This is a genomic window from Streptomyces sp. E-08, from assembly GCF_049913095.1.
GTDB lineage: Bacteria > Actinomycetota > Actinomycetes > Streptomycetales > Streptomycetaceae > Streptomyces.
The window spans coordinates 7984755-8100097 of record NZ_CP183971.1 but is presented as its reverse complement, the minus strand read 5'-3'; the positions used below and the strand labels follow the sequence as shown (position 1 = coordinate 8100097).

At 71.0% G+C, this 115343-nt stretch carries 96 protein-coding genes and 2 pseudogenes (2 of these 98 cut by a window edge); 35 read left to right on the top strand and 63 right to left on the bottom strand.

Features of this window, described 5'->3' with window-relative positions:
• Positions 1-1292: the 5' portion of an MFS transporter gene (locus tag ACN9MM_RS36955; protein WP_426368157.1), read on the bottom strand. Its footprint begins 7 nt before the window's first position; 1292 of the gene's 1299 nt are visible here — the first part of the coding sequence; it begins with the start codon at positions 1290-1292; its stop codon lies off the left edge, out of view.
• 89 nt (positions 1293-1381) lie between these two features.
• Here ACN9MM_RS36955 and ACN9MM_RS36950 point away from each other — a divergent pair, with 89 nt between their 5' ends.
• Together ACN9MM_RS36950 and ACN9MM_RS36945 are read left to right on the top strand one after the other, a co-directional pair.
• A complete protein-coding gene (locus tag ACN9MM_RS36950; RefSeq protein ID WP_426368156.1) occupies positions 1382-2359 on the top strand; it encodes a winged helix-turn-helix domain-containing protein in 978 nt (325 codons plus the stop codon).
• 205 nt (positions 2360-2564) lie between these two features.
• A complete protein-coding gene (locus ACN9MM_RS36945; protein ID WP_426368155.1) occupies positions 2565-3104 on the top strand; it encodes a carbonic anhydrase in 540 nt (179 codons plus the stop codon).
• Between the two features lie 66 nt (positions 3105-3170).
• On the opposite strand, the gene ACN9MM_RS36940 is transcribed toward ACN9MM_RS36945, so the two are convergent.
• Complete coding sequence (locus ACN9MM_RS36940; protein ID WP_426368154.1) at positions 3171-3347, bottom strand: hypothetical protein; 177 nt, start codon at positions 3345-3347, stop codon at positions 3171-3173.
• A 219-nt stretch (positions 3348-3566) separates the two neighbouring features.
• Between ACN9MM_RS36940 and ACN9MM_RS36935 the strand changes: the two genes are divergently transcribed.
• A complete protein-coding gene (locus ACN9MM_RS36935) occupies positions 3567-3938 on the top strand; it encodes a DUF6126 family protein (protein WP_426368153.1) in 372 nt (123 codons plus the stop codon).
• A gap of 164 nt (positions 3939-4102) precedes the next feature.
• Here the strand turns inward: ACN9MM_RS36935 and ACN9MM_RS36930 are convergent, their stop codons facing one another.
• The 6 genes from ACN9MM_RS36930 to ACN9MM_RS36905 form a co-directional block, all read right to left on the bottom strand.
• Positions 4103-4438 (bottom strand): ArsR/SmtB family transcription factor, encoded by a 336-nt coding sequence (locus tag ACN9MM_RS36930; RefSeq protein WP_426368152.1) that lies wholly within the window; start codon positions 4436-4438, stop codon positions 4103-4105.
• Positions 4439-4671: 233 nt separating this feature from the next.
• A complete protein-coding gene (locus ACN9MM_RS36925) occupies positions 4672-5082 on the bottom strand; it encodes an STAS domain-containing protein (protein WP_426368151.1) in 411 nt (136 codons plus the stop codon).
• 16 nt (positions 5083-5098) lie between these two features.
• Positions 5099-5503: an ATP-binding protein gene (locus ACN9MM_RS36920; RefSeq protein ID WP_426368149.1), complete on the bottom strand. Its 405-nt coding sequence runs from the start codon at positions 5501-5503 to the stop codon at positions 5099-5101.
• Positions 5504-5520: 17 nt separating this feature from the next.
• Positions 5521-5943 carry a pyridoxamine 5'-phosphate oxidase family protein gene (locus ACN9MM_RS36915; RefSeq protein WP_426368148.1) on the bottom strand — a complete coding sequence of 141 codons (423 nt, stop codon included), beginning with the start codon at positions 5941-5943 and terminating at the stop codon, positions 5521-5523.
• Positions 5940-7595, bottom strand: coding sequence for a SulP family inorganic anion transporter (locus tag ACN9MM_RS36910; protein ID WP_426368927.1), 1656 nt, complete (start codon positions 7593-7595; stop codon positions 5940-5942). The genes ACN9MM_RS36915 and ACN9MM_RS36910 overlap by 4 nt, the downstream gene beginning before the upstream one ends.
• Before the next feature lie 74 nt (positions 7596-7669).
• Positions 7670-8011 carry an ArsR/SmtB family transcription factor gene (locus tag ACN9MM_RS36905; protein WP_426368147.1) on the bottom strand — a complete coding sequence of 114 codons (342 nt, stop codon included), beginning with the start codon at positions 8009-8011 and terminating at the stop codon, positions 7670-7672.
• A gap of 209 nt (positions 8012-8220) precedes the next feature.
• On the opposite strand from ACN9MM_RS36905, the gene ACN9MM_RS36900 reads away from it, so the two are divergent.
• Positions 8221-8580: a zinc ribbon domain-containing protein YjdM gene (locus ACN9MM_RS36900; protein WP_392061599.1), complete on the top strand. Its 360-nt coding sequence runs from the start codon at positions 8221-8223 to the stop codon at positions 8578-8580.
• Positions 8581-8691: 111 nt separating this feature from the next.
• On the opposite strand, the pseudogene ACN9MM_RS36895 reads toward ACN9MM_RS36900, so the two are convergent.
• Positions 8692-8924, bottom strand: a pseudogene (locus tag ACN9MM_RS36895) (flavoprotein); the annotation flags it as partial.
• Positions 8925-9070: 146 nt separating this feature from the next.
• Between ACN9MM_RS36895 and ACN9MM_RS36890 the strand changes: the two are divergent.
• From ACN9MM_RS36890 to ACN9MM_RS36880, 3 genes are all read left to right on the top strand, one after another.
• Positions 9071-9739 carry a galactose oxidase early set domain-containing protein gene (locus ACN9MM_RS36890; RefSeq protein WP_426368146.1) on the top strand — a complete coding sequence of 223 codons (669 nt, stop codon included), beginning with the start codon at positions 9071-9073 and terminating at the stop codon, positions 9737-9739.
• Positions 9715-10056, top strand: a complete 342-nt coding sequence (locus ACN9MM_RS36885) for a hypothetical protein (protein WP_426368145.1) — start codon at positions 9715-9717, stop codon at positions 10054-10056. Before ACN9MM_RS36890 ends, ACN9MM_RS36885 begins: the two co-directional genes overlap by 25 nt.
• Before the next feature lie 697 nt (positions 10057-10753).
• On the top strand, positions 10754-13390 hold the full coding sequence (locus tag ACN9MM_RS36880) for a ferritin-like domain-containing protein (protein ID WP_426368144.1): 2637 nt from the start codon (positions 10754-10756) through the stop codon (positions 13388-13390).
• 304 nt (positions 13391-13694) lie between these two features.
• Here the strand turns inward: ACN9MM_RS36880 and ACN9MM_RS36875 are convergent, their stop codons facing one another.
• The 7 genes from ACN9MM_RS36875 to ACN9MM_RS36845 are packed head-to-tail and all read right to left on the bottom strand — an operon-like array spanning position 13695 to position 20649.
• Complete coding sequence (locus ACN9MM_RS36875) at positions 13695-15083, bottom strand: alkaline phosphatase family protein (RefSeq protein WP_426368142.1); 1389 nt, start codon at positions 15081-15083, stop codon at positions 13695-13697.
• Positions 15080-16249 (bottom strand): metabolite traffic protein EboE, encoded by a 1170-nt coding sequence (gene eboE / locus ACN9MM_RS36870; protein WP_426368141.1) that lies wholly within the window; start codon positions 16247-16249, stop codon positions 15080-15082. Before eboE (ACN9MM_RS36870) ends, ACN9MM_RS36875 begins: the two co-directional genes overlap by 4 nt.
• Positions 16250-16255: 6 nt before the next feature.
• Positions 16256-17104: a TatD family hydrolase gene (locus ACN9MM_RS36865; RefSeq protein WP_426368140.1), complete on the bottom strand. Its 849-nt coding sequence runs from the start codon at positions 17102-17104 to the stop codon at positions 16256-16258.
• Positions 17104-17754 carry an EboA domain-containing protein gene (locus ACN9MM_RS36860; RefSeq protein ID WP_426368139.1) on the bottom strand — a complete coding sequence of 217 codons (651 nt, stop codon included), beginning with the start codon at positions 17752-17754 and terminating at the stop codon, positions 17104-17106. The genes ACN9MM_RS36865 and ACN9MM_RS36860 overlap by 1 nt, the downstream gene beginning before the upstream one ends.
• On the bottom strand, positions 17748-18590 hold the full coding sequence (locus tag ACN9MM_RS36855) for a sugar phosphate isomerase/epimerase family protein (RefSeq protein ID WP_116156860.1): 843 nt from the start codon (positions 18588-18590) through the stop codon (positions 17748-17750). Before ACN9MM_RS36855 ends, ACN9MM_RS36860 begins: the two co-directional genes overlap by 7 nt.
• Positions 18587-19507, bottom strand: coding sequence for an SCO3242 family prenyltransferase (locus tag ACN9MM_RS36850; RefSeq protein ID WP_426368926.1), 921 nt, complete (start codon positions 19505-19507; stop codon positions 18587-18589). Before ACN9MM_RS36850 ends, ACN9MM_RS36855 begins: the two co-directional genes overlap by 4 nt.
• Positions 19507-20649: an inositol-3-phosphate synthase gene (locus ACN9MM_RS36845; protein WP_426368138.1), complete on the bottom strand. Its 1143-nt coding sequence runs from the start codon at positions 20647-20649 to the stop codon at positions 19507-19509. Before ACN9MM_RS36845 ends, ACN9MM_RS36850 begins: the two co-directional genes overlap by 1 nt.
• A gap of 884 nt (positions 20650-21533) precedes the next feature.
• On the opposite strand from ACN9MM_RS36845, the gene ACN9MM_RS36840 reads away from it, so the two are divergent.
• From ACN9MM_RS36840 to ACN9MM_RS36830, 3 genes are all read left to right on the top strand, one after another.
• Positions 21534-21746, top strand: coding sequence for a hypothetical protein (locus ACN9MM_RS36840; protein ID WP_426368137.1), 213 nt, complete (start codon positions 21534-21536; stop codon positions 21744-21746).
• A 79-nt stretch (positions 21747-21825) separates the two neighbouring features.
• The gene (locus ACN9MM_RS36835) at positions 21826-22137 is read left to right on the top strand and encodes a hypothetical protein (RefSeq protein WP_426368136.1); all 312 of its coding nucleotides are present in this window, start codon (positions 21826-21828) and stop codon (positions 22135-22137) included.
• 746 nt (positions 22138-22883) lie between these two features.
• Positions 22884-23090 (top strand): hypothetical protein, encoded by a 207-nt coding sequence (locus tag ACN9MM_RS36830; RefSeq protein WP_426368971.1) that lies wholly within the window; start codon positions 22884-22886, stop codon positions 23088-23090.
• Positions 23091-23307: 217 nt separating this feature from the next.
• Here the strand turns inward: ACN9MM_RS36830 and ACN9MM_RS36825 are convergent, their stop codons facing one another.
• A complete protein-coding gene (locus ACN9MM_RS36825; protein WP_426368135.1) occupies positions 23308-25467 on the bottom strand; it encodes an alpha-galactosidase in 2160 nt (719 codons plus the stop codon).
• Positions 25468-25504: 37 nt separating this feature from the next.
• The gene (locus ACN9MM_RS36820) at positions 25505-27826 is read right to left on the bottom strand and encodes a discoidin domain-containing protein (RefSeq protein WP_426368134.1); all 2322 of its coding nucleotides are present in this window, start codon (positions 27824-27826) and stop codon (positions 25505-25507) included.
• A 388-nt stretch (positions 27827-28214) separates the two neighbouring features.
• Between ACN9MM_RS36820 and ACN9MM_RS36815 the strand changes: the two genes are divergently transcribed.
• From ACN9MM_RS36815 to ACN9MM_RS36795, 5 genes are all read left to right on the top strand, one after another.
• Complete coding sequence (locus ACN9MM_RS36815; protein WP_426368133.1) at positions 28215-29363, top strand: ROK family protein; 1149 nt, start codon at positions 28215-28217, stop codon at positions 29361-29363.
• A gap of 67 nt (positions 29364-29430) precedes the next feature.
• A complete protein-coding gene (locus ACN9MM_RS36810) occupies positions 29431-30711 on the top strand; it encodes an ABC transporter substrate-binding protein (RefSeq protein WP_426368131.1) in 1281 nt (426 codons plus the stop codon).
• Between the two features lie 147 nt (positions 30712-30858).
• A complete protein-coding gene (locus ACN9MM_RS36805) occupies positions 30859-31716 on the top strand; it encodes a carbohydrate ABC transporter permease (protein ID WP_426368130.1) in 858 nt (285 codons plus the stop codon).
• On the top strand, positions 31713-32558 hold the full coding sequence (locus ACN9MM_RS36800; protein WP_426368129.1) for a carbohydrate ABC transporter permease: 846 nt from the start codon (positions 31713-31715) through the stop codon (positions 32556-32558). The genes ACN9MM_RS36805 and ACN9MM_RS36800 overlap by 4 nt, the downstream gene beginning before the upstream one ends.
• A complete protein-coding gene (locus tag ACN9MM_RS36795) occupies positions 32555-33889 on the top strand; it encodes an alpha-L-fucosidase (RefSeq protein ID WP_426368128.1) in 1335 nt (444 codons plus the stop codon). Before ACN9MM_RS36800 ends, ACN9MM_RS36795 begins: the two co-directional genes overlap by 4 nt.
• A 156-nt stretch (positions 33890-34045) precedes the next feature.
• On the opposite strand, the gene ACN9MM_RS36790 is transcribed toward ACN9MM_RS36795, so the two are convergent.
• The 14 genes from ACN9MM_RS36790 to ACN9MM_RS36725 all read right to left on the bottom strand — a co-directional run bounded on the left by ACN9MM_RS36790 (position 34046) and on the right by ACN9MM_RS36725 (position 52376).
• Entirely contained in the window at positions 34046-35437 is a 1392-nt protein-coding gene (locus tag ACN9MM_RS36790) for an alkaline phosphatase family protein (protein WP_426368127.1), read from the bottom strand.
• A complete protein-coding gene (gene eboE, locus ACN9MM_RS36785) occupies positions 35434-36648 on the bottom strand; it encodes a metabolite traffic protein EboE (protein ID WP_426368126.1) in 1215 nt (404 codons plus the stop codon). The genes ACN9MM_RS36790 and eboE (ACN9MM_RS36785) overlap by 4 nt, the downstream gene beginning before the upstream one ends.
• Positions 36648-37514: a TatD family hydrolase gene (locus ACN9MM_RS36780; RefSeq protein WP_426368125.1), complete on the bottom strand. Its 867-nt coding sequence runs from the start codon at positions 37512-37514 to the stop codon at positions 36648-36650. The genes eboE (ACN9MM_RS36785) and ACN9MM_RS36780 overlap by 1 nt, the downstream gene beginning before the upstream one ends.
• 20 nt (positions 37515-37534) lie before the next feature.
• Entirely contained in the window at positions 37535-38941 is a 1407-nt protein-coding gene (locus ACN9MM_RS36775; protein WP_426368123.1) for an EboA domain-containing protein, read from the bottom strand.
• Positions 38938-39807: an SCO3242 family prenyltransferase gene (locus ACN9MM_RS36770; protein WP_426368122.1), complete on the bottom strand. Its 870-nt coding sequence runs from the start codon at positions 39805-39807 to the stop codon at positions 38938-38940. The genes ACN9MM_RS36775 and ACN9MM_RS36770 overlap by 4 nt, the downstream gene beginning before the upstream one ends.
• Positions 39804-41060: an inositol-3-phosphate synthase gene (locus ACN9MM_RS36765; RefSeq protein WP_426368121.1), complete on the bottom strand. Its 1257-nt coding sequence runs from the start codon at positions 41058-41060 to the stop codon at positions 39804-39806. Before ACN9MM_RS36765 ends, ACN9MM_RS36770 begins: the two co-directional genes overlap by 4 nt.
• Complete coding sequence (locus ACN9MM_RS36760; protein ID WP_426368120.1) at positions 41053-42078, bottom strand: sugar phosphate isomerase/epimerase family protein; 1026 nt, start codon at positions 42076-42078, stop codon at positions 41053-41055. Before ACN9MM_RS36760 ends, ACN9MM_RS36765 begins: the two co-directional genes overlap by 8 nt.
• 147 nt (positions 42079-42225) lie before the next feature.
• Entirely contained in the window at positions 42226-45774 is a 3549-nt protein-coding gene (locus ACN9MM_RS36755) for a ThuA domain-containing protein (RefSeq protein ID WP_426368118.1), read from the bottom strand.
• A gap of 57 nt (positions 45775-45831) precedes the next feature.
• Positions 45832-46665 carry a sugar phosphate isomerase/epimerase family protein gene (locus tag ACN9MM_RS36750; protein ID WP_426368117.1) on the bottom strand — a complete coding sequence of 278 codons (834 nt, stop codon included), beginning with the start codon at positions 46663-46665 and terminating at the stop codon, positions 45832-45834.
• Positions 46666-47877: a substrate-binding domain-containing protein gene (locus tag ACN9MM_RS36745; protein WP_426368116.1), complete on the bottom strand. Its 1212-nt coding sequence runs from the start codon at positions 47875-47877 to the stop codon at positions 46666-46668.
• 5 nt (positions 47878-47882) lie between these two features.
• Positions 47883-48863, bottom strand: coding sequence for an ABC transporter permease (locus ACN9MM_RS36740; protein ID WP_426368115.1), 981 nt, complete (start codon positions 48861-48863; stop codon positions 47883-47885).
• Positions 48860-49858 carry an ABC transporter permease gene (locus tag ACN9MM_RS36735; RefSeq protein WP_426368114.1) on the bottom strand — a complete coding sequence of 333 codons (999 nt, stop codon included), beginning with the start codon at positions 49856-49858 and terminating at the stop codon, positions 48860-48862. The genes ACN9MM_RS36740 and ACN9MM_RS36735 overlap by 4 nt, the downstream gene beginning before the upstream one ends.
• Positions 49855-51291, bottom strand: coding sequence for a sugar ABC transporter ATP-binding protein (locus ACN9MM_RS36730; protein ID WP_426368113.1), 1437 nt, complete (start codon positions 51289-51291; stop codon positions 49855-49857). Before ACN9MM_RS36730 ends, ACN9MM_RS36735 begins: the two co-directional genes overlap by 4 nt.
• Positions 51285-52376: a Gfo/Idh/MocA family protein gene (locus ACN9MM_RS36725; protein WP_426368111.1), complete on the bottom strand. Its 1092-nt coding sequence runs from the start codon at positions 52374-52376 to the stop codon at positions 51285-51287. The genes ACN9MM_RS36730 and ACN9MM_RS36725 overlap by 7 nt, the downstream gene beginning before the upstream one ends.
• 104 nt (positions 52377-52480) lie before the next feature.
• Here ACN9MM_RS36725 and ACN9MM_RS36720 point away from each other — a divergent pair, with 104 nt between their 5' ends.
• Positions 52481-53650, top strand: coding sequence for an ROK family protein (locus ACN9MM_RS36720; RefSeq protein ID WP_426368110.1), 1170 nt, complete (start codon positions 52481-52483; stop codon positions 53648-53650).
• 25 nt (positions 53651-53675) lie between these two features.
• Here the strand turns inward: ACN9MM_RS36720 and ACN9MM_RS36715 are convergent, their stop codons facing one another.
• The 10 genes from ACN9MM_RS36715 to ACN9MM_RS36670 form a co-directional block, all read right to left on the bottom strand.
• A complete protein-coding gene (locus tag ACN9MM_RS36715; protein ID WP_426368109.1) occupies positions 53676-54371 on the bottom strand; it encodes a FadR/GntR family transcriptional regulator in 696 nt (231 codons plus the stop codon).
• Positions 54372-54458: 87 nt separating this feature from the next.
• Positions 54459-55358, bottom strand: a complete 900-nt coding sequence (locus ACN9MM_RS36710) for an amidohydrolase family protein (protein WP_426368107.1) — start codon at positions 55356-55358, stop codon at positions 54459-54461.
• Positions 55355-55666, bottom strand: a complete 312-nt coding sequence (locus ACN9MM_RS36705; protein WP_426368105.1) for an L-rhamnose mutarotase — start codon at positions 55664-55666, stop codon at positions 55355-55357. The genes ACN9MM_RS36710 and ACN9MM_RS36705 overlap by 4 nt, the downstream gene beginning before the upstream one ends.
• Positions 55663-56313 carry a LutC/YkgG family protein gene (locus ACN9MM_RS36700; RefSeq protein WP_426368103.1) on the bottom strand — a complete coding sequence of 217 codons (651 nt, stop codon included), beginning with the start codon at positions 56311-56313 and terminating at the stop codon, positions 55663-55665. The genes ACN9MM_RS36705 and ACN9MM_RS36700 overlap by 4 nt, the downstream gene beginning before the upstream one ends.
• Positions 56310-57767, bottom strand: a complete 1458-nt coding sequence (locus ACN9MM_RS36695; protein WP_426368102.1) for a LutB/LldF family L-lactate oxidation iron-sulfur protein — start codon at positions 57765-57767, stop codon at positions 56310-56312. The genes ACN9MM_RS36700 and ACN9MM_RS36695 overlap by 4 nt, the downstream gene beginning before the upstream one ends.
• Positions 57764-58504: a (Fe-S)-binding protein gene (locus ACN9MM_RS36690; protein WP_426368100.1), complete on the bottom strand. Its 741-nt coding sequence runs from the start codon at positions 58502-58504 to the stop codon at positions 57764-57766. Before ACN9MM_RS36690 ends, ACN9MM_RS36695 begins: the two co-directional genes overlap by 4 nt.
• Positions 58504-59496 (bottom strand): aldo/keto reductase, encoded by a 993-nt coding sequence (locus tag ACN9MM_RS36685; RefSeq protein WP_426368925.1) that lies wholly within the window; start codon positions 59494-59496, stop codon positions 58504-58506. The genes ACN9MM_RS36690 and ACN9MM_RS36685 overlap by 1 nt, the downstream gene beginning before the upstream one ends.
• A gap of 2 nt (positions 59497-59498) precedes the next feature.
• Positions 59499-60260: an SDR family NAD(P)-dependent oxidoreductase gene (locus ACN9MM_RS36680; protein WP_426368099.1), complete on the bottom strand. Its 762-nt coding sequence runs from the start codon at positions 60258-60260 to the stop codon at positions 59499-59501.
• Positions 60257-61621, bottom strand: a complete 1365-nt coding sequence (locus ACN9MM_RS36675) for an enolase C-terminal domain-like protein (protein ID WP_426368098.1) — start codon at positions 61619-61621, stop codon at positions 60257-60259. Before ACN9MM_RS36675 ends, ACN9MM_RS36680 begins: the two co-directional genes overlap by 4 nt.
• Positions 61622-61632: 11 nt before the next feature.
• A complete protein-coding gene (locus tag ACN9MM_RS36670) occupies positions 61633-62484 on the bottom strand; it encodes a fumarylacetoacetate hydrolase family protein (RefSeq protein ID WP_426368096.1) in 852 nt (283 codons plus the stop codon).
• 440 nt (positions 62485-62924) lie between these two features.
• Here ACN9MM_RS36670 and ACN9MM_RS36665 point away from each other — a divergent pair, with 440 nt between their 5' ends.
• From ACN9MM_RS36665 to ACN9MM_RS36650, 4 genes are all read left to right on the top strand, one after another.
• On the top strand, positions 62925-63965 hold the full coding sequence (locus ACN9MM_RS36665) for a sugar ABC transporter substrate-binding protein (protein WP_426368094.1): 1041 nt from the start codon (positions 62925-62927) through the stop codon (positions 63963-63965).
• 124 nt (positions 63966-64089) lie between these two features.
• Complete coding sequence (locus ACN9MM_RS36660) at positions 64090-65655, top strand: sugar ABC transporter ATP-binding protein (protein ID WP_426368093.1); 1566 nt, start codon at positions 64090-64092, stop codon at positions 65653-65655.
• A complete protein-coding gene (locus ACN9MM_RS36655) occupies positions 65639-66670 on the top strand; it encodes an ABC transporter permease (protein ID WP_426368092.1) in 1032 nt (343 codons plus the stop codon). Before ACN9MM_RS36660 ends, ACN9MM_RS36655 begins: the two co-directional genes overlap by 17 nt.
• Before the next feature lie 117 nt (positions 66671-66787).
• A complete protein-coding gene (locus ACN9MM_RS36650; RefSeq protein WP_426368091.1) occupies positions 66788-67495 on the top strand; it encodes a FadR/GntR family transcriptional regulator in 708 nt (235 codons plus the stop codon).
• Positions 67496-67566: 71 nt separating this feature from the next.
• Here ACN9MM_RS36650 and ACN9MM_RS36645 read toward each other — a convergent pair whose 3' ends face one another.
• Positions 67567-70419 carry a glycosyl hydrolase family 95 catalytic domain-containing protein gene (locus ACN9MM_RS36645; RefSeq protein ID WP_426368090.1) on the bottom strand — a complete coding sequence of 951 codons (2853 nt, stop codon included), beginning with the start codon at positions 70417-70419 and terminating at the stop codon, positions 67567-67569.
• Positions 70420-70839: 420 nt separating this feature from the next.
• A pseudogene (locus tag ACN9MM_RS36640) lies at positions 70840-71147 on the bottom strand (glycosyltransferase); the annotation flags it as partial.
• A 990-nt stretch (positions 71148-72137) separates the two neighbouring features.
• Here ACN9MM_RS36640 and ACN9MM_RS36635 point away from each other — a divergent pair.
• Positions 72138-72668, top strand: coding sequence for an NUDIX hydrolase (locus ACN9MM_RS36635; protein ID WP_426368089.1), 531 nt, complete (start codon positions 72138-72140; stop codon positions 72666-72668).
• 68 nt (positions 72669-72736) lie between these two features.
• Here the strand turns inward: ACN9MM_RS36635 and ACN9MM_RS36630 are convergent, their stop codons facing one another.
• The gene (locus ACN9MM_RS36630) at positions 72737-73708 is read right to left on the bottom strand and encodes an ArsR/SmtB family transcription factor (protein WP_426368088.1); all 972 of its coding nucleotides are present in this window, start codon (positions 73706-73708) and stop codon (positions 72737-72739) included.
• Positions 73709-73764: 56 nt separating this feature from the next.
• On the opposite strand from ACN9MM_RS36630, the gene ACN9MM_RS36625 reads away from it, so the two are divergent.
• Both ACN9MM_RS36625 and ACN9MM_RS36620 read left to right on the top strand, forming a co-directional pair.
• Positions 73765-74586, top strand: a complete 822-nt coding sequence (locus ACN9MM_RS36625) for a class I SAM-dependent methyltransferase (RefSeq protein ID WP_426368087.1) — start codon at positions 73765-73767, stop codon at positions 74584-74586.
• Between the two features lie 610 nt (positions 74587-75196).
• A complete protein-coding gene (locus ACN9MM_RS36620) occupies positions 75197-75541 on the top strand; it encodes a DoxX family protein (RefSeq protein ID WP_366039711.1) in 345 nt (114 codons plus the stop codon).
• A 1003-nt stretch (positions 75542-76544) separates the two neighbouring features.
• Here ACN9MM_RS36620 and ACN9MM_RS36615 read toward each other — a convergent pair.
• From ACN9MM_RS36615 to ACN9MM_RS36595, 5 genes are all read right to left on the bottom strand, one after another.
• The gene (locus ACN9MM_RS36615) at positions 76545-77066 is read right to left on the bottom strand and encodes a DUF6529 family protein (RefSeq protein WP_426368086.1); all 522 of its coding nucleotides are present in this window, start codon (positions 77064-77066) and stop codon (positions 76545-76547) included.
• A gap of 65 nt (positions 77067-77131) precedes the next feature.
• Positions 77132-77962 carry a hypothetical protein gene (locus tag ACN9MM_RS36610; RefSeq protein ID WP_426368084.1) on the bottom strand — a complete coding sequence of 277 codons (831 nt, stop codon included), beginning with the start codon at positions 77960-77962 and terminating at the stop codon, positions 77132-77134.
• Positions 77963-77990: 28 nt separating this feature from the next.
• Positions 77991-80840: a type 2 lanthipeptide synthetase LanM family protein gene (locus ACN9MM_RS36605; RefSeq protein WP_426368083.1), complete on the bottom strand. Its 2850-nt coding sequence runs from the start codon at positions 80838-80840 to the stop codon at positions 77991-77993.
• A 236-nt stretch (positions 80841-81076) separates the two neighbouring features.
• Entirely contained in the window at positions 81077-81280 is a 204-nt protein-coding gene (locus tag ACN9MM_RS36600; RefSeq protein WP_426368082.1) for a DUF6229 family protein, read from the bottom strand.
• A gap of 622 nt (positions 81281-81902) precedes the next feature.
• Entirely contained in the window at positions 81903-86093 is a 4191-nt protein-coding gene (locus ACN9MM_RS36595) for a S8 family serine peptidase (protein WP_426368081.1), read from the bottom strand.
• A 124-nt stretch (positions 86094-86217) separates the two neighbouring features.
• Here ACN9MM_RS36595 and ACN9MM_RS36590 point away from each other — a divergent pair, with 124 nt between their 5' ends.
• Positions 86218-87171: a helix-turn-helix transcriptional regulator gene (locus ACN9MM_RS36590; RefSeq protein ID WP_426368080.1), complete on the top strand. Its 954-nt coding sequence runs from the start codon at positions 86218-86220 to the stop codon at positions 87169-87171.
• 177 nt (positions 87172-87348) lie between these two features.
• Here ACN9MM_RS36590 and ACN9MM_RS36585 read toward each other — a convergent pair whose 3' ends face one another.
• Positions 87349-88092: a DUF4232 domain-containing protein gene (locus ACN9MM_RS36585; protein ID WP_426368079.1), complete on the bottom strand. Its 744-nt coding sequence runs from the start codon at positions 88090-88092 to the stop codon at positions 87349-87351.
• A gap of 456 nt (positions 88093-88548) precedes the next feature.
• Between ACN9MM_RS36585 and ACN9MM_RS36580 the strand changes: the two genes are divergently transcribed.
• The 8 genes from ACN9MM_RS36580 to ACN9MM_RS36545 all read left to right on the top strand — a co-directional run bounded on the left by ACN9MM_RS36580 (position 88549) and on the right by ACN9MM_RS36545 (position 98108).
• Positions 88549-90330 carry a hypothetical protein gene (locus ACN9MM_RS36580; protein ID WP_426368078.1) on the top strand — a complete coding sequence of 594 codons (1782 nt, stop codon included), beginning with the start codon at positions 88549-88551 and terminating at the stop codon, positions 90328-90330.
• A 65-nt stretch (positions 90331-90395) separates the two neighbouring features.
• Complete coding sequence (locus tag ACN9MM_RS36575; RefSeq protein WP_426368077.1) at positions 90396-92078, top strand: AMP-binding protein; 1683 nt, start codon at positions 90396-90398, stop codon at positions 92076-92078.
• Positions 92075-92710, top strand: coding sequence for a GNAT family N-acetyltransferase (locus ACN9MM_RS36570; RefSeq protein WP_426368076.1), 636 nt, complete (start codon positions 92075-92077; stop codon positions 92708-92710). The genes ACN9MM_RS36575 and ACN9MM_RS36570 overlap by 4 nt, the downstream gene beginning before the upstream one ends.
• Positions 92711-92760: 50 nt before the next feature.
• Positions 92761-93453 (top strand): alpha/beta hydrolase, encoded by a 693-nt coding sequence (locus ACN9MM_RS36565; protein WP_426368075.1) that lies wholly within the window; start codon positions 92761-92763, stop codon positions 93451-93453.
• Positions 93454-93535: 82 nt separating this feature from the next.
• The gene (locus tag ACN9MM_RS36560; RefSeq protein ID WP_426368074.1) at positions 93536-94498 is read left to right on the top strand and encodes a cupin-like domain-containing protein; all 963 of its coding nucleotides are present in this window, start codon (positions 93536-93538) and stop codon (positions 94496-94498) included.
• 14 nt (positions 94499-94512) lie between these two features.
• Positions 94513-95742: an ATP-grasp domain-containing protein gene (locus ACN9MM_RS36555; protein ID WP_426368073.1), complete on the top strand. Its 1230-nt coding sequence runs from the start codon at positions 94513-94515 to the stop codon at positions 95740-95742.
• 32 nt (positions 95743-95774) lie between these two features.
• Positions 95775-97001 carry an ATP-grasp domain-containing protein gene (locus ACN9MM_RS36550; protein WP_426368071.1) on the top strand — a complete coding sequence of 409 codons (1227 nt, stop codon included), beginning with the start codon at positions 95775-95777 and terminating at the stop codon, positions 96999-97001.
• A gap of 336 nt (positions 97002-97337) precedes the next feature.
• Positions 97338-98108 (top strand): hypothetical protein, encoded by a 771-nt coding sequence (locus ACN9MM_RS36545; protein WP_426368070.1) that lies wholly within the window; start codon positions 97338-97340, stop codon positions 98106-98108.
• Positions 98109-98223: 115 nt separating this feature from the next.
• Here ACN9MM_RS36545 and ACN9MM_RS36540 read toward each other — a convergent pair whose 3' ends face one another.
• The 12 genes from ACN9MM_RS36540 to ACN9MM_RS36485 all read right to left on the bottom strand — a co-directional run bounded on the left by ACN9MM_RS36540 (position 98224) and on the right by ACN9MM_RS36485 (position 111287).
• The gene (locus ACN9MM_RS36540) at positions 98224-99207 is read right to left on the bottom strand and encodes an acetylxylan esterase (protein WP_426368068.1); all 984 of its coding nucleotides are present in this window, start codon (positions 99205-99207) and stop codon (positions 98224-98226) included.
• 246 nt (positions 99208-99453) lie between these two features.
• A complete protein-coding gene (locus ACN9MM_RS36535; RefSeq protein WP_426368067.1) occupies positions 99454-99975 on the bottom strand; it encodes a universal stress protein in 522 nt (173 codons plus the stop codon).
• Between the two features lie 3 nt (positions 99976-99978).
• Complete coding sequence (locus ACN9MM_RS36530; protein ID WP_426368066.1) at positions 99979-101280, bottom strand: SLC13 family permease; 1302 nt, start codon at positions 101278-101280, stop codon at positions 99979-99981.
• A gap of 199 nt (positions 101281-101479) precedes the next feature.
• Positions 101480-102952 (bottom strand): non-reducing end alpha-L-arabinofuranosidase family hydrolase, encoded by a 1473-nt coding sequence (locus tag ACN9MM_RS36525; RefSeq protein WP_426368065.1) that lies wholly within the window; start codon positions 102950-102952, stop codon positions 101480-101482.
• The gene (locus ACN9MM_RS36520) at positions 102952-103686 is read right to left on the bottom strand and encodes a cupin domain-containing protein (protein ID WP_426368924.1); all 735 of its coding nucleotides are present in this window, start codon (positions 103684-103686) and stop codon (positions 102952-102954) included. The genes ACN9MM_RS36525 and ACN9MM_RS36520 overlap by 1 nt, the downstream gene beginning before the upstream one ends.
• Complete coding sequence (locus ACN9MM_RS36515; protein ID WP_426368064.1) at positions 103683-104543, bottom strand: PmoA family protein; 861 nt, start codon at positions 104541-104543, stop codon at positions 103683-103685. Before ACN9MM_RS36515 ends, ACN9MM_RS36520 begins: the two co-directional genes overlap by 4 nt.
• Positions 104540-105586 carry a Gfo/Idh/MocA family protein gene (locus ACN9MM_RS36510; RefSeq protein ID WP_426368062.1) on the bottom strand — a complete coding sequence of 349 codons (1047 nt, stop codon included), beginning with the start codon at positions 105584-105586 and terminating at the stop codon, positions 104540-104542. The genes ACN9MM_RS36515 and ACN9MM_RS36510 overlap by 4 nt, the downstream gene beginning before the upstream one ends.
• Positions 105583-106641: an endo-1,4-beta-xylanase gene (locus tag ACN9MM_RS36505; RefSeq protein ID WP_426368061.1), complete on the bottom strand. Its 1059-nt coding sequence runs from the start codon at positions 106639-106641 to the stop codon at positions 105583-105585. Before ACN9MM_RS36505 ends, ACN9MM_RS36510 begins: the two co-directional genes overlap by 4 nt.
• Before the next feature lie 42 nt (positions 106642-106683).
• On the bottom strand, positions 106684-108066 hold the full coding sequence (locus ACN9MM_RS36500) for a glycoside hydrolase family 30 protein (protein WP_426368060.1): 1383 nt from the start codon (positions 108064-108066) through the stop codon (positions 106684-106686).
• 92 nt (positions 108067-108158) lie between these two features.
• Complete coding sequence (locus ACN9MM_RS36495) at positions 108159-108989, bottom strand: carbohydrate ABC transporter permease (RefSeq protein ID WP_426368059.1); 831 nt, start codon at positions 108987-108989, stop codon at positions 108159-108161.
• A complete protein-coding gene (locus tag ACN9MM_RS36490; protein WP_426368058.1) occupies positions 108986-110002 on the bottom strand; it encodes a carbohydrate ABC transporter permease in 1017 nt (338 codons plus the stop codon). Before ACN9MM_RS36490 ends, ACN9MM_RS36495 begins: the two co-directional genes overlap by 4 nt.
• A complete protein-coding gene (locus ACN9MM_RS36485) occupies positions 109995-111287 on the bottom strand; it encodes an extracellular solute-binding protein (protein ID WP_426368057.1) in 1293 nt (430 codons plus the stop codon). Before ACN9MM_RS36485 ends, ACN9MM_RS36490 begins: the two co-directional genes overlap by 8 nt.
• A gap of 233 nt (positions 111288-111520) precedes the next feature.
• Between ACN9MM_RS36485 and ACN9MM_RS36480 the strand changes: the two genes are divergently transcribed.
• The 3 genes in view from ACN9MM_RS36480 to ACN9MM_RS36470 are tightly spaced (at most 9 nt apart) and all read left to right on the top strand, a layout consistent with a single transcriptional unit that may run on beyond the window.
• Entirely contained in the window at positions 111521-112534 is a 1014-nt protein-coding gene (locus tag ACN9MM_RS36480) for a LacI family DNA-binding transcriptional regulator (RefSeq protein ID WP_426368056.1), read from the top strand.
• Positions 112535-112543: 9 nt separating this feature from the next.
• A complete protein-coding gene (locus ACN9MM_RS36475; RefSeq protein ID WP_426368055.1) occupies positions 112544-114763 on the top strand; it encodes a beta-glucosidase in 2220 nt (739 codons plus the stop codon).
• A protein-coding gene (locus tag ACN9MM_RS36470; RefSeq protein WP_426368054.1) for a glycoside hydrolase family 43 protein crosses the window boundary here: on the top strand, positions 114760-115343 show its 5' end (the start). Its footprint extends 853 nt past the window's final position; the window shows 584 of its 1437 coding nt (coding positions 1-584); it begins with the start codon at positions 114760-114762; the stop codon falls past the right edge of the window. The genes ACN9MM_RS36475 and ACN9MM_RS36470 overlap by 4 nt, the downstream gene beginning before the upstream one ends.

Here is a 115343-nt window from a genome sequence, read left to right as displayed (position 1 = left end):
TGCTGTTCGGTGCCGGTCTCTGATCCCGTTGAGTGGTTCGGGACAGGGACCGGGGAGGTGGGCGGGTGCCAGGTGAGGATCCAGCCGGCGGTAAGCGCCGCCGCGCCGCCGGCCAGTGCGATTGCGCCGCCTGCTCCGGTGCCTGCGGCCACCGTGCCGAAGCAGGCTGGCCCGAGGCCCTGGAGCGTCATGCTGCCGGAGCCGAGCAGGCCGAAGGCCTGGCCCTGGCGATCCTGCGGCAGGGCGTCCAGGAACAGCCGTTGCAGGCCGAGACCGTAGGCGAATCCGAATCCGGAGAGCAGCAGCAGACAGGATGAGACGCCCACTCCGGGCTCCGCAGCGAAGCCGCCCAGCGGCAGACCCATCAGCGCAACCAACGGGACCACCAGTCGCTCCCGGGTGGGCGGCCGGAGCAGTCGGCCCACCAGCAGGTCGCCGACGAGCATGCCGACCGGCAGACAGCCCATCAGTACCGCGTACCAGCCGGGCGCGAAGCGGTGTCCTCCCGCGTAGGCGACGATCAGGCCTTCCGCGCCCGCTACGAACGCAGGCGGTAGCCACTGGGCCAGCGTCAGTCGTCGCACCGTGCGTCCGCGCAGCAGCAGGCCGGCGCCGTGCAGGCTGGCCCGGACGGCCCCGCCATCGCCCCGAGCGCTGCCGGGTGTGCCGCCGAAATCGTCAGGCTGCTGCCGGGGTAGCCGGATGAGGATGGCGAGCGCGCAGCCGAGGTAGAGGGCGGCGCTTACCGCGAGCGCCCGGTGCGGGCCGAGTGCCGCGACGGCCGCACCTCCCAGCGCCAGACCGGACAACTGCGCGCCGGAGGCAGCGATGTTGTTCAGTGAACGGCCCAGTACATAGGCGTCGCCCGCCAGCCACTGCGCGACCAGCCGACTCGACGCGCCGCTGAACACCGGTGTGGCGAGGGCGACCAGCGCCACGACACCGAGGCTTGCCGCGATCGGCATCCGCACTAGGGTGAGCAGCAGGGCGGCGGCACACTCCAATGCGTAGCCGCCGGCGATGAGCGCGCGGGGCGGCAGTCGGTCGGCCAGTGAGCCCAGCAGTAGCGAGCCGAACAACTGCGGGAGGAAGCCGATGCCGAAGGCCAGTGCGCTCAGCAGCGGGGAGCCGGTGGTCGCGAAGACCAGAACCGAGAACGTGGTGATCCGCAGCGAGTCCGCGGTGATCGCGACGGTGCGGGTCGAGAAGAGCAGCCGGAATCGCGGCTCGGCCAGCACCTCCCGGTAGGTGGCACGGCGGCCGCCCTGCACGGGTTCGGCGGTTGTGATCATGATGCCCACCCTCGCCGTGCGCCCACGCCACTCACCAATGATTCGTCGCTGGACGAATCGGAGTAGACGTCCGGCGGTAGCATCGCGGGGTGCTCCGTTTCGAAGTCTGCGTCGAGGACCTGCTGCGCAGCCGCTTCGCGCTGTCGCCCGCAATGGACCTCTGCTTTCTGCTGCGCTCGCTCGCCGGCCGCGGCCAGCCGCTGCCGCAGGCCTGGGCCATGCGGCTCTTGCCGGCCTTTGAACGGCTTCGCCGCGAGACTGAACTGGACGCCGCCCTCGCCCTGCACACCTCGCGATCCGGACCGAACTTCGTCGCCCCGCCCCCGCGCGGCCTGGGCCAGACCTGGGCGGACGACCTGGCCGCGATCCGGGCCACACCGCTGGAAGCGGCCCGCCACGAGATCGCCACCAACGCGACCGGCCCGTCCGCCCGCGATCCCCGCGTCCGCACAGTGCTGGACTCGCCGGACGTCGTCTCCAGGATCGCCGAGGCGATGGACCAGGCGTGGCACGAACTGCTCGCCACGGACTGGCCGCAACTGCGCGCGATCTGTGAGCGCGACGTCGTGCACCGGGTGGGCGTGATCGGCGAGCACGGCTGGGCCAAGACCATCGAGAGCCTTCACCCGGGCATCGCCTGGCGCGCCGACGGCATCGAGATCGGCTTCCTCCGAGGCGGAACACTCCGGCTCGCCGGCGACGGGCTCCTGGTGATCCCTTCGGTCTTCGTCGGGCATGTCGCCGCCCACATGGAAGACCCCTGGCCCAGGACCTTGATCTACTCGGCCCGCGGCACCGCCGCCCTGTGGGGCGAACAGGAGACCGTCCCCCAACCGGACGCGCTGACCGCTCTGGTCGGCCGGGCCCGAGCCCGACTGCTGTTGGCGCTGGACGCTCCCGCGAGTACCAGCCACCTCGCCCGAAGCCTCGCCATGGCACCCGGCGCGGTGGGAGACCACCTCGCCATCCTGCGAGGAGCGGGGCTGCTGGTCCGCGCCCGGTCCGGACGGTCGGTGCTCTACCGGCGCACCCCGCTCGGCGAGGCACTGGTCGCCGGTACGAGCTAGGGGCTCAGATCATCACTGTTGTTTGGCGCTCCGCCAGCAGGACGCACCGCCCGGCAGCAGGCGCACTCCAGCAGTCCATGCAGAGGGCTGCCCGCTCCTGGGAAGGGCCAAATCTTGCTCAAGGCCGGGCCTGCACCCGCCGCCCGGGCATGGGAGGCGTCTAACTTGTCCGGACACGAGTGTCGATCGTGGCTGTGGGTCGGAGGTGTCTGTCACGCGTCGCCGACTGGTGCGTGCAGGGTTGAGCGGGGCCGCGGCGTTAGGTGCGGGGCTGGTGTGCGGGGGGGGGTCGGCTGTCTCGGGGGCGCGAGCCGGGGCGGCAGCCGCCGGTGGGTCGCAGCCGTGCGCGCCGGGGTCTGCGTGGCGTGAGCTGGTGGCGGGGAACCGGCGGTGGCGAACTTTTCACCAGAGCCATCCGGACCGTGCCGGGAACGTGCGCCGGGCGCTGGTGGGTGGGCAGCACCCGTTCGCGGTGGTCCTGGGGTGCGTGGAATCGCGGGTGCCTCCGGAGTTGGTCTTCGACCAAGGGCTGGGTGATCTGCTCACCGTGCGGTCGGCTGGCGAGGTCCTGGACGAAGCGGTCCTGGGCAGCATCGCGTACGGGGTGCTGGAATTGGGCGTCCCGCTGATCGTCGTTCTGGGCCATCAGGGGTGGGACCTCGCCGCCCGGGTCGCCGACGGCTGCCTGGCCCTTGTCGGCGCACGCTACGAGCTGACCAGCCAGCTGGTGCGCAAGGTGCCCTGACCAGCCGTGGCCGGTGAACTTCCGGGCGGACCCACACCAGCTAGACTTGCAGAGTTATGCAATTTGCTAGTTCTGGATATGGCGGACGGGGGTTGCGGTGTGGCCGGGTTCGAGGAAGCGGCGCTGGAACGGGTCCGTGTGGCGCGGGCTCGCCTCCAGGCTGCGCAGGAGGCTGACGATGCCTTCGATGAGGCGCAGGCCGCAGAGGAGCTGGAGGACGCGCTGCGCGTGGCCCACGATCACGGCGTGGCCACCGACGCCGGGGACGGCCGATGAACCTCGGGGTGCCCTCGGCGGGTCTGGGGCGTCGGTGACGGTCAGGGGCCCCGGCGGGCAGGCGGCTGTCGAGGTGAGCAAGCACGTGTGGACGGTGCCGCTGGTGCCGGGGTTCTGTGCGGGCCGCGCGCGAGCGCAGCGAACGCTCTCTGGTCCTCTTCGGGCTCCTCGGCGTTCTTCGGAGCCGTGCTCCTGGTGGTGGGCGAGCTCGTGACCAACGCCGTCCGGCACGCTCAGCACTCCCCGGACGCAGAGGTCACCCTCCACATGACCGAGCACCTGCTTGTGGTCTCCGTCGGTGACCTGGACTCGCGCCCGATCATGCTGGCCGACGCCGGCCGGACCGCGTCCGTGCCGCCGCCCGGTCGAGGAGCCGGGAACCAGGAAGGAAGACGCATCATGACGGACAACCTGCCCGAGAAGGACACAGCTGCGGAGCACGAGAAGTGGAAGGAGAAGGGCGTCGCGATGCGGGCCTTCTTCTACATCTTCGGCACGCACGTGTTCGCCGGGTTCATCTGGTTGCTCTTCTTCCTGGGGCAGCACGCCCAGAAGTGAGACCGGGACCGAAGTGGGATCCAGGCGCGCCTGGGGTGCGGGCTGGGCGTTGGAGAGAGCGGCCGTCTTCCGGTGTCAGAAGCGCGTTGAACCCGCACTGACGGAAGACGGCCGCCGCATGTGGGGTGCGGGCCCCGTAGGGCCGGCACCGGCTGGGGTGACGTTCAGGCGTGGCGGCCGGCCTTGAGGTCGGCCAGGAGTTCCGCCTGGCCTTCCAGGACGCCGGAGAGGATGCCGCGGGCGACCCGCAGAAGCTCGGCGACCTGGGGATGGGTCAGGCTGTAGTAGACGTTCGAGCCTTCGCGGCGGGTGACCACCAGGTTGGCCTTGCGCAGGACGGCGAGCTGCTGGGAGAGGCTCGCGGCTTCCACGCCGACCTCGGGCAGCATCTCGGCGACCGCGTGCTCTCGTACGGACAGGAGCTCCAGGACGCGGATGCGCACCGGGTGCCCCAGCGTTTTGAAGAACTCCGCCTTCAGCTGGTACAGCGGCGTGCTCACCTGTGTACCTCTCCCCTGACTGCCCATCTCATCCACCCGGAACCGTTCCTTCGTAGGGCATCCGTTCGCCCCTCTTCACACCTTGCGACCTCCACAATTGCAGATCCCTGCAACTCGCGGGTCCTTGCGGGTGCCTTCGTGACCTTCGACTCCCCGGAGCGGAACCTTCGCCGGGCAGGTCTTCCTGAGGAACCCGGTCTTCAGGACCAGGCCTCTGGACGGTGGTGCTGGTCTCAGATGAGGGCGGGCGCCTCGGGCGACGGCCCGGTGGGCCAGTCGTCGGTGGTCCACTGCTTGACCGTCCCGCGAGCTCCGTGGGAGGCCAGAGCGGCGGCGAGGTCGCAGTGGACGGGCACGGGCGGGCAGGTCGCATCGGGGACGAGCGAGCCGTCGGCGGGGATCGCGGCGAGCTCGAGCCGGCGTCCGCTCTCGCCGAGACGGCGGGCGGCCTGGGCGACGGCGATCTGCCCGTCGGCCGACCACCCCAGCAGTCCGGTCAGATCGAGGATGACCGGGCCGGTGCCCCGGGCGAGCGCCCAGCCGATCGCTCCGGTGAACCGGCCGGTGGCCTCCGCGCCGAGATACCCGGCCAAGGACAACACGCCCAGGTCCTGACGGGTGGTGTAGCGCCATTCGATCGTCATTGTCAGCTCCTCGGCTTCACAGGGGAAGGGTGATCCAGATGGCCTTGCCGCGCCCGTCAGCGTCCGCCCGTACGACGGCGGTGCCGCCGAGCTCCATCGTCATCTCCACCACCATGGCCAGGCCGCTGCCCGGCGCGGTGCCGAGCGCACCGAACAGAGCGGGCTGACAGGGATGACGGTCGTGGACGGCGAACGCAAAAGCCCCGGGTCCGTGGGCGTACGTCACGGTGATCATCGGGGAGGCCGCGGCGGCGTGCCGGACGGCGTTGGTGACCAGCTCGGCAACGATCAGCAGCGCAGGTCCCACGTTCGGATGGCGAAGGCCCACCCCGCATTCCACGAGCACCAGCTCGGTGGTCTCCCGAGCCATACGCACGGCCGAACCCATGGCCGGCACGTCCAGCACATGCCGGTAAGGCATCGCCTCGACCTGAACACTCACCGGCCCGCCCCCGAGACCGTACGGGCCAGACGGAACCCGGACACCGACTGGGGGTGCAGGCGCAGCAGGGTGTCGTGCGGGCCGTGGCTCCAGCCGGGCAGGGTGCGCCGGTAGTGGGCGGCCTCGTCCGGGTCGGCGATGACGTCGGCCGGGCCGTGGGCGCTGACCGTCCAGCCGGTCCCCGCCGGGGTACAGATCTCGTCGACCTGGTAGGTCAGCAGTGCCCGGCCGGGGATCGTGGCGGCTTGTACCGGGGCTCGGACGACGAGGCGTCCGTACTCCATCACGTGCGCGGCGGGCCGGACGACGGCCACCTCCCGTTGGACGTAGACGAGACGGCCCTGGGCGGCGCCTTCCAGGAGCCACAGGGCTTCGGTGCCGGAGAGCTCGATCAGGCGGAGGTCGGCGGAGACGGTCATCGTGCGGCCTTCCGGATGCGGTGCGGTCGATGGTGCGTACGGGGCAGCAGGCCCTCTTGTTCCAGGTGCTTGCGGGCGCCGGCGATCGCCTCGGGGGTGGTGGCGTACTCGCGGCCTCCAAGGCGCAGCAGGTCCAGGGCGCCAACGGCACCCAGGGCCCGGCGCTGGCCGGGCCGGATGCCTGAGGTCATGACGGCGATGCCGCGCCGGTTCAGCTTTTCCACGGCGTCCTTGAGGACGAGGGCGCCGGTGGCGTCCAGGGTGGTCACTCGCGCCATCCGGAGGATGACCACCTTCACGTCGGCGACCTCGGAGAGCTCGAGGAGGAAGCGGTGAGCGGCGGCGAAGAAGAGCGGTCCGTCGATGCGGTAGGCCACGATGTGCTCGGCGAGCAGGGCGTGTTCCTCGTCGCCGTGCTCGCCGGGCAGGTCCGGGCGGAAGTCGACCTCCTCCATCCGGGCCTGGCTCGCCACCGCCTTCAGGGCCAGGGCCCCGGCGACGACCAGGCCGATGATCACCGCGTACACGAGGTCGAGAACCAGGGTCGCGGCGGCGGTCAGGACCAGGACGACGGAGTCGGAGCGGGTCGCCTTCGCCATCGCGCGCAGCGAGCCGACCTCCACCATGCGGATCGCGGTCGCCAACAGCACACCCGCGAGCGAGGCGAGGGGGATCTTCGAGACCAGAGGGGCGGCGGCGAACACGATCACCGCCAGCACCGCGGCATGGGTAAGCGCAGCCAGCCGGGAAGAGGCACCCGTACGGACGTTGACTGCGGTCCGGGCGATGGCGGCGGTGGCGGGCACTCCGCCGAACAGTGGGACCGCCAGGTTGGCGATGCCCTGCCCGAACAGCTCCTTGTCCGGGTCGTGCTGCTGCCCCACCGTCATCCCGTCCGCCACCGTCGCCGACAGCAAGGACTCCAGCGCCGCGAGCGCCGCGACCGCGACCGCCGGCGCCAGCAGCGAGCCGAACTCGGACACGTCGAGGAAGGCCAGCGACGGGGCGGGGAGCCCGGCGGGAAGGGCCCCGATCGGGGCCGCCGCGTCGAGATGGAACAGCTGCGCGATCACGGTCGCGGTAGTGACCGCGACGATCGAGAACGGGACCGTCGGCCGCCACCGTGCCCCGGCCAGCATCACCGCCGCGACACCCAGCGAGAGGCCGATCGCCGTCCAGTTCGGGGAGGCCACGAATTCCACGAAGGCCCGCCACGCCACCAGCAGGACCTTCTCCCCCTCGGGTTTGTCGACCCCGAGTGCGTTGGGTATCTGCTGGAGGCCGATCACGCACGCGATCCCCAGGGTGAAACCCTCCACCACCGGCGCCGGCACGTACCGCATGTACTGCCCCGCCCGCAGGAGCGCGAGCCCGATCAGGAGGACACCGGCCATCAGTCCGACGGTGAGGACACCGCCGGGCCCGTACCGGGCGACGATCGGCACCAAGACCACGGTCATCGCCCCGGTCGGTCCGGAAACCTGGAGGTTCGATCCGCCGAACAAGGCGGCGAGCGCGCCGGCGACGACGGCGGTGGCCAGTCCCGCCTCGGCACCCAGACCGGAGGAGACCCCGAATCCGAGCGCGAGGGGAAGCGCGACGATCGCCACGGTGAGGCCGGCCAGCAGGTCTCGGCGGGGGCTGCGGGCCATCACCGCGTAGTCGGCCTGGGCGGGCAGGACGGAGCGAACCCGGCCGAGCACGGCCGTCACCGCAGTGTTCACACTCACGAGGCCGCAACCTCGGACTCGCGCAGTTCCTCCAGCAGCACGCTCTGTCCCGTCAGGACCTCGGTCAGGATCCGCCGCGCCGCCAGCATCAGCTGCGCCACGTCCCCGCCCGCCAGCTTGTAGACGACCGTCGCGCCGTCCCGGGTCGAGATGACGATCCCCGACCGGCGCAGGACCGCGAGCTGCTGGGACAGGGCGGAGGGCTCGACCTCGATCGCGGCCAGCAGGTCGCGTACGGGCATCGGGCCGTCCTGCAGCAGCTCCAGGACCCTTATCCGCACCGGGTGCCCGAGCATCCGGAAGAAATCGGCCTTGGCCTGGTACAGCGGAACCGGCACGGTCTCGCACCCTTCTCACCACCCCGAACGGGGCAGACGCCTGGTGCTGTGCCCGCGGCTACCTGCGAACACAGCATCTGCAGCATCTATGAAATTGCAGACTTTTGCAATTTGCTATTATGGCTACTCCAGTGCAGGGGTGCCCGTCGGTCGGCCAGCCGGTCTACTCCAGGGCGCACCCGCTTCCCGACGTCCAGAAACCCGCGTGAATGAGCGACAACCTGCCTCCGTGTCCGAAGTGCTCCAGTGAGTACACCTACGAGATGAACGCTCTGGTGGTCTGCCCGGAGTGCGGCCACGAATGGGTACCTGCCGAGAGCGCTGAAGGCGACGCCGGCGCCACCGGGGAGCGTGTGGTCAAGGATGCCGTCGGCAACGTGCTGCGCGATGGCGACAGCGTGACTGTCGTGAAGGCGTTGAAGGTCAAGGGCAGCCCCTCAGGCATCAAGGCGGGCACCAAGGTCCGCAACATCCGCTTGATCGACGGCGTCGACGGCCACGACATCGACTGCCGGATCGAGGGCTTCGGAGCCATGCAGCTCAAGTCGAGCGTGGTCAAGAAGGCCTGACCCGCCGATCGCGCACGCAAGATCGGCGTCTCGGCCGCCCGGAGCACAAGCCGGCACCGGACCGGTCCCCTGTTCCGGTCGCGGCCAGCCGGCCTTGGCGTCGGCCTCGGTTCAGCAGCCGCCGGTGGGGACGGTCGCTGCGCCGATGCGATCGCGGCGGGGGCGGCGCAGCAGCTGCCACCGCTCCCCTCAGCGGCCTCCGGCTGTCGAAGAGGCCCCGCCCCGCCGCACACGCCCGTTTCAGGGAGGGTGAGTTCGACCCGTTCGGCGGCCTCGCGGTCCCCGGCGAGTGCGGCGGCGATAGCACGCACGCCCTCGTAGCCGGTCACGGCGAGGAAGGTGGGGGGCTGAACCTGCCGAGGTTTTCCCCGGCCTGGGACCCGCCCTCCTCGATTGCGGACGGTGAGGCGCGCGTCAACGTCGCCACCGTACTGCTTCCCGACGGCACGGTGTTCGTGGCCGGCGGCACCCAGACCACGACTCCCGCGTCGTGGATCTACGACCCCGACCCCGCGGTGACGCCGTGGCGGCAGATGGACGAGCTCAACGCGCCTCGCCACTACCACTCGTGCCTACTCCTCCTGCAGAACGGCAAGGTCATGGCAGCGGGCGGCGCGAGCGCGGGCGGCTGCACGTCGAGCGTGGAGAACACCATCGAGGTGTTCAGCCGCCATACCTGTTCAACCCGGACGGCACCCTGGCCACGCGACCGGCCATCGTCTCGTTCGACGGAAAGCCCCTGGGGGACCCTGCGATCGGCCCCACCGGGCACTATGGCGTGCACCACGGCCACAACTTCGTCATCGGCACCCCGCAGGCCGACGAGGTCGCGAAGGTCGTCCTCGTCCGCCCCTGGGCGGTGACCCACCAGACCGACACCGAGCAGCGGGTACCGGAGTGCGATTTCGTGCGGACCGGAGACCAGGAGGTGACCGCGACCGCGCCTGACGGTGGGCACTCGCACGCCATCGCGCCGCGCGGGTACTACATGCTCTTCGTGCTGAACGGCAGCGGAACGCCGTCCATGGGAAGGTTCGTCCACCTCCACCAGCCGGACGTGGGGCACCCCCGCCCGTGTGGGCGGGGGTGCCCCGGTTTGCAGTCCTCGGTCAGCAGTCGTAGTGGAATTCGGAGATGTTCCGGGTGGTCGGCTCGGTGACGACAGCGGTGATCGACAGGCACCTGGTCACCGTCACCGGAGTCGACGACAAAGCCGTGCTGGTGTGGGACCTGACTGGGTACCGATATCAGAGGCAGGTCGCATCCCCGGTCGGGGACAACAAGCAGGGGGCGCTCATCGTCGCTGTCGTCGGCGGCTGCGTGGTCGTCATCACCGCACCTGGGACGGGCAGGTTCAGAACGACCGTGGTCGACGACCGTCCCTCGTCGTCGCTGGCACCCACTGCGCGTAAGCCCGCCAGGACTGCCGCGCAGGGGCTCAGACAGCCGGATGGATATCCCGGGCCTGATCCTTGATGGGGTGGACCGCCTACGGTCACAGACCGGAGGTGCCAGATTTGGAGCGGGTGACCGTCGGTCTCTGCGGGCTGATCTCGGCTCTGGCGGCAACACGCGACGACTACTGCGCAACGAGAGACCGCGAGGAGATGTGCGTCCGCCGGTTCGCCGACGCGGAACGGCCGAGTCGGTAGTAGTCGAGCATGTCGTCGGCCGGCCAGTACGACGGGGCACGTGCGGCGGAGACGGGCCTCCGGCGCCAGCCTTCTCGGCGACCGCCGCGCGGTCCAAACGAGCCAGGCGGTTCCACGAGCGTTTCCGGCGCCTCTTTTTTCAGCCATTCCCCGGGTATCGGGGAATTCCACGAAAGCCTCGCCCGTTCGGCTTGATTTCTTGACCGCCAGGCGAGGCATGAACGGGGCGCCTTCCACCGCCGAGCCTCCGCACCGCCCATCCTGGCCAACACCGGATACGTGTCCGGTAAGCCTCCCGCGTCCGAACGGAGTTTCCGTTGAGCTATCTTCAGTTCCCGCGCCTACACTTCTCAGGAGGGTTCCTTTTCGACCCTTCCACCGTCAACAACGACCCGGGGCACTTCAACAACGACACGTTCCAACCTCGTTTTCACAGACGCTCCCTGTTCACAGAAGACGGCTGGTGGAATCCACGAGGAAGTGCCTCGTTCCGCCTGCGCGACTGCAAGGTGACCAGCGTCGTGGGGGCGGATGGCCGCCTGGTGACGTCCGGCGCGATCGAGCCCGTCGTCGACGGCTCCCTGATGGACGACGGCGATCGCGTCAGCGCAAAGATCCAGGACCTGGACCCGGTGCAGCAGGCCGTTTCCCAGATCTGGGGCCTGCGGCTTCGACTGTTCGACAACGACCAACGCCAGGTGCTGTGCGGGGATTTCCGTCGCGCCTCGTTCGTCGACCTGTGGCCGCGCTGCCGCCAGACCACAGGTCTGGGCAGGTACTCCGCCGTCTACCAGTCCGTCATCAAGCTCAGCCCTGACCAGACGGACACAGGGTCGTCGCCGTTCCTGAAGGAACTGGTGGAGAGCACGGCCGATGACGAGTTGTCCATCAAGTTCATGCTCGACGGCTACGAAGCCGACTGGGACTCGCCGCGGTTCGGCACGGGCCGCATCGTGGGCTCCATCGGTCCGACCGCGTCTGGAGAGCCCCGGCACTTCACTGCGGCGCGCCGACTGCGCAGCCCGACCGCGGGAGGACCCTACATGGACGCGCCGTGCCGCATCGACGGACAGGACCGGCTGCACATCGATCTGGGCAACAGCGTTCCCACCAGTGCCCCCGGCGGCCCTCCCCTCGACAGCATCGGCCTCCTTCAGGTGGTGGCCCTGCCGAAGGACGGCGGCAAGCCGGATGTGCTGGCTCAGCTCGGCCCCCTCGACGAGAGGTTCCTCACCGAGCGGGCGGGCATCGCCACCATCCATCTCGAGGAGGGCAAGGCGGCGTTCTCGGACCGTCGGCTCGCCCTATGGACTCTCGACGGCACCGTGCTGCTGGAGGAGAACAGCGACGCCAGTTTCGCCCGCGCCGACGACGTCGTCTTCCACGTCTACCCGCCGGTGCAGGCGGGGGAGGGCCCGGCCACCACCGTCCACGCCACCCGATTCGGTGAGCCGGCCGCCAACGTCAAGATCATTTTCGACAACGCCGCCATGGAAGGCGCCAAGCGGCATTCCGACGACAACTCCCTGGTCGCACCGCCGATCCCGATGGGCAAACCAGGCGGGCTCCAGCCGATCCAGCCGGTAACCACCGATCAGCACGGGCAGGCCACGGTCCTACTGGCGGCGACCGACCCGGGCAACCCGCGCGGATACATCGACGGACAGGTCTACAGCGTAGATTACGGCCCGGAGTACTCGAGCGGCAATGGGACCGTGATGTACACGGAAGACCAGCTCAACGTGCTGGTCTGGGACGAGTACAAGGAGCCGGCCGACATCGCCTGGATCCCCGACGTCAAGCCGATCCTCCAGCAGTACGCCAACCTGTACCCGGTGATGCGGAACGTACTCGACCTGGCGAACTACCACGACGTCGTCAAGCACAAGGACCGCCTGGAGCACGTCCTCACCGAGCCGATGGATTCGCCGGGCCACATGCCGGTCACCCGCGACCTGTCGCCGGGCAAGAGGGACGCGATCGTGAGGTGGCTGCGCCAGGAGCGGCCCCCCTTCCTGGCGCTCCGGAACGTCGATGACCTGCGCCACGCACTCCAGCTCGCCCTCGAGCTCGAGCACTCCACCATTCCGCCGTACCTGTACGCGCTGTTCTCCCTCAAGTCCGGCAGTAACCGTGAGGTGGCCGAGATCATCCGGGGTGTCGTGATGCAGGAGATGCTGCACATGACCCTGGTGGCCAACATCCTGACCGCGTTGGGCGGGGAGCCCCGGATCGGTCGGCCGGGATTCGTGCCGACGTACCCGAACCACTTGCCCGCCGGGGTACTGCCCGACCTCGTCGTCTCGTTGCGCCGGTGCTCGGTCCAGCAGATCCGCGACGTGTTCATGGGGATCGAGAGGCCCGAGCAGCCTCTCACCAAGGCGAGGGCGCCTTATCCAGAGCCGGTCGTCCCCGAGCGGATCGAGCTCAACGAGCTGGGCGAGGTCACGTCCTACTACTACGAGCTGCCCCAGAACAACACCGTCAAGATGGCCCAGGCCATTTCGGCGCAGGATCTGGACACCCATCTGTTCTCCCCGCTGAGGACCTTCTTCCAGGAGGCGGAGTTCGAGGAGTTCACCATCGGATGGCTCTACACGCAGGTGGCCAGAAGGATCGACGAGCTGGGGGACGGCATCTTCACGGGGAAGGACAGGCCCCAGGTGCTGAACTGGCCCGGCGAGGCGCCGGGGAACCTCCACAGGGTGTACGACGTGGCCACCGCCCACTCCGCGATCTACGAGATCATCCATCAGGGCGAAGGCACCATCGGCAACCCCGAGTATCAGGGGCAGCCCTCCCACTACTACCGGTTCCAGCAGGTCGTCAAGGGCAGACGCCTGGTCCAGAAGGACGGCGCATGGGTGTTCGAGGGCGAGGAGATCCCCTTCGACCCGGACGGCGTGTACCCGGTGATGGACGACCCCGATACGTCCGCGATTCCGCAGGAGTCCCCCGGCCGGCTCGCGTCCGAGCTGTGCGACCGGACGTACGGTGATCTCCTCGGGGCCCTGGACCGGGTCTTCAACGGGCACCCCGAGCACCTACAGGAGGCGGTCTCGCTGATGTACTCCGTCGAACTCCGCGCCAAGGAGCTGTTCCAGCACCCGTCCACTCCCGGCGCCGATACCGTCCTGGGACCGAGCTTCCAGGTCTGACGCCACGCCAGGCGGCCACCACCTCCATGACCGCCACTCACGCATGTACGTCCATGGCCTGGCCGGAGCATTGCCCGGCCGGGCCCGGCCTCCTGGTGCGGCGTCCGGGCCGCAGGCCGGTGTCCCTCCGCCGCCGCCGACAGCAGCCGCGCAGACCACCGGCCAGGTACCTTGCGCCGGTCCCGCTGCGGGTAGTGCGTCTCGCGCAGGCCGGAGACGAATCCTCACGTGTCTTCGTCCTGGGGCGAGGAAAACTGCGGGCCCGCCATCCCGGCAACGGGCTCCCGGTGGGGCCGGGCACGCGCTACCCGAGGCCCGCCAGCCGCAGGAGCAGCGGCTTCACATCGGTGGCCTCGACCTGACCGCGAACGGCCCCGGAAGCTGAGCACACGATGACCGGCCCGTCATCGGGGTCCTCGGGCAGGCGGCCGTGACTGCCGCGGACGGGCGACGGGTCGAGTGGTACGACTGCCATGCGGTAGCGCATGCCGAGTCTTTTGCGGGCGAGCACCCACATCGCCCTGGCTCTCACCCAGGGATCGAGGGGGTCCAAGAACAGCTCGGCGGGGTCGTAGCCGGGCTTGCGGTGGATCTCCACCGACCGGGCGAAGTCCGGGGCGGCCGCGTCGTCCAGCCAGTAGTAATACGTGAACCAGGCGCCGGGCTCGGCCACGGCGACCAGGTCACCCGAGCGCGGGTGGTCCAGGCCGTGGTCCTTCTTGCCCCCGTCGTCGAGGAGCCGTTCCACGCCGTCGAGGGCCAGGAGCACCCCGCGGGCAGCCTCCAAGTCCTCCGGACGGCGCACATAGACGTGCGCTACCTGGTGGTCGGCCACCGCAAACGCGCGTGAGGCCGCGGGGTCGAGATACTCCATGCCCTCCTGGGTGTGCACCTCGAGCAGTCCGGCGCGGCGCAGGGCCCGGTTGATGTCGACCGGGCGGCTCACACGGGTGATGCCGTACTCGGACAGGACGACGACGGTGCGGCCCTCGGCCTCGGCGTCGTCAACGAGCGGGGTGATCACGGAGTCGAGTTCGGCGGCGGCCCGCTGGGAGCGCGGGTCGTCGGGGCCATACCGTTGCAGGTCGTAGTCGAGGTGCGGCAGGTAGGACAGAACGAGGTCCGGAGCGCTGGAGCGCATGATGTGGCGGGTGGCCTCGGCGATCCAGCGACTTGAGTCGATGCCCGCGCCCGGTCCCCAGAAGCGGAACAGGGGGAAGGTGCCGAGTGCCCGGGTGAGCTCGTCGTGGAGCCGGGGCGGGCGTGTGTAGCAGTCGGGCTCCTTGCGGCCGTCGGCGCGGTAGACGGGGCGGGGGGTGACGGCGATGTCGGTCTCTGCGCCCATCGCGTACCACCAGCAGACGTTGGCGACGGTGTAGCCGGGGTGGGCGCGCCGGGCCGCGTCCCACAGTTTGTCGCCGCGGACCAGTCCGTTGTGCTGGCGCCACAGGAGCACCTCGCCGAGTTCACGGAAGTACCAGCCGTTGCCCACGGCGCCGTGTTCCGCTGGGAGCGTGCCGGTGAGGAAGGTGGACTGTGCCGCGCAGGTCACGGCGGGCAGCACCGTTCCCAGGTGTGCCCATGAACCGGACCGGGCCAGCGTTGCGAGGCGGGGCATGCGGTCGAGTAGGCGCGGGGTCAGGGCCGCGACGTCGAGGACGAGGAGGGGCCGTGGCGGGCGGTGACTTGTCATGGCAGCTCCTTGAGGCCTAGATCGACAAGGAGGTCGCGGGCGAAGGCCAGTTCGGCGGCGATGCCGTCGGCGAGCTGGCCGGGGCCGCCGGGGCGCAGCTCCGAAGGGAGGTCCTGCCAGGTGTAGGTCTCGACCTCGAGGTGGCGGCTCAGCGGCGTCGGGCCGCCGATGAGGTGTTCCAGGGTGTCCCGGAGCACGTCGGTGGTGGAGGTGAGCGGAGGGGAGGGCGGCGTGTGCAGGGGAACATGGAAGTGCGCGCGCCACGGAGACTCGTCCGGCAGGACGCCGCCGGCCAGCGCCTCCACGAGGTCGTCGGTGCCGAGCAGGCCGCCGGCGGTCCGGGTGCGGGTCTGGTGCAGGAAGCGGGGCTCGGCGAATGCCGCGAGGGCCTCGCGTACTTCGGGCAGACAGGGGTGCTCGGCGTGCAGCGCGGCGGAGAGCTGGACCTTGGGCACGGGGATCCGGGCGGCCTGGAGAGCGTCGAGCGCGGTGCGCGGGTCCTCGAAGCAGGTGGCGAGGTGGCATGTGTCCAGGCAGACACCGATGCGGTCGCCGGGGACGGTGGTGAGCTGCGCGATGGCTTCGGCAGTGGTCTCGATCACGCAGCCGGGCTCCGGCTCCAGGCCCACGCGGACGCGGCGGCCGGTCTCCGCCTCGAGGGTGGCGAGCCGTTCCGCGAGCGCGGCCAGAGCAGCACGGGCGGCCCGCGCCCGGACAGCGTCGAAGGGGGTGCGCCAGGCGACGGGGAGAGTCGAGATGGTGCCCTCTGCTGCGTCGTCCGGCATCAGTGTGGTGAGGAGCCTGGCCAGGTCGGCGGTGTGGGTCAGACGCCTGGGGTCGGTCCAGTCGGGCTGGTAGACGCGGTACTTGACCTCGGCGGCGCCAAATCCTTCATAGGGGAAGCCGTTGAGGGTGACGACCTCGAGGCCGCGCCGGTCGAGTTCGGAGCGCAGCCGACGCAGGGCGGCGGGGTGCGCGGTCAGGGTGCGGACTGCGTCTCTGGAGAGCCACAGGCCGATGCCGAGCCGATCCCGCCTGAGCAGCCGTCGCACCGGCTCGCAGTGGTCGCGGAGTTGGGCGAGCACCCCGTCGAGAGTCTCGGCCGGGTGGACGTTCGTGCAGTAAGCGAGGTGGACGACGTCGCCGTTGGGGTGGCGGAAGCGCACGAGGGCCTACTCCTCGCCGCGCAGGATGGAGTTGCCCTCGTAGGGGGTGTCCGGTCTGCCGCGGTCGAGACTCAGCCGTCCGCTCATTCCGTAGAATGCCACGGGGTTGCGCCACAGCACCTGGTCGACCTCGTCCTCGCCGAAGCCGGCTCTCAGCATGGCATCGCCGACCTTGCGGGTCGTGAGGGGGTCGCTCCTCCCCCAGTCTGCGGCGGAGTTGACCACGACGCGTTCGGTCCCGAAGTCCTTGAGGGCGGCGACCATGCGGTCCACGTCCATCTTGGTGTCCGGGTAGACGGAGAAGCCGAGCCAAGCTCCGCTGTCCTTGGCCTCCTTGGCTGTGGTCTCGTTGAGGTGGTCGAGCAGCACCCGCTCCGGAGGGAGGGCCGACTCGCGCACGACGTCGATGGTGCGACGTAGGCCGTTGAGCTTGTCCCGGTGCGGGGTGTGGACGAGGGCGGGAAGCCCGTGGTCGTGGGCGAGCTGGAGCTGGGCGGCGAACGCGGTGTCCTCGGCGGGGGTCTGGGAGTCGTAACCGATCTCGCCGACAGCGACGACGTGGTCTTTGACGAGGTAGTGCGACAGTTCGTCGATGACGGGCACACACCGCGGGTCGTTGGCCTCCTTGGGGTTGAGGGCGATCGCGCAGTGGTGGGTGATGCCGTACTGGGCGGCGCGGTAGGGCTCCCAGCCGAGCAGTGAGTCGAAGTAGTCGAGGAAACTGGCGGGCGAGGTGCGTGGCTGGCCCAGCCAGAACGAGGGCTCGACGACGGCCCGCACGCCCGCCGCGCGCATGGCCTCGTAGTCGTCGGTGGTGCGGGAGGTCATATGGACATGCGGGTCGAAGATGCGCATCAGGGCTCCTCCGCCTCTGCGGCCAGGGCTTGGACGAGGTACAGGTCGAGGGGTACGGGGCGGCCGGCGGCTGTGCTTTCGCCGGTGTGGTCGGCAAGCATGCGGGCGAGTTCGGCGTCGCCGCGGGCCCGCCTGGCCAGGCCGGCGACCGCGGCCACGGGGACCCCGGTGCACAGGCACTTGAGGACCGCGTGCCGCCAGGCGTGCGGGGCGAGGTGTTCGGCGGCGTACGGGCCGACTGCAGCGGCGATCAGGCGGGGGTCGCTGGTTCGCAACGCATCCTCCACGAGCGGCAGCCCTTCCGCGGGGGCGAGCTCCAAACCGGGCAGGGCGAGCAGCACGGCGCGGCGTTCGTCGGCGGTGCCCCGGCGGTAGAGCCGCGCCGCGGTGGCGGCGCTGGCGCCTGCGGTGTGCAGCAGCAGGACGCGCGCCGTGTCGGCGGCGTCGGAACCACAGCGGCGGCCGGCCTCGGCGAAGCGCAACTCCCAGGCCGGCAGGCTGCGCCGGTGTCCGGCCGGGGCTGCGGGTGCGGCTGCCTCGGCAAGGGCCGCGTCGAGCCAGGCCCGGGCGGCGGGCGGCAGCCGCTCGTCGAGGGCTGTGGACGTCTCGTCCGCTGCCGCTCTCGTGATGGCCGGTGGGGTGGTCACCATGTGCCTCCATTCCGTAGGAAGCGCAGGGAGCGCTCGGCGAGGTCCGGGCCCCTGTGCGAGTGCCGGGGCAGTTCGACGACGGTCAAGCCCCGATAGCCCACAGCGCTCAGGGCATCGAGAACGGGCGGGAAGTCGATCTCGCCTTCGCCAAAGGGCAGATGCTCGTGGACCGCGCGGCGCATGTCCTCGATTTGAACATGTCGCAGCCAGGGTGCGGCGGCCCGCACGCAGTCGGCGGGCGGCTCTGGCTCGAGGCACTGGCAGTGCCCGATGTCCAGTGTGAGGCCAAGGACATCCGGGTCGCCGAGGTCCGCGCGCAGGCGGTGGAAGTCGGCGAGGGTGCCGAGGAGGTGGCCGGGCTCGGGCTCGACGGCGAGGGGCAGCTCTTCGCGTTCCGCCGCAGCGAGTACCGGTTCGAGCGCTTGGCCAAGCCGCTTCCACGAGGTGCCGTCATCCGCTCCGTCCGGCACGGTGCCGCTGAAGCAGTGCACGGCGTGCGCCCCGAGTTCGGCGGCGATGTGCACGGCGGTCACCAGCAGCCGGGCCCTGGTGGCGCGCGCTTCGGGGTCGGGGTCGATCAGAGAGGGTCCGTGCTTGCGCCGAGGGTCGAGGATGTAGCGCGCGCCGGTCTCGACGGTCACTCCGAGGCCGAGCCGAGCGAGGCGCCGCGCCACCTGCCGGGCGCGGGCGAGCGCATCGGGGGCTGCCGGGTCGAGGTGCATGTGGTCGAGGGTCAGCCCAACCCCGTCGTAGCCCAGGTCGGCGAGGAGTGCGAGGGCGTCGTCGAGCCTGAGGTCGGTCAGGCCGTTGGTGCCGTAGCCGAGTCGCAGGCTCATGTCGGACTGACCCTCCGTGAGAGCCTCCGCGCAGCCGGTGCCAGGGTGATGATGGCCGCTGCGGCACCGACCGAGCCGTCCCGTGCCGCCAGTGCAGCTTGCAGCGGGATCATCGCCCGGATCCCGCCACCGACGGCCCGCCGAGTGAGGGCGGGCGAGGGATCGAGCACTGCACGGATCAACGGCCCCGCGAACCCGGCCGCGAACCCGGCCGCGAGCCCGGCGTGGGTGAGGCTTTCGGGGGAACGGCTCCGACGACGCCCGAGCCCGCGCCGACGGCTCGTCACGATCCCCACCACTGCTGTCGTGCCGAGCGCGGCGAGGGGGGCGGTCCGCGAGCCGCCCAGCGCCTCGTGGCGGGAGACCATCGTGACGGCGAAGGTGTGCGCTCCCAGGGCGGCCGCCGGACCCAGCGCAGCCCGCGTTCCTGAGCGGGACGTGGCCACGGCGCCCAGGAGCAGGTCCAGACAACGGGCCGCCGTCATGACTGCCGGGCCTGCCTTGGTCCGCTTCAGGCCCAGGTCATACGCCCACGCCGTGGCCGCGAGGACCGCCGCGGTCCGCGCGGCTTCGCGGCCCGCCTGGCGAGCCAGCACCAGGCCAGCCGCTGTCAGGCCAGCCGAGGCCGCGAGCGCGGTGCCCGGCCTGATCCGGCCGGAGGGGATCGGGCGGTGCGGCCGGCAGGTCGCGTCCTCGTTCTGGTCCGCCCAGTCGTTGAGGGCCATCCCTGCCGCGTACAGGCACAGTGAGGCGCCCATCGCGAACCCGGTACTGCGGGTCGGCCGCTCCCCGGTGGCCGCCGCCCCGGCAAGCGCATCACCCGGAACCGTGACCAGGGCGGAGACTCTCAGGAGTTCTGCCCAGGCGCGCAGTCGGGACGCAGGCCGCGCGGCGGTTCCCCGACCGCCGGCCGGCATCACCGTGGCTCCCGCAGTCGCTCGGCGAAGCCCAGCAGGGCCGTGTATTGATCGGCCAGCGCCGAGGAGCCTCCGTCGGGGTCCTTGAAGTAAAAGCCCAGCTCCGGGAGCGGGCCCGTGATCCCCGCCTGGTGGGCGCGGGCAAGCAGCCGCGCCAGATCGAGGACCAGGGGTGCGGCCAGCGCCGAGTCACAGCCCTGCCAGGTCGTCTGCAGGAACATCCGCACACCGAGGAAGCCGTCAAAGGCGATGTGGTCCCAGGCAGTCTTCCAGTCCCCCAGCACCGGCACATCATCGATGTGCACCTCCCCTTCGGGCAGCGAACCGAGGGTGTCGTGCAGCGTCCGGTTCTTGCCGGCATTCTTGGCGGCGGCAGCTCCGGGGTCCGCCAGCGCGGCGCCGTCCCCTCCGCCGAGCAGGTTCGTTCCGGACCAGGCGCGCACGTCCAGGGCGCGCTGCCGGAACATGGGCGCGAGCACGGCCCGGAGCAGGGTCTGCCCGGTCTTGCCGTCCCGGCCCGCGTGGGGCACCGTCGCGTTGCGAGCCGCCGCACGCAGCGCCGTGTGACGAAGGCCCGGGGACGGCGTGAAGTTGACATAAGGGCAGCCGGCGCGCAGCGCGGCCGCCGCGTACAGCGAACTGGGGGGCAGACGGGCCTCGCCCGCGGCGGGCGCGGCCTCCGTGGTTGCGACGTTGACCACGACCGTGCGAGCCGCACCGCATCGGCTCGCGAAGCCGGCGATGTCGGCCGCGAAGCCCGCGATCAGTTCCTCGTCGCCTCGGGGGTCTGCGGGCAACGGCCCGCCGATCCGTATCTCCGCGTCAGCGGCGTCAAGTTCGGCGTGCACCGCTGACGGCAGCCCATGTGGCAGCACTCCCGCAGCGGCCAGCGACTCCGCCTTCTTGGGCAGCGGGTAACCCGCCGTGTCGTGCCCTCCGAAGACGAACGAGGACAGGGCGGGCAGCCCGCTCCCCGCGAACGGCGGGGTCTCGGTAACCATACCGGTCGGCGGCAGCAGCCCGGCGGTAACGGCGGCGCACCCCGCAACCGCCGTAACGGCGACGGAGCCCCGCGCCCCGACGAACCACACTCCAGTCCGGGATCCGGCCTCGGGCTCGGACCCGTTGGCGTGAAGGGACACAGGCTGCCTCCCAAAGGCACCGACTCTCGACGGTCTGCAAACCGGATATTACGGGATAAGATCCCATTTCACCTCTATTTGATATTCATGCCCCTCTTGCAAGGATTCACGGGCCGCGACTGCGCGAACCTGTCATCGAGTCGCACCAGCACCTGAAGACCTCCGGTCGCAGGTGGCGACGCGTACGCGACCAAGGCCGACCTGAAGCGCATCGAAACGTGACGGGCTGTCGGCGTCGCGGAAGCTCAAAAGGCCATCACAGCAGGTCGAGCGGCAATAGTGCTCATGGATGAGTCCGCCCGAGCCGACCGCGCCTGCGTACGTCCAACTGGAGGATCCAGTCCGGCTCGCCGGGCCTACTTGTCGCTTCGCCGCAGACGAGCGGGCAGGTTCCGGAGACTCAGGGCGGCTTACGGCCGCATGCCTCGCACACCTGCCACACCCGCAGTGGGACGCCGGTCGCAGCGAGCACCGCCATGATCTGCAGGTAGGCCGGATGGCCCAACAACTTCGGGGCTGCGGCTCGAACGGAACCGGCCCGGGGAGCTCCAGCAGCGCCTTGCGGATGGTCCGGATCCCTTCGGCGCCCCGGTGAAACTCCTCCAGCTGCGCGGAAAGCTCCACGATCCACCGCTTGGGCAGCACGACGAACCCGCGCATGCCGTCACTGCGCTGGACGATGGCCAGGACCAGGGCGAGGGCGAGGGCGGCGAGGGCGTACTCGACCAGTCCCAAACCGACCCCGCCAGCTGCCACCGACCTGCTTCGGCGGCTCTCCGCCACGGTCAAGGCTGCGGGCCTGCCTCCGGGTCGGCGCCCGCGGCTGCTGGTGCTGGCGGCCCCGCCCGTCCGGCCCGGCCGCCCGCAACCAACTCTTCGAAGCGGTGACACAGGCCACCGTGGTCGAGGTGTGCGGTCCCTTCCTCGATCTGGCGGCGCGGCTGGCGGTCAAGTGGGACGGGCTCCCGGACGGCCTCCCCGCCCACCTGCTGCGGCTCACGGCCGGGATCGGAACCTGGCCGAATCCCCGTGCCCGGCCCGCGGACTACGGAGCCCACAGCGGCCCCGCTCCATCCGAACGCCTCCCTGCGTCCTGAAGGGGACCAGGGCACGCTCGACAGGTGGGACGGGCGGCTGCGCCGCCGCCCCGACAGCGGAACCGAACACGAGCACAGCGTGCGCACCCGCATCTGGCTGGCCCAGAACCACGCACTGCTGCCTCTGCTCGACGAGGCCCGTGAGCAGTTCACCGAAGTGATCAGGGTCCGGTCGCGAATCTCCGGAACCGAACTCGCCGCCCTCTACGGCCCACAGGCAGAGATGGAACTCGGCGCGATGTGGCGCGCCCACTTGCAGGGTCACGTACGGCTCAGCCAGCCGGAGGCCGACCGGTTGCGTACGCTGCGAGCGTCCCGCAACAAACTCGCCCACCGCACCGCGCTCGACAACACCGCCCTGGAAGCCCTGGTGCACGTGCTGTGCTCTTGAGGTCGCGCCTTTGGGATACCCATGCCCGGATCATTGGACCGACCGACACTTCCCCACGTCAGCTTACGGATGCCTCACAGTCGAAGAGGACAGGAAGCCCTCAACTACATGCAGAATCCACGCGCGCGTGGGGCATACTTTCGCAATTCAAATCTGCTGCTCGACCGATGGACCAGTAACCAATCCATCGTCGACAGTGCGCTGGGCAGGCTCGCGTCGAGGCGTCGGCCAGCGCGCAGGTGCCCCAGTCCGGGCTCGATCGAACCGACACAATGGACCGCCGAGATTCCGCGACGTCGTCTGCGACGGCTGGTGCGTCGAGGCCGTCACCTCAGTCCCCGCCGACAAGCTGCCGGGCGGCACGCTACACAGTCTGGTCCCGCACGCGATGGGCCGGACCATGGACACGCTGCACAAGGCCAGGCAGGCCAGGAACTGGATCGCCCACGAAGGCGCCTCGATCGGCGACGGATCTCGCGCTCGGCGACAACATCCTCTCGCAGTGGTGCGGCGGCCTGGAAGAGCCGCACGACCCTCCACCGACCGACTGGATCAACGGCTACCCTCGACGCCGTCGACACCTGGGGCTTCGGCCCTCTCCGTGGCCTGCTGCCCGAGCAGCCTTCGAGCCTCGCCGGCTCGGAGTGACGACACGGACCCGGTGGTCACTCGTCTTCGCCCTCGGTCAGGTGCTCCATGAGTCGCTCCAGGACCTCCCCAGAGAGAGCCGGCGCCCGCCGCAACCAGTGATCAAGCCACTCCTGATCCGTCATCATGCCTGGTCAGCCACCTTCCACATCTACGGACTTTCATCAAACTCCGCATACGCGGCCTTCGGCGGCTACAAGCAGTCGGGCATCGGCCGCGAGACGCACGGCATGATGCTGGACCACCACCAGCAGACGAAGAACATCCTCCAGAGTTACAGCCCCAAGAAGCTCGGCTTCTTCTGAGCTTGGGCAGAGGCTTACGAGGAACGCTGTTGAGGTGGTCGAGATCGCGAGCCACGAAACTCAGGTCGGCACCGAAACGGAGGGCACGCGCCGACCACCTCCTAAGGCCACTGAAACCGCCTTCCGGTCTGACGCCACCCCACACCTTGTCCCGGTGGGCGTCGTCTCCGTCATGGCCCTCAGCGCGCTGCCGGTTCCGTGGAGCGGCACCCACTGATCAGGTGTCGCCGTCGATCGCTTCCGCCTCCAAGACCAGGCATTGCGCCGGGTCGAGCAGCGGGGCAGCCAGCCCCACCTCGGCAAGGACGGCGCCACGGGCGCGGATCGTGCCGTGGGTGATCCAGGGGACGGCGGTGCTGGGGTGGGACTGGGTGAAGGGGAACTCCGGGCGGACGGTGACGGTGTAGGTGAGGTCCGGGGCGAGGCCGGGGAGGCGCATGCGGGATGGGACGGAGTCCATCGACGCCGTGAGCTGGGCGAGGGTGAAGAGGGCGTGGTGACGGTCCTCGGAGACGACTCCGTGAAGCCAGGCCGTGGGGTCCGGGTGGTCGGTGCGGACGGTGGTGCCGGTGTGGAGGAGGGGACGGAGGCGCTTGTGGAGCCGTACCCACGCGGTCAGTTGGACCAGTTCGTCGTCGGGGCAGCGGGTGAGGTCCCATTCGATGCCGGCGTGGCCGTACAGGGCGGTCGCGAGGCGGGTGGCGAGGGAGGTGACGCGGCCTGTGGTGTGGGCGCGGGCCTCGCCGACGTGGCAGCCCATGAGCTCTGGGGGGACGAGCAGGCCGGTCCAGCGCTGGATGGCCTGGCGTTCGAGCGGGTCGTTGGTGTCGGAGGCCCAGACGCGGTCGGTGCGTTCCAGGATGCCGTAGTCGATGCGGGCACCGCCCGAGGAGCAGGACTCGATCTCCAGGCCGGGGTGCCGGTCGCGGAGTTCGTCGAGGAGCCGGTAGACGGCGGCCGTCTGGGCGTGGACCCCCGCGGTTCCGTCGTGGACCGCTTCCAGCAGGTCGCGGTTGTGGTCCCACTTGAGGTAGTCGATGCCGTACTCGTCGACGAGCGCGTGCAGGCGGGCGGCGATGCGGGCGTACGCGTCGGGGTTGGCGAGATCGAGGACCTGCTGGTTCCGGGCGGCCAGGGCGGGCCGGCCCGGGGTGGTGAGCAGCCAGTCGGGGTGGGCGCGGGCGAGGTCGGAGTCGGGGTTGACCATTTCCGGCTCGACCCAGAGGCCGAACTGCATGCCGAGTTCCCGCACCTGGTCGACGAGCGGGTGCAGCCCGTCGGGCCATACCTGTGTGTCGACGGTCCAGTCGCCGAGGCCGGCGGTGTCGTCGCGGCGGCCGGTGAACCAGCCGTCGTCGAGGACGAAGCGTTCGACGCCGACGGCGGCGGCGCGTTCGGCGAGGTCGGTGAGGGTGTCGAGGCGGTGGTCGAAGTACACCGCTTCCCAGGTGTTGAGCGTCACGGGCCGTGGGGTACGGGGGTGGCCGGGGCGTGCACGGAGGTGCCGGTGCAGGCGGTCGGACAGGCCGTCGAGTCCGGCGTCGGACCAGGCGAAGTAGGTCCAGGGAGCGCGGTGGGTCTCGCCTTGGCCGAGGCGGATCTCGCCTGGGCCGAGCAGTTCGCCGCCGCCGAGGACGGGGCCGTGTTCGGGGACGCGTTCGGCGTAGTGGAGGTGGTTGCCGCTCCAGCCGGTGTGGACAGCCCACACCTGGCCGTGCCGGAAGCCGAATCCGGGCTGTCCGACGGCGAGGAGGCCGGTGGCGTCGTGGCCGGTGCGGCCGCGGCGGGACTCGCGCAGGGTCAGTCCGTGGTGGAGCGGTCCGCGCTGGGGGCGGCGTTCGTTCGCCCAGCGGCCGGTGAAGTCGAGGACTTCGGTGGCCTGGTCGCCGGCCGGCAGAAGGCAGGCGGCGGAGTCGAGGGTGAAGGTGCCGGGGCCGTCGTTGCCGAGGGTGTGGCGGATCCGGATGACGCCGAACCGGTCCATCTCGAGGTCGGTGCGGATGGTCACTCCGGCATCCGAGTCGGCGGCGGTGATGCGGAGTTGGCCTCCCCCGTTGTCCGAGGGAACGCAGGTGACGGGCTCGGAGAGCCGCAGGCGCAGGTTGGGGTGGGCGCCGTCGCGGTGGCCGGTGATGCCGGGGCGTCCGGTCCAGCCGTCGGCCTGGTGCGGGACGAGCCGCAGGGGCACGGGCTGGTCGACGGAGGCCACGGGCCATCCCGGGGTGAGGGCGAGCAGCAGCTCGTGGGGATCGCCCAGCGCGCCCGGGTCGGCGCCCCAGTGCAGGACGGCGGGGAGGTGGGGGCCCGAGGTGTCGAGGACCAGGGCGGACCCGGCCGCGGCGAGCACGGCCAGGTCCTGGTGGTGGTGCGGGGTCATGAGTGCGTTGTCTCCGGTGGGGTCGCCCGGGGGCGGGTCACAGGCCGATGACCGTGAGGTCGGCGCAGGAGGTCCAGGGGTTGCCGTTGACCTCCGACAGCGCGCGGAACCGCACGTATCGGCCGGCGGTGGCGGGGAACCGTACGGTCTTCAGGGTGGCGTCGGCGGCGAACGTACCGGTGGCGACGGGGCTGCCCCAGGTCGTGCCGTTGGCGGAGACGTAGAACTCGTAGCCGCCGACCCAGCCGTTCTTGGGTCCGTCCTGCCGTGGCAGGTAGGTGAACCCGGAGACCGTACGGCTGCTCTTCATGTCGAGCTGGATCTCGTGCGGGCAGGCGGGGTCCGGGTCGGTGGCTGACCATGCCGTGTGCCAGAACGTGGACATGTTGCCGTCCAGGACGTTGGTGGCCGGGGTGCTCTCGGCGGCGGTCTCCTGGCTGTCGGTGTAGGTCACGGTCCAGCCGTCGCGGGGCAGGACGTGCGGGCCGCCGCCGTTGATCTGGACGTTGAAGTGACTCGTCCCGTTCATGGTGAGGCTGAGGGTGAGCGTGCTGGTGGCCGCGTCCCAGGTCTGCGTCTTCGTGTACGGGCGGGTCATGCCCGCCTGGTCGTCGAAGGTGATGCGTGGCTGGCCGCCGTTCCAGGTGCCGACGATGGTCAGAGTGACGTTGCGGACGTCACGGGAGGTCTGGTCCGGCAGGGTGCGGTTGCCGACCGTGGTGATCGAGCCGTCGGCGTTGACGACCGGGGTGCCGGCGGCGTCGAGGCGGGGCGCCATGTAGTTCTGTCCGAAGGCGATGGTGTCGGCCTCGTCGGCGACCTGGGATATGGCGTCGGTCAGGTTGAGGCGGTAGTTGAAGACGTGGACGCCCAGGTTGGAGGGGTTCTCCTGGATGATCACGCTGGTGTGTTCGTCGGAGCTGACGGTCACCTGCGCGCCGGGCACGTTGGTCAGCGGGATGACGGAGGCGGTCTTGCGCTGCTCCCACATGACGGGGTTGGTGTAGTACCACTGCTTGTTCGTGCCGTCGGAGCGCACGACCCAGCCGTTGCCGGTGCGGGCGTAGCCGGGGAACAGCCCGTCGTAGTAGCTTGTGGGCTGCTTCGAGGTGACGGTGGTGAAGCCAGTCAGGTCGGCGGCGGGCATCGTGGTGGGGACCAGCGAGACCATCCCGTACCGCCCGTCGACGGCCATGGCGTTGTTGACGGAACCGTTCCAGCCCGGCGTGGAGTACGCGGCGATGCCCTTGATCAAGGCCTGCTGCTGGGCGGCGACCTGGGCGCGGGTGGGGATCTGGATCCAGCCGTTGAGGATGCTCTGGAGTAGCGGGTAGATGCCGAACTGGGCTCCGGCGTAACGGTTTCCGAGAGCGCCGTTGGTGAAGTACGAGCCTTCGGCGAGGAAGCAGGTCGCGCCCTGGGACAGGTCGCGGACGATCGACTGGACCTGGAGGCCCTGTGGGTACTGGAGGATGAACTTCCAGTCCTGCCAGCCCTCGCCTCCGGGGAAGACGCCCTTGTTGTCGAGGCCCCACTTCCACCAGTCGGTCGACGAGCCCCAGTTGCCGATGTAGCCGGTGAGCCACAGGCCCTTGAGGAGCGCGTCGGTGGAGTCGGTGGCCCAGGACTCCTTGTTCATGAACACCAGGTTCTTGGCGTTCGCCTTCATCGTCGGCAGGAACCGGGTGTTGTTCTGCATGTAGTCCAGCATCATGCCGTGACTGCCGAAGATGTTGGTGTCGGTCCAGAAGAAGAACATGCCCTGTTCGCCGGCCAGGTTGAACAGGTCGATCAGGTAGTTGCTCTGGTCGATGCCGTTGTACAGCTCGGCCGCGTTGAGGCCGACGAAGGTCTTCGGGTGGGTCTGCGCCCAGGCACGCCACTTGCTGACGGGAATGCCCTGGTTGCCGGTGGCGCCCTGGGCGACCTGCACGGTGACCGGGATGCCGGCCGCTTCGGCGGTGTCGAGCCGGGCCTGGATCCAGTCGGTCGCGGCCGGGACGTCGTGGATCTCGCTGCCGGGAATGAGGTTGATGTAGCAGTACGGCTTGAGGCTGTCCGGGATCGTGGCCCACAGCTGGACGAGCGTGCCCTGGTACGGCTCGTCGCTCTGCCCGAGGTTGACCAGGTGCGCGGGGTGCGTCTCGTCGATGGTCGCGCGCAGGGTCGCGGCAGCCTGGGCCTCGGGGGTCGCCGCTGCGGCGGTCCCTCCGAGGCCGAAGGCGCCGAGAAGGCCGGAAGCGGCCGTGCCCGCACCGACGGCCGCGATCGCCGCGAGGAGCTGTCGGCGTCCCGGACCGCCGGACCCGCCGGCCGTACCGGCGTCGGACCTCGCTGAGGGGTGCTCGCGATCTGCCACCGCTGCCTCCTGCGTCTGGTGGGCCCGCCCTGGGGCCACGTCCTGGTGAAGTAGCGGAAACGTAGGCGACACAGGTTCATGACTGAAAGAGTTCGGAAACTCATCCGGGCAAGCCTTTGTATCCACAGGATGAATCAGGGTGAAAGCAAGAAAACACCCGCCCTACGTCTAGGTTCCGAAAGGTTGCCCCTCTCACTTTCGGAACTGTTGCAGGTCCGGTAACGCGTCGTTTACGTTCCTGCCACCGGTTATGAAAGCCGGATTCGAAACCTCCTTGCCATACCTTCGGGCGGGGCCCTCCCCGGGACCCGACCGGAAGGGCTTCCGAAGAGAGCACGCCATGTTCACGTTCGCCTCAGGTGACAGAGCCTCCGGGCGGACGACCACCATGGCTTGTGCCGCCGCGCTGCACTCGCTGGGCGAGGCGACGATCAGCGAGCTCGCGAACGTCACCGGACTGTCCCGGCCGACGGTCCGGGACCGACTGGCCGAACTCCCCCACCTCGTGGAGGTCATCTCGGGGGCCGAGCACGGGGAGTCCCCGACGCCCGTGGGCGGCCGGCCCGCCTCCCGGTTCCGGTTCCGGGGCCGGCACGGCTTCGTGATCGGCGCCGAGATCGGCAAGCACGACGAGCGGATCCTCGTCAGCGACGTCGCCGGCCGGCTCCTCCACGTGGGCCGTCATCATGACCCCGAGCCCCGATCCGGGCAGGACCGGGTCAGGGCGTTCAGGGGACGGCTGGACCGCCTGGTGGCCTCCCTGAAGGCCACCCACGGCGACTGGCTCGGTCTCGGCATCGCGCTCACCGGCGGTGTCGGGCCGGACGGGCGGATCAGCTACGCCCCGCACTATCCCGATCTCCAGGGACTGTCCCCTGCTGAGGCCGGGCTGGTCTTCGGAGACGTGCCGCTCATCGTCGAGCACGACCTGAACGCCGCCGCGATCGCCGAGCACGCCTACGGCGCCGCCCGCGGTGCCGACACCTTCGCCCTGGCTTTGGCCTGGCACGAGGTGGCGGCCGGTCTGGTCGTGGAGGGGCGGGTCCAGCGGGGCAGCCGGAACCTGGCCGGGGAGCTCAACCTGATCGACGACGGCCCGGCCGCGCCCGCGCACTGGGCCGACGTCGAATCGTTCCTGCCGGTCGTGGACGCCGCCGACCGTGGTGACCCGGCCGCGCAGGAAGAGTTGGACGCGTTCGCCGCTCGCGCCGCGCGTCACATCGCCTACCTGACCCTGTCGGTCGACCCAGAGGTGGTCGTCCTCGGCGGGCCGCTCGCCCACCGGCAAGCTCTCACCGACCGGATCGCGGCGCGTTTACACACCATGATGCGCAAGGCGTACCCGGTGAAGCTCGCGATCACCGAGAACCAGACGTTCGGCCCGGCGCTCGGCTCCCTGCAGCTCGCGCTCACGCACGCCTTCCACACCCTGCTCGGCGACCCCGCATTCCCCGCGCGGATCGACATGAGGCCTTTGAAGTCCGGAGCGTACGAGGGCGGCCGGGACGGCGTCCGTACAACCGCCGCCGTCTCGTAGCCGCGCACCCACCGGAACAATCCCGCATTTCCCCTTCCCCCTGAGCAGTACCGAGAGGAACCTCGTCATGCGCAGAATCCGGAGAATCGCCCTCATCGGAGCCGCGGCGCTCACCGTGTCGGCCGTCGTCAGCGGCTGCGCCGGGGACGACGGCACCGACGCCAGCGGCCATGTGACGGTCACCTACATGCTGCCGAGTTCCTGGGTCGGCGTCCCCGGGTTCAAGGAGAACGTGCGGGCCTGGGAGCGGAAGACCGGCCACCAGGTCACGCTCGCCCCGGTGCCGGACGCCAACTACGACGCGCTCGTGCAGGCCCGGATCGCCTCCAAGAACGGCGTCGACATCTTCGCCGGCCAGGACACCGCCAAGGACAAGGCCGCGATCATGCAGCCGGCCACCGGCCCGTGGGTGCAGCGGCTCAACCCGGACGTTCGCAAGGCGATCACTTCCCCCGACGGAAAGATCTGGGGCACGCCCAGTGCCGACGGTCTCAACGCCACCGGCGTCCTCTACAACAAGGACGTCTTCGCCAAGGCCGGCATCACCGCCCCGCCCACCACCCTCGCCGAATTCCGGGCCGACCTGGAGAAGGTGAAGAAGTCCGGCGTCACGCCGCTCCACCTGGCCGGCAAGGACGGCTGGACGCTGCTCCAGCACCGCAGCTCGGTCAACGCGAGCTTCATCGGCGCGGACAAGGACCTGGTCGCCAAGCTCGACGGCAACAAGGCGAAGTGGGCCGACACGCCGGGCTTCGACCAGGAGTACCAGGCGCTGTCCGACTGGGTGAACGGCGGGCTGACCAACGACGACGCCCTCACATCGACATACGAGGCCTCCACCGCCGCCCTCGCGAAGGGCAGGGCCGGCGCGATCATCAACGGCAGCTGGGCGCTCGGGGAGATCGCCAAGTCGAACGCGGACGCGCACATCGGCTTCTTCCTGCTCCCTGCGGCGGACGGCCACAGCACCCTCGGCCTGCAGAAGCCCAACATGCTCAAGGTCGCGAAGTTCTCCAAGGTCGCCCCGCAGGCCCAGGACTTCCTGAACTTCATGATCGCGCAGCCGCAGGCGCAGTCCTTCCTGGACGCCAACCCCGGGGTGTCCGCGTTCACCGACGTCAAGGCCGCCAAGCCCTCCGGCGGCGTCGCCGATCTGCAGAAGCTCGTCGACCAGGGCGGGTCCGTGCTGCCCTTCGACCAGCAGTCGGTGATCCCGCAGCCGCAGGACGACATCATCGCCGCCTACCAGGAGCTGATCGGCAAGCGCGCTGATGTCGCCGAGTTCGGCGACCGCGTCCAGAAGGCGTGGCAGAGCGCGGGCGCCAAGTCCGGCGCCGCCGGGTTCTGACCCGGCCCGAGATCGGAGACACCCAGTATGAGCCTCGCCGCCACCAGACACCGAGAAGCGTCGCCCGGATCGGGACGGAAGCAGGGACGCGGAGTACAAAGGGGAGAGGGAGCACGCAGGAGCTCGGGGCGCGCCGACGGTTCCGGTGTGGTCCGCACCTACCGGTACGCGTTCCTCGTCCCCGCTGTCGCCGTCTTCACCGTCTTCTTCCTTCTGCCTGCCTTCTTCGGCATGTACCTCTCGCTCACCGACGCTTCCACCTTCGTCCCGGACACACGCTTCATCGGTCTGGACAACTACCGTCTGATGGCCGGCGACAGCTCAGTGCTGTGGAACGCCACCTGGAACCAGTTCGCCTACGCCGCCTGCGTGACCGTCGGCAAGACGGTCCTGGGAGTGGCGATCGCCTTCCTTCTCGACCGCACCTTCCGCGGGGCCAAGTTCCTGCGGGTCGTCGTCTACCTGCCGATCATGTTCTCCACGATCGTGGTCGGCCTGCTCTTCGGCTACATCCTCAAGGCCGACGGCCCGCTCAACATCCTGCTGAAGCCCTTCGGGCTCGCGCAGGACTGGTTCGGCAGCTTCGACCTGGCGCTCTACAGCGTCACCGCCGTCGACACCTGGATGGGCGTCGGCTGGACGGTCGTCCTCGTCCTTGCGGCCCTTCAGGCGGTCCCGACGGAACTGATCGAGAGCGCCCACCTCGACGGCGCCGGCCCCTGGCAGGTGGCCCGGCACATCAAGATCCCGTACATCCGGCACGCCATCAATCTGGCCGGGCTGCTCACCTTCATCACCGGAATGAAGGCGTTCGACATGATCTACGCGACCACGGGCGGCGGCCCCGGTACGGCGACCGAGGTGCTCACCTCGTACGTCTACAAACAGCTCAACACCGGTGCCCTCGGTTACGCCGCCGCCGTCAACGTCTTCCAGTTCCTCATGATCACCGCCGTCGCCCTGGTGATCAACCGTTTCGTCCGCAGGATGGAGGCGACGGCATGACCCGCCGACCGGCCCGGCCCCGCGCCCGAAGGCTCCTCGCCTCCTCGGCCACGTACACCCTGGCGGCCCTGGTCGCCCTGGTCTTCCTCGCTCCGCTGTACCTGGTGCTGATCACCAGCGTGAAGGGAACCGCGGAGTCGGGGACGATGAGCTTCGCGCTCCCCGCCAGCTGGCACTTCGACAACTACCTCACGGTCATCACCACCGGCGACTCGCTCCAAGCCCTCAGCAACAGCGTCCTGATCGCGGTCGGTGTCACGGGCGGCACGGTCCTGGTGTGCTCGATGGCGGCGTTCGTGATCGCGCGCCGCCCGGGCCGGGTCACCGGCGGCGTCTACAGCTATCTGCTGACCGGGCTCGTCGCACCGTTCGCGTTCATCCCGGCGATCCGGCTCCTGCAGCAGATCGGTCTGGGCGGCTCGTACCTCGGCCTCATCCTGACGGACATCGCCGTGCAGATCCCCTTCATCACGCTGACCTACGTCGGGTTCATCCGGCAGCTGCCCCGCGAGATCGACGAGGCCGCGCTGCTGGACGGCGCGGGATCCCTGCGGCTGTTCTTCACTGTCATCTTCCCGCTATTGCGACCGGTCAGCTTCACCGCCCTGGTCCTGGTCTTCACCTATGCCTGGAACGAGTTTCAGAACGTGCTCTTCTTGATCCCCGACGCCGACCGGTGGACCCTTCCCATGACGGTGTTCACCTTCCAGACCACCCACAGCTTCGACTACGGGCTGGTGTGCGCCAACCTCGTCCTGACCATGCTTCCGGTGGTCGCCGTGTACCTCGCGGCCCAGAAGTACATCGTCAGCGGGATGGTCGCGGGAGCGGTGAAGGCATGAGCGAGGACCGTTTCGCACGCTCGGCATGGTTCCGGCACGACCGCTTCGGGATGTTCATCCACTGGGGGCCGTACGCCGTCCCCGCCCGCGGTGAATGGCTCCGCTCCCACGAACGCGTCCCGCTCGCCGACTACCAGTTCGCCGTCGACGGCTTCGGCGCCGAGGACTTCGACCCGCACACCTGGGCCGAACTCGCCGCCGAGGCCGGCCAGAAGTACGCGGTTCTCACGGCCAAGCACCACGACGGTTTCTGCCTGTTCGACACCGCGCTCACCGACTACGGCAGCATGCACAACGGCATCGGCCGGGATCTGGTCGCCGAGTTCCTGGAGGCTTTCCGCGCCCGCGGCATCAAGGTCGGCCTCTACTTCTCGCTGCTCGACTGGCGCCATCCCGACTACCCGCACCACGGCGACTGGGCGCACCCCGAGCGCGACAACCCCGCCTTCGCCTCCCACCAGCCCGACCTGGAGTCCTACCGGGCGTTCCTGCACGGCCAGGTGAGGGAGCTGTGCACCAACTACGGCAAGCTCGACATCCTGTGGTTCGACTTCTCCTACGAGGGGATGGGCCCCGAGCAGTGGGGGGCCGCCGACCTCGTGGCGATGGTCCGCGAGCTCCAGCCGGACGTCATCATGGACAACCGTCTGGAGACCAGCGGTGAGGGCATGGGCTCCATCGTGACCGACGATCCCACCTCGTACTGCGGGGACTTCGTCTCCCCGGAGCAGGTGATCCCGGTGGAGGGCTTCCACACCCCGGACGGCACCCCGGTGCCATGGGAAGCGTGCGTCACCCTCAACAACAACTGGGGGTACGCCGCCGCCGACGACCTGTGGAAGTCGCCGGAGCAGGTCATCACGAAGCTCGTGGAGTGCGTCGCGAAGGGCGGGAACCTGCTGCTCAACGTCGGCCCCGACGCGCGCGGCACCATCCAGCCCGAGGCCGCCGAACGACTGCGGCGGATCGGCCACTGGCTGGAGGCCAACGGCGAGTCCGTCTACGGGGCGGGGCCTGCCGGCTTCGGTTCGCCCGAGTGGGGCTACTACACCCGCTCCGGTTCGACCGTGTACGCCCACGTCCTGCGGGCCCCGATCGGTCCGCTGCCGCTGACCGGTGTGCCGAAGGACGCGATCGAGCGCATCAGCCTGGTCGCCGACGACCGGGAGCTGAAGCTCTGCGAGGAGTGGGTCGTGGCCTCGTATCCCGACATCCCCTTCGTGCAGTTCGGCGAGGTCGGCCACTTCACGTATCCGCTGCCCGATCCGGTCGACACCGTCGTGAGGATCGAGCTGAGAGACGGCGCCACACCCGCGGAAGGCACCTCGTGAAGCTGCGATGACCCGGGAGGGCGAACGTGTGGAGACGCAGGCCGTGATGACGGCCTGCGTCTCCACACGTTCGCCCTCCCGATTCCGAACCCGCCCGCGGGCGGGTGTGCCGGGTTCGCTGCTCGCCTTTCACGACGAGCCTGTCCGAGAACGCACTCAGCTCGCGTCGCGAGACCCGCCCGGGATGCCGGCGAGGCAGGCGAGGAGCAGTTCCTTGACCTCGGTGGCCCGGTAGCGCTCGCGGGCGGGTTCCGGTGCGGAGCAGAGCAGTACGGGCGCATCGGCGGCGTCGTCGGGGAGGCGGCCGTGGCTGCCGCGCACGCAGGAGGGGTCGGTCGGGACCACCGACATGGTGCCGCGGATGCCGAGTTTCAGCTTGGCCAGGGAGACCGCGGCCCGCGCCATCACCAGGGGATCGGCGGGGTCGAAGAACAGCTCGGCGGGGTCGTAGCCGGGCTTGCGGTGGATCTCCACGCCCCGGGCGAAGTCCGGGGCGTGCGCGTCGTCCAGCCAGTAGTAGTACGTGAACCAGCTGTCGGCTGCGGCGACCGCGACCAGCTCGCCCGAGCGGGTGTGGTCGAGGCCGTGCTCGGCCTGGGCCTCGCGGTCCAGGACCTCCTCCACGCCGTCGAGCTCCCGGATCACCTCCCGGACGCGCGGCACGTCCGCCGGGTCGGTCACGTAGACGTGGGCGATCTGGTGGTCGGCGACGGCGAAGGCGCGCGATGTCCACGGGTCCAGGTACTCCATGCCCTGCTGACGGTGGACGTTCAGGAGGCCTGCCCGGCGCAGGGCACGGTTGATGTCGACGGGGCGACTGACCTCGGTGATGCCGTACTCGGAGAGCGCGACGATCGTGGCTCCCCGGGCGAGCGTCTCGGTGAGCAGAGGGGCCAGGGCCGCGTCGAGCTCGCGGGCGGCCTCGCGAGCCTGGGGAGACTCCGGGCCGTGGCGCTGGAGGTCGTAGTCGAGGTGAGGGACGTAGACGAGGGTCAGGTCCGGGTTGTGCCGGTCGAGGACGCGGCGGGTGGCGTCGATGATCCAGCGCGAGGACGTGAGGCCCGCCTTGGGTCCCCAGTAGTGGAAGAGGGGGAAGGTACCCAGTTCCGCGGTGAGTTCGTCGCGCAGTTCGGGCGGGCGGGTGTAGCAGTCGGGGGACTTGCGGCCGTCGTAGTGGTAGACGGGGCGGGGGGTGACCGTGATGTCGACGTCCGCGCCCATCGCGTACCACCAGCAGATGTTCGCCACGGTGAGGCCGGGGCGCGTGCGGCGCGCGGTCTGCCAGACCTTCTCGCCGCCGACGAGCCGGTTGTGCTGACGCCAGAAGGCCACTTCGCCCATGTCGCGGTCGTACCAGCCGTTGCCGACGATGCCGTGCCCGGTGGGCGGTTCGCCGGTCAGGAAGGTCGACTGGACCGAGCAGGTGACCGCCGGGAGGACCGTGTCCAGCTGCGCGGTGAAGCCGGTGTCGGCGACGGCGCGGAGGTGGGGCATGTGGGCGAGTACGCGCGGGGTGAGTCCGACGACATCGAGGACGACGACGCTCATGACGAGCTCCTGATCGGGTTCGGGTTCGGGAAGTCGGACTCCGTCGGCGTGGCCGGGTCGGTGAGGCCGAGCGCCAGGAGTTCCCGGCGGGTCCAGTCGAGTTCGGCCGCGATGCCCGCCGCCAGCTCCTTGTCGTCGCGCGGCGGCTCGGGGAGCACGGACCAGGTGTAGGTCTCCACTTCGAGGTGCGTGGTGCGCGGCCGGTCGGGCGTGAGCAGGGCGGCCAGGGTGTCCCTGAGCACCGGCCGGGTGCTGGCCAGGGGCGGCGTGAGATCGGCGTGCACCGGGATGTGGAAGTGGGAGCGCCACGGCGCGTCGTCGCTGAGAGCCGCCGGACCGGTCAGCGCCTCGGGCAGGTCGTCGACGCCTGGGGCCGGAGTACCCGCCCGGCGGGTCTGGTGGAGGAACCGGGGCTCGTCGAAGGCGCCGAGGGCCCGCCGTACCTCGGGGTCGGCGGGGGTCTCCGCGTGCAGGGCGCAGGAGACCTGGGCCTTGACCACCTCGATGCCTGCCCGGGCAAGGCGTGCCAGCGCCGTCCCGGGGTCCTCGAAGGCGACGGCGAGGTGGCAGATGTCCAGGCACACGCCGAAGTGTCCCGGGTCCAGGCCCTGGAGGTGCTGGACGGCCTGCGCGGTCGTTTCGACGACGCACCCCGGTTCCGGTTCGAAGGCGATCCTGATCGTGCGGCCCGTCCTGCGGCGGAGCTCGACGAGCTCGCGGCCGAGTGCGTCCACGTGCCGTAGGGCACTGTCCTGGTGTTCCCAGGTCCAGCCGGTGCGCCAGCCTAGCGGGAGCGTGGAGACACTGCCGGTGGTGACGTCATCGGGCAGCAGTACGGCCAGGACCCGCGCGAGGTTCGCCGTGTGCTCCAGGCGTGCCCGCTCCGACCAGTCGGGACGGTAGACCGCGTGCTTGACCACCGGCTGGTGGAAGCCCTGGTACGGGAAGCCGTTGAGGGTGACGACCTCCAGGCCGCGCCGGGTGAGCTCGGCACGCAGCCGGAGCGCCGCGTCCGGGTCGGCCGCCAGGTCGGCGGCGACGCGGTGGGCGAGCCAGAGGCCGATGCCGAGCCGGTCCGCGCCCAGGTGGTCCCGTACGGCGACGGCGTAGGTGTCGAGCTGGGCGAGGATCCCGTACAGGTCTTCGGCCGGGTGCACGTTGGTGCAGTAGGCAAGGTGGACGAGATCGCCGCCGCGATGCCGCAGGCGCATCAGCTGCCGCCCCTGCGCACGGAGTTGCCGGCGAAGTCCGTGGAGTCCGACGGGCGGGCCTCGGCGCCCTCGGCTTCGAGGACGAGGCGGCCGCTCTGGGCGTAGAAGGCCACCGGGTTGTGCCAGAGGACCTGTTCGACGTCCGCCTCGGTGAAGCCTGCCGAGCGCATCGCGGAGGCGGTGGCCGCCGTGCGCAGCGGGTCGCTGTGGCCCCAGTCGGCCGCGGAGTTGACGAGCATCCGGGAGGTTCCGTACTCCTGGAGGATGCGGACCATCCGGTCGGGGTCCATCTTGGTGTCGGGGTAGATGGAGAAGCCCATCCAGCAGCCGGAGTCGGCGACGAGGGGCACGGTCACCTCGTTGAGGTGGTCGATCAGGACCCTGCCGGGGTCGATGCCGGAGGACCGTACGAGCTCGAGCGTGCGGGAGGTGCCGACGGCCTTGTCGCGGTGCGGGGTGTGCACGAGGGCCGGGAGCCCGTGTGCGTCGGCGAGGGCGAGCTGAATGGTGAAGGCGTGCTCCTCGGCGTCGGTCATCGAGTCGAAGCCGATCTCGCCGACGGCGACGACGTTGTCCTTGAGCAGGTAGCGGGGCAGGTCGTCGAGGACGGGTGCGCAGCGGGGGTCGTTGGCCTCCTTGGGGTTCAGTGCCAGGGCGCAGAAGTGGCGGATGCCGTACTGGGCGGCGCGGTAGGGCTCCCAGCCGAGCAAGGAGTCGAAGTAGTCGCGGAAGCTGGCCGCCGAGGTGCGCGGCTGGCCGAGCCAGAAGGCGGGCTCCACGACGGCCCTTACGCCGGCCGCGTGCATCGCCCGGTAGTCGTCGGTGGTGCGGGAGCTCATGTGGATGTGCGGGTCGAAGATGCGCATGGCTTCTCCTCTCGGACGGGTCAGGCGTGGGCCGGCAGGGTGTCGGGGGCGGGCGGCGGGTCGAGGCGTTCGTTCACGTCGTCGGGTACGGCCCGTCCCGCGGCGGTGCGCTCCGCGGCGAAGGCCGCCAGCATGCGGGTGAGCTCGGGGCTGCTGCGCCGGTCGAGGCCGGCCACGGCGTCGAGGGGGACGCCGAGGAAGACGCACTTGAGGACAGCCTGGCGCCACTGGCTCTGGCCCAGGTGGCGGGCGGCGTACGGTCCGACGGCGGCCGTGACGAGCCGGGCGTCGTTGGTGCGCAGGGCGTCCTCGATCAGGGGCGTGGCGTGCGGACCCAGGTGTCCGGCCGCGTCGAGGAGCGGGAGGGCGCGGAGCACGGCGAGCCGTTCGGCGGCGTCCCCTGACTCGTACAACTCCGTCAGGATCACGGCCAGTTCACCCTCGCGTGCGGGGAGGGTCTGGAGCAGCTGGGCGCGGGTCACGTCGCCGGGGACCGGTGCACCGCCGCGCGCGGCGACCGGGAACAGGCTGGTGATCGCGGCGGGGTCGGAGCGGAGCTGGTCGAGTGCTTTGCTCGTCCAGGGCGGGGTGGAGGCGGCGCGCAGCGCGTTCAGGGAGCGCAGGGCGGTCTGGGGGCCGCTGTGGCTGTGGCGGGGCAGTTCGACGCCGACGATGCCTCGGTATCCGGTCTCGGACAGCGCTTCCAGGACGGCCGGGAAGTCCACGTCCCCCTCGCCGAATTCGAGGTGGTCGTGCACGCCCCGCCGCATGTCCTCGATCTGGACGTTGACCAGCCAGGGCGCGGCCCGCCGGACGCATTGGGCCGGGGTCTCCTCCTCCAGGCACTGGCAGTGCCCGATGTCCAGGGTGAGGCCGAAGGTCTCCGGGTCACCGAGGGTGCGCCGCAGGCGCTCGTACCCGGCCAGGTCGGAGACGAGCATGCCGGGTTCGGGTTCGAAGCCGAGGCGTACGCCGGCCTCGCGGGCGATCTCCACGAGGGTGGCACAGCCGTCGGCGAGCAGGTCCCAGGCCTGGTCGTGCGAGGTGCCGGGGCCGAGGACGCCGCTCCACAGGGAGACCGCGTCGGCCTCCAGTTCGGCGGCGATCCGCACGGCCCGGGTGACGAAGTCGAGGCGGTGTGCGCGGCGGCCGGGGTCGGGGTCGAGGAGGGTGGGGGCGTGTTTGTGCCAGGGGTCGAGGAGGTAGCGGGCCCCCGTCTCCACCACGACGCCGAGGCCGAGGGCGGAGAGCTTTCGGCGCGTGTGCGCCGACCGCTGGGACAGGTCGGGCGCGTACGGGTCGAGGTGGGCGTGGTCCAGGGTGAGCGCGACTCCCGAGTAGCCCAGTCCGGCGACGACCTCCAGGGCCTCGTCGAGGCGGTGGTTGGCCAGGCCGTTGGTGCCGTAGCCGAAGCGCAGCGCGGTCATGTCGGGGAGACCTTCCGGGAGAGACGGCGGGCGAGGGGGTAGGCCGCCAGCAGCGGCAGGACGGTTCGGGGGTAGGCGGTGCGTGCGGTCAGTGCCGCCTGGAGCGGGACGAGGGCGTGGATGCCGGCGGCGACGACGCGCTGGAGCCGGGCGGCGTCCGGGCGGGCGACCGCCTGGAGCTGGGCGGGGAGGCAGGCGGCGAGGTAGCCGCCGAGTAGCGCGGTGGTGGCGGCACGGCGGGCGCCGCCCGTGTCAGCGGCGGTGGAGGCGGCCGTGGTGAGGCCCAGGGCCACGGAGGTGGCGAGCGCGGCCGCCGGGAGCGACGCGGTGGCGCCCTCGATCTCCTTCCGGCTCACGGTGGTGAGGGCGTATGTATGACCGGCGACGGTCAGGGCGGCCGGGAGCGCTCGGCGCCACGCGTCTGCGCCGGCGCCCATGAGGACGTCGAGGCCGCGCGCGGCGGCCATGGCGGCGGGACCGTACGGGGTGTTCTTGAGGCGCAGGTCGTACGCCCAGACGGTGGCGGCGAGCGGCACGGCGGCGCCAAGGGCGCGCCGGCCCCCGGCCGCCGCGGCGAGGGCGAGCCCGGCTCCGGTGAGCGCGGTGGCGACGGCGAGCGCGGTACGGGGAGCGACCCTGCCGGAGGGGATGGGGCGCCCGGGACGTTCCTTGGCGTCCACCTCCCGGTCGGCGTAGTCGTTGAGGGCCATGCCCGACCAGTAGAGGCAGACGGAGGCCGCGGCGAGGCCTGCCGTGTTCGCCCGGAGGGGCCGGCCCGCCGCGGCGGCGCCGGCGAGGACGTCACCGGGGACGGTGAGCGCGGCCGGGGCTCTGACGAGTTCGAGGAGGTCGCGCGGGTCGGTCATCGGGCGCCCTCCGCGTACCAGGCGCTCAGCCGCTCGAACTGGGTGACGAGCCGGTGGTCGGGGACGGTCCCCTCCGGGCCGACGGGGTCCTTGAAGAAGAATCCGAGCTGTTCCTGCGGTCCGGCGGCGCCGGTCTGCCGGGCGCGGGCGAGGAACCGGACCAGGTCGAGGACGAGGGGTGCGGCCAGTGCCGAGTCCCAGCCGTCCCAGGTGAACTGGAGCGTCATGGAGGCGCCGAGGAACCCTTCGAAGGCGATGTGGTCCCAGGCCGTCTTCCGCTCCCCCATGCTGGGGACGTAGTCGATGTGGGTGAGCCCTTCGACGCCGGTGCCCAGCAGGGCGGCGAGCCCGCCGCGCTTGGAGGCGTTCTTGCTGGCGGCGGCTTCCGGGTCGGCCAGGGTGGCTCCGTCGCCGCCGCCCAGCAGGTTCGTGCCGGACCAGGACCGCACGCGCAGGGCCCGGTGGGCGAACAGGGGCGCGAGGGCCGTGCGAACGAGGGTCTCGCCGGTCTTCGCGTCGCTTCCTGCGTAGGGCAGGCCGAGGTCCTCGGCGAGGCGGCGGAGGGCCGGGATCCGCATGCCCGGTGACGGGGTGAAGCCGATGTGGGCGCAGTCGGCGCGCAGGGCGGCGTAGGCGTACAGGGAGCTGGGAGGCAGGACGTCGGCGCTGGTGGCGAGGGCCTGTTCCAGGGCTTCCGGGTCCTCGTGGGCGGGATGGGGTACGGCCGGGGGCTCGGTGGAGGAGACGTCGACGACGACGACGTCGCTCAGCCGGTGGCGGCGGCGGAAGGCGACCAGGTCCTCGACGAGCGCGGCGGCGGTCAGCGCCTGGGGCGGTCCGCCGGCCTCGTTCCGTACGCCCGGCCGGATCTCGGCGTCGGCGGCGTGAAGGGCCTCGGCGACGGGCCCGAGCAGTGCCGCCGAGAACGCCCCGGCCTCCGCGAGCTGCTCGGCACGCTTCGGCAGCGGGGTCTCGGTGACGTCGTGCCCGCCGAAGACGAGGCGGTCCAGGGCGGGCAGCCCGCTGCCGGCGAACTCCGGCAGCTGGGCGACCATGCCGGTCGGGGGGACGAGACCGGCGGAGACGGCGGCGGCGCCGACGGTGGCCGTGGTCGCCACGGAGCCGCGGGCCCCGACCAGCCAGACGCCGATCCGTCCGGGGTCCTGCGCGGTGCCCTGCGGAGCGTCGAGCACGGCGTCCTGTGCGGCTTCGCGGGCGGTGTCCCGCGTGGTGCGGCGTGCGGTGTCACTCATGGTCGGCTCCTGAGGCGGAGGTGTCGAACGCGGCGTCGAAGGAGACGGGCGGGGGGCTGATGCGGGACAGGTGACGCAGGAACGTCACGGCCTCTGCGGCGCCGGTCAGGCGGTCCATGCCCGCGTCCTCCCATTCGACGGAGAGGGGGCCGGTGTAGCCGACGGTGTTCAGCGCGCGGAGGCACTCCTCCCACGGAACGTCTCCGTGGCCGGTGGAGACGAAGTCCCAGGCCCGGCGCGGGTCGCCCCAGGGAAGGTGCGAGGAGAGCCGGCCCCGGCGGCCGTCGCGGGCGCGGATCTTCGTGTCCTTGCAGTCCACGTGGTAGATGCGGTCGGCGAAGTCGAGGATGAAGCCGGCCGGGTCGATGTCCTGCCACATCATGTGGGACGGGTCCCAGTTGAGCCCGAAGGAGGAGCGGTGGCCGATCGCGTCCAGGGTGCGCCGGGTGGTCCAGTGGTCGTAGGCGATCTCGCTCGGGTGGACTTCCAGGGCGAACCGGACGCCGTGCTTTTCGAAGACGTCGAGGATCGGGTGCCAGCGGTCGGCGAAGTCGCGGTATCCGGCGTCGATCGTGTCGGCGGGGACCGGCGGGAACATGGCGACCGTGTGCCAGACCGACGATCCGGTGAAGCCGACGACCGTGTCGACGCCGAGCAGGGCCGCGGCCCTGGCCGTGTCCGCCATCTCGCGGGCCGCGTTCCGGCGTACCCGCTCCGGATCGTCGTCCCAGAGCCGGGCGGGCAGGATGGACCGGTGGCGGGCGTCGATCGGGTGGTCGCAGACGGCCTGGCCGACGAGGTGGTTGGACACGGCCCAGACACCCAGGCCGTACTGGTCGAGGACCGCGCGCTTCTTCGGTACGTACTCCGGGTCGGCGAGGGCGCGGTCGACTTCGAAGTGGTCGCCCCAGCAGGCGATTTCGAGGCCGTCGTAGCCCCACTCGGCGGCGAGCCGGCACACCTCCTCGAACGGGAGGTCGGCCCATTGCCCGGTGAAGAGGGTGATCGGACGTGTCATCGGGGTTTCACTCCTCGTGCGCGTGCGGGGTGGTGAGAGTCAGCGGGGGTGCCGCCGGGGGCCCGGCGCCCGCTGGATGTGCGGGCGCCGGGCCGGGGGCGGATCAGGTCCCGTCGGATCGGGTCAGGTCGGTCCGACGGGACGCGATCAGCCGGTCTTGGTGAACTTCCACTGCTGGTTGGTGCCGCCGTTGCAGGTCCACTGGATCAGCTGGACGTCGTCGTCGGTGGACTGCCCGGGGACGTCCAGGCACTTGCCGCCGGAGAACGACACGACCCGGTAGACGCCGGTGCCCGCCGCCTCCAGCTTCCAGCGCTGGTTGTCACCGGTGCCGCACGCCCACTGCCGGGCGAGCGCGCCGTCCTGCGTCACCTGGTCACCGGGCACCTCCAGGCACTTGGCGCTGAGGCCCGAGACCAGCCGGAACGTGCCGCCGCCGGCGTCCGTGAGCTTCCACTGCTGGTTGGTGCCGCCGTTGGCCGTGTACTGGATGACCGCCGCGCCGTCCTCGGTGGAGGCCGACCGCACGTCGACGAGCTTGCCGCTGGACACGCTCGTGAGGGTGTACGTGCTTCCGTTCTCCGGGCCCGGCGGGTCCGTCGGCGGGGCGTCGCCCCGGCGCAGGAAGGTGAGCGAGTCCAGGTCGAAGGGGCTCGCCCCGGGGGCCTTGAACACCGCGTAGACGGTGTGGGTGCCCCGCGGGTCGGTGACCTTCACGGGCGTGAGGTGCTTGTAGTTGTCCCAGCCTCCGGTGCTCGGGACGGGCGTGGAGGCGATGAGCCTGCCCGTCGGCGAGTCGGCGCGCAGTTCGATGGAGCCGCCGGTGGCCGACGGGGACGACACCCGGAAGCTCACCTTCTCGATGCCGGCCATGTTCATCGGGGTGAAGGCGATCCAGTCGCCGTCGGAGACGTCACCGACGCGCTTGCCGCCCTCGGCTCCGCCCTGCTCGACGATCCGGACCCCGGACTTGGCCGTGGCGTACTCGGCCTGCTTGTGCCGGGGCTGCAGGGTGATGCCGGTGGTGCCCTTCAGGCCGCCCGCGTCGGTGTAGTCGGCGGAGAGGACGAAGAAGGTGTTGGCGTCGGCGTCGTGACCGGAGGCGCTGGTCTGGATCGTTCCGGAGCACCCGGTGAACTGGCCGGTGTCGTGGCTGTGGCTGTCGTGTCCGAGCGCCGCGGTCACGACGACCTTGGAGCAGTCGATCCTGCGGTCCTCGGGGTCGGTCACGCTCACCTGGTAGGCAATGCTGTCACCGAGCTGGATGAAGCTGCCGTTGGGCGGTTTGGTGAAGGTGACCTTGGGGCGGGTGTTGCCCACGGTCACGGGGACGTTGGCGGTGGCGGTCTTGCCGCCCGCGTCACGGACCGTCAGCCGGGCGGTGTACTGCCCGTTGGCGGTGTAGGTGTGCGTGGGGTGCTCCTCGGTTGAGGTGGCTCCGTCGCCGAAGTCCCAGGCGTACGTGAGGGCGTCGCCGTCGGGGTCGCTGGAGCCCGCCGGGGAGAAGGTGACGGGGAGCGGGGCCTGTCCGGAGTCCGGCGTCGCGGACGCCTTGGCCAGCGGGGACCGGTTGCCGGCGACGTAGTCGATGCGGTAGATGCCGTCGTCGGTGTTGGAGTGGCCGAAGCCGTTGCCCCACTCGGCTATGTACATGGCACCGTCGGGGCCGAACTTCATGTCGATGGCGGCGTGCGGGTCGATCTGGGCGACCAGCGGGTTGATCTTCAGCAACTGACCGTCGGAGTCCAGGCGGAACTCCTTGAAGTAGTTGCGGCTCCACTCGTAGAAGAACGGCGTCTTGTCGTAGTACGCGGGGAACTTGCGCTCCGAGGTGCTCGCCGGGTCATAGTGGTAGAACGGGCCGCCCATCGGGGCGCCGCCGCCGCTGCCGAGCTCGGGGAACCGGGTCGAGGCGTGGTAGTCGTACCAGACGGTGGCCGCCTTGGCGGCGGGCAGGTCGGTGAGACCGGTGTTGTTGGGCGAGTCGTTCTTCGGCGCGGAGCAGTCGAATTTCGCGCCCGAGGTGTTGGTGGTGAAGTCGTAGTCGTTGAAAGGGGTGTTGTTGCCCGTGCAGTACGGCCAGCCGTAGAAGCCGGGCTCCTTGATCAGGTTCCATTCGACCGTGCCCTCGGGGCCGCGGTCGGGGTTGGCGGCGCCGGCGTCGGGGCCGTAGTCGCCGAGCGATATCCAGCCGGTCTCCGGGTCGACCGCGAAACGGAACGGGTTGCGGAAGCCCATCGCGTAGATCTCGGGCCGGGTCTTGGCCGTGCCCGCCGCGAAGAGGTTGCCCTGCGGGACGGTGTACGTGCCGTCGGCCTCGGGGTGGATGCGCAGGATCTTGCCGCGCAGGTCGTTGGTGTTGGAGGAGGTCCGCTGGGCGTCGTAGTGCTCCCGGCCCTCCCGCTCGTCGATCGGGGCGTATCCGTCGGAGGCGAAGGGGTTGGTGTCGTCGCCGGGACCGATGTACAGGTTGCCGCCGGGGCCGAAGTCGAGGTAGCCGCCGGTGTGGCCGGGCTCGTCCACCTCGCGGAAGGCCGGAACCTCGATGAGCGTCTTCTCGCTGGCCATGTCCAGCGTGTCGTCGGCCTTGACGGTGAAGCGGGAGACCCGGTTGACCTCGGCCGTACCGGTGGGCGAGTAGTTGAGGTAGATCCAGTGGTTGGTGACGAAGTCCGGGTCGAGTGCCAGGCCGATCCCGCCGTCCTCACCGCCGTCGTAGACGTCCAGGACGCCGGCGGTGTGCGTCTCCGAGACGCCGTCGTGCTCGTGGATGACGTGGACGGAGCCGGAGCGGGAGATGTAGAAGACCTTGCCGTCGTCGGCGACGTCCAGGGCCATGGGCTGGTCGGGCGCGCTGTCGAGGGCCACCTTCTGGTAGCGGTCGGTCACCGTGCCGCCGCAGTCGCCGGCCGCGGCGCCCGCGGCCCACTTCAGGCCGCCGAGCAGGTGCTGCCGGAACAGCGGCTCGGAGTACGAGGAGGTCTGGTGGCCCATCGCGGTGGCCCACACCTTGCCGCCCTCGGCGACCTGGCACCAGGAGATGGGGTGGTCGGCGCCCATCTTGGCGCCGCCCGCGTCGTAGGTGGTCTCGTCGGCGGTGACGAGGACGTGCACGTCGCCACGCGCGTTCTTGTCGAAGTTGTACCACTCCTCGGCACGCACCCAGCGGTCCGGCAGTCCGGCGGTGGACGGGTGCACCTTGTCGGCGACCTTGGCGGTGCCCTGGACGATGGCGGAGTGCGCGGTCATGTGCGCTCCCCCCATGACGACCTGGTCCCACCAGGGGAACTCCGCCTCGATGTTCATGTCGGTGGCGTTGTGGACGGCGACGACACCGCGTCCGCTGCGCACGTAGTTCTGCATGCCCTGGCGCTCGACGTCGTTGTCCCAGACCATGCCGGAGGTCTGGAACATGATGACGGCGTCGTAGGTGTTCAGCCCGGCCGAGGCGAAGACGGCGGAGTCCTCGCTCTGGTCGAGCTGGAAGCCGTTGTCGACGGCGAGCTGCTGGAACATCGCCACGCCGGCCGAGATGGAGTCATGGCGATAGGCGCCGGCGGCGGTCTTGGTGAACAACAGCACCTTGAACGCCGGCTCGGCGACGGCCCGCGGCGCGGCGTCGGCCTGCTGGACGGGGAGTTGGAGGAACAGAAGGGCGAGGAGCGTCATGGCGACGGCCGAGAGGGCACGCCTCATGCGTGAGGATTGCACTGCTTGGTCTCCCTGAGACGGAGGGTCGGCTGGGGTCAGTGCTCAGAGGGTCCGCAGGAATGCCAGTCCGTCGGTGGCGAGGGCATCCTGGGAGGCGGCCAGGGGCCGCCAGATGGAGGCGGCCGTGGCGATGGCCGCGTTGTCCGGGGTGAAGGACTCGATGACGAGCGGGCCTTCGTAGCCGGTCTCGTCGACCGCGGCGGCGAAGCCGGACCAGTCGAAGTGGTCGGCGCCGGGGGCACCGCGGTCGGTCCCGCACACCTGGAGGTGGGCGATCCTGGAACCGGCGTCCCGGACGGCCTGGATCGGGCTCCTTTCCTCGATGTTGAGGTGGTAGGTGTCGAGGGCCAGCCCGCAGTGTTCGGGCAGCGCCTCCAGGGCCTGGTCGACGGTGTTGATCAGGCTGGTCTCGTAGCGGTTGAGCGGTTCGACGCCGATCCGCACACCTCGTTCGGCTGCGTGGTCCACGACGGGCGTGAGGTTCTCCCGCAGCTCCGCGTAGACGGAGGCGCGTTCGCCGGCGTCGAGCTTCCAGGTGCGGCCGACCGACGCGTACGCCGGTCCGCTGACGGCGGGGGCGCCCAGGATGACGGCGACGTCCACGCAGTGCCGCAGGTAGTCCTGGGTCTCGCGGATCGTCTCGGCGGAGGCGGCGACCAGTTCGCGGCCCGGCGGCATGACGAGGACGACCGAGGCGGCGAGACCGAGGCGTGCCAGGAGTTCGGCGGCGCGGTCGGGGTCCCAGTCGCCCGGGCGCTCGACGGGAAGTTCGATCACGTCGAACCCCCAGTCGGCGATGCGGGGGGCGAGCTTCTCCAGGACGGTGTCGGTGAGCGGCGAGGCCCACACCCAGGTGTTGACGCCGAGGGGCCGCATCTACTTGCCGCCCCACTTCTGCGGGTATCCGGGCATGGCCTCGCAGCCGCAGAGCGCGTAGTGCAGGGGCGGCATGCCGGGCTTGAGGTAGTCACCGAGGCTTTCCTGCGTGACCTTGGGCTGCGGCAGGTTCCAGACCTTGGGCACGCTCTCGCTCTTGAGGATCTTGAGGGCGGCGATGACCGGGGTGCGCCACTGGTACGTGGGGTAGGTGGGGGCGACGGCGGTCAGACCGGCGTCCTTCCACTTCTGGAGGAAGTCCTGCTGGTCCTCGCCGTTGATCGGCGGGACGGGCACGCCCGCGTCCTCGAAGGCCTCGACGGCGGCGACGGATGTGGCGCCGGCGTCCATCCAGACACCGTCGATCTTTCCGAAGCGCTGGATGTAGTCACTGACGACGGCCTTGGTCTTGGCGGCGTCGCCGTCGGTGAACTCTACTCCGACGACGTCCAGTTCACTCTTGTCGAACGCGATCTTCGCGGCCGACCAGCGGGTCTCCAGGACGTCGACGCCGGGCAGGATGCGCAGGGCGAGGACCTTGCCGCCCGGCTTCACCTCGTCGATGAGGAACTCGGCGGCGTCGGCGCCGAACGCGTACCCGCCGATCGGCTTGATGAAGGTGACCGGGCAGTCCGTCTGGACTCCGCGGTCGAAGACGATGACCGGCACCTTCGGGCAGGCGCCCTTGACGGCGGGGGTGAGCGTGGCGGTGGTGTTGGGCGAGACGATCAGCGCGTCACAGCCCTTGGCGGAGAGCTCGGCGATGTCGGAGATCTGCTTGTCGTCCTTGCCTTCGGCGTCCAGGACGGTGAACTCGGCGATCTCCTTGTGCAGGGCGACCTCGGCCTGCATGGTCTTCCAGCCGACCTGCCGCCAGGGGTTGTTCGTGGCCGCGTTGGAGAAGCACAGGTGGTACTTCCCGGTCTTCTTGTACGCGGCCGTGTCGACCGGCTGCGGGTCGATGGCCTGCTCCCACGGCTTGTCGGCCGGCCCGGTCGGCTGCTTGGCGCGCATCGCGAGCTGGGCGTCGTAGTCGGCCTGGACGAAGAACGTCGACTGGTCGCCGGTCTTCTTCTTGCCGTCCCCCGAGCCCTGGGAGGTGGCGCCGCCGGAAGCCGCGGGTCCTTCGGGCAGGTCGCTGGAACAGGCCGTGAGCGGAAGCAGGGTGGCGAGCACGGCACCGGCGAGCGCGCGTCTGGGGGTGAGTGACATGGAGATCAGCCCTTCGCGTGGGTGGGGTCGGGGGTGGTGTGGGTGGTGGCGTTCGTGGCGCGGGCGCGGGCCGCCCATGCGGGGAGGTTCAGAGCGCCCAGGGCGATGGCGGCGATGAGGATGACGCCCTGGACCGCGGATTCGAGGGCGCCCGAGATGCCGTACAGGTTGAGCAGGGTGAACAGGGCTTCGAGGGTGAAGGCTCCGGCGATGGCGGCCACCACCGAGCCGCGGCCACCGCCGAGGACGACGCCGCCGAGGACGACCGCGGTGATGGCCTGGAACTCCAGGCCCTGGCCGACCTGGGCGGAGACTCCGGCGAACCCGCCGAGGAGGATCGCGCAGACCGCGGCCGACGTTCCGGAGAGCACGAACGCGATCGTCTTGGTGAGGGGCACCCGTACGCCGGAGAGCGCGGCGGCGCCCGGGTTGTCGCCGGTGGCGACGAGGGTGCGTCCGAAGTCGGCGCGCATCAGGAGCACGACGGCGGCCACGACGGCCAGGAGGATCAGGACGGACCACGGTACGGGGCCGAGGTCACCGCGCCCGAAGGTGCGGAACTGTTCGGTGAGCGCGCCGCGCGGGGCGCCGCCCGTCCACAGGAACACGGCGCCGGCCAGGATCAGCATCATGCCGAGTGTGGCGATGAAGGAGGGGACCCGCAGGAGCGTGGTCACCGCCCCGTTGACCAGTCCGACCAGCGCGCCGAGGACGAGCAGCAGGGCGATGACGGGCCAGGTGGCGCCGGGATCGCCGTCGATCAGCCGCGCCGCGATCACGACTTCGGCGGTGACGAGCGAGCCGACCGACAGGTCGAACTCTCCGGAGACGATGACGAAGTACTGGCCGGCGGCGAGGATCGCCAGCGGCGCGGCCCGCTTCACGAAGGCGAGGAAGCCGGGGAGTTCGAGGAAGTACGGGTTGGCGACGGCGATCGCGACGAGCAGGACGGCGAGGACTCCGAAGATGGGCAGGGTGCGTCTCATCGGGCGAGCCTCCGGCGGGCGTAGATCGCCAGGGCGGCGACGAGGACGAGCCCGCGGACCACGTCCTTGGCGAACGAGTTGATTTCGAGCTGGTTGAAGACGCTGTCGAGGACGGCCAGGAGGAGCACGCCTCCGGCGGTGCCGGCCACGCCTCCCCGGCCCCCCGCGAGGGCGGTGCCGCCGAGGACGACCGCGGCGATGGACTCCAGGTCGTAGCCTCCGTCGCTGCCGACGGTCGGCGCGCCGGCGCCGAGCCGTGCGGCGAGCAGGAGACCGGCCATGCCGGCGCACAGCGCGCAGAGCACATGGGCGGCGACGACGACCCGGTCCGTCCGCACTCCGGAGAGGCGGGCGACCTCGGGATCGCCTCCGACGGCGTAGATCCGGTAGCCGAGGGTGGTGCGGCGGAGGAGGAACCAGGCGGCGAACGCGATGGCCGCCCAGAGCAGGGCTGATACGGGGACGGGGCCGACGCGGTCGTACCCGAGGTGCTGGAAGGACTCGGGCACGCTGCCCGCGGGGCCGTCGTACCGCTGGTCGAGTACGCCCTTGATGATCAGTGAGATGCCCAGGGTCGCGATGAACGCGTGCACCTTGAGACGGGTGATCACCAGTCCGTTCACCAGGCCGACGAGGGCGCTGACGGCCAGAACGGCACCGATCGCGGGGAGGACCCCGTAGCCGGCCATGGTCTCGGCCGCGACCAGGGAGACCAGGCTGATGAGGAACGCGACCGAGAGGTCCAGGGAGCCGGCGAGGATCACGAGCGTCTGGCCCACGGCGACGATGCCCAGCGCGGCCGAGCGCTGGAGGATGCCGACGGTGTTCGCCTGGCTGAAGAACTGGCCGCCGTCGGTGAGGAAGAGGACCCAGGCGAGGACCGTCAGCGCCACGAGCGCCAGGTAGACGGGGCGGGCCGGGCTGTCGGCGCCGAGGTCGCGCAGACCGCGCAGCGCCGAGGTCTTGGGCAGGGGGGTGTGCAGTTCCTGGGTCATGACCCGGCCGCCAGTTCCATCACGGCTTCCTCCGTCGCGCCTGCGGGCAGTTGGCCGGCGATCCGGCCGTCCCGCAGGACGAGGATCCGGTCGCTCATGCCGATGAGTTCGGGGAGTTCGGAGGAGACCATCAGGACGGCCATGCCGCCATCGGCGAGTTCTCGTACGAGCTCGTGGATGGCCGCCTTGGCGCCGACGTCGACGCCTCGGGTCGGCTCGTCGAAGAGCAGCACCCTCGGGGCGACGGTCAGCCACTTGGCCAGGACGACCTTCTGCTGGTTGCCGCCGGAGAGGTAGCGGACCTCCTGCTCGGGGCGGGGCGGGGCGAGCCGCACCCGTTCGAGCAGTTGGAGTACGGCTCCGCCGGCGCGGCCCTTGCGGGCCCTCGCCACGAGCAGCGCGTTGTCGCGGACCGACTGGTGCAGGGCGAGCCCTTCGGACTTGCGGTCCTCGGTGACCAGGCCGATGCCGGCGGCGATGCCGTCCCGTACCGACCGGGGTCTTCGCGGGGTCATCTCGCCCCGGGTGAAGGGTTCCGCGCCGAAGAGCGCCTTGACCAGTTCGGTGCGGCCGGCGCCCTGGAGTCCGGCCACTCCGATGATCTCCCCGGCGCGCAGCTCCAGGTCGATGCCGTCGAGCCGGTCGTTGCCGCCGCCGCGGACCGAGAGCAGGACGTCTCCCGGCGGCCGCTGGGCGCGGGGCGGGTAGTAGTCGGTGAGCTCGCGGCCGACCATCAGCCGGACCAGGTCGGCGGTGGTGATCCGGTCGATGGGTTCGGTGGCGACCTTGGCGCCGTCCTTGAGGACGGTGACCCGGTCGGCGAGGTCGAAGATCTCGCGCAGCCGGTGGGAGATGTAGAGGACGGCGATGCCGCGCTCGCGCAACTGGCGGACCAGGCGGTAGAGCAGTTCCACCTCGTGTTCCGCGAGGGCGGCGGTGGGCTCGTCCATGACGACGATCCGGGCGTCGACCGAGAGCGCCTTGACGATCTCCACGACCTGCTGCTGGGCGACGGAGAGCCGGCGGACGAGATCGCGGGGGCCGAAGGAGTCCTCGCCGAGCGAGGCGAGGAGCTCGGCGGTGGTGCGTTCCATCGTCTGCCGGTCGACGAGGCCGCGGCGGACGGGTTCGCGGCCGAGGAAGACGTTCTCGGCGACGGTCCGCTCGGGCAGCAGCGTCAGTTCCTGGTAGATGATCGAGACGCCGGCCCGCTGGGCGTCCAGCGGGTGCCCGAAGGCCAGGGCGCGGCCGTCGATCTCGATCGTGCCCTCGTCGGGGGTGTGCACCCCGGCGAGGATCTTCATGAGGGTGGACTTGCCGGCGCCGTTCTCCCCGATGAGGGCGTGCACCTCGCCGGCCGCCACCTCCAGGTCGACCCCGGAGAGCACCCGGGCGCCGGGGAAGCTCTTGCCGATGCCGGTCATCCTCAGCACGAGACCCACCCGCCGGTCCGTGCGGAGTCGAGGATCGCGTCGGTGACGACGGCGGCCCGGGCGCCATGGGCGAACGTGGGCAGTCCGTCGCGGTGCTCTCCCCGCACCGCGGCGTAGGTGTCGGCGACGAAGGCGTCGAAGCAGTCGTGGAAGCCCTGCGGGTGCCCCGCCGGAAGCGGCGAGTAGGGCCGGGCCGCCTCGGAGAGGGTCAGCGGGTCCCGGACGAGGGCCCGGGAGTCCGTGCGGCCGCCGAGCCACAGCTGGTCGGGGTGCTCCTGGTCGAAGGCGAGGCTGCCGGTGGTCCCGGAGATCTCCAGGAACAGGCGGTTCTTGCGTCCGGGGGCGACCTGGCTGATCGTCATCGCGCCGAGGGCCCCGGACGCGGTGGTGAACTGGACGGTGGCGATGTCCTCGGTGCGTACGGTCCCCCGGCCTGCCCGCTCCGGAACGACTACGGCGGTCTGGGCGCTGACCTTGGTGATCCGGTCGCCGGTGATGAACTCGGCCAGGTCGCACCAGTGCGAGCCGATGTCGCCGACCGCCCGGCCGGGACCGCCGAGTGCCGGATCGACGCGCCAGTTGTCGTCGGTCGACTCCAGGAGCCAGTCCTGGAGGTAACTGCCCTGGACGAGGCTGACCTTGCCGATCTCGGCGAGCCTGGCGCGGGCCTCCCGGACCATCGCGTGGAAGCGGTAGGCGAAGGGGACGGTGGCGACGAGCCCGGTCTGGGCAGCGCGTTCGGCCATGAGCGCCGCGGTCGACGCGTCGGTGGCGAGCGGCTTCTCGCAGATGACGGCGAGCCCGGCGTCGAGCGCCTTCAGGGCCAGAGGCGCGTGGAGGTGGTTGGGGGTGCAGATGTGGACGACGTCGATGCGGCCGGAGCCGATGAGTTCTTCGGCCGATTCGAAGGCGAGCTCCGCCCCGAGGAGCCTGCCACCCTCGAGCGCTGCCTCGGCGCTCGCGGCGGCGACTCCGACGAGCCGGGCACCGGCCTTGGCCACGGCCCGGGCATGTACCCCACCGATAAAGCCAGTTCCGACGATACCCACCCTGAGTTTCGCCAACTCTCGTCTTATTTCAAGCATGTTGCGGATCGTAGGAACGACTTATGACGACGGTCAAGCAAAAGCGCGAAGTTCGATACTATTAATGGGGCGCGGCGACATCGAGACGGCGAGGAGACGGGGCATTGACCACAGAGGTGGCTGGAGCGGGAGCACTGCTGGCGATCCTTCGGGACGGCCGTGCCCGCACGCGTACCGAACTGATGCAGCTGACCGGGCTCGCCAGATCCACGGTGTCCCAGCGCCTCGACGCCCTGCTCGATCAGGAATGGATCGCCCCGGCGGGGGACGCCATCTCGTCGGGGGGCCGGCCCGCCGTGGCGTTCGCCTTCAACGACGAGGCCAGGCTGGTGCTCTCGGCCGACCTCGGCGCCACGCACGCGCGGATCGCCCTGACCGACCTGAAGACCCGGGTGCTGGCCGAACACACCCAGGACATGCCGATCTCCCAGGGGCCCGAGCACGTCCTGGGCTGGCTGGTCGACGCCTTCGGCGCCCTCCTCGACCAGAGCGGCCGCACCCTCGCCGATGTGTGCGGCGCCGGGATCGGCCTCCCCGGACCCGTCGAACACGGCACCGGACGTCCCGTCAACCCACCGATCATGCCCGGATGGGACGGCTTCGACGTGTCCCAGTGGCTGCGCGAACGGCTCGGCGTCCCCGTCCTGGTCGACAACGACGTCAACATCATGGCGCTCGGCGAGCACTGGGCCGCCGGCGACGAGTGTGAGCACCTCCTGTTCGTGAAGGTCGGAACCGGAATCGGCAGCGGCATCATCACGGAGCACCGCCTCCATCGCGGCGCCCAGGGGGCCGCCGGCGACATCGGACACATCAGGGTTCCCTCCGCCGGGGACCAGCTGTGCCGGTGCGGCAACACCGGATGCCTGGAGGCCGTCGCCGGCGGCGCCGCCCTCGCCGCACGCCTGCGCGCCTTGGGCGAGGACGCCGCAGACGCCCGAGGGGTGGTGCAACTGGTGCGCTCGGGAAGCCCGTTGGCCGTCCAGCTGGTCCGCCAGACCGGCCGGGACATCGGCGAGGTCCTGGCCTCTCTGGTGAACTTCTTCAACCCGGGCGTGATCGTGGTCGGCGGCGACCTCGCGGACGCGGGCGAGCACCTCCTCGCGGGCATCCGCGAGGTCGTCTACAGCCGCTCCCTGCCGCTGGCCACGCAGCACCTGACCATGCGCGGCCGCCTCCTCGGCGACCGCGCGGGCGTCGTCGGCGCCGCGGTCATGGTGATCGAGGACGCCCTCAGTCCGGGGGCGGTGGACCGCTCGGTCGCCGCGGGCTGAGGCGCCTCACCGCCGCGGCGACACCTCAGCCGAGCGGAGCCCCGTCCGTGCCGAGGGTGTCGCGCAGCCACTGCTCGACGCCTGCCACATGGACCGTCGCCCAGGAATGCGCGAGATCGGGACGACGGCCGGCGATGGCCTCGAAGATGGCCCGGTGCTGCTGCCGGGTCCGCTCCACGGCGCCCTCCTCCGTCACTCCGCGCCATGTCCGCGCTCGCGCGGTCGGCCCGGAGAGTCCCTCGATCAGCGAGCACAGCACGGTGTTGCCCGAGCCGACGGCGATCGCGCGGTGGAAGGCGAAGTCGTTGGCGATCAGTTCCTCCAGCGAGGCGTCCTCGGCGAGGTCGTCCAGCACTTCCCGCAGCGCGGCGATGTCCTCGTCGGGCATGACGCGTGCGGCCATGGCAGCGGCGGCGGGCTCCAGGATGCGGCGGACCTCCAGGAACTCCAGGACGGTGTCGTCCTGGTGGAAGTCGACGACGAATCCCAGCGTGTCCAGCAGCAGTTGGGGCTGCAGACTGGTCACGTACGTTCCGTCGCCCTGGCGCACGTCGAGCACCCGGATGAGGGAGAGGGCCTTGACCGCCTCCCGCAGGGAGTTGCGCGACAGACCGAGCCGCTCGGCGAGATCGGCCTCCTTGGGGAGCTTCGAGCCGGGGCCGAGCTCGCCACTGACGATCATGGCCTTGATCTTCTCGATCGCCTCGTCCGTGACCGGCACCCGCCCCGCCTCCCTCGCTCCTGGTCCGTGCAGCATAGTCCTCGCTCCCGTGGTCGCCCCGCTCAGCCGGGGCCGACAGTGCCGGGCTCACCCGGGCGTGGGGCGCCCGTCGCCCGCTGGCGGCCGGCCGGCCTCCTCGAGTCCGTAGACGCGGATCGCGTTGTCACGGAACACCGCGTCCTTCTCCGCCCGGTCGAGCGCGTGCACGAGTGTCCCGGCGATCCCGACGACCGTCGCGTAGTCGGCCGCCATGGTGCAGACCGGCCAGTCGGAGCCGAACAGCAGCCGGCCCGGGCCGAACGCGTCCAGCGCCGTGTCGGCGTACGGCACCAGGTCTTCGGTGCGCCAGGCTCCGGGGGCGGCCTCGGTGACGAGGCCGGAGAGCTTGGCGACCGTGTTGGGGAGGGCCGCCAGACGACCGAGGTCGGCCGCCCAGGGGCCGAGCTCGCCACCGGCGATCGGCGGCTTGCCGAGATGGTCGAGCACGAACGTCAGACCGGGGACCCAGGCCGCTGCCGCAGTCGCGACGGGCAGCTGGCGCGGCGTGACGACCAGGTCGTAAGCGAGCCCCGCCTCCGCGACGGCGGCCAGTCCGCGCCGTACGTCGGGGCGGAGCAGCCACTCGGGGTCGGGCTCCTCCTGGACCTGGTGGCGAATGCCGACCAGCCGGTCTCCGCCCGGCCCCTCGCGCAGGGCGGCGAGCGCGTCGGCGACGCCCGGCGCGGTGAGGTCGACCCAGCCGACGACTCCCGCGATCAGGTCGCTGCCGGCCGCGAGGGTCAACAGCTCGGGCGTCTCCTCGGGGACGCAGACGGTCTGTACGAGGACGGTGCCGGCCACGCCCGCCGCCCGCGCCTCCGTCGCGAGGTCGTCCATCGAGAAGCTGCGGGCCAGTGGGGCGAGGGCGTCACCGGTGATCCAGGGCTGCGACCGGACCGCCAGGTCCCAGACGTGATGGTGGGCGTCGATGATCTCCCGGGTCGTCACAGCCGCCACACCACCGGGAGTCCGGCCTCGGCCCCCGCCGAGGAGTAGTCGTGGACGGTGTCGAGGAGTTCGGCCATCTCCGCCTGCCAGGCGATGTTGACCGGGAGGTGTTCCAGCTCCGCCAGGAGGTGGGCGTAGTCCTCGCAGTCGAGTACGTGGAAGAGCTCGCGGTCGCTGCGCCAGATGGTCCACGACGTGACGCCCGCGGCCCTGAGGGCGGCGGTGAGTTCGGCCGGTACGGCACGGTGGGCCGCCTCGTACTCGTCGATCCGGTCCGCACGGAGGCGGGTGTGCAGGGCGATCCTCATGGCTGCTCCGTGGGCGTGGGGTCGACGATGACGACGTCCAGGGCGCGGGGACCGTGGACGCCTTCCACCCGGTCGAGTTCGATGTCGCTGGTGGCGGACGGGCCGGAGACGAAGGTGAGCGGGTGTTGTGGGTCGAGGCGGGCGAGGACGTCGGGGAGGTCGTCGGCGATCTGCTCGGCGCGGACGACGCACAGGTGGTAGTCGGGGACGAGGGTGAGGGCGCGCCGTCCCTGGCCGGGGCCGGTGTCCAGGACGATCGTTCCGGTGATCGCGATCGCCGCGGCGGCCAGGGTGATCGCTCCGTCCAGGGCGTCCAGCTCGGGGACGTCCAGGGGCTCGGCGTGCCACTTCCACGCACCGGTCGGCAGCATGGCGGCGGGGAACCCCTGGGGCAGGGCCAGGTTCCGGGCGCCGCGCCCGTCGAGCACCGAGGCGAGGGCGAGAGGGAGCCCGGCCTCGTCGGTCCGGATGACGTTCGCGCGGTAGTCGGCGACCCGTTCCGCGAACAGGGCGACAACGTCCTGCCCGGGCTCGACGTGGCTGCGGCGGTAGGCGCGGGGGACCCGCACGTCCTCGGGCCGCTCGTCCGACGGTACGTCGGCGAGGGCGGCGCGGATGCGGGCGAGGACGGCATCGCGGCTGCTCACGGGCGCTCCTCCTTCCGGTTCTTGCGCCACCAGGTGCGGAAGGACTCCGCGGGTGGTGCGGGGGTGTCGCGGGTGTCGGACCAGCCGCTGAGCGGTCCCGGCAGGCGGCCGATGCGGCCCTCGCGGGCCAGGACCTTGCCGCCGAGGGCGGCGGCGCGCTGGGCCGCGGCCAGGAGGCGGGGTGAGTCGAGGACGGTGGCCGCCGCTTTCATGGCGAGTGCCTCGGCGGATGCCGCGCCCTTGCCCTTGACGGCCTCGGCGCGGAGGTGGGTGAGGACCTCCGGAATGTTGATCTTGACGGGGCACGCGTCGTAGCAGGCTCCGCACAGAGTGGAGGCGAAGGGGAGGGAGGCGGCGTTCTCCACCCCGACGAGCTGGGGGGTGAGGACGGCGCCGATCGGCCCGGGATAGACGGAGCCGTAGGCGTGGCCGCCGGTGCGCTCGAAGACGGGGCAGACATTCAGGCAGGCGGAACAACGGATGCAGGCGAGTACCTGGCGGCCGACGGTGTCGGCGAGGGTGTCGGTGCGGCCGTTGTCGAGCAGGACCAGGTGGAAGTCCCGGGGGCCGTCGCCTTCGGTGGTGCCGGTCCAGGTCGAGGTGTAGGGGTTCATGCGCTCGCCGGTGGAGGAACGGGGCAGCAGCTGGAAGAAGACCTCCAGGTCCTGCCAGGCGGGGATCACCTTCTCGATGCCCATGACGGTGATGAGGGTCTCGGGCAGGGTGAGGCACATGCGGCCGTTGCCCTCCGACTCGACGACCATCACGGTTCCGGTGTCGGCGACGGCGAAGTTGGCGCCGGACACGGCGACCTTGGCGGTGAGGAACTTCTGCCGCAGGTGCAGGCGGGCGGCCTCGGCGAGCTCACGGGGGGCGTCGCTCAGCTTCTCGGGTGCGGGCTGCCCCCAGTGGCCCATCTCGGCGACGAACAGGTCGCGGACCTCGGTGCGGTTCTTGTGGATCGCGGGGACCAGGATGTGCGAGGGCCGGTCGTCGCCGAGCTGGACAATGAGCTCAGCCAGGTCGGTCTCGTAGGCCGTGATGCCGGCCTCGGCGAGGTGTTCGTTGAGGCCGATCTCCTGGGTGGCCATGGACTTGACCTTGACGACCTCCGACGCGCCGGTGGCCCGGACGAGTTCGGTCACGATGCGGTTGGCCTCGGCCGCGTCTGCGGCCCAGTGGACGGTGCCGCCCGCCGCGGTGACCGAGGCCTCCAGCTCCAACAGGTAGCGGTCCAGGTGCCGCGAGATCCGCTTCTTGATCGCGGCGGCGGACTCGCGCAGCTCCTCCCAGTCGTCCAGCTCGGCCGCCACCGCGAGCCGCTTGTCGCGGATCGTGCCGGTGGCCCGCTTCAGGTTCGCGCGCAGCTGCTCGTCCGCGAGGGCGGTGCGGGCCGCCTCGGGGAAGGCCGGGGAGCCCAGCCAGACCACGCCGCGGCGGCGGGGATCGCTCACCACGGCTCTCCTTCGGTGCTCGCCAGGATTTCGGCCAGGTGCATGCTCCGGACCCGGTGGCCCTGTCGGGAGAGGCCGCCGCCGATGTGCATGAGGCAGGAGTTGTCGGCGGCGCACAGCACTTCGGCACCGCTGTTCTGGACTGCGGCGGCCTTGTCGGCGAGCATCGCGTTCGACGTGTCGGCGTTCTTGACCGCGAAGGTGCCGCCGAAGCCGCAGCAGGAGTCGGCGGAGGGCAGGTCGACGAGTTCGAGGCCGTCGACCGCGCTCAGCAGGCGCTGGGGCCGGTCGCCCAGCCGCAGGCCGCGCAATGAGTGGCAGGTGGGGTGGTAGGCGACCCGGCGGGGGAAGTGCGCGCCGACGTCGGTGACGCCCAGGACGTCGGTGAGGAACTCGGTGAACTCATGGACCCGGGGCATCAGTTCGGCGACCTGTTGGTGGAGCGCGGCGTCACCGAACTGCTCGGCGAGCAACGGATGGTTCTCCCGTACCATCCCCGCGCAGGACGCGGACGGAGTGACCACCGTGTCGTACGCGGCGAAGGTCCGGGCGAACCTGGTCACCAGCGGCAGGGCCTCGGGGCGGTATCCGGTGTTGAAGTGCATCTGTCCGCAGCAGGTCTGCTCCGTCGGGAAGTCGACGGTGTGGCCGAGCCGTTCCAGGACGCTCACCACGGCCCGTCCGCTGCCGGGGAAGAGGGTGTCGTTGAAGCAGGTGATGAACAGTGCGACGCGCATCAGCCCGTCTCCTCGGGAGTCGGGACCCCGGCGGGGAGCAGCCCGCGCTCCTTGAGGTCATCCCACAACGCGGCCGGCACGGGGGTGCGGAGCATGGCGGCGGCGTCCTCGGCCTCAGCGGCGCTGCGCACACCGACCAGGACGCTCACCACGGCGGGATGCCCGAACGGGAAGCGCAGCGCGGCGGCACGCAACGGCACGTCGTGTCGCTCGCACCCGGCCTTGATCTCCAGCGCCCGGCTCACGAGAGCGTCGGAAGCGGTCGCGTAGTCGAAGGTGGCACCAGGGCGGGGATCGGCGAGCAGGCCCGAGTTGAAGACGCCGCCGACGACCACGCCGACCCCCCGCTCGGCGGCCAGGGGAAGGAGTTCGTCGAGGCCGCGCTGGTCGAGGAGGCTGTAGCGACCGGCCAGCAGGACGGCGTCGATGTCGGTCTCGCGGACGAAGCGGGCGAGGAGCCCGGCCTGGTTCATGCCGACCCCGATCGCGCCCACCGTGCCTTCGGCGCGCATGCGCTCCAGCTCCGGGTACGCCTGAGTGAGGGCCTGCTCGGCGTGGTCGTCAGGATCGTGTACATAGACGAGGTCGATCCGGTCCAGGCCCAGCCGCTCCAGGCTGGCCTCCAGACTCCCGCGTACGCCGTCGGCGGTGAAGTCCCAGACCCGCTCGTGGGCGGCGGGGACGGCGAAACCGTTGGCCAGGTCGTCGCCGGTCGCCTCCTTACGGGGGCGAAGCAGCCGGCCGACCTTGGTGGAGAGGACGTACTCGTCCCTGGGCAGGCCGCGCAGAGCGGCGCCGAGGCGCCGTTCGGACAGGCCGAGGCCGTAGTGCGGGGCGGTGTCGAAGTACCGTACGCCGGATTCCCAGGCGGCCGAGACGGCCTGTTCGGCCTGGGCGTCGGTGACCGGGATGAAGAGATTCCCGATCCCGGCGGCGCCGAAGGCGAGTTCGCTCACCCGCAGCGTGCCGCGGCCGAGTGGGTTGTCGCGCAGGCTCATGGCTTCGGCTCCGGGCGCAGGCGCAGGCCGGCCATGCCGCCGTCGACGGCGAGTGCGGTGCCGGTGACGGAGGAGGCGGAGGGTGAGGCGAGGTAGGCGATGGCGGCGGCGACCTCGTCGGCGGTGACGAGCCGGCCGGTGGGCTGGCGGGCGTCGAGCGCCGCGCGTTCGGCGGCGGGGTCGGGCGCCTGGTCGAGGAGCCGGCCCACCCAGGGGGTGTCGACGGTGCCGGGGTTGACGCAGTTGACGCGGATGCCCTCGCGTACGTGGTCCGCTGCCATGGCGAGGGTCAGGGACAGGACGGCCCCCTTGCTCGCCGAGTACAGCGCGCGCTGCGGGAGTCCCGCAGTGGCGGCGATGGAGCAGGTGTTGACCACGGCAGCGGCCGTCGACCGGCGCAGGTACGGGAGGGCGGCGCGGGTGGTGCGAACGATGCCGAGCACGTTCACGTCCAAGACGCGGTGCCACTGCTCGTCGTCGTTGTCCTCCACGGTGCCGGCGGCGCCGATGCCGGCGTTGTTGACGAGGATGTCGATGCCGCCCAGCCGTTCAGCCGCCGCCTGGACGGCCGAGCGGACGGAGGCGTCGTCGGCGACGTCGGCGGTGAAGCCGTGCAGCGTACCGTCGGCGCCGCTCGGGTCGAGGTCGAGGACGGCGACGTCCGCACCGCGCTCGTGCAGGAGCCGGGCGGTGGCCAGTCCGATGCCGGAGGCGCCTCCGGTGACGAGGGCGGTGAGTCCGCCGAGGTCGGGGGTCATGCCGGTTCCTCCGTGTCCGCACCGGCCGTGGTCGCGGCGAAGGGAGCCGCGTCGGCGGCCCAGAAGGTGCCGTGGGGGTAGGTGAACGTGTCGATGGTGCTCTGGTACAGGGTGGCGGAGAAGCCGGGCATGGTGGGTGCCCGGTAGTGACCGGCCTCGATGACGACGGGGTCGACGAAGTGCTCGTGGAGATGGTCGACGTACTCGACGACGCGGTCCTCGACCGTGCCCGACAGGGCCACGTAGTCGAACATCGAGAGGTGCTGGACGAGTTCGCACAGCCCCACGCCTCCCGCGTGCGGGCAGACGGGAACGCCGAACTTGGCGGCGAGCAGCAGGATCGCGAGGTTCTCGTTGACCCCGCCCACGCGGGCGGAGTCCAGCTGGAGGACGTCGATGGCGTCGGCCTGGAGGAGCTGCTTGAAGACGATCCGGTTCTGTACGTGCTCCCCGGTGGCGACCTTGACCGGGTGGACGCCCTGTCGGACGGCGGCGTGACCGAGGATGTCGTCGGGGCTGGTGGGCTCCTCGATCCAGTACGGGTCGAACTCGGCGAGCGCCTTCGTCCAGGTGATGGCCTCGGCGACGTTCCAGCGCTGGTTGGCGTCGATCGCCATCCGGATGTCCGGTCCCACGGCCGCGCGGGCGGCGCGGCAGCGGCGGATGTCGTCCTCCAGGTCGGCGCCGACCTTCAGCTTGATCTGGGTGAAGCCGTCGGCGACGGCCTCCCGGGCCAGGCGGGTGAGCTTCTCGTCGGAGTAGCCGAGCCAGCCGGGCGAGGTCGTGTACGCCGGGTAGCCCCGCTCGCGCAGTCGCGCGGCCCTCTCCTCGGCGTCCTGCCTGCCCGCGGTCAGGAGCTCCAGTGCCTCGGCGGGCGTCAGGGCGTCCTCGATGTAGCGGAAGTCGACCTGCCCGACCAGCCATGCGGGTTCCGCGTCGGCGAGGAGCTGCCACAAGGGCTTGCCCTCCCGCTTGGCGGCCAGGTCCCAGACGGCGTTGACGACGGCGCCGATCGCCATGTGCATCACGCCCTTCTCGGGGCCGAGCCAGCGCAGCTGGCTGTCGCCGATCAGGTCGCGGTAGAGGGAGCCGGGATCAGCGCACAGGTCGGCGACCGGCCGGCCGAGCACATGCTCGCGCAGCGCGCCGATGGCCGCGACCTGGACGTCGTTGCCGCGCCCGATGGTGAAGGTGAAGCCGTGTCCCTCCGCACCGTCGCCCGCGTCGGTGCGCAGGACGAGGTAGGCGGCGGAGTAGTCGGGGTCGGGGTTCATCGCGTCGGAGCCGTCGAGCTCGCGCGAGGTGGGAAAGCGTATGTCGTACGTGTCGAGGGCGGTGATCCGCGCGGCGTGTGCGCTCAACGTGGTGCCTTTCAGGCGTGTGCGAAGGCCTGGCGCTGGGTGCCGAGGCCGTCTATGGACAGCTCGACCACATCGCCCGCGCGCAGGTACGGGGTGCCGGGCAGACCGAGGGCCACGCCCGCCGGGGTGCCGGTGTTGATGATGTCGCCGGGATTGAGCACCATGTACTGGCTCAGATACCGGACGACGTGGGCGACGCCGAAGATCATGTTCTGGGTGTGGCCGTTCTGGCGCGTGTCGCCGTTGACGGCGAGGCGGAGGCCCAGCGCCTGCGGATCGCCGGCCTCGTCGGGGGTGACCAGCCACGGCCCCAACGGGTTGAACGTCTCGCAGGACTTGCCGAGGTCCCACTGCCCCGAGTACTCCAGCTGGTACTCCCGCTCTGAGACGTCGTTGCTGATCGCGTACCCCGCGACATGGCCGAGGGCCTGTTCGGGCAAGTCGAGGTACCGGGCACGACGGCCGATCACGACGGCGAGCTCCACCTCCCAGTCGGTCTTCACCGAACCGCGCGGGATCAGCACTTCGTCGTACGGCCCCACGACGGTGGCCGGATCCTTCATGAACACCACCGGCCGCTCCGGCACGGGGGCGCCGGTCTCCGCCGCGTGGTCGCGGTAGTTGAGGCCGATGCAGACGATCTTGCCGGGGCGGGCGACGGGGGCGGCGATCCGCCGTCCCTCCGTGTCGAGGGGCGGCAGAGTGCCTTCGGCGAGCGCCTGCCGGACGCGCTCGACGCCGTCGGAGGCGAGGAACGCCCCGTCGATGTCGGCGGTGAGTCCGGTGAGCGCGTGGGCGGTGCCGTCGTCGCCGAGGACCGCCGGGATCTCTGTCCCCGGGGCACCGACGCGCAATAGCCTCATGATCCGTCTCCTGTCCTTGTGCCGGGAGGGCGAGCTGTCACCTCGCCAACACATCGGATGAATCTGCTGCCCAGGACCATACGAGTCAGAGCCGCGCGATCGCAAGAAGACATCCGATGTCTGCAGATCGAATCCACCCATCGCCTCCTAGCGATGCGACTCACCGGCAGACGATCAGGGCTTCAATAACCCAGTTGGGCAAGCGAGGGAGTGGTCGCAAGAGGTCCGCCTCCGCCTCTTGTCAGACGGGTTTCCGACTCGTATGGTCCTCGTTACTCGGAAGTCATCGGATGACTTCCGAGGCGCGATCCACGTCGTCAGCCCCCCAGAACCACCAGGTCACCCGCCTCTCTCGCGGGTCCTCCCCGTCGGGCCGGACACCCCGGCTCACGCCTGCCCCGCACGGGCACGCCGGCATCCCAGCCAAGGAGATCCCCAGCATGAAGCCCCGATCCGCCAGAATCGCGGCCATGGCCGCCACAGTGGTCGCCGTGGCCGGCCTCGGCACCGCCTGCAACCGGGAGGGCGCCGACTCCGGCTCCGCCGGCAAGGCCGCCATCGGCATCGATCTCCCGCGGGCGGACTCCGACTTCTGGAACTCCTACGCCCAGTACATCGACAGCGAGACCAAGACCCTCGGCCTCGACGCGCTGCCGGTGAGCAACTCCCAGAACGACGTGACCAAGCTGGTCGCCAACGTCCAGGTCCTCCAGAACACCGGTGCCAAGGCCGTCGTCATGGCCCCGCAGGACACCGGCGCGATAGCCTCCACTCTCGACCGGCTCGAAGCCGCGAAGATCCCGGTGGTCAGCGTCGACACCCGCCCCGACAAGGGGAACGTCTACATGGTGGTGCGGGCCGACAACAAGGCGTACGGCACCAAGGCCTGCGAGTTCCTCGGCAAGCAGCTCGGCGGCAAGGGCAAGGTCGCCGAGCTGCAGGGGGCGCTCGACTCCGTCAACGGCCGCGACCGTTCCGAGGCCTTCGCCGCCTGCATGAGGGAGAAGTTCCCCGACATCCAGGTCATCGAGCTGGCCACCGACTGGAAGGGCGACGTCGCCTCGGCGAAGCTCCAGTCGACCCTCACCGCGCACCCGGACCTCAAGGGCATCTACATGCAGGCCGGCGGCGTCTTCCTGCAGCCGACCCTCACCCTGCTCCAGCAGAAGGGCCTGCTCCAGCCGACCGGGAAGCCCGGGCACATCGCCATCGTCTCCAACGACGGCATCCCGGCCGAGTTCGACGCGATCCGCAAGGGCCAGATCGACGCGACCGTCTCCCAGCCCGCCGACCTGTACGCCAAGTACGCCCTGTACTACGCCAAGGCGGCCACCGAAGGAAGGACCTTCAAGCCGGGCCCCACCGACCACGACTCCACCATCGTCGAGCTGCCCAACGGTCTGGAGGACCAGCTCCCCGCCCCCCTGGTCACCAAGGACAACGTGGACGACAAGGCGCTCTGGGGCAACACCATCGGTTAGGCCCCCTCTCTCGGAGCTTGCCCGGTCAAGCCCCGCCCACAGGCCCCGTGAGCGGCGGGCTATCACTCGACGCCCCGCCCGCGCGCCCGCCGCTCACGGTCACCGCGGAAAGGAAACCCCCGCCATGGCGGACTCCAGCCCCGTCCGGGGCCCCGTCGTCGAAGCCGACGGCATCGGCAAGCGCTTCGGCGCCACGGTCGCGCTCAAGGACGCCCGCATCACCGTCGCACCCGGCGAGTCGCACGCCCTGGTCGGCCGCAACGGCGCGGGAAAGTCCACGCTCGTCTCCATCCTCACCGGCCTGCAGAGTCCGGACACCGGCACCCTGCGGTTCGGCGGGGAGCCCGCCCCGGCCCTCGGCGACACCCGTGCCTGGCGCTCCCGGGTCGCCTGCGTCTACCAGCGCTCCACGATCATCCCCGCGCTCACCGTCGCCGAGAACCTCTTCCTGGACCGGCAGAGCGGCGGGGCGCTCCAGCCCATCAGCTGGAAGCGGCTGCGGCACCGTGCCACGGACCTGCTCGCCGAGTACGGAGTGGACGTCGACCCCGGCGCGCGCGCCGAGGACCTGACGGTGGAGCAGCGCCAGTTCGTCGAGATCGCCCGGGCGCTGTCTTTCGGCGCCCGGTTCATCATCCTCGACGAGCCCACCGCGAAGCTCGACGCGCGCGGGATCGACCGGCTGTTCGGCAAGCTGCGCGCGCTCCAGGAGCAGGGTGTCGCCTTCCTGTTCATCTCGCACCATCTCCAGGAGGTGTACGAGCTGTGCGGCACGGTGACCGTCTACCGGGACGCCCGCCACATCGTCACCGCGCCCGTCGCGGACCTGGACCAGCGGGCCCTGGTGGAGGCGATGACCGGTGAGAGTTCCAGGAGGGCGGAGCCCGGCCGGCCGGTGAGCGGCACCAGTCGGCCGGAAGGGGCCGCGCTGCTCGACGTCACAGGCCTCGGCCTGTCCGGCAGCTACCAGGACGTCTCCCTCACCGCGCACGCGGGTGAGGTGGTGGGGCTGGCCGGGGCCGCCGCCAGCGGCAACGTCCGGCTCGGCGAGACCCTCGCCGGTCTGCGCCGGCCCGACAGCGGCACGATCAGCGTGGCGGGCCGTGCGGTCCGCACCGGGCAGGTCCCCGCCGCGCTGGCGGCCGGCATCGGCTTCGTACCGGAGGACCGGCACATCCAGGGCCTCGTCCCGCAGCGGAGCGTCGCCGAGAACGCCACCCTGACCGTGACCGGCCAGCTGGGTCCGTACGGGCTGGTGCTGCCGTCGAGGACACGGGCCTTCGCCGAGCGCATGATCGACGAACTCGACATCAAGACTCCTGGCCCCGCCGCCCCCGTCACCGACCTGTCCGGCGGCAATCAGCAGAAGGTCGTCATCGCCCGCGCGCTGGCCACCGCCCCGCACGTCCTGGTTGCGGTCCGCCCGACCAACGGCGTGGACGTCAAGTCCAAGGAGTCCCTGCTCGGCACCGTCCGCCGGGTCGCCGACGAAGGCCGGACCGCCGTGATCGTCTCCGACGAACTCGACGACCTGCGCGTCTGCGACCGGGTCGTGGCCATGTTCCACGGCCGGGTGGTCGCGGAGTTCGCGCGCGGATGGAGCGACGAAGACCTGGTCGCGGCCATGGAAGGCATAGCCGTCCCGACCGAGAAGCCGACCGAGAAGGAACAGCATGTCCCCCACCCTTGAGCTGCGCGAGCCGCCGACGGCCACCGTCCCCGAGCCCGCCGACCGACGCCTCGCGCTGGCACGGTTCCGCGATCTCTCGCTGGTTCCCGTCCTCCTCGTCCTGGGCGTCATCGGGTTCATCGTCTCGCCCGCCTTCCTCACGTCGGACAACCTGCTCGGCGTGGGCCAGCAGGCCACCGAGCTGAGCCTGCTGGTCCTGGCTCAGGCGTTGATCCTGATCATCGGCCGGATGGACCTCTCCCTGGAGTCCACCATCGGCCTCGCGCCGGTCGTCGCCGTGTGGCTGGTGCTGCCCGACCACGGGGCGAGGTTCACCGGCCTCGGGCTGTTCCCGGAGTGGATGTCCGTCCCCCTCTGTCTGCTGGTGGGCGCGATCATCGGGGCGATCAACGGGTTCCTCATCCTCAAGCTGCGGCTCAACGGCTTCATCGTCACGCTGGGCGGGCTCACCCTGCTCCGGGGCCTGCAGATCGCCATCTCCGAGGGTCAGTCGATCGTCAACGTGCCCGCCTCCTTCAGCTACCTCGGGCGGGCGAGCTGGTTCGGCGTCCCCGCGGCGGTGTGGATCTGCGCGGTGCTGTTCCTGCTCGGCGGCTCGGCTCTCGCCTGGCTGCGGCACGGACGCGCGCTCTACGCCATCGGCGGCAACGCGGAGGCGGCCCGCGCCGCGGGCATCCGCGTGGACCGGATCGTCTGGGCGGTGCTCATCCTGGGCAGTCTGCTCGCCGCCTTTGCCGGCATCCTCTACACGGGGCACTACGGGTCCATCTCCGCCGACCAGGGCAGCGGCTGGATCTTCCAGGTCTTCGCGGCCACCGTCATCGGCGGTGTCAGCCTGAACGGCGGCCGTGGCACGCTCTTCGGCGCCCTCACCGGCGTGCTGACGCTCCAGCTCGTGGTCAACGTCATGACGCTGGCCGGCGTACCACCGCTGTGGAACCAGTTCCTCAACGGCGCGATCATCATCGTCGCGCTGATCATCTCCCGCTTCGCCTCCGGCGAGAAGCAGGAGTGACATCACGCCCCCGGGGCGGTCGGCGAGCCGTCGGAGCGGCGCGTCCCATCATGGGCGCGCCGCTCCGCCGTCACTCCCTGCCGTTCCCCTCACCCCACCCACGAGGGAGTCCCCACGATGGCCGTGACCGACCAGGCGATCGAGAAGATCAAGGAAATGATCGTCCGCGGTGCCCTCCGGCCCGGTGCCAAGCTGCCGAACGAAGCCGATCTCGCCGACCAGCTCGGACTGTCCCGCAGCTCGCTGCGCGAGGCCGTCCGGGCGCTGACGGCGATGCGCATCCTGGTCCCCCGGCAGGGCGACGGGACGTACGTCTCCGGACTCGAACCGCACATTCTTCTCGAATCGCTATCCTTCGCCGCCGACGTCTCCGAGGGTCACACGGCCCGTCAGCTCCTGGAGGTGCGGCGCCTACTGGAACCCCAGGTGACCGCGCTGGCGGCCGGCCGGCTGTCCGCGGAACAGCTGGGGACGCTGCGTACCGTCCTCGACCAGTGCGCCGCGGACATCGGCATCGAGGAGTTCGTCGAGCTGGACATGGAGTTCCACCGGATCATCGCCGACGCAGTCGGGAACCCGGTCCTCTCCACCTTGCTCGGCATCCTCTCCACCCACACCCAGCGGCTGCGCATCGTCCGGGGGACGCGCTACGCACCCGCCCGGCAGCAGGCCCACCGCGAGCACGAGGCCATCTGGCGCGCGCTCGCCGCGGGTGACGCATCGCTCGCCGCGAGCGCCAGCGCCGTGCATGTCGCCGCCGTCGAGCACTGGCTGGCGGACGGCACGGCCGTCGGCTCCCCCGGCCTCGCCGTGCGCACCCCCTGACACCGGAGACGGCGCCCCGACACACAGCAACGGCGCCCGCCGGAAGGCGGGCGCCGTTCGCCATGGGTGGCTCACTCGGCCGGGGCGAGTCTCCACTTCTGGTTGGCGGCCGTGGTGCTGCACGTCCACTGGATCAGCTGGACGCCGTCGGCGGTCGAGGCCCCCGGCACGTCCAGGCATTTGCCGCCGGCGGACACCAGCCGGTAGACGTCGAGCCCGACGGGCTCGAAGCGCCATTGCTGGTTGGTGCCGGTCGAGCAGCCCCACTGCCGGATGCCGGCGCCGTCGGCACCGGTCGATCCGTCCGGCACCTCCAGGCACTTGCCGCTGTGTGCGGCGGCCAGGGTGAGGGTCCCGCTCCCGGTGTCGGTGAGCCGCCACTTCTGGTTGGCGGCGTCGCCCGGCGTGTACTGGATGACCGCGGCGCCGTCGGCGGTGGAGGCGTCCCGGACGTCGGCCGCCTTGCCGCTGGACATGCTGGTCAGGGTGTACGTGCGGCCGTTCTCCAGCCTCACCGCGCGTGTCCCGGTGACGCGGTACGTGTGGCCCGCGACCGCAGCGAAGGCGATCCGGTCGCCGGAGGCGGAGACCGTCTGCGTCTGACCGGTCCCGGTGTCCACCAAGCTGTACGCGTGGGTGAACAGTGCGCTGCGGACGGCGAGTTGCCCGCTGTCGCGCGGCGTGAGGGTGAACTCCGTGCTTCCGTCGGCCTGCCAGGTGGCACCGACCGTCACGTCACCCCGCGCTTTGAGGCCGCCGACCGAGCCCGCCGGCCAGGCGGTGGGCAGGGCCGGCAGCATCCGGATCTCGCCGTTCTGGCTCTGCACCAGCATCTCCGTCATGCCGGCGGTGGCGCCGAAGTTGCCGTCGATCTGGAACGGCGGATGGGTGTCGAACAGGTTGGTCAGGGTGCTGCCTCGCAACTGCTCGACGAGCAGCTTGTGCGCGTGGTCGCCGTCGAGGAGCCGCGCCCAGAAGTTGATCTTCCAGGCCTTGGACCAGCCGGTGCCGCCGTCGCCCCGGGCGTTCAGGGAGACCCTGGCGGCGGCCGCGAGCTGGGGGGCGGTGTCGGGCGAGATCTGGTGGCCCGGGTGGAGCGCGTAGAGGTGGGAGACGTGCCGGTGGGTGTCGTTCGGGTCGTCCAGGTCGGCCTTCCACTCCTGGAGTTGCCCCCAGGAGCCGACCCGCAGGCCCGGGTCGAGCTTTCCGAGCGTGGTGGTGAGCCGGCCCTGCAGCTCCGTGTCGGTGTTCAGCTGCTTCGCGGCGGCGAGGGTGTCGGTGAACAGGCCGTGGACGATCTGCTGGGCCATGGAGGCACCGGCCGTGAAGTCGCCGTGCTCGGGCGAGTAGCTGGGGGTCACGACGAGCTTGCCGTCGCGGGGGTCGGTGCGCAGGTTCGCCAGCCAGAATTCAGCCGCGCCCTTGAGCAGCGGGTAGGCCCGGTCGCGCAGGTACGCCTGGTCCTTGTCGAACTGGTACAGGTCGTAGACCTGGGAGGCGAGCCAGCCGTTGGCCTCGGGGAACCAGAAGGCGGTGGACCAGTCGTGCACGCCGGTGAACCCGAAGGGGTTGGTCTCGTTCTGCACGACCCAGCCGGGAGAGCCGAACATCTCCGTGGCGCTGACCGTGCCCGCCTGCCTCAGGTTCTCGACGAACGCGGTGAACGGCTCGGCGGTCTCGGCGAGATTGGCCTGGGCTGCCTGCCAGTAGTTCATCTGGACGTTGATGTTGGTGTGGTAGTCGGCGCTCCACGGTGGTGAGGTGGAGTTGTTCCACACGCCCTGCAGGTTCGCCGGCAGGGACCCGGGCCGCGAGGAGGCAATGAGCAGGTAGCGGCCGTACTGGTAGAACAGCGACTCCAGCGCGCGGTCGTCGGAGGAACCGCCGCCCGTGTAGGCGGCCAGGAGCTGGTTGGTGGGCTTGTCTGGCATGGCGCCGCCGATGTCGAGCCGTACCCGGTCGAACAGCGCTCGGTGGTCGGCTATGTGAATGCTTTTCAGGCTGTCGTACGAGCGGGCCGCTGCCGCGTCGACGGCATCCGTCACCTTCGCGTGCGGGTCCGCCCCGCGGGAGGTCGGGTAGGACTGGGCATAATCGGTGCCGGCGCTCATCACGAAGGTGGCGCTGTTCGCCCCGGTCACCTTGACCTGTCCATTGCCGGCGGTGACCGTCCCGCCGTCGGTCATGACGCGGACCTGGGACTCGAAGGTCATGCCGTTGTCGGCGAGCTTGCCCCGGATCGTCAGCCGCCCGCCTATCGCGGTGGCGGCGAAGTCGCTGCGGGGCGAGGTGTAGCGCAGGGTGAAGGACATCTTCCCGGGACGGTTCGCGCTGAGCCGTCCGGCGATCACGTTGTCGGGGTGGCTGGCGAAGTACTCACGGGTGTAGGCCACGCCCGAGCTGGTGTACGTGACCTTGGCGAGGGCGTCGGCGATGTCGAGGGATCGCCGGTATCCGGTGCCGGACGCGGCGCCACCCGCCATGTCCAGGCGCAGGTCGCCGAAGGTCTGGTGCGCGCCGAAACCGGTCTTGGGCTGCCCGAGCCTGCCCGCCACCCAGCCCGGGTCCGCCTTGCCCTTGGCGTCGATCTCGTCGACGACCTCCTGAAGCGCGGTCGGTCTGGGCGAGGTCCAGTTGCCGAAGTCGTAGCCGGGGGAGCCGGGGCCGCCGGTCCACAGAGTCTTCTCGTTGAACTGCAGCTGCTCCGAGCTCACGCCCCCGAACACCATGGCGCCCATGGCCCCGTTGCCGATGGGCAGCGCCTCCTTCTCCCAGTCCGCCGCCGGCTGCGCGTACCAGAGGGTGTACGGGTCGGGTGCGGCGGCAACCGACACGGCGGGCGTCTCACTGGTGGCGAGGACCGCCGCCACCAGTGCCGTCGTCAGAACACCGGCCCAGGCCGGCCTCCACCATCGTCGTCTCATCTCTCAGGCCTCCTGTAGCGAACCGAGCGCGGCTGTCCGAAGGGCTCGGTTGCAGCACCGGAGTCTCCAATACATCCGATCTATAGGGCAATACCCATGCAGCGGCATTCACAAGACGCCGCCCTTATGCCGATCACGTTTCCGATACCAACAGAATCATCGGACCTCTTTTAGTCACGTGACGGGCAGAACCGATGCCGTCGGAGAGGCGACCCACCTCGGACCCGACCCGCCCCGACGGTCAAAAGCCGCGGCCGACCGGCGTCGCGGGGTGTACCTCTGCGTGCTGCCTGCGAGCGGCAAGGACGAACAGGACCAGCGCCGCACCCGCGTTCGCCGAGGCCACGGCTGGCTCGCGCATGCGCTGTGCAGTCGGTCAGCCACGCCGAGGTGGCGGCGGGCAAGCGGTCGGTGCCCCGACCGGGCGAGCGCGGCGAGCACCGGTGCGACGCCGTCCTCCACGGCCAGGGGGTCGGACAGGGCGCGGGCACGCGCACGGTGGGAGCCGTCCTCCGTCGCCGGCGCAGGGCACCGGCCAGGGTGCCGGAGGTGAGCCGGCGCAGCGGCACCGCCTCGGGAGCGGTGCCCAGCGCGGTCAGCCGGGACGCCCAGAACGCCGCGTCGAACTGGACCGGCACGGGAACGCTGGGCACTCCGGACCGCAGGACGGCGCCGGTCGTGCCCGCTCCCGCGTGGTGGACGACGGCGGCCGTCCGGGGGAACAGCTTCAGCGGCCCCAGCGACCCGCTGACCAGCAGGACCTCGCCCTCCCGAGCCGCCTCCACCAGGGCCGCCGTCATCTCGTCGGCCGCTTCCCGGGCCATGGACGCCAGCCTTACGACGCCGCCAGCGTGCCCCACCCGGGCCCGACACCACAGAAGACCTGCCCCCACCGGACGCGGTTGCCCTCCAGGTGGTCGAGGATCACCACCCCTGGTCGTCCCGGCCACCGGCGCTGCACGCACCAAGATCCGGACCATTCCCGGACCGGCTCCCTCCAAGAAACCGGGCATCCGGCCGTTCTAGCTGGTCAGGCTGGGTGCACTGGCTGTACCACCAGCAGACGAAGAACCTGCTGGTGTCGTACTCGCCGAAGAAGCTCGGCTTCTTCTAGAGGCACGAAAAGAGGCGCCTGGCCCGGGCTTTCGCCCGGCGGGCGCCTCTTGCTCGCCCCGCACAGAGGGGGGTATTCACACCAGACTAAATCCCCGACTCACCCCGCCGGCGGGTCATCCTGGTCGACGCGTTCCACTCATCCATGGACTGCCCGATGAGGCGGTTGGCGTGCTCCCGGACGCCCTCCGATCCGGTGCTTGACCCTCACCCCAGCGGACAAGGCATCCCTGCAAGAGTGCTGCCGGGCTCAGAAGGTGCTCGGCGCCGCTGTACGGCTCTCTGCCCTGCCTCGGCTGGGCAGCGTCCCCGACGATGAGCCGCCGCTCCGCCTACGGCGGTCAGCCGCCTGGCCCGCCGGGACGGTGCCGCCCGGTGAAGGCCGTGACCCAGCAGCCCGGGCTCCTCCGCCTCCTGAGCGTTCGCAAGGTCCGGCTTCCGCTCATCGAGACGGTCTCCGTCTTCGGGGACATGGCGCACCATGCCCGTTGCTCGCCGGCAGGAACGGCCGCGACCGCTCCCACTCCGGATCCGTAAGATCGCCCCGCCCATGCCCACCACCACGAAACCGACCTGCCGCGGGGGCGCTCGGCCTACGCTGTGACATGCCCACTCCCAACCTGTCGTTCACCGTTGACGACGACGTCGAAGTGCCCGATCCTGCACCGGGAGACGTCTGGACCGTCGGCGCCGTCATCCTCAACCGGGCCGGCGAAGCCTTCGCTCACAAGCGAAGCCCGGACCGACGCCTCTTTCCCGACAGCTGGGACATTGTGGGCGGCCACCTTGAGGCCGGCGAAACGATCCTTGAAGCTCTCGCACGCGAGATCGAGGAGGAGACCGGCTGGCGCCTGACCCACGTGCGGCGGTCCCTTGGCACCACGACCTGGGTTGGGGACGACGGCGGCAGAATCCGTCGCGAAGCCGACTACCTCGTCGAAGTCGACGGCGACTTGGACAACCCCACGCTGGAATGGTCCAAGCACTCCGCATACGACTGGTTCGGCCCTGACAACCTCGCCCGCCTCAAAGAGAACCGCAGGCCCGGGGAGTTCTTGATCCACGACCTCGTCGAACGAGCCATTGAAGATCGACCGCAAAGGTCCCCGCGAGGTACTCCGCGCCCGACTCGGTGATGATCGGCTCCTGTACTCCACGACGTCGTCGGCGCGATTCTGCATCGGCGTGTTGAGCCGAACGCGCCTCACGCGAGCAGTTGGTCGCCGAGAGGGCTCCGCAGGTAGAGAACGAGGTGTCCCTGGCGGGCCCGGGTGACCAGTCCCGCACGGTGCAGGACGCCGAGGTGCTGGCTCACCGTGGCGGGGCTGAGGCTCAGACGCTGGGCCAGTTCGGTCGTGCTCGCAGGCTGTGCGAGCAGGCCGATGACACGGGCGCGGGTACGACCGAGCAGGTCGGCCAGGGCAGCGGGCGGGGCTGTCGTGTCGGTGTGCCAGACCGTGGCGAGGCCTCGGGCGGGGTACCAGATCCGGGGTGGCAGGGCGAGGTCGACGACGGTGACGGCGTGGTCGCAGAACAGGGAGGGGGTGAACGTCACCCCATGCCCGTCGGCGGCCAGGTCGTGCTCCTCGGTGGGAAAGGCGTCGACAGCCAGGGTGCCGCTGCCGGGATGCCACCGCAGGCCGGGGTCGATGTCGGCGAAGAGCATGCCGGCTCCCCCGTCGGTGAGCCGCCGCGCCCGGTGGAGGATGTCGGCGCGCAGTACGGCGTACATGCGCGGCCAGTGCGGTGCCATGACCAGAAGCCAGTAGGTGTGCAGGGCATCGGCGATCCTCTGCAGCAGGCCGTGGGGATCGGTATGCGCCTGCCGCAGGAGTGGGTGCAGGGGGTGGCCGTCGGCGGCCTGGAGGAGTTCGCTTGCGACGCGCCGTGTCGAAGTGGCGCGCAGCGCGGCGAACTCGTCGTCGATGTCCGTGCTCGGCGTCGGAGGGTGGGGAGTGAGGAAGTCGGGGATGAGCCGGGTGGGCCCGACCAATGCCTGCAGCAGGGGCCAGTCGACGTGACGGAGCAGCGGGGCGGACTGTCGAAGCATTGTCTGATGCGCGGCATAGCGGACGGGGCTGCGCCAGGCTCGCAGGCTCTGGACGGTCTCTTGCAGGGGTGAGCAGGCGAAGCGGACCGAGGCCAGGTCTTCCACATCGAGCCGGAGCAGCAACATTCGGCCCAGACTAAACCTCTTCCTCCCGTCATGATCGGGGTGGTGGGATCCGGCGCATGACTGCTTCTGCTTCCGGGAGTACCCCGCACATGGCGACGTATGACCGCATCGGCCGGGGGTACCGGCACGTCCGTCGGCCGGACCCTCGTCTGGCCGATCTGATTCACCAGGCACTGGCCGGGGCTCGCACCGTCGTCAACGTCGGCGCCGGTGCGGGCTCGTACGAGCCTGCCGACCGGGAGGTCACTGCGGTCGATCCGTCACAGGTCATGCTCGATCAGCACCCGGGCTCGCGCAAGGTACGGGCAGGGGCGGAGAGCCTGCCGTTCGCGGACGGTGCGTTCGGTGCGGCGATGGCGGTCATGACGGTTCACCACTGGCCCGACCTGCGACGTGGCCTGGCCGAGCTGCGGCGCGTCGCCCACCGCCAGGTCGTCTTCACCTGGGATCCGCAGCACCTGCCCGAGCTGTGGCTGATCGAGGAGTACCTTCCCGAGATCCGGCAGCTCGAGCACGCCCGCTTCACACCCCTGTCCGCCGTGGTGGAAGCCCTGGGCGCGCATACCGTGCTCCCCTTTCCCATCCCGCACGACTTCACCGACGGCTTCCAGATCGCCCACTGGCGGCGCCCGCAGTCCTATCTGGATCCCGTTGTTCGAGCGGCGAGTTCGACGTTCGCCCAGCTACCGGCTTCCGTGGTCGAGCCGGCGATCGCGAGACTTCGGGAAGACCTGGCCTCAGGAGCCTGGCACCGACGCCATGCGGATCTGCTGACCCGGGACTCCGTCGACTACGGCTACCGCTTGCTCGTCGCGGGACCGGCTCAGGGTCCGACGGGAGCCGGTGTCGATGTGCGTGCACGGTCGGCAGGTGGATGACGTCGCTTCCAGCCGCTCCACGCGTCCCTGGTGGAAGGGGCGGGGCCGTTGCCGTGCCACCCACCGTGGCGGGGACGTCGGGATGCCGGCGCCACCAAGTGGTCACGGTGGCGCGCCCGCGGCCCTCGTCACCCCGGGCGCACGATGACGACGTCGCCGCCCGGAGCCTTGCAACTGCCCTACCCGATCGGCGTGCGGGCCCTTCTGAAGGCCCCGCACGCCCACCACGCGGCCGAGGACGAGGCGTTGTGGCCGGGCTTGCGCGATGCCCTCGCGGGGCGGTCCAGCGAGTCGGCCCTGCTTGAGGCGACGGAAGCCGAGCGCGCCGCCCTCAATCCGCTCGTGCACGCTGTCGACGAGGGCGAGCAACCACCCAGCGGATCGGAACGGTCGCTGCGGAAATGCTCCCGTGGCTTCTCGACGGAGCCGGCCCGCGGACGTCCACGGCGTTGCCCTCGACCCTGCCCCCACCTTCACGGCGCGCTAGGACCAGTCATGGCAGCCCGCCTACGCGGCACTCGACCGGTGGAACACCCCGGTCCCGGCCTGAAACCTCGCACGCCCTGCACGCACCACCCGCCTCGCGCCCAGCGAACTTTGGAGTATCCGCATGTCCATCACCGTCGTCGTCACCGTTCTGACCGCTGTCTGGGTCGGCTTCTCCGGCCTGTCCCTGATGCGCAGAGCCCAGTTCGTCGTGGAACCCCTCGTCCAGTACGAGGTGCCCCGACCCTGGTGGACCCCGCTCGCCCTGGCCAAGCTCGCCGGCGCGGCCGGCCTGCTGATCGGATTGGCCCTACCGGTGGTCGGGTTGCTCGCCGGGGCGGGCCTGGTGCTCTACTTCCTCGGCGCTGTCGTCACCGTGCTGCGGGCGCGTTCGTACAAAACCGTCGCCTTCCCCCTGCTCTATCTGGCTCCGGTCACGGCCACCCTTGCCCTGGGTCTCACTGCCTGACACCCGCACGACACGGCTCAGGCCGAGCAGATACGAGGCGTCGGACGCGAGGGCTGCCGCGTCGAACGTGCGGCTGCCTGAAACCGCGCCACGAACCACCGGCCCGCCGCTGCGCCGTAGCCCGGCCTGCCCAGTCGTCAACCACATACGAAGGAGCACACGATGCGCGCCTTCCCGCTCTTGCCCATGGCTGCCGCCACCTTGGCCACTCTCCTGATCGCCACCCCGGCGTCCGCCCACAGGGCCGCCGCCTCCCCGTGCGCACACCAGTAGGCCGCCGGCTGGAGCACGGCCGTCCAACGTCCCTCCCAGAGCTGGTACCCGACCTGGGCGGAGGCGGGATTCCACAACCGATCCGTACGTCATATCTGCCGGGGGCGCCTCCGTCCGACCCGGGACCGTCCGTACGCTGACCTTCGGCGGATCCCCCTCCCCCTCGATCCGGCCCGGGGCGCGACACGCCAGCGACCCGGTACGACTGCCGGTGAAGGCGGGTGACCGGCTCAGCGTCACCCTGTTCTTCAACGGTACCGAGGCGTTCCTGTTCCGTCGGGTACGTTGCCGTTCCGCGCCAGGGGCACGAGCGCTCTCCCCCGCCCCCACCCCGAGCGCCAAGCGCCACGCGCCACGCGCCACGCGCAGCAAGATCCGGACCGTTTCCGGACCAGCCGTCTCCAAGGAGTCGCGCGTAACACCGTTTCCCCTGGTCAACATGGGTGTCATTGCTGTACCACCAGGAGACCAAGAACCTCCTCGTCTCGTACTCCCCGAAGAGGCTCGGCTTCCTCTAGCGGTACGAAGAAGGGCGCCTGACCTGGGATCTCGCCCGGCAGGCGCCCTGTAGTGCTCCGATCAGCCAGCAGTCTGCGTCATGTACCTCAGTTTCCGGTTCGCCCTGCGGTTGTCTCAGCCCTGACCAGCTCTCTTCCGGTCGACAGTTCCCCATCCATGAGCAGAGCAACGGCCGAACTGCCCGACCGGAACGACAAAGACCGTTGCAGTACTAGAGGCCAGGTGCGTTGAAGGCGTTGAGGTACCAGAGGGCCGCCGAGTACCAGAGCAGTGCGATCGTCAGGACCAGGGCACCGCCGGCCACGGGCAGGACCCAGCCGGGCAGTCGGCGGTGCCGGACGACGATCACCTTGGCGACGAAGGCTCCGTAGAGGAAGCAGCCGCTCAACGAGTGCAGGGTGGTGCGGGCATCGGTCAGCTCCACCCCGTAGGCGACCAGACAGTGCCGGGCGATCGGCAGGGAGAGCAGGAAGGCCGCGAGGCCGACGAGTCGGTGGATCCGTCCGACCGGCCGTGGCGCCGCCCCCAGGCCGGGCAGCCGACCGTACAGCCAGAGCGCGAGCAGCAGCTGGATCAGCGCGAGGCCGAGGAGGGCGGTACTGAGCTCGGCCTTCAGCTGCTGGGCGTCGCTGAAGCGGGTGCCGAAGAGGCTGGTGGCGTATGCCGGAGTGTGCGCGCGGCCGAACCAGTACAGGCCGACCACCGTCGCGACCGGCAGAAGCACCCAGAGCACGACCCGTACCGTCCGCCCACGCCGCGTCCCTCCTCGCACCGTGCGTTCGTCGCCGGCCATGCGGATCAGTCGCCCTCGACCTTGTCGCCGGCCGGGTTGACCACGTACCACTTGGCACCGAAGGCGCTGGATTCCTCGCCCTGGGGGTCGGTCAGGACGTCGTCGAACTTGCCGACGGACGCCACCGCGACGCTCGTCCCCCCGCCCGCACCGGCGGAGGCGCTGCGCGAGGCGCTCGCGGACGTCATCGCCGACTGTGTGGCCGCGGGGGACGAGCCGGCCTGCTCAGTGGTGTTCGTGCTGCTGGAGCAGCCGCTACACACCGCGGTGCACAGGGTGACGACGGCGAGCGAGACGGCTGCGAGGCCGTGCTGATGCATGGTGTTCTCCGACGGATCGGGGACTTCCTGTCCCCCTTCACTAGGGCCGGTGCCGCCCTGCGCTGCCACGGCGGCGCGCCGCGGGGTCAGCGCGACGGGGGACATGGATGAGGCCGCCTGGGCGATGGCGTGTGCCGGGTGGACGGGCACGGCTGGAATCGGGTAACCACCGGCAGGGCAACCGGAACCCGGGGGGCCGTGGCGGTCGTACAACCATCCGGTGGCCATCGCCGCCGCGTGCAGCACAGGCACCCACGCGGCGGACAGCAGGTGCCCTGGAACCAGGTGGAAGGAGAGGACGCCGAAGGTGGCGAGGCCGGCCGTGGTGGTGGCCGTGGACGCGGCGTACGTCCAGAACGCCGTCGGCAGACGTCGGTCCCCCGCCTGATGATCCGAAGCCGGTACGACCGTGGCGGCCGGCTCGCGCGCCGCCGCGGCGAGGGACAAGAGGGTGTCCTTCGCCGGGGAGCGGACGGCCAGTACTCCGGCGGCCGACCCGCTCGCGGAGTCCGCCACCGTTCGGCGTCCGCGGCGGGAGATCGCGTCAGGTGGTGTCCGGCCTCTCGGGGTGGGCCAGGAGGAGAGGCGAGCTCAGGCGTGCGTCGGGGTGCATCCGGAGCAGGTGGTGCACCACCCCGGACAGCCCGGGAAGCAGACCCGGTGCGAACGCCTCCTTGGCCAGGCCGCCGACCGGACCGCGCTGCTCGATACCGGTGATCAACTCCGCGTCGGTCTGTGCGGCGGACGGCCCCTCGTACCCCTTCAGACCGCGCAGGTGGTGCAGGAGCTCCCAGAGTCCGAGGTCGCCGTGACAGAGGGTGTGGCTCCAGCCGAACCCCTCTCGCAGGCCGGCCGGCCCCGAGCGGAGCGCGGTGTCCAGATGGCGGGGATCCCCCGTGCGCCGGTGGAGGTCGAGGGCGGCCAGGCCGATGCCCGTACTGCCGTGGCACCACGCGGTGGGATGGTCGACGTCTCCCCCGATCCGCGCATCGACCCAGGCCCCTGCCTCCGGCGTGTACAGCGACTCCTCGAAGTCGTGCGCCAGAGTGCCGAGTTCGTACCACCGGCGCCGGTCGGCCGGGCTCCCGGCGGACGAGAGGGCGAGCCTGGTGAGCGCCCACCCGGCGCCGGTGGCGCCATGGGCGAATCCACCGATGCCCTCGGGGAACATCACCGTGGACCACCGTGCTCCGCGGTCGTCGACGACCGCGGTCCGCTCCAGATGCCGACCGGCCTCCGCGGCAGCTTCCAACCACCGCTCCTCGCCGGCGAGTTCGGCGAGGTCGAGCAAGGGGACGACCGCGCCGGCCACGCCGCTGAGCACGTCAAGGGCACGGTCCTCGGCGATGGCTTCCGGGGTCAGCAGCGCGGCCCTGGCACGGGCGCGGTCGAGCAGCCCCGGTGTACCGAGGAGGCGGTGCAGCGCGGCCCAGGTCCACACCTGCGAGGCGACGCCGGTGAACCCGCCGAGCTGACGGGTCGGCGTGGTGTCCTCGATGGCGGACAGTACCTCCAGGGTGCCGGCCAGCACGGACTCGACACCGGCCACCGGATCGGCTCGGCCGGCCCGCTGCTCCCGCTGGTACTCCGCGAGGGCGAGGGCGACGCCGCCCTGCCCGGTGTAGAGGTCCGCGCCCAGCGGGCGTACGGCCCAGCCGTAGTCCGTGAGCACGGGACTGATCCAGGTCGCGGTGGCGTCGGCACCGCGCACGGCTGCCTCGCAGACCGTCCGCACGGCCTGGGCCGCCAGCGTGCGGCGCCGCCGGTCCAGGTCCTCGACGTGCGGCGCGCGGGCGGGCGTCCGCACCCGGTCGGGGAGCCGGCGTTCGTTCAGGTAGGCGCCGACCAGGGCGCTGCGGATGGTGTCGCGTTCACGGGTGAGGTCCGCCCGCCGCCACCCGGCGAGGAAGGCGTCCAGCCGCTGTCCGTCCACCCGTTCGTCGAACGCGGGGATGTCTCCGACCATGAGGTCCGCTATCTCCTGGTCGATCACGGCCGGTTCGCGGGGGGCGCCCGGGGCGGCGAGGGCGTTGCGGTGGAGGATGTCCCGGGCCCGGGCCAGTGCGGCGTCGGGGTCGTGCAGCGAAGCCGGGTGCCAGAGCATCCGGCCGATGTCCGTGTACGTCTGCGTGGGCCTCCGGATCCTGCGCACCCGGCAGCCGTCGAACCCCCGCAACAGCGCGTCGAGTCGACCGCCCGCGTCGAGCTCCGCCAGGGCCGCGGTGAGCCCGTCGAAGCCGGTCAGCACCTGGTCCCAGTGGCGGATCAGCACCGGCTCGGGACTGGGGTGGTTGCGGGCCGGCGGCAGGTCCACCGCGGCGATCTCCATTCGGGCGGTGTCCCGTCCTCCGTCCGTGATGACCGGGACGCGGATCTGCGGCTGCTGACCGGGCAGACCACCGGCGGCCGAGAGGTCCACGCCGGCGAGGGCGTAGCCGTCGGTGCGCAGCGGCAGGATGCCGGTGCGCAGCACGGTGTTGCGGATCGTCCGGGCCGCCCGGTCCACGGCGTCGCCGCGCCCACTCGGCGGAACCTCGACATCGGGGGTGAACAGGGCCTCGGCGTCGACGACGGCGGGCACCGGACCGTGGGCCACCAGGTTCTCGGCGTGCAGGTCGGTCCCGCCGAGGAGTCGCATCACCGCCAGCCAGCCGCCCAGGGCGCGGTAGAAGCGGGCGAGTTCCGCCTCGCTCCGGCAGTAGGAGTGACCGAGGTGCTCGGCCCAGCCGTAGCCGTCCCGTACCACCACCCTCGGTACCCCCAGGTCCTCGGCGCCGGGGACGGCGGCGACGAAGGAGCGCAGCGCGGCGTCCACCTCCACCGGTCGCGGCTTGTACATGACGCAGGAGGTCTCGAACACCAGCAGCGCCACCGCCCGGCCACCGTGGTGGGTGTCGCCTCGGGCGAGTTCCAGGGCGCGCAGCGGTCCGGGATCGCCCCCGAGCAGGCCGGCGACGGCCCGCCGGTCCGCGGCGAGCCGCGCACCCAGCTCCAGGGCGCCCTCGGTCAGCAGGCGTCCGGAGGCGAAGGCCCGTCGGCGCAGCGCCGGGTAGCGCCGGTGCAGGGTCTCGGAGAAGCCGGGCGCGGAGGCCTGTTGGAGGAAGGCGTCCCATCGCGCGGACGGGTCCGTGCCGGGCAGGTCGCCGGCGAGGGCGGCAGCCCGAAGCTCAAGCAGGAGCACCCGGTTGAGCCGGAGCTGGAGGGTACGGCGGAGAGCCTCGCGCGTCGCCTCGCGCAGGACTTCCCGCTCGTCGGAGGCCAGCCCGGCCATCCCTGGGATCCGGTCGTCCAGCTCCGCGAACAGCGGGGCCGCGAAGGCGTCCACGGGGCCCGCGAACCATCCCTCGGGCGGCGGTCCGTCGGCCGCGCGGGCCGCTGCCACCGGTTCCACCATGCTGAGTCCTCTCCTGGCGTCTGGGTCGGGTTTCCGCACACGGGGGCGGCCTGCGCGTGGCCTGGCCGGGCCTCGCCAGGCCACGCCGGGCCACGCCGGGCCACGCCGGGCCACGCCGGGCCACGCCGGGCCACGCCGGGCCACGCCGGGCCACGCCGGGCCACGCCGGGCCACGCCGGGCTGGGGAGCCCTTGAGGGCTCCCCGGGTGGTGCGTCCGGTGCCGTACGGCGATTCGTCAGCAGCAGTAGCTGTGCAGCGAACCCGTACAGCTGCTGCAGCCGGTGAGCAGCGCCTCGGTGCCGTCGGTCAGCGCGGCTTCTCCGGCCGCACCGCCCACGTAGAGCGGGCCGGCCGGGTTGTCGGTGCCGAAGGCCGTCTCGGCACCCTGGAGCCAGGCGGTGACGATCTCGTCCGCGCGGGTGATGGACGTGATGGACATGTGGGACCTCCTACGATGCGCCGGAAGTACACGGGGCTACAGAATCCACCGGAGGCGGTCCGTCCGGGATCTACCGGAACCGGCCAATCATCGAACGGTATTCCGGGCGCACCCGGCCCGGCCCGGAGGCCGCCGCCGCGCGGCCGGGACGATGGCCGCCGGTCGGCGCGCCGCGGACCCCGACCATGGAGGCGGGCGGTGTCGGACCCTGCCCGTCCGGGTCCAGAACGGCACCTCCGCGAGGCGCCAGGGGGACCGCGACGGCACCCGCAAAGGGCGCGGTCCTCGTGCGTTTTGGCCATTCACGCCCCGTAGTGGTGGCGCGTACTGGGCGGTCGGGCGCGCGATCGCCCGGTCGAGCGAGCAGTGGAGAAGACCCGCCGCAGCCTCGCAGGGGTCAACCTCCCGCCTCGAAGGGCGTAGGCGCCGAAGGCGTTCGTCCGCTCACTCGTCCTGCTGCCCATGGTCCTGCCGCCGACGGTCGGTGGTGTCGCGCTGCTCCTCGGTTCAAGGGAGCCTGTGGTGCCCGTGCCACGCGCACGAGCGTCGACCGGGCCCGGGAGTTCTGGGACGGGTCGACGCTCGCGCAGGTCATGCGGTCACACGCGTCGTGCGAGGTGGGTCAGCGGCGCAGCTTCAGGCGGTGCACCCCGCCGTCGACCGTGCCGACGTAGAGCGTGCGGCCGTCCGGGGCGGCGGTCAGCTTGGTGGTGTCGGTGTTCTGCAGACCGCTCGAGATGTTCTCCCAGGTGAGGCCGTTGTCGGTGCTGCGCAGTACGCCCCGGCCGCCCTGGACGAGTCCGGACTCCGTCGAGCGGGTGGTGGCCGCGTAGAGCGCTCCGTTCACCCGCAGCAGGTCCGAGACGTGGACCGCGAGCGGTCCGGTGTCGGCGGTGCGGAAGGTCCTGCCGTCATCCGTGCTGACCCGGACGGACGAACCGCCGACGACCAGGCGTCGGCCGTCCACCACGATCGCGGAGACGGGGCCCTCGGCGACCTTGGTCTTGGTGACGCCGCCGTCGTCCGAACGGTAGAGGCCCGAGGCGTTGCCGAGCCAGAGGCGCCGCGGGTCGCGCGGGTCACCGGCCATGGCGTCGAAGGACCTCTCGTGGAAGAGGTTCTTCCACGTCCGGCCGCCGTCGGACGTCGAGAACAGCCCGTGGCCGAAGATGCTCCTGAAGCTGATCGTCACCCGGTCCGGGTCGGCCGGGTGCACCAGGATCGAGGTCGGGATCTCCGACGACGTGCCCTTCACCCGCCAGGTCCGGCCGGCGTCACCACTGCGGGAGACCTCGAACAGGCCGGTCGCGGTGCGCCGAACCTGCCACACCACCTTGGTGTCCTTCGGCGAGACGGCGATGTGCGAGGTGAGACGACCGGTCATGCCCTCCGCTCCGCTCCGCCCCCACTCGGGGCCGGCGACGGGGATCGCGGTGCGGTAGGTGCCGCTCACGGTTCCGGCGAGCAGCTGGTCGCCGGAGGCCGCGAGCGCGAAGGTGGTCAGGCCCTGGACGCCGATCCTCCGGTATCCGGTGCCGTCGGCCGAGCCGCGGTACAGGCCGTCCTGTTCGCTGGACACGGTCACCGACCCGTCGGCCCAGCGGTCGTAGTCCATTGCGATGGCGGCCTTCGAGGGGGCGGACACCGGCTTCCAGGTCCTGCCGTGGTCGTGGCTCACCTGTCCGGCACCGAACAGCGCGCGCACGTACAGGTCGCCGCCGGAGGCGGACAGTCCGTTGCCGCCCTCCGCCAGGGGCAGCACGGTGGACCAGGTGCGGCCCTTGTCGTAGGAGCCGCGGACGCCCGTACCGGGGACGTAGGCCGCCACCACGGTGGAGTCGGCCGCCAGGCCGCGGACGGTGTTCACGGGCTCGTCGAGGAGGAGGTGCGCCGTACCGGGGTCGCCCTTGCCGACGCCGTCGATCCGCCAGACGCCGTCGAAGGTCGCCAGGTACAGGGTGTCGCCGACGAGGGTCGCGTCGCGGACGTCACCGGTCACGCCGGTGGGGTACGTCGCCCAGCTGTCGCCCGCGTCCGTGCTGACCAGCAGGGTGCCGTCGACGATCGCGGCGAGGGTACGGGTCTGCTCGTCCGCGACGAACTCGTCGATGTGCGCGTCGGGAACGTCGAGCTTGCGCCAGGTGCGGCCGTTGTCGTCGGTGCGCAGGATCGTGCCGCGGCGGGTGGGGTCGGCGGCCGTGTTCACGGCGTACCACCAGCGATCGGGGCGGCGGGCGTCGACCACGACCGCTCCGGTGCCGTTGCCGTCGGCGATCGGCAGCCTGCCCACCTGGCGCCAGTGGGCACCGCCGTCGGTGGTCAGCCAGGGGGCGGCCTTCCGGAACTGGGTGATGACGGCCTGCTTCGGCCGGGCGGGCGAGAGCGCGAGGTGACCGGCCTCGCTGTTCGGGCCGATGGGCTCCCAGCGGTCGCCACGGCTGACTGCGGGGGTGACCTCGAAGGCTCCGGTGCCGGTGATCCGCCGGCCGTCGGTGGTCGTGGCCCGCACGGCCAACCGGTAGGCGCCGGCCGCCTTCCCGGTCACGTCGGCCTGGTAGTAGCCGGCGCCGTTCATGGTGGTGGGCAGGGTGAAGACCTTGCCGTGCGGCGGCGTGACCCTGATCTCCGGCGGCGCGTTCAGGGCGGCCGGGGCGGCGATGTGCACGGTGGAGCGGCCGTCGCTCGGGTCGGGGGACGCCTGGACGACCAGGTGCCGGACGACGAGCAGGTAGGGCACCCGGAGGGCCGGGCCTCGCGCGGGTGTGGCCGTGATCCGGCCGCTGATCTCCGTGTCGGTGGCCGGGCGGTCCGCGCGCAGGGTGACCTCGATGGTTGCCGACCCCCCGGCGGGGACGGTCACCCGCGTCGGAGACACGGTGGTGGGCCCGGTGCTGCTGAGGGTGACGGCCAGCGGCTTCTTGCCGGGGTTGGCCAGGCGCACCTTCGCGGTACCGCCGACGGTCCGGCCCGCCAGGTCCGCGAGGCCGAACGACAGGCTCGTCGGGAAGGCGTCGAGGGTGGCCGACGCCGCGGCGGCCACGTCGAGCCGTCCGTTGCCCTGGACGGTGGGGCCGGTGCCGGCGAGTTCCTTCGCGGTGCCGACCAGTGCGGACCTGATCCCGTCGGGGTCCTGGTCGGGGCGCAGTTGGCGCAGTAGGGCGGCGGCTCCGGCGACGTGCGGGCTCGCCATCGAGGTGCCCGACATGCGGTAGACACCGGGTTCGTACATCGAGGTGGGGATCGAGGAGCGGATCTCCACGCCGGGTGCGACCAGGTCGGGTTTGAGTCCGAAGCCGGTGCCGGGGCCGCGCGACGAGAACGAGGCGATCTCGTCGGTGGAGTCGGTGCCGCGCAGGGTGACGGACACCTTTCCGGCGGCCAGTTCACGGCTCAACTGGGCGTACTGGGTCGTGTCGATGCCCATGACGACCAGGCGGTCCATGCGCAACGAGTCGCCGGAGGCGGCGCTGCGGGTGAGGTCGGGGCGGGCGGGGGTCTCCCGGGCCCCGACCGTTCCCGGGGTGGCGGCGAGCACGGGTCCGTCGTGGACCGGGAGGCCTCCGAGCACGGCGAGCGCGCCGCGCTTCTCGGCTTCGCGCGCCCAGTCGATGTCGCTCTGGCTCAGTACGTCCGTACTGGGGGCGACGAGCATGTCGGCCCGCAGGATCTTGCCCCGGACGTCTCCGACCCGCTTCCAGTCCTCGGCGGTGCCCGCGCCGACGTCCACGAGCGGCGCGGTGACCGGTTCCCGGGGCGGATTCGCGGACAGGATGCCTCGGTACGTCTGGATCAGCTCGGGTTTCGCACCGGCCAGGTACGCGCTGGGGATCCGCAGCCCGCTGGTGGAGGCGCCGACCGCGATCACGCCGTCGGCCGCCGCCGGCGTGCTGACGGTGCCGCTGCCGGGTCCGGCGTTGCCCGCCGCCGCGACGACGACCACTCCGGCCCGTACGGCGGCGGTCGCCGCGCGGCCCAGCGGGTCGGTGCCGTCACCGGGGCCGCCGAGGCTCATGTTGATGACGTCGGCCCGGTGGGGGTTGCTGGGATCGGCCGCGGCCTCGATGCCGGCGATGATGTCGGAGGTGTAGCCGCTGCCGTCGGCGCCGGTGACCTTGTAGGCGAGCAGGCGGGCGTCGGGCGCCATGCCGGTGACGCCTCCCCGCTTGGCCGCCTTGCCCGCGATGATGCCCGCGACGTGGGTGCCGTGGCCGTTGTCGTCCATCGGGTCGTCGTCGCCGTTGGCGAAGTCGAAGCCGCCGACGACCTTGTGGCCTTCGCCGAAGCCGCCGCCCAGGTCGGGGTGGCCGTAGTCCACGCCGCTGTCCAGGACCGCCACGACGGTGCCCTTGCCGGTGGCCTTCACCCCGGCCGGGTCCTCGCGCTTCCAGACCTCGGGTGCGCCGGTCAGCGGGACGCTGATGTCCGTGCGCACCTGTATCCGGGTGTCGGGCCGGACGGCGACGACGCCCGGCAGCGCGGCCAGCCGCGCGCTCTCGGAGGCGGGCACCGTCATCGCCACGGCGTTGACGAGCAGACCGAGTCGGCGGGGTGCGGCCGGGTGCAGCCCTGCCTGCCGCGCCGTCCTGACGAAGGCGTCCTGCCGCGCCGCCAGGGCCCGTCGGGCGTCGCCGACGGCGGAGGTGGTGCCGGCGGTCAGGGAGGTGAGCGAGCCGCCGGGGGCTGCTGCCACGGCGGCCTCTCCGGACAGCTCGACGATGACCCGCTGGTTCGGGTCGGATGACTCCGCGGTCGCGGTGCCGGGTGTCGCGGTGAGCGTCCCGGCCAGCGCGACGGTGGTGACCGTCGCGGCCACCAGACGTCGGCTTCTTCGTGGGTTCTTGGCCATGGGGAGAAGTCCTAGCGCCGAAGTCACTCTCCGTACAACGGATCTTGATGGCCCATTGCTGCACCTGGCACAAGTGGGCCAGGATCCGCATATGACGAACGAGCTCACCGCGGCAGGCATCGATCCGTTCGACGAGAGCGTCTACCGGGCCGTGTTGACCCGACGTACGGCGGCCCCGGCCGAGCTCGCCTCCGACCTCGGCTGTTCCCCGCTCCGTGCCGCCAGGGCGCTGGACCGGCTGCACGACCACGGTCTGGTCGGCCGGCTCGCCGGGGCCCGCCGCCGGTACGCGGCGATCGAGCCGGGAGCCGCGGTCGAGTCCCTGATCCGCAACAGGACGGCGGAGTTGGACCGGGTCCGTTCGGCGACGGACGAGCTGTCCCGCCTCTTCGCGGCGGCGCAGGCCGGCACGGCGGGAGAGGAGGAAGTGGAGATCGCCACCGGTCGCGAGGCGCTCGGCCGCTGGTTCGTCCGCCTCCAGCAGGAGGCGCGCGAGGACGTCATGACGCTGGACCGGCCACCGTACGCGCTGACGACCTCCAACCCGGTGGAGAGCACCGCCCTGGGGCGAGGCGTACGCTACCGCGCGGTCTACGCCCCCGAGGCGCTGGAGTGGCCGGGCGTGCTCGAGGACATCCGCGGACTCGTACGCCGCGGCGAGCAGGCCCGGGTGATGCCGGGACTGCGGATCAAACTGGCCATCGCCGACCGTCGGCTGGCGCTGATGCCGCTCTCCCTGGACCTCGACGGCGTGCGCGCGGCGGTCATCCGGCCGTCCAGCCTGCTGGACGCCCTCACCGACTACTGGGAGCTGTGCTGGAAACAGGCGCTGCCGCTCGACGCCCCCGCCGAGGACCCGCTCGACGAGGAGGATCGTCAGGTGCTCATCCTGCTGGTGAGCGGCCTCAAGGACGAGGCCATAGCCCGCCAGCTCGGTTGGTCGGTCCGCACCATGCGTCGGCGCATGAGTCGCCTCCACGAACTTCTGGGCGCGGTGAACCGCTTCCAGGCCGGTGTCGTCGCGGCACGCCGCGGCTGGATCTGACCTCCCTCCCGACAGTTCGTCCCACCGGTGTCCACTCCTGACCGGCCCTTCCGGACCAGTGCGGGGCCAGGCCGCGGGCACCTCACCCCGGCTTGCGCGCCGCACGGCCTTCGGCCCCGACAGCCAGGCGCAGATGCCGCACCGTGACCTTCATGGAGGAGAGACGACGCGGCACTCTCAGAGCTGGTTGATCGGGCGCATCGCGAGGCCCTCGGTGCCGGCCCAGCCGTTGACCCGGGCCGCGTCGTCGACGGAGACGGTGTCGAGGCCGTCGGGCAGGTCGAAGACGAGTGTGCCGCTGAGTTCGGTGCCCTCGCCGGCGACCAGGGTCGCGGTGAAGCGATCGGACTGGTCGTACTCCGCCTCACCACCCTCGTCGTTTCCGAAGACGTAGAGGCCGGCGTACGCCTTGCCGCCTCCCTCGACGACGACGGGCTCGGTGTCGGGCTCCCCCAGCGGTCGAACGATCGGGGCGTCGTTGCCGGCCGTAAGCCGGACCTGCGGCGCGTCGTTGAGGACGCACGGCGTCTTCGACTTGTTGGTGACGGTCAGCAGGAAGTGACGGGGGGACTCCCCGGGCTGGTCCTGGAGCTCGACCGCGGTGCCGAGCCCAGCGGCCTCGCAGTCCGCGTACTTCGTGCCGTTGCCGCCGCCCGTCTCGCCGCTGTCCCCGGTCCCCGCATGCGTCGGACTGCTGCTGCCCGTCCCCGAGTCCCCCGTGGGCGCGGTGGTTTCCGGGGTCTTCCCTGCGCCGGACGCGGAGCCCGAGGGAGCCGTGGCCGTCGGGGCCGCGGCCTTGTCGTCACCGCCGGAGGACTGGCAGGCCGTGGTCGTCAGCAGCGCCACGATCGCGGTCGCGCCCAGTACGGCGCCGCGCAGGCCTCGACGCGGCGAACCAGCTCTGATCGTCTGTGAGTTCATGCGTATTCTTCTTCCCCCGTGGCCGAACCGTTGTCGGCCGACATGCAAGCGACAGAGGAATCATTGCCGCGAGGGAGGAAGGGGTCACCTGCAACCCGTTTTTGTTACATCACTCGCACGAACCAGCGGCCGTGGCGTGACCATCGGATCCCCGGCCGCGAGTGATCCCCTCCTCCACGCGGAGGTGCCGTGAGGCGGGATGCGCACCTCCGCCTCGGATCCCGGTTCACGCCCTTCTGTCCTATGCCAGAGGCAGCATCGATGCCGGCGCAGGCGTGGACGAGGAAAGGTCGGGGCGTGGTTGAGGCTGAAAGGCACCCTCTTGTGGCATGAACGGCTGGATTTGTTGTGTACGGCAAAGCATTACCTCGTCACGATGGCTGATGTTCCGTCAGGCCAGACAGCACGTTCCATCACATTGGTTGACGCGTTTCATTGCCGAACGACGGGGATCTTATGCTTTCGTCCGGGTCGGACACTGCCGTCTTACGTGCACAGGAAGCCTCGGGTTGGTTACTGAGTGAACTCACCAGCGGGGGAAGGGTTTCTTTTCATCTCGCCTGCCAACGACTGACGGCCTGGGAAGAGCTGCTTGTCGAGCACGTTCTCGGCCGGCCGGACTTCGAGGTCGTGACGGACCCGGCCGCGAGCGCCGACCTCGTCACGGTCACCCGTTCGGCCCTCTTCAGCGTGTCGTTCTGGAAGCCCGGTGAGCTGCCGAAATCGCCCTCCGAACCGCTCGCCTGGTTACGGGTGCCGCCGGAAGTGCTGGAGCTGGCCGAGGAGGAGGCCCGGTCCGTCGAAGCGCGGGAGGCCGCCGAACTCCACGAGGTCGACGCTCTTCTCCGGGAGTGGGAAGCCAAGGGGGAGATCGGCAGCCGCCTGGACCGGCTCGCGGATTGGGTCGAGCGGGTCGAGACGGTGTACATCTTCGTGGGCCGCGAGGTCTTCTCGAAGTCCGATGCGGGCAGCAATACCCTCACACGAGAAAGTCGCCTGTCGAATCTTCGGCTTCGCCCGGTGGACAGCTGGGGCGCGGCGGACCGGTTATTCGTGGTCCTCGCGTACTGCCTGTTCAGCAGCGGCCGCTCTGTCCGGTTCGAGGAATTCAACGGACGGCAGCTCTCGGCGACCCGGCTGCGGCAGTACTTCCTCGATCGGCACGCGAACTACTCCGCGGCTGTCGGGCGTCCGTCGCGTGATCTTCACGGCATCGGGCTGTTGGAGCTGGCGGAGGAGGTCCGGGCTCTCCAGGAAGAGGTCGATCGGTACTCGCCGCTGATGCGCTACCGGCGCATCAACGGCCTGACCTTCGTCAAGAACGAGTACCTGGCGGATTTTCCGCACCCCCGCGACCCGGACGGCCTTCCCGAGCTGGTCGCCCGCCACGGCAGCGAAAGCCTGGGCATCGAGCCGACGGGCCGGGCACGGGACGACCTGCGCGCCCTGGCGGCCGCCGCCGTCCTCCTCGACGCCCGGTCCGGCGAGGACGTCGAGGTGCCGGCAGGCGCGGGACACCGGGCCGGGCACGGCGCCGTCGGTGAACTCCTCGCCGCCATCGTGCTCTCCGCCGTCTGCTCCACCGAGTCCGACTACGGCATGAGCAGCGCGGTCCGCGATCTGACGAGGCTGCGCGGCGCGCGTCCGGGTGGTGCCGAGGGTGTGCTGGAACTCGGGAAGAAGGACTTCGTCTGCTGCTGTCTGCCTCACCCCACGCGGATGGCCGACGTCGGTGACGACACCGCGTCCGTCCTCTGGCGGGCGGCCCAGCGCATGATGTACAACCGCTGGCACTTCGCTCCCGGGGAATTCGACCGCGAGCACATTCCCGAGACGCGGCATTACTTCTTCCCTCCCCAGATCCCCGACATCGCCGAACACGCCGAGCACCACCACGGCGGCCACGCCGCCTCGCGGGTGCGCTTCACCATACGGGCGCCCGGCGCCCAGGTGTGGCACCCTCCCTTCACCGTCTTCGGGCACGGCTTCCGCGGCTGCTACGACATCCGGCTCGTGCGCATGGAAGGCCCGGCCTACACCCTTCGGGAGCTGCGCGAAGCCGTGCGCCACTGCTCCCTCGTGGACGAGTTGTGGCGCACCCTCGCGGACGGCGTCCAGCACGGCAGCCTTCCTGTACGCCCGCTGAGCGGCTTCGACCGCGACTGGTACGCGTCACGGGGCTGGGAGCGGCTGGACGGGTACGTCCTCGCGGCCGGGGCGCTTTCCGTTCCCGGCTGAAATTCGCCGCCGGTCCGACGGCACGGCCCGATGGCACGGCCCCGTTCGAGGAGGACAACCCGTAGATGAGCGAGCAGAGTCCAGGTCCCGCCCAGACCACTCCCCCACCCGTGGACGTCATCGGCACCATCGCCCGCGGCAGCTGCCAGGACACCCGTCATCGTCTCCACTACCGTGACGGCGACGAGGTCCGTTCTCTGAGCCTGGCCGAATTCGACGCCGCGGCCCTGCGTGTGGCGGCCCGGCTGCACACGCTGGGGATCCGTCCCCGTGACCGCGTCGGCATCATGGCGCCGAACCGGATCGAGTGGGTACTGCTCGATCTGGCCGTGCTCAAGCTGGGTGCGGTGACCGCGGGCATCGAGCCGGACCGGTACGAGCCGGCGGCCGTGCTCGCCGAGTTCGGTCTCGCCCTGCTCTTCACCGGCGACCCCCTACCCGGGGACAGCGACCCGGATTCTGGTGCCGTGCGAGGCATCGCGCAGGTCCGCGAGTGGGCCTTCGGCTCCTCTGGAGCGACCTCGGGCTCCTCCGGCCCCCCTCCCCACCCCGGCTACGACCCCGCCGACATCTGCGCGGTCAAACAGACCTCCGGGAGCACCGGCCCGCCCAAGGGCATCGAGGTCACCGTCGCCAGCGTCAACCAGTCGCTGGCCGCCGTCCAGGAGATGTTCGCTCACGGCGACGGCGACAACCTGCTCGTCTTCCTGCCCGTCAGGTTCCTGCAGCAGCGCTACTGGTTCTACTCCGCCCTCGTCCACGGCCACGACGTCACCCTGGCCGACCGGGCCACCGCCGAGACGACGGCGCGGGCGGTCTCTCCCACCGTCGTCATGGGCGTGCCCGGCTTCTACGAGCAGCTGAGGGCCCGGCTCGAGGCCGACGGGATCCCCGCCGGTCCGGCGGACCGGGGGGCGGCGATCCAGCGGGCGCTGGGCGGTCGCGTGCGCTACCTGTGGACCGGTTCCGCGCCCGCCGGACGACAGGTGCTGCGGTTCTTCAACGATGCCGGGGTTCCCCTGTACGAGGGGTACGGGCTCAACGAGACGTGCATCGTCTCCAAGAACCATCCCGGGGCGTTCCGGCTGGGCAGCGTCGGACAGGTCCTGCCGCACAAGCGGATCCGCTTCGACGAGGACGGAGTCCTCATCGTCGGCAGCAGTGCCCCCGTCAACACCCGCTACACCTGGTGCGCACCCGGTACGAGCGAGAAGGTGTTCCTGCCCACCGGTGAGGTCAGGACCTACGACGTCGGCCACGTCGACGAGGACGGCTTCCTCTACATCGACGGCCGTGTCGACGACATCGTCACGCTGAGCGGCGCGCTCAACGTCCTGGTCCCCCTCGTGGAGGAACGTGTCAGGGAACTCCCCGGGGTGCACGACTGCGCGGTGTTCGGCGACGGGCGGCCCTACCTCACCGTGGTGATCTCTCCCGCCGCCTCGTCCGGCAGTGTGGACCGGACCGGTGGGAGGCGGAGGCATCAGGAGGAGCTCGCCCGAGGCCTGGCCAAACTGAACGATGAGCTCCGTTACGAGCAGCGCGTCTACGCGGCCGTCGTCGCGGAGGAGCCGTTCTCCATCGACAACGGCCTTCTGAACGCCCAGTACAAACTGGTGCGAGCACGGATCGGCGCGCGCTACGCCCGGGACCTGGAGCGGGTCTACGACCAGCACCGCGTCTACAACGACGGCACGATCGGGGGTGCACCGGTGGTGGTGCGGGAAGCGGAGGGACAGGAACAGTGAGCTGGGACAGGCTGGCCGACCTCGAACTGGGCAATGAGCGGGTGGCGCTGCGGCGTGTCCGCGTCACCGACGTCGAGGCGTTCTCGCAGATCGTGTACGAGCCGGAGATCTGGCGCTACTTCGTCCAGCGCATCGAGACGGCTGACGATCTCCATGCGTTCGTCGAGACCGCGATCAAGGACACGCTGACGGGTAACCGCATCGTGTTCGCCGTCATCGACAGGTCCGACGGACGGATCGTCGGCAGCACCGCTTACGGCAATCTCCTTCCTGCCGACCGCCGGCTGGAGATCGGATGGTCCTGGCTGTCCGCGGGGGCTCGCCGGACCGGTGTCAACCGAGCCGTCAAACTCGCACTCCTCGACCACGCGTTCGACGAGTTGGGCTGTGAGCGGGTCGAGTTCAAGACCGACGTCCTCAACAACGGAGCACGCGCGGGACTGGCCGGCATCGGGGCGCACGAGGAGGGCGTCCTGCGCAGCTTCAACGTCATGCCGGGCGGGCGCCGCCGGGACGTCGTCTACTACAGCATCCTGCGCGACGCCTGGCCCACCGTGCGCAAGGAGCGCTTCGAGGCCAGGGGAGCCGGCCTGGCGGCCGGAGCCACCGGCGCGGCCGACATGGACGGCTGATTCCGGCACCCGGTCCCGATGACCGCATCCGGCGAGAAGGGAAGTGGACTGTGCGGCAGGAGTTCTTCTTCGAAGCCGCTGGAGAACGGCTGGCGGCGACGCGGACCACCGGGGCGGACGGGGCGGATCCGGAGATCCTGACCCTGCACGGTCTGGGCACGACCGCGACCCGGCACCGGGCGCGCTACCTGCTCGACGCGTGGGCGTGCCACGGACACGGCTCGCTCACCTTCGACTTCTCCGGCAACGGCGACAGCAGCGGCGATCTCACCCGCTCCACCCTGCGCCGCCGCCGTGCCGAGACACTCGCCGCGGCCGCCTGGCTCGGCGACGAAAGGCGGCCCGTGGTCGTCGGCACCAGCCTGGGCGCCCACCTCGCCGCGTGGACCGTGCGGGAGCTGCGCCCGCGCGCCCTGGTGCTGTTCTGCCCGGCGGCCTACCCCGCGCACGCCGTCGATCTGCCCTTCGACGGCAGCCTGGTGCGCCCGGCCAACCACCCCGACTCCCCCGCGTACGCCGCCCTGCGGGAATTCGACGGCGATCTCCTGATCTTCGGTGCCCGGCAGGACCAGGTGTGCGCACCCGAGGTCATCGAGGGGTACCTCGACAACGCCCGCCGCGCCCGGTCCGCGGAGGTCGTGTGGTTCGAGGGCTGCGACCACTTCGTGCACCGCTGGCTGCCCGAGCGGGTGCCCGAGCGGGAGCGGACCGTCCGGGCCGTGCTGCGGCTGCTCGCCGCCTGACGACCCTGTCCTGCCCGGGCCACCCGGGCCCTCGACCCGTCCGTCTCCCCACCCGCTCCCGTACTTCAGGAGGCTCATCGTCATGGCCGTGCAGAACGAGCGGAACCTGCTCAAACGACGCGACATCGACGCCCTCAAGACGGTCGAGTCCGCGTTCCACTCCGGCCCTCTCGCGGATCTCCTCGCGTCCGCCCCGGAACTGGAACGCCGCAGCGACCTGACACGGGAGGAGTTCGAGCGGGAGTACCGCTTCCGTGGCCGTCCCGTCGTGCTGGAGGGGTACGCCGCCGACTGGCCCTCGGTCCGCGACTGGTCGTTCCGGAACCTCGCCGAGCGGTGCGCGGACGTCCCGGTCGTGGTCGACAGCTACAGCAGCGCCGCGGCGCGCAGGACCACCTTCGGAGCGTTCGTCGACCTCCTGGAGGAGAACGCCGGCAGCGGCGCGGCCCCCCTCTACCTGCAGGAGTGGTACTACCAGACCACCGCTCCCCACCTCGCGGCGGACATGCCCGAACTGGACATCGCCCGGTACGACTTCCGCCGGGACCTCTACGGCGAGGCCGCGTCGACCAACCACCAGCTGTGGATCGGCCAGCGGGGCGGCATCACACGCCTGCACCAGGACGCGTACTCCGTCGACGTCATGCACGCACAGATCGTCGGTGAGAAGCTCTGGCACGTCATGGGGCCGGGCGCCGAGCTCCTGCCCGGACCCGGCGGCGAGCCCGCCCTGGACGCGCTGTGTGCCGCCCCCGACACCCGGCTGATGCGTTTCGTCCTGCGCCCCGGCGATGTGCTGTACCTGCCCGCGCTCTGGTTCCACCGCATCGAGCTCCTCAGCGACTCCATCGGACTCGGCCGCAAGTGCCTGGACGAGGCCAACCTCCGTGCCCACGTCCGCCAGCGCATCGGCGAACTCCTCGCGCTCGCCCTCAATCCGGACGAGCTGCGCGTGACCCACTCGGAGCTGTTCGACGTCGTCGTCGCCAGGGCAAGGGCGCTCGCCGACCGGATGGACATCGACCTGTCCCGCCTGCGTCAGTGAGGTACAAAGAGCCCATGAGGCAGCAGCACATCATGCTGGTCGGTGGCCGGGGCCACGAGATCCCCAAGGCGGCGGCGCTGGGCCTGCGGCATTCGATGGTCCAGAGCCCCGAGCGGGCGAGCGAGGAACAGGCTTCGGCGGCCGCGCGGTACGCCGTCCTCGACTACCGCGATCTCGACTCGCTCCTTCCCGTGGTCCGGGACTGGCACCGGGAGGACCCCTTCGACGCGGTGCTCTCCTTCACCGAGTACGGCCTGGAGCCCGCGTCCCGGGTCGCGCTGGACCTCGGTGTTCCCGGGGAGAACCTGGCCGCCGTCCTCGCCACCCGTGACAAGACCAGGACCCGCGCTCTGCTCGACCGGCACGGGCTGAGCCCGGTGCGGCACCGGGTGTGCGCCACCGAAGCGGACGCGGCCGACTTCCTGGCCGAGCTCGACGGACAGCCCCTCGTCCTCAAGCCCCCCTCGGGGGGCCTCAGCGAAGGCGTCTACGTCGTCGAGTCCGGCCACCTGCTCGCGGAACGATGGGCCTGGACCTCGGCCGTGGCCGGCCCGGAACCGGTGCTCGCCGAGGAGTTCCTGTCCGGGCCCGAGTACAGCGTGGAGTCGGTCTCCCGGCACGGCGCCCACGAGGTCGTCATGGTCACCGAGAAGCTGACCACCGGCTTCCCGGGCTTCGTGGAACTCGGCCACCAGGTACCCGCCCGCCTCGGCGCCGGCGACCTGGAGGCGATCGAGAAGTTCATCCTGGAGTTCCTCGAACTCATCGGCCAGAAGACCGGTCCGGTCCACAGCGAACTGCGCCTCACCCCGCACGGCCCCCGCCTGATCGAGGCCCAGACCCGCGTCGGCGGCGACCAGATCTGGGAGATGTGCGAAACCGTCAGCGGAGTCGACCAGATCAGCGAGACCATGTGCGCCCTGCTCGGCCTTCCCGACCCGCCGCGCGTACCCCGCGCCCCCGCGGCCGCCATTCGTTTCCTCTCCCAGGAGAACGTCCGCATCCGGCACGTCGACGGCCTCACCGAAGCCCGGACGGCACCCGGCGTCGTCCGGGCGGTGTGCACGCTGCGCCCCGGCCAGGACCTCGGCCCTCTCCTCTCCTCCGACTCGCGGCAGGGATACGTGCTCTGCACCGGCGACAGCACGAAGGACGCCGTGGCCAAGGCCGAGGCGGCACGGGACCTCGTCCGGGTCGACTCCGCGCCGCTCGCCGAAGGCACCGGCGCGGCAGGGCGGCCGTGAGCACCCCGGAAGCACGACGTCCTGGAGGGACCATGCGCGTTCTCGTCATCGGCACCAACAGGGTGTGCCACGACCGGCTGCGCGACCAGGGGCACGAGATGGTGCTCTTCGTTCCCCGCGGCCGGGTCCGGCGCGAGGACCCGGTCGGCCCGTACTCCCACGTGGTGATCCTCGACGACGAGGCCGGCGCGGACCTGTGGGCCGAGACGGCCGAGGTCCTGCACCGCCGATACCCCTTCGACGCCGTGGCCGCCTACAACGAGCACACCTATCCCCTCGTGCGGGCCGTCAGCGAGCGGCTGGGCATCCCCACCGCGGTCGACGTCGAGCTGTTCCACCGGGTCGTGGACAAGTCGCGGATGAGGCGGATCCTCGACGAACACGCGATCCCCAGCTGCCGCTTCGTCCTCGCACGCGGCCGCCGGGCCGTCCTCGACGCCGTCGAGGAGATCGGCCTGCCCTGCATCGTGAAGCCCGTGGACACCGAAGGGAGCCTGGGGGTGTCCCGCATCGACGCGGCGCGGGACATCGAGGCGGCACTGCGCCGGGTCGGCCCCCATCACATCGACAGGGGGGTGGTGGTCGAGGAGTTCCTGGACGGCGACGAGTTCAGCGTCGAGGCGCTGTCGACGGGCGGCCGCCACCGCATCATCGCGGTCACCCGCAAGTTCACCGACCCGGTGACCTTCGTGTCGCGGGGCCACGTGATCCCCGCCCCCCTCACCACCGACGAGCACGCAGCCGTGACGGCGTACGTCACCCGTGTCCTCGACGCGTTCGGCTTCCACGACTGCCCCTCGCACACCGAGGTCATGCTGACCGAACACGGCCCGCGGATCATCGAGATGCACAACCGGATCGGCGGCGACGCGATCATGGACCTCGTCCACCTCTCCACAGGGGTGGACATGTACGACCTGGTCGCACGGCAGAGCATCGGCGAGGACATCAGTGTGCTGCTGCCCGACGAAGTCACCCACGAGCGCAGCGCCGCAGCCTGGTACGCGGCGCCTTCCGGCTCCCCGGCGCACACCCTCCTCAAGGTCGAGGGCGTCGAGCGGGTCCGTGGCCTCCCCCATGTGCGGGGCGTCACGCTTCTGAAGGAACCGGGCAGTCCGCAACCCGTCGTCCGGAACAACTTCGACCGCTCCGGCCGGGTCCTCGCCGTCGGCGACTCGCCGGAGCAGGCACTCGACCATGCCCGCGAGGCGACAGCCGTGCTGCGCTTCGTCTACGGCTGGAGTTCTCCGGACGTCTGAACACTCACCGATGGCGAAGGTCTTGCCGGGTTCGCCCCAGTCTCCCGTGTGCCGGGGGACGGTGCGGGCGGTCCACAGGTCGCGCTGGCACCCTCCAGCGCCCCCTCCGTCTCCTCCGCGGCGGTGTGGAAGGCCCGGTACGGCAGGACCAGGGCGGCGGCGAAGTGGTGGGCGGCCGGCTGAGCGGTGGCAGGGAAGCCCGCCCCTCAGGATCGGGACGGGCTCCGGTCCTGGAAGGAACCGTTCCTCCCGTCCACCCGTCATCTCTCGACGGGCCGCTCCTGCACCGACGTGGCGGCCGTTTTCGCTCGTCACCGTCCAGGACCGAGGAGATCCATGGCCGACACCGTCCACTCGCTGATCGCCCGCCTTCACGAGCTGCTCGTGACGCACCTGTCCGACGGGGCCGTCGACATCGCCCCCGGCCTCCACGACGTCGCGGCGCGGGGCATGGCTCTCGGACCCGACGGGGCGTGGATCGCCGCCGGCGCCCACGCGAACCTCAGTGGCCTCGCCCTCGTGGGCGGGCAGGCGGACCGGGCGGTCTCCCACCTCGAAGCCGCGGTGGCGGCCGGCTACAACGACTGCGTGGCGCTGCACGCCGGCCCCGCGCTCCCGCTGCACCGGGATCCCCGCTTCCGGGCCCTCTACCAGCGCATGCGCATCACCGAGGACGACCTCGACGAACTGTTCTGGCTGCACCGGGAGATGCGGACCGCGGTCAGGGACGCGCAGGACGCGACGGTCGACAACGTCGGCCGCCTCGACACCGGGGTGTCCCCCCTTCCACAGGCCCCGCTGCCCACTCGCGAGCCGCACACCCAAGGCGTCCTGGCCACCCGCGTCGACCTCGCCGCGCTCCAGACCGGGCTCCAGCGGGCGGCCCTCAAGGCGGAGTTCCAGCGCAGTTCCGGCAACACCAGCCTCGATCTCATCGACGGCTCCTGGGACCACCCCAGGGCCAGGCTCGACGCCTGGCACGCCGACGCGTCGGACACCCGGCGCCAGCGGGCCGCCCAGGCCCGGGCCTTCGTCGAACGCCCCAGTGCCGGATCGAGCCTCCTCGCTCCTTGCCCTCCGCTGGGCTCGATCGCGTACCCGGCCTGATCCCCGAAGAGGCCCGGGCCGGCGAGCGGCAGCGCCTCCAGGAAGCCGTGGACGGGACGCCGGCCTCCGGCCGGGCGGCGCCGGAGTGCGTCGAGGACCTGTGGTCCGCCGCCGGTCAGATCTCCGGCGCGAGGCCGCGCTCGCGCAGCCAGGAGAGCTGGACCGGCGGGTTGGAGCCGCCGCCGCCGTCGTGGTCCCCGAAGGGCCAGACGGTCATGGTGCGGTCCTGGCCCCGGTAGTGGTTGAAGGCGGCGTAGACCGTCGAGGGCGGGCAGACGGGGTCCATCAGGCCGACGCTGAACAGCGCCGGTGCGGTGGCGCGTCGGGCGAAGTGGACACCGTCGAAGTAGTCGAGGGTGGCGAAGGTCGGCTCCACGCGGTCGCGGCTGTGCCGGCGCAGGTACTCGGCGATCTCGGGGTACGGTCCCTCCCCGGTGATCTGTACGGCCCGGCGGAAGTGGCACAGGAACGGGACGTCCGGCAGGGCCGCCGCCACTCGGTCCCCGGCGAGGCCGACGACGGCGAGGGCCAGGCCACCGCCCTGGCTGCCTCCGGCCACCACGATCCTGCGGGGATCGAGGCCGGGCAGTTCTGTGACGGCGTCCACGGCGCGCACGCAGTCGGTGATCAGTCGCCGGTAGTAGTAGTTCTCGGGGGAATCTATGCCGCGGGTCATGAATCCCCCGACCCACTGCGTGCCGCCGCCCGCCGTCCGGTCCGGGGTGTCGTGGCCCTGGCCCCTGCTGTCGACGACGAGCTGGGCGTAGCCGGCGGCGGACCAGAACAGGTGGTCGGTGGGCAGACCGCGGCCGAGGCTGTAGCCGATGTACGTGACGACGACCGGCAGCGGTCCGTCCACGCCGCGCGGGCGCAGCAGCCAGGCGGCCACCGGTTCACCGTTCCAGCCGGGGAATCGCACGTCGTCGACGTCCACGGTGTGGAGCAGGTGCGCGGACGTGACGCGTTCGGACTTGACGGTCCCGCCGTAGGACCTGGCTTCGGCGAGGGTGTCCCGCCAGAACGTGTCGAAGTCCTTCGGTGCGGACAGCTCCGGGCGGTACCCGGTGAGTTCGTCGGACGCGAAGTCGGTGAGCGGCATGAGGTCTCCTGCGGTCGAAGGGGTGACGGGAAGGCGGGACGATGGCGTCGAGGACACGGGGAGGCACGGCTCACGGGTCCGGTGCCGCACCGGGCGCCGGCTGTCTCAGTCGGTCCGGTCGGAAATCCGGACGCTCTTGTTTCCCGCGAAACGAATCCACGAGCCATGAGCAGGGTCGCGGACGCTGCGCGGTCCGCACCGGAGAACGGTCTTCCCCCGTTGGGGCGTGCGGGTCTTCGCCGCCCGTCAGGTGGTGTGGTCAGGTGGCGGCGGCGCCATGGTCGGGAGCCCCGGCGGGGGCTCGGGCCACACGAGCAGGACCGGGCAGGGCGCGTGGTCGACGACGAAGCGTGCGGCAGGGCCGAGGCTGTGCGGTCCGAGGTGGGTCCGGTCGCCGTCACGGGCAAGGATCAGCAGGTCGCCTCCCTCGGCCGCGGCGACGACCTCTCGCTCGACGCGGCCGGTGCGCTCGGTACGGGTGCAGGGGCGGCCCAGACGGTCGGCGGCGTCCTGGAGCAGCTGCTGCGCGGAGGCGGCGGCGAGGTGTTCCAGGCGCGTGCCGGGGTCTCTCCCCCAGCCTTCGGCCGGGCGGTTCCCCAAGGGGTGGCCGCGGCCGAGGAGTCCGGCGAAGGCGCCGTGTGCCGCGCCCGGGACATCGGCGGGGGTGACGTGCAGGAGGACGATGCCGGTGTCCGCCGGGGTGTGCGTGCGGGCGGCGTCCACACAGGCGCGCCAGGTGCCCTCGACGATCCAGACGACCACGGCCATGGGTCAGCCTCCTCCGATGACGGTCAGTGAGAGCCACAGTGCCAGGACGGCGGCGGCCAGGGTCGTGGGTACCGTGTACGCGCCGAGCCGGGTGAACTCCTTGAGCTCCACCTCGCTGTCGTGGGCGTGGACGATGCGCCGCCACAGCAGAGTGGCCAGGGAGCCGGCGTAGGTGAGGTTGGGGCCGAGGTTGACCCCGAGCAGGACGGCGAGGACGGCGCCGGGTCCCAGCGGGGCGGTCAGCGGCAGGAGTACCAGGACCGCGGGCAGGTTGTTGATGACGTTCGCGAGGACGGCGGCCAGTGCGGCGAGGGCGAGCAGTTCCGGCAGGCCGGTGCCGTCCGGGATCAGGTGTCCCAGGGCTTCGTCGAGACCGTTGTCCACCACGGCCAGGACCACGATCCCGAGGGCCAGCACGAAGGCGAGGAAGGGCACGGAGGCGGCGCGGACCAGCGCCCGAGGAGTGGTGCGGCGCCGGATGAGGGCCCGGACGGCGAGGGCCAGCGCTCCCCCCAGGGCGGCCCACGCCGGGTCGACGCCGATGGCCGAGGTCAGCACGAAGCCGACCAGCGTGCACGCCACGGTCACCAGGGCGAACAGGGGCAGCGACGGCGGTTCGACGGCGGTGGGGGCCTGTGCTCCGGCGTCCAGGTCGGTGGCGAAGAAACGCCGGAAGACCAGGTACTCGACGCCGATCGCCACCATCCACGGCAGGGCCATCAGGGCGGCGAACCGGGTGAAGCTGAGCCCGCTGGCCGCGAACGCGAGCAGATTGGTGAGGTTGGAGACGGGCAGCAGCAAGGAGGCCGTGTTCGACAGGTGGGTGCAGGCGTAGACGTGCGGTTTGGGGCGGGCTCCGATGCGGGCGGCGGTGGCGAACACCACCGGGGTGAGCAGCACCACCGTGGCGTCCAGGCTGAGCACCGCCGTGATCAACGACGCGGCAAGGAACACCTGGGTCAGCAGACGACGTGGCCGGCCGGCCGCCGTCCGCGCCATCCACGCCCCGCACGCCTGGAAGAGACCTTCGTCGTCGCAGAGCTGAGCCAGCACCAGTACGGCCGCCAGAAAGCCGATCACCGGCCCGAGCCGTTCCGCCTCGGCCAGCGCGTCGTCGAAGGAGACCGCCCCGGTGGTGATCACCAGTGCCGCGGCCGGGACGGCCACGACCGCCTCCGGCCACCCGAAGGGGCGGATGACCGCGCAGACCAGCACGAGGACGAGCAGGGCCGCGGACAGCGTCTCCGCGAGCTGGGCGTTCAGGATCGGATCCTTCCGTTGCGACGGCGCGGCCGCCTGTACCACCGGAGTGCACGCTACCGCTTCGAACACCGCGCCCCACGAGCCGACGACGGCATGTCCCCCGCTCGGTCCACGGCTCCCGGGGCCGCTCCGCATCGCCCTGCCGAAGGCGGCCGACCCGGATGGGGCAACAGCCTGGACGCCGGTCCCGCGGCCCGGCTCCGACCGGTTCCCCGGTCGGGGCCGGGCCGCTGTCACACCGTCAGCGCTTCAGTGTCAGCAGACCCGGACGGTAGGGCCACTGGCCGTAGTCACCTCCGGAGCTGGGATCGCGTCCCTGGTAGAGGAAGCGCAGGCTGCACGGGTCGACGGTCATGGTCTGGTCGTTGGTGGCGCGGATCAGTTCGCCGTGGCTGATGTCGTTGGTCCAGGTGGCGCCGCTGTTGGCCTTGCCGGCGAAGGGGTTGCTCTCGGTCGCGGCCTGGGGCGTCCAGGTGCCGTTCAGGCTGGTGGCGGTGAACGAGCGGAAGTACCGGCCCTGGGAGCCGATCGCTTCGACGATCATGAGGTAGCGGTCCTGCCCCTGGAGCTTGTAGACCTGCGGGGCTTCGAAGAGGTTGTTCGTCGTGTCGCTCATGACGACGGTCGAGGTCGTGCCGAAAGTGCCCGGGAAGTTCCCGATCGGCATGCTCGCCCGGTAGATCTTGCCGTTGTCACCGGCGAAGAAGAGGTACATGTTCGTGCCGTCACCGATGAGCGTCTGGTCGATGGGGCCCGTACCGGAACCGGCGATGCTGCCGGAGAAGAGCTCCTGCTCCGCCGACCAGCCGTTCGGGTTGGTGGGGTCGGTCGAGGTCCGGTACGAGAAGGCGGTCCTGCCCCACTGGTAGGCCAGCACCCAGATGTTCTTCGGCGCGAAGAAGAAGAGCGTGGGTGCGACGACGGAACTCGACATCGTGTTCTGACCGGCCGAGGCCATCTCCGACCAGTCGGTGAACGGGGTGAAGTTCATCGAGCCCCAGCCCGCTCCCGTTCCCGCGGCGCCGTGCGTCGTCGCGTAGACGAGGTTCTTGCCGTTGTACGGGGCGATGGTGAAGTCCTTCAGTGAGGCCCAGCCCGCCTTGGGCTGCGCGAGCGCGCCCGTCGAGGTCCAGCGGTACGTCGACGGAAGGGCACACGTACCGGGGGTGCCTGCGCCGACCTTGACGAGCTGCCACTGCTGGTTGGCGCCGCCCCAGTCGTCGTACTGGACGATGTTCGCGCCGTCGGCCGTGGAAGCGCCCTGCACTTCGAGGGCCTTGTTGCTGTGGCGCGCGATGAGCCGCACGTATCCGTCGGGGCTGTCGGCGAGCCTCCACTGCTGGTCGGTGCCGTTCGCGTCGGACCACTGGACGATCGCGGCGCCGTTGGCGGTGGACGCGCCCTGGACGTCGAGCACCTTGCCGGAATGGCGGGACTTGACTCGGTAGTAGCCGCCGCCGGAGTCGACGAACTGCCACTGCTGCTGGTTCTGGTCGTTCCTGGCCCACTGGGTGATGCGGGCGCCGTCGCTGGTCGACAGGTTGTAGACGTCGAGGGCCTTGCCGCTGTTGCGGTTGACCAGCACGTACCAGGCGTTGGTGTCGACGGTCGCCGCGGCGGCCGGCTGGGCGCTGAGGAGAGTGGCCCCGAGCAGCAGGGACGACAGGACCGCGAGGACCAGGCTCAGGACCAGGGGTGGGTGGCGGAAGCGCATCAGGAGAGTTCCTTCGGGGGTCGGAGGTGGGGTGATCCCGACGGACCGCCAGGGGGTCCGGCCGGGAGGGAGTAGGGGTGGAGGAGGCCGCACATGCCGAAGCGCGGGCGCTCGGGGCGTTCGAGGCGCGACACCGCGCCGTGGCCGAGGTGGGTGAGGTCTCCGGCCCTCAGCCGTTCCAGCTGGCGGCCGGTCGTGCGGGCCGCGGCCAGAGGGCCGCGACGCCAGCGGGTCTCCCAGTCGTCCAGGAGTTCGCGCTTCAGGCGGTGGGCCGCGCTGTGGAACGCCGGCAGCCCGCCTTCCCGCAGGGCCAGGAAGCCTTCGAGGGCCAGGTCGCGGCGGCGCGCCGCCGCCGCGGCGTGGTCACCGGTGAGGGCGGCCGCCGCGTGGTAGGCCTCGGGGTCCGCAAGGACGGGCGCGGGGAAGGTGAAGACGGCGTCGCCCGCCTCGGGGAGTCCGCTGTTCTGCATGAGGACCACGAGGCGCAGGCCGCCGGCGTTGACGAGGCGGTGGATCGTGCCGGGGGTGAACCAGACGACGTCGCCGGGGTGCAGCGGGGTCTCGGCGAAGCCGGTGGTGGTGAGGGTCTGGACGCTGCCCTCGCCGGCGATGACGACGTACGCCTCCGAGCAGACGAGGTGCATGTGGGGCGTGCCTCCGGACAGTCCGTCGGCCGCTTCCCCGTCGTACACGCTCAGGCCCGAGAGCCCCACGCCGCCGGGGAACGGGGTCACCACGGGTGTTCCCCGATGTGGCGGGAGAGTCGCTCGGGGGTCCACGCGCCGTCGGCGACGACGATCCGGTAGTGGCGCGAGAGGGTGTCGCCCGGGGCCAGCGTCAGTTCCTCGTCGAACGCCAGGGAAGGGTTGACGGCGGGGAAGGGCTCCCTGCGGACGAACCAGTGGCAGGGGGCCTCCGGATCGTCCAGGAACAGGAGCGTGGAGGAACGGTCGACCTCGTCGTGCGTGCCGACGAAGGCCAGCCAGTCGCCCTTCTCCCCCATCGCGGGGCCGATCACGTCGCCGCCGGTGAAGTCGCGCGGGCCGCGCCAGAAGAGGCCGGAGTATCCGGCGAGCTCTCTGCCCTGGGTGCCCGGGCTGCCGAACACCAGGGCGGTGTCGTGGACGTTGGTCAGCGCGGTGGTGACCTCCAGGGTCCAGGAGTCGGACTCGACGTCGCGTGCGGTCAGCGTGCGGCGCTCGTCGATCCAGTGCTCCCCCGCCCTCGTGTGCCAGGTCAGGTCCTCGCTGATCACGGCGCGGCCGTGGCTCGTTGCGGCGGATACGGCGAGGCTGCGCATCGTGCCGAGGTTCGGCAGGTCGACGTAGCCCTGGCCGCGCAGATAGGTGCCGCCGCCCCAGAAGTTCTGCCCCGACACCCACGACGCCGTGAGCTGGATGCCCTTGTGCCAGCGGTGGTCGTGCGGCCGGTAGCCGGTGACCACGTCGCCGGCGAGCGTGCGCACCGGGTGCAGATAGGGCTTCGGTGCCTCGAAGGGGTCCATGACCGGCTGGTGCACGTACCGGAAGAGGTCGGTGCCGCGAGTCCGCACGATCAACGAGTCCTCGTTCTCGACGAGTTCGAACGTCATCGGAACACCCCCGGCAGCCCTCCGTGGAGCGAGCCGTAGAACGGGTCGGCCGCGTCGGTCTCTCCGCGCCGGACGGGCAGTCCGGTGATCGCGGCCTTGTACAGGGCGGTCACCAGTTCCATGGTCTGTCTGCCGAGGTCGGGCCGGATCCCCGCCTCGTAGAGGTCCAGGAAGTCCGCGAGCTGGGCGGTGTGCGAGCTGGGCACGTCGCCCGGTGGATCCCATGTCACGGCGGGCGACCTGGCGGTGAACGTCCAGTCCGCGTTGGAGTAGCCGTACAGATGACGCAGCTCGACCGTGGCCTCGGTGAGGTCGAAGCGCAGGTAGCTCTCCTCGCGTGGGGAGAGGACGCTGTTGACGACGGTGGCGAGGGCACCGCTCTCGAACCGGACCAGGGCCGTGGACACGTCCTCGGTCTGGACGTCGCGCTCCAGGCGGCCGGTCATCGCGCGTACCTCGGACCATGCGCCGAGCACCGCGAGCATCAGGTCCATCTGATGGATGCCGTGGCCCAGCGTCGGGCCCCCGCCCTCGCTCTCCCAGGTGCCGCGCCAGGGCACGTCGTAGTAGGCGTCGTCGCGGTACCACGCCGTGACGCACTGCGCGACCAGCGGGCGGCCCCATGTCCCGGCCGCGATCCGGTCGCGCAGGTACCGGGCCCCCGTGCCGTACCGGTGCTGGAACACCGCGCCCGCGTGGGCGCTCCCCTCGGCGGCACGGATCCGGTCGAGCTCGGCGAGGGACAGCGCCACCGGCTTCTCGCACCACACCCACGCCCCCGCCTCCAGGCAGGCCACCGCCTGGTCGGCGTGGAGGAACGGAGGTGTGCACAGGTGCACCAGGTCCGGCCTCTGCTCGTCGAGCATCGTGCCGAGGTCGGTGTAGACCTCGGGAATGCCGTGTTCGGCCGCGAACGCGTCGGCCCGCGGGGCGTCCACGTCGACGGCGGCCACGATCTGTGCCCGGTGTGCCTGGGCCCGGAGGGCGGGAACGTGGCAGATGTCCGCGATCCCGCCCGTACCGACGATCGCCGTACGGATCATCCGCCCAGCACCTTCCTGATCGCCCGATAGGTCGGCTTGGGCCGCAGGTTCTCGTCGTAGGGCAGGGCCGCGCCCTCACCGGGGAAGACGGAGGGGATCCACGAGTACTTGTCGGTGTAGTCCCAGATGGTCACGCCGACGCACCTCTCGACCGCGAGGCAGGCCTTGACGTACTCCGCGTACCAGGTGGCCTGGGTGGCGAGCTTCTCCGGGGTCGCGGGGAGGGGCATGCGGATGTCGAGTTCGGTGATCGCGACGTCGACCCCGAGGTCGGCGAAGCGCTGGATGTTCTCCTGGACGCCGGCGGGGAAGCCGTACTGGAGCGCCAGATGGCCCTGGAGGCCGAAGCCCTCGACGGGGACGCCGTCGGCCTTCAGCTGCTTGATCAGGGCGTAGTAGGCGTCGCTCTTGGGGCCGATGCCGTCTACGTTGTAGTCGTTGAGGTACAGCTTGGCGTGGGGGTCGGCCTCGTGGGCCCAGCGGAGGGCGTCGGCGATGTATCCGGGGCCGAGCGTCTTGTAGAAGAGCGACTCGCGGTAGGTGCCGTCCTCGTTGAAGGCCTCGTTGACGACGTCCCAGTGGATCACCTGGCCCTTGTAGTGCCGGGCCACGGTCTGGATGTGGTTCTTGAGGACGGCGCGCAGCTCGTCGGCGGTCCAGGTGCCCTCGGTGAGCCAGGCGGGGAGCTGGCTGTGCCAGACGAGCGTGTGCCCGCGGACCTTCTGGTGGTGGGCCTTGGCGAAGGAGACGACCTCGTCGGCGGCGGTGAAGTCGAAGACGCCGCGCTCGGGTTCGGTGGCGTACCACTTCATGGCGTTGCCGGGGGTGGTCTGCCCGAACTCGCTGCCGAGGAGCTTCAGATAGGCGGCGTCGGTGAACTCGGGGTTGTCGGTGGCGGAGCCGAAGTACCTGTGGTGCTTCTTGGCCAGTTCTCCGAGCGTCCTGGGGCGGGGGTCGGCGGCCGCGGGCGCGGCGGCGAGGCCGGCCGCGAGGCAGGCTGCGGCGGAGAGGGCGGCGGCGATCCGGGACGCGGTGCGAATCCGGGACGTGGGCATGTGCGGACTCCTGGTGGGGTGGGCGGTTCAGCCGAGGACCGGTCAGTGGAGGACGATCGTGGTGAGGGCGCGCGGGGCGAGCTTCGCCGTGAGGGTCGTGCCGTGGAGGGAGACGATGTCGGCCGGGGTGATCGAGCGGGTCTCGTCGGTGACGTAGCCGTCGGGGTGCCGGTCGTGCCCGCCGCGAAGGGAGAACTCGGCGGAGCTTTCGGTGGCCGCGGTGTTGAGGATCTCGATCACGCGGCTGCCGTCGGTGTTGCGGAAGGCCGTGGCCCGCAGGGCCGGGTCGGCGTTCGTGACCGGGACGCGGACGGCGCCGGGGCGGATGAACCGGCTGAAGGCGGCCAGCGCCCAGTACCGCTTGGACACCCGGTAGTCGTCACCGGGGTTGGCGAGCTGGATGAGCCCTCGGGTCGCGCCGAGGGAGGCGCCGGTCCAGTAGACGTAGGCGTTGGCGTTGCCGGCGGTCAGGGTGTTCTGGATGTCGGCGGCGACGGTGAGACCGTCGTAGCCGCTGCCGTCGTCCCAGTTCTCGTTCCAGGTGGTGCCGTCCGGCGACCATTCCGACATCCACACGCGCTTGTCGGTCGGCTGGGGAACGTCCGTCGGCCCGCTGTAGCGGTGGCCGGTGACGGTCCGTACGGCCTTGTCGGCCTCGGGGTCCGCCTCGATGGCCTCGGTGTAGGCGACCTGACGGTCCCAGCCGGCGGCGTCGCAGCAGACCAGCTGGGCCCTGAGTCCGGATGCGCGCACGGTCGGCCCGAGCACCTTGAGGAAGTCGACGGCCTGCTGCGGGGTGAACCGCATCGAGGCGTAGGTCGCCGTCCAGTCGGGTTCGTTGGTGAACCCGAGGTCGGTGATCGCGATGCCTTCCCGGCGGTAGAACTTCGCGTACTGCACGAGGTAGTTCGCGTAGGCCTGTCGCCATTCGGGCCGGAGCTCGCCGCCGTCGTTCTCGCTCCCGTTGGTCTTCATGAAGGCCGGGGCGCTCCATGCGTCGGCGAAGAACCGTTTCACGCCGTAGGTCTTGGCCTCCTTGGCGAGCCAGACCTGGCCGCCGTCCCAGCCGTCCCAGACGTACGTCGGCGTGGCGTCCGGGCCGCCGGGATCGGCCGGCAGGATCGTCGGCATGTGGTCGTAGACCCTGTCGGTCGACGAGCCGATGCCCAGGCGCAGGATCGAAAGACCCGCGCCCTTCTCCTTGCTGAACAGCAGGTCGAGCACCTCGCGCTGCTTCGCCGGGCTGAGGCCCCGCGCGCCGTGGAGCACGTCGGCCCGCTGGAAGGCCATCGAGAAGCCGAATCCGTCGATGGGCTGGAGGTCGGTGCGGAAGTCGACGGTGAGACGTTCGCGATCGACAGCGGTTCGTACGAGCCCGGCCGCGGGCTGCACGAGATCGGCCTCAGGTGGCGCGGGGTCGGCCACAGTCTGAGTTGTTAGCGCTAACAATATGACGGCCGTCAGTGCGGTCAGACGTTTCACGGGGTCTCCTCGGGGTGGAGGGAACGCGGGGCGGTTCAGCCCTTGGTGGCGCCGGCGGTGAGGCCGCCGATCAGCTGGCGCTCGGCGACGGCGTAGAAGGCCAGGGCGGGGACCATGGCGAGCACGATGTAGGCGAGGACGAGTGCGTAGTCGGTCGAGTACTGGCCCTGGAACTGCTGGACGCCGACCGGGATCGTCTGCCACGTCGGGTCGTTGAACACGAGGAGCGGCAGGAAGAAGTTGTTCCAGCTCGCGACGATCGCCAGGACCGAGACCGTACCGAGCGCCGGGCGCGCCATCGGCAGCAGGATCTTCCAGAAGAAGCGGAACTTGCCGCAGCCGTCCATGACGGCAGCCTCCTCGACCTCCGCCGGGATGGTCCGGAAGAAGCCGCGGAGAATGATGATCGTCATGGGGAGCCCGAAGGCGGCCTGCGGGAGGATCACTCCGAGCGGGTTGTCGAGCAGGTCGAAGGTGCGTAGCAGCAGGAACAGCGGCAGGACCGCCACCGCGAACGGGAACATCAGCCCGATCGTGAAGAGCATGTAGAACAGCTCCCGGCCCCGGAAGGCGTACCGGGCCAGCGCGAACGCCGCCATGGCGGAAGCCGCCACCGTGACCACCGTCGTGCCGATCGCGATGCCGGCGCTGTTGGCGATCTGCCGCCAGAACATTCCGTCGCCGAGGATGCCGGTGTAGTTGCCGGTCTTCCAGTGCTCAGGCAGCCCGAACGGATTGGTCGTCAGCTCGCCGGTGCTCTTGAAGCCGGAGATCACCGCGTAGACGAGCGGTACGACGACGAACGCGCCGATCAGCCAGACCACGGCGTGCAGCGACAGACCGCGTGCCGCCTTGCGGGCGTTCATCGGCCACCTCCCGTGGTGACGGCGCCGCTCAGATCACGGCGGAGCACGTACCGCTGGTAGAAGAGGGAGAAGACGAGGCTGATCATGAACAGCACCACGCTGATCGCACTGGCGTAGCCGACCTGGTAGCGCTTGAACCCGAACTGGAATATCGAGATCGCCATCGTCTCGGAGGAGTGGTTGGGGCCGCCGGCGGTCATGACCCAGACGAGGTCGAAGAGCTGGATCGCGCCGATGACCGAGAGGAAGACACTGATCCGGATCGTCGGGCCCAGCAGCGGCAGCGTCACGTACCGGAAGCGCTGCCAGGCGCCGGCCCCGTCGATGGCGGCGGCATCGAGGACCTCGCGCGGTATGCCCTGCAGCCCGGCGAGGAAGAGCATCATGTGGAAGCCGAAGTACTTCCAGGTCATGACCACGAACAGGGTCGGCATGACCGTCGAGGGGTCGGCGAGCCACTTGCCCTGCAGCCCCTCCAGGCCGAGAGCGCCGGCGAGGTGGTCGGCCATGCCGTCGCCGGGAAGGAAGATCATGGTGAAGAGGACCGCCGTGACGACCTCGGACAGGATGTACGGCGCGAAGAACAGCATCCGGTAGACGGCCCGGCCGCGCAGCCTCTGGTTGAGCAGGACCGCGGTGAAGAGCGCGAAGGGCAGCTGCACCGTGACCGACAGGACGATCAGGTAGAGGCCGCGGCCCATGTCGCCGATGAAGACCTGGTCGGCGAAGAGCCTGACGTAGTTGTCGAAACCGACGAAGTCGTCCATGGGGCCGACCCCGCCCCATCTGAAGAAGCTGTTGTGGACGGCGACGACGATCGGGGCGAGGACGAAGCCGAGGAAGAGGACCAGGGCGGGGACGAGGAACCAGGCCGCCGAAGCCCAGTCGGCGAGGCCGCCCAGGAGCGACCGGGCCGGGCCGGCGGGGCTCGCCGGTGCCGCGCCCTCCGTCCGCTGGTCCCCCGTCCGCTCGTCGGCCGGGCCCTTGGTCGGGGCGGCCACGGAGCTAGGCACTCTTCGCCACCTCGGTGATCGCCCGGGTGACCTGCTCGGGTGTCTTCTTGCCCGCGATGAGGTCGGCGACGCTGTCGTTGACCTCCTGGCCGACCGCCGGCGGATAGGCCTGGTCCAGGAAGAGCTGGAAGCCCGTCGCCTTGGCCAGACTGCCCGCCACCACCTTCTTGTTGGCGTCGGTGAGCCGGCTCTCCGCGCCCTTGACCACCGGCAGGTAGCCGTTGGAGGCCAGCAGCTTGGACTCGTTGTCCAGGACGAAGAACTTCAGGAACTCCAGGGCCTCCTTGGGTGCGCCCTTGCGCAGGGCGAACCCGCCGCCGCCGCCGAACACCTCGTCGATCTTGCCGACCCCGCCTTCGACGGTCGGGAAGGGGAAGAAGCCGAGGTCCGCCCCGAGGTCGGCGCCCGCGTCCTTCTGTACCGACGGCGCCCACTGCCCCATGAGCTCCATGGCGGCCTTGCCGTTGCCCATGGAGGCGGCCTGGCCGCCCGGGGTGGCGTAGCCGGCGCCGAGGAAGGACGGCTGGAACGGCTGGAGGTCGACCAGCTCCTTGAGGTGGGCACCGGCCTGGACGAAGCCGGGTCCGGTGAAGTCCTTGCTGGTCGCGGCCTCTTGCAGGGCGGGTAGTCCCGCGACGCGCATCGCGAGGTAGGCCCAGTAGTAGTGGCCGGGCCACTTCTCCTTGCCCGCGAGGGCGATCGGGGTGACGCCGCCCGCCTTGAGCTTCCTGACGACGTCGAGGAACTCGGCCCAGGTGGCCGGCGGCGTGGTGACCCCCGCCTTGGCGAAGAGCTTCTTGTTGTACCAGAAGCCGACCATGCCGATGTCGTACGGAACACCGTAGGTCCGGCCCTCGACCTGATAGGCCTGCAGCGACACCGGGGTGAGCTCGGACGACCAGCCGAACGCGTCGGTGAGGTCCTCGACGAGCCCCGCGTCGACCTGCTGCTGCAGCACGCCGCCGCCCCAGGTCTGGTAGACGTCGGGGAGCCTGCCGGACGAAGTGGTGGCGGTGAGCTTGGACTTGAACGCCTCGTTCTCCAACGAGGTCGTCTGGATCCTGATGTTCGGGTGGGCCGCCATGAACGCCGTGGCGATCTGCGGGAAGAGGGACTTGCCCGGTTCCGTCGTGGCGATGTTCCACCAGTCGAACGTCACCTTGCCGTCGGCCGCCTTCCCGCCGTCGGATCCGCCCCCGCCGCAGGCCGCGGTCAGCGAGACGGACAGTGCGGTCAGGCCCGAGAGCGCGAGGAAGCTTCGTCGGCTCGGGGGGATGCTGGCCATGGGACCTCCGGGGTGGGGATTGCCGATTCGAGCCCGAAAACTTTTCGTAATACTCTCGAATTCCGTGAGGCCACAAACTAGGAACGCGGGGCTGCCCGGTCAAGACTTCTCACCGAACTCCCTTGAAGCAGCGGCCATTTCCAGGGTTGACAAGCCGGTCACGCGATCCGAAACTCTTCGAAACGTTTGCGGTACATGGCGTCGGCCGATGACGTCCGCGCAGAGGAGAGAAGTTGAGCGAGCAGCGCCCGACCCTGGCCGTCATCGCCGCGGAGGCCGGCGTCTCCCAGGCCACCGTGTCCAAGGTGATCAACGGCCGCTCCGACGTCGCGCCGTCGACACGCGAGCGGATCGAGACCCTGCTGCGGTCCCACAACTACCTTCCCCCCGGCCGCCAGGCCAGGGCCCGCAGGTCGGGCCTGGTCGACCTGATCCTCGGTGGTCTGGACAGCGCGTGGGCCGTGGAGATCCTGCGCGGCGTCGAGGCCGAGTGCGCGCAGCGGAGCGTCGGCACCGTCGTGTCGCTGGTCCCGCCGGGCGAGGCCACGCCGTCGAGCTGGGCCGCGCTGCCGGTCCTGCACCACAGCGACGGCGTCATCCTCGTCACCTCCTCGGTCACCCAGGCCCAGCGCGACCAGGTCGAAAGGGCCGGGGTGGCGCTGGTCGTCATCGACCCGATCGACCTGCCGGACAAGGGCGTGCCGAGCATCGGCGCGACCAACTGGGCCGGCGGACTCGCCGCCACCGAGCACCTGTTGGAGCTCGGGCACCGACGGATCGCCGCGATCGGCGGGCGCAAGGAGATGCTCTGCAGCCAGGCCCGCATCGACGGGTACCGGGCGGCGCTGGAGCGGGCCGGGGTCGAGGTCGACCGCGACCTGATCCGCTTCGGCGACTTCCAGCACGAGGGCGGGTTCCGGCGCGCCCAGGAACTGCTCGCCCTCCCCGACCCGCCGACGGCGATCTTCGCCGGCAGCGACCAGCAGGCGATGGGCGTCTACGAAGCCGCGCGGCAGGCCGGGTTGAGCGTCCCGGAGGACCTGAGCGTGGTCGGCTTCGACGACCTGCCGATGTGCGACTGGCTGTCGCCGCCGCTGACGACGGTCCGCCAGCCGCTGGAGGAGATGGGCCGGCTCGCCGCCCGCACCCTGTTCCAGCTTCTGGAGGACCAGCCCCTGGTCAGCCCCCGGATGGAGCTGTCGACCGACCTCAAGGTCCGGCTCTCCACCGCCCCGCCCCGTTCCTAGGAGAACCCCTTGACCGAGTCCTGGCGTGACCCCCTCCTGCCCGCGTCCGAGCGCGTCGCCGATCTCCTGAGACGGATGACGGTGGAGGAGAAGGCGGGACAGCTCGCCGGCTTCTGGGCGCTGCCCGCGGATCCGGGAGCGTCCGTCGCGCCGATGGAGGACGATTCCGGCGAGCCCGCGCCCGGTTTCGACGACGTCATCCCCCACGGGCTCGGCCAGTTGACCCGGGTGTACGGCACCGCGCCGATCACCGCCGAAGCCGGGATGGAGCGGCTCGCCGCGCTCCAGCGGCAGGTGACGGAATCCGGCCGGTTCGGGATCCCGGCGGTCGCGCACGAGGAGTGCCTGACCGGGTTCATGACGTTCGGGGCGACGGTCTTCCCCGGGCCGCTCGCCTGGGGCGCGTCCTTCGACCCCGGGCTCGTGCGCCGGATGGCCGCCGCCATCGGCACCGACCTGCGGCGGGTCGGCGTCCACCAGGGACTCGCCCCGGTGCTGGACGTGGTCCGGGACTACCGGTGGGGCAGAACCGAGGAGTGCATCGCCGAGGACCCGTATCTCGTCGGGGCGATCGGCACCGCCTATGTGCAGGGCCTGGAAGGCACCGGGATCGTGGCGACGCTCAAGCACTTCGCCGGGTACTCGGCCTCGCGCGGCGGCCGGAACATGGCCCCCGTCCCCTCGGGGCCGCGCGAGTTCGCCGACGTGCTGGTCGAGCCCTTCGTACGGGCGCTGCGCGAGGGGGGCGCCCGGTCGGTGATGAACAGCTACACCGACGTGGACGGTGTCCCGGTCGCCGCCGACGAGCGCCTGCTGACCGAACTGCTCCGGGGCGAGCTCGGTTTCGGCGGGGTGGTCGTCGCCGACTACTACGCCGTCTCCTTCCTGGAGACCCGGCACGGTGTCACCGGCTCGCGCGGCGAGGCCGGAGCGCTGGCGCTGACCGCCGGGATCGACGTCGAGCTGCCGACCGCCCGCTGCTACGCCGAGCCCCTGACCGCACTCGTACGGGCAGGAGCGGTACGGGAGGAGCTCATCGACCGGGCCGCGGAGCGGGTCCTGCTGCAGAAGGCCGAACTCGGCCTGCTCGACCCCGACTGGGAGCCCGTCAAGCCCGAGCCGGTCGACCTCGACCCGCCGGAGAACCGGGAGCTGGCCCGGCTGCTCGCCGAGCGGTCCACGGTGCTGCTCGCCAATGACGGCATCCTGCCGCTGCGGCCGTGCCGGGTCTCGGTCAGCGGGCCGTACGCCGACGACCCGCACTCCTTCCTCGGCTGCTACTCCTTCCCCAACCACGTGGCACTGCCCGGCGACCCGGGGGTGGCGATACCGACGCTCGGTGAGGCGCTCACCGCCGCCGGGTTCACGGTCACCGCGGACGATCCGGACGTGAACGTCCTCGTCCTCGGGGACCGGGCCGGCATGTTCGGCCGGGGCACCTCCGGGGAGGGCTGCGACGCCGAGACCCTCGACCTGCCCGGCGACCAGGCCTCGCTCGCCTCCGCCGTGCTGGACTCCGGGGTGCCGACCGTCCTGGTCCTCGTCTCCGGACGGCCGTACGCGCTCGGCTCGCTCGCGGAGCGCGCGGCGGCCGTGGTGCAGGCGTTCTTCCCCGGCGAGGAGGGCGGGACGGCGCTGGCCCGGATCATCAGCGGCGCCACGGAGCCGTCCGGGCGGCTGCCGGTCTCCATCCCCCGCCGGGCCGGCGGCCAGCCCGGCACGTATCTGCGCTCGCGGCTCGGCGGGCCCACCGACTGGAGCTCGGTGGACCCGACCCCGCTGTTCCCCTTCGGGCACGGGCTGAGCTGGACCCGCTTCACCTGCTCGGAGCTCTCGGTGGATCCCGAGGCCGCGACGGACGGAGCCGTCTCCGTCTCGGTCACCGTACGGAACGTCGGCGAGGTCGCCGGGACGGAGGTGGTGCAGCTGTACCTCTCCGATCCCGAGGCGTCCGTCGTCCGGCCGGAACAGTGGCTCGCCGGGTTCGGCAGGGTCGAGCTGGATCCGGGCGCGGCCGCCCGGATCACCTTCGCCGTGCATGCCGACCGGACCTCCTTCACCGGGATCGACCTGCGCAGGCGGGTGGAGCCCGGAGAGATCGGAGTGGCCGTCGGACGGTCCAGCGGCGATCTTCCGCTCCGGGGCTCCTTCACCCTGCGCGGTCCCGTCCGTCACCCGGGGGCCGACCGCGTGCTGTCCGTGCCCGTCGAGATGGTCCCCGTACCGTGACCGGGTGGTTCGGCGATCCCGTGCTGCCGGGGTTCCGGCCCGATCCTTCCGTCTGCCGCGCAGGGGCGGACTACTACCTGGTGACGTCCAGCTTCGAGTGGTTCCCGGGGCTTCCCGTCTTCCACAGCCGAGATCTGGTGAACTGGCGGCGCCTCGGCTCCGCGCTCGACCGGGCGTCGCAGCTCGACCTCGACGGGTGCGAGCCCTCCCGGGGGCTGTTCGCGCCGACGATCCGGCACCATGGCGGGGTCTTCCATCTCGTCTGCACGCTGATGGACGGCCCCGGCCATTTCGTCGTCACGGCGACCGACCCGGCGGGGCCGTGGTCGGAGCCGTACTGGCTGGACGGCGAGGGTTTCGATCCGTCGCTGTTCTTCGACGACGGGCCGGGCGGCGACGGACGGGCCTGGTTCACCGCCGCCCGCGTCCTCGACGAGGCCGCCGGTCGCACCGAGATCTGGATGCGCGAGTACCTCCCGCGCGAACACCGGCTCACCGGGCCCGAGTACGTCCTGTGGTCGGGGAGCCGTCCGGGCGCCCGCTGGTCGGAGGCCCCGCACCTCTACCGGATCGACGGCAC

What these genes read in the sequence shown, in the direction of transcription:
- ACN9MM_RS36630 (WP_426368088.1), bottom strand. Translation starts at nt 73,708, where the DNA reads ATGTTGCTGCTCCGGCTCGATGTGGAAGACCTGGCCTCGGTCCGCTTC.
- ACN9MM_RS36680 (WP_426368099.1), bottom strand. Translation starts at nt 60,260, where the DNA reads ATGACCCCCGACCTCGGCGGACTCACCGCCCTCGTCACCGGAGGCGCC.
- ACN9MM_RS36505 (WP_426368061.1), bottom strand. Translation starts at nt 106,641, where the DNA reads ATGCCCACGTCCCGGATTCGCACCGCGTCCCGGATCGCCGCCGCCCTC.
- ACN9MM_RS36555 (WP_426368073.1), top strand. Translation starts at nt 94,513, where the DNA reads ATGAGGCAGCAGCACATCATGCTGGTCGGTGGCCGGGGCCACGAGATC.
- ACN9MM_RS36515 (WP_426368064.1), bottom strand. Translation starts at nt 104,543, where the DNA reads ATGACGTTCGAACTCGTCGAGAACGAGGACTCGTTGATCGTGCGGACT.
- ACN9MM_RS36575 (WP_426368077.1), top strand. Translation starts at nt 90,396, where the DNA reads ATGAGCGAGCAGAGTCCAGGTCCCGCCCAGACCACTCCCCCACCCGTG.
- ACN9MM_RS36705 (WP_426368105.1), bottom strand. Translation starts at nt 55,666, where the DNA reads ATGAGGATCGCCCTGCACACCCGCCTCCGTGCGGACCGGATCGACGAG.
- ACN9MM_RS36525 (WP_426368065.1), bottom strand. Translation starts at nt 102,952, where the DNA reads ATGCGCTTCCGCCACCCACCCCTGGTCCTGAGCCTGGTCCTCGCGGTC.
- ACN9MM_RS36915 (WP_426368148.1), bottom strand. Translation starts at nt 5,943, where the DNA reads ATGACCGTCTCCGCCGACCTCCGCCTGATCGAGCTCTCCGGCACCGAA.
- ACN9MM_RS36860 (WP_426368139.1), bottom strand. Translation starts at nt 17,754, where the DNA reads ATGGTGACCACCCCACCGGCCATCACGAGAGCGGCAGCGGACGAGACG.
- ACN9MM_RS36865 (WP_426368140.1), bottom strand. Translation starts at nt 17,104, where the DNA reads ATGCGCATCTTCGACCCGCATGTCCATATGACCTCCCGCACCACCGAC.
- ACN9MM_RS36855 (WP_116156860.1), bottom strand. Translation starts at nt 18,590, where the DNA reads ATGAGCCTGCGACTCGGCTACGGCACCAACGGCCTGACCGACCTCAGG.
- ACN9MM_RS36790 (WP_426368127.1), bottom strand. Translation starts at nt 35,437, where the DNA reads ATGAGCGTCGTCGTCCTCGATGTCGTCGGACTCACCCCGCGCGTACTC.
- ACN9MM_RS36745 (WP_426368116.1), bottom strand. Translation starts at nt 47,877, where the DNA reads ATGTCACTCACCCCCAGACGCGCGCTCGCCGGTGCCGTGCTCGCCACC.
- ACN9MM_RS36740 (WP_426368115.1), bottom strand. Translation starts at nt 48,863, where the DNA reads ATGAGACGCACCCTGCCCATCTTCGGAGTCCTCGCCGTCCTGCTCGTC.
- ACN9MM_RS36755 (WP_426368118.1), bottom strand. Translation starts at nt 45,774, where the DNA reads ATGAGGCGTGCCCTCTCGGCCGTCGCCATGACGCTCCTCGCCCTTCTG.
- ACN9MM_RS36660 (WP_426368093.1), top strand. Translation starts at nt 64,090, where the DNA reads ATGGCGGACTCCAGCCCCGTCCGGGGCCCCGTCGTCGAAGCCGACGGC.
- ACN9MM_RS36925 (WP_426368151.1), bottom strand. Translation starts at nt 5,082, where the DNA reads ATGACGATCGAATGGCGCTACACCACCCGTCAGGACCTGGGCGTGTTG.
- ACN9MM_RS36495 (WP_426368059.1), bottom strand. Translation starts at nt 108,989, where the DNA reads ATGAACGCCCGCAAGGCGGCACGCGGTCTGTCGCTGCACGCCGTGGTC.
- ACN9MM_RS36760 (WP_426368120.1), bottom strand. Translation starts at nt 42,078, where the DNA reads ATGACACGTCCGATCACCCTCTTCACCGGGCAATGGGCCGACCTCCCG.
- ACN9MM_RS36770 (WP_426368122.1), bottom strand. Translation starts at nt 39,807, where the DNA reads ATGACCGACCCGCGCGACCTCCTCGAACTCGTCAGAGCCCCGGCCGCG.
- ACN9MM_RS36825 (WP_426368135.1), bottom strand. Translation starts at nt 25,467, where the DNA reads ATGACCCCGCACCACCACCAGGACCTGGCCGTGCTCGCCGCGGCCGGG.
- ACN9MM_RS36735 (WP_426368114.1), bottom strand. Translation starts at nt 49,858, where the DNA reads ATGACCCAGGAACTGCACACCCCCCTGCCCAAGACCTCGGCGCTGCGC.
- ACN9MM_RS36875 (WP_426368142.1), bottom strand. Translation starts at nt 15,083, where the DNA reads ATGACAAGTCACCGCCCGCCACGGCCCCTCCTCGTCCTCGACGTCGCG.
- ACN9MM_RS36900 (WP_392061599.1), top strand. Translation starts at nt 8,221, where the DNA reads ATGAGCGACAACCTGCCTCCGTGTCCGAAGTGCTCCAGTGAGTACACC.
- ACN9MM_RS36885 (WP_426368145.1), top strand. Translation starts at nt 9,715, where the DNA reads ATGTTCCGGGTGGTCGGCTCGGTGACGACAGCGGTGATCGACAGGCAC.
- ACN9MM_RS36540 (WP_426368068.1), bottom strand. Translation starts at nt 99,207, where the DNA reads ATGCCGCTCACCGACTTCGCGTCCGACGAACTCACCGGGTACCGCCCG.
- ACN9MM_RS36850 (WP_426368926.1), bottom strand. Translation starts at nt 19,507, where the DNA reads ATGCCGGCCGGCGGTCGGGGAACCGCCGCGCGGCCTGCGTCCCGACTG.
- ACN9MM_RS36795 (WP_426368128.1), top strand. Translation starts at nt 32,555, where the DNA reads ATGAGCGAGGACCGTTTCGCACGCTCGGCATGGTTCCGGCACGACCGC.
- ACN9MM_RS36625 (WP_426368087.1), top strand. Translation starts at nt 73,765, where the DNA reads ATGACTGCTTCTGCTTCCGGGAGTACCCCGCACATGGCGACGTATGAC.
- ACN9MM_RS36920 (WP_426368149.1), bottom strand. Translation starts at nt 5,503, where the DNA reads ATGCCTTACCGGCATGTGCTGGACGTGCCGGCCATGGGTTCGGCCGTG.
- ACN9MM_RS36800 (WP_426368129.1), top strand. Translation starts at nt 31,713, where the DNA reads ATGACCCGCCGACCGGCCCGGCCCCGCGCCCGAAGGCTCCTCGCCTCC.
- ACN9MM_RS36620 (WP_366039711.1), top strand. Translation starts at nt 75,197, where the DNA reads ATGTCCATCACCGTCGTCGTCACCGTTCTGACCGCTGTCTGGGTCGGC.
- ACN9MM_RS36600 (WP_426368082.1), bottom strand. Translation starts at nt 81,280, where the DNA reads ATGTCCATCACGTCCATCACCCGCGCGGACGAGATCGTCACCGCCTGG.
- ACN9MM_RS36725 (WP_426368111.1), bottom strand. Translation starts at nt 52,376, where the DNA reads ATGCTTGAAATAAGACGAGAGTTGGCGAAACTCAGGGTGGGTATCGTC.
- ACN9MM_RS36750 (WP_426368117.1), bottom strand. Translation starts at nt 46,665, where the DNA reads ATGCGGCCCCTCGGCGTCAACACCTGGGTGTGGGCCTCGCCGCTCACC.
- ACN9MM_RS36690 (WP_426368100.1), bottom strand. Translation starts at nt 58,504, where the DNA reads ATGCGCGTCGCACTGTTCATCACCTGCTTCAACGACACCCTCTTCCCC.
- ACN9MM_RS36650 (WP_426368091.1), top strand. Translation starts at nt 66,788, where the DNA reads ATGGCCGTGACCGACCAGGCGATCGAGAAGATCAAGGAAATGATCGTC.
- eboE (WP_426368126.1), bottom strand. Translation starts at nt 36,648, where the DNA reads ATGCGCCTGCGGCATCGCGGCGGCGATCTCGTCCACCTTGCCTACTGC.
- ACN9MM_RS36765 (WP_426368121.1), bottom strand. Translation starts at nt 41,060, where the DNA reads ATGAGTGACACCGCACGCCGCACCACGCGGGACACCGCCCGCGAAGCC.
- ACN9MM_RS36775 (WP_426368123.1), bottom strand. Translation starts at nt 38,941, where the DNA reads ATGACCGCGCTGCGCTTCGGCTACGGCACCAACGGCCTGGCCAACCAC.
- ACN9MM_RS36585 (WP_426368079.1), bottom strand. Translation starts at nt 88,092, where the DNA reads ATGAACTCACAGACGATCAGAGCTGGTTCGCCGCGTCGAGGCCTGCGC.
- ACN9MM_RS36670 (WP_426368096.1), bottom strand. Translation starts at nt 62,484, where the DNA reads ATGAGGCTATTGCGCGTCGGTGCCCCGGGGACAGAGATCCCGGCGGTC.
- ACN9MM_RS36910 (WP_426368927.1), bottom strand. Translation starts at nt 7,595, where the DNA reads ATGGCCCGCAGCCCCCGCCGAGACCTGCTGGCCGGCCTCACCGTGGCG.
- ACN9MM_RS36780 (WP_426368125.1), bottom strand. Translation starts at nt 37,514, where the DNA reads ATGCGCATCTTCGACCCGCACATCCACATGAGCTCCCGCACCACCGAC.
- ACN9MM_RS36580 (WP_426368078.1), top strand. Translation starts at nt 88,549, where the DNA reads ATGCTTTCGTCCGGGTCGGACACTGCCGTCTTACGTGCACAGGAAGCC.
- ACN9MM_RS36590 (WP_426368080.1), top strand. Translation starts at nt 86,218, where the DNA reads ATGACGAACGAGCTCACCGCGGCAGGCATCGATCCGTTCGACGAGAGC.
- ACN9MM_RS36510 (WP_426368062.1), bottom strand. Translation starts at nt 105,586, where the DNA reads ATGATCCGTACGGCGATCGTCGGTACGGGCGGGATCGCGGACATCTGC.
- ACN9MM_RS36485 (WP_426368057.1), bottom strand. Translation starts at nt 111,287, where the DNA reads ATGGCCAGCATCCCCCCGAGCCGACGAAGCTTCCTCGCGCTCTCGGGC.
- ACN9MM_RS36815 (WP_426368133.1), top strand. Translation starts at nt 28,215, where the DNA reads ATGGCTTGTGCCGCCGCGCTGCACTCGCTGGGCGAGGCGACGATCAGC.
- ACN9MM_RS36535 (WP_426368067.1), bottom strand. Translation starts at nt 99,975, where the DNA reads ATGGCCGTGGTCGTCTGGATCGTCGAGGGCACCTGGCGCGCCTGTGTG.
- ACN9MM_RS36550 (WP_426368071.1), top strand. Translation starts at nt 95,775, where the DNA reads ATGCGCGTTCTCGTCATCGGCACCAACAGGGTGTGCCACGACCGGCTG.
- ACN9MM_RS36605 (WP_426368083.1), bottom strand. Translation starts at nt 80,840, where the DNA reads ATGGTGGAACCGGTGGCAGCGGCCCGCGCGGCCGACGGACCGCCGCCC.
- ACN9MM_RS36655 (WP_426368092.1), top strand. Translation starts at nt 65,639, where the DNA reads ATGTCCCCCACCCTTGAGCTGCGCGAGCCGCCGACGGCCACCGTCCCC.
- ACN9MM_RS36810 (WP_426368131.1), top strand. Translation starts at nt 29,431, where the DNA reads ATGCGCAGAATCCGGAGAATCGCCCTCATCGGAGCCGCGGCGCTCACC.
- ACN9MM_RS36560 (WP_426368074.1), top strand. Translation starts at nt 93,536, where the DNA reads ATGGCCGTGCAGAACGAGCGGAACCTGCTCAAACGACGCGACATCGAC.
- ACN9MM_RS36645 (WP_426368090.1), bottom strand. Translation starts at nt 70,419, where the DNA reads ATGAGACGACGATGGTGGAGGCCGGCCTGGGCCGGTGTTCTGACGACG.
- ACN9MM_RS36545 (WP_426368070.1), top strand. Translation starts at nt 97,338, where the DNA reads ATGGCCGACACCGTCCACTCGCTGATCGCCCGCCTTCACGAGCTGCTC.
- ACN9MM_RS36635 (WP_426368089.1), top strand. Translation starts at nt 72,138, where the DNA reads ATGCCCACTCCCAACCTGTCGTTCACCGTTGACGACGACGTCGAAGTG.
- ACN9MM_RS36665 (WP_426368094.1), top strand. Translation starts at nt 62,925, where the DNA reads ATGAAGCCCCGATCCGCCAGAATCGCGGCCATGGCCGCCACAGTGGTC.